Annotated in this window: 75 protein-coding genes and 2 pseudogenes; 39 read left to right on the forward strand and 38 right to left on the reverse strand. The window is 69.1% G+C overall.

Annotated elements, in window-relative coordinates; translation table 11 throughout:
• From ACLJQ7_RS36315 to ACLJQ7_RS36335, 5 genes and pseudogenes are all read right to left on the reverse strand, one after another.
• A partial coding sequence (locus ACLJQ7_RS36315; protein WP_410652855.1) for a hypothetical protein occupies window positions 1-378 on the reverse strand: 378 nt, incomplete at its 3' end.
• A 55-nt stretch (window positions 379-433) separates the two neighbouring features.
• Window positions 434-586, reverse strand: a pseudogene (locus tag ACLJQ7_RS36320) (HNH endonuclease); the annotation flags it as partial.
• 178 nt (window positions 587-764) lie between these two features.
• Complete coding sequence (locus tag ACLJQ7_RS36325) at window positions 765-1,568, reverse strand: 2-keto-4-pentenoate hydratase (protein ID WP_410652693.1); 804 nt, start codon at window positions 1,566-1,568, stop codon at window positions 765-767.
• Complete coding sequence (dmpG, locus tag ACLJQ7_RS36330) at window positions 1,569-2,576, reverse strand: 4-hydroxy-2-oxovalerate aldolase (RefSeq protein ID WP_410652694.1); 1,008 nt, start codon at window positions 2,574-2,576, stop codon at window positions 1,569-1,571.
• Window positions 2,573-3,472, reverse strand: coding sequence for an acetaldehyde dehydrogenase (acetylating) (locus tag ACLJQ7_RS36335; protein ID WP_410652695.1), 900 nt, complete (start codon window positions 3,470-3,472; stop codon window positions 2,573-2,575). The genes dmpG and ACLJQ7_RS36335 overlap by 4 nt, the downstream gene beginning before the upstream one ends.
• A 373-nt stretch (window positions 3,473-3,845) precedes the next feature.
• Here ACLJQ7_RS36335 and ACLJQ7_RS36340 point away from each other — a divergent pair, with 373 nt between their 5' ends.
• Genes ACLJQ7_RS36340 through ACLJQ7_RS36405 form a run of 14 tightly spaced genes read left to right on the forward strand, consistent with a single transcriptional unit; the run spans window position 3,846 to window position 23,178 of the window.
• Window positions 3,846-6,872: an AMP-binding protein gene (locus ACLJQ7_RS36340; RefSeq protein ID WP_410652696.1), complete on the forward strand. Its 3,027-nt coding sequence runs from the start codon at window positions 3,846-3,848 to the stop codon at window positions 6,870-6,872.
• On the forward strand, window positions 6,869-8,368 hold the full coding sequence (locus ACLJQ7_RS36345; RefSeq protein ID WP_410652697.1) for a condensation domain-containing protein: 1,500 nt from the start codon (window positions 6,869-6,871) through the stop codon (window positions 8,366-8,368). Before ACLJQ7_RS36340 ends, ACLJQ7_RS36345 begins: the two co-directional genes overlap by 4 nt.
• Window positions 8,365-8,544 carry an MbtH family protein gene (locus ACLJQ7_RS36350; protein WP_410652698.1) on the forward strand — a complete coding sequence of 60 codons (180 nt, stop codon included), beginning with the start codon at window positions 8,365-8,367 and terminating at the stop codon, window positions 8,542-8,544. Before ACLJQ7_RS36345 ends, ACLJQ7_RS36350 begins: the two co-directional genes overlap by 4 nt.
• Window positions 8,541-9,296 carry a thioesterase II family protein gene (locus ACLJQ7_RS36355; protein WP_410652699.1) on the forward strand — a complete coding sequence of 252 codons (756 nt, stop codon included), beginning with the start codon at window positions 8,541-8,543 and terminating at the stop codon, window positions 9,294-9,296. Before ACLJQ7_RS36350 ends, ACLJQ7_RS36355 begins: the two co-directional genes overlap by 4 nt.
• A 6-nt stretch (window positions 9,297-9,302) precedes the next feature.
• Complete coding sequence (locus ACLJQ7_RS36360; RefSeq protein WP_410652700.1) at window positions 9,303-10,289, forward strand: TauD/TfdA family dioxygenase; 987 nt, start codon at window positions 9,303-9,305, stop codon at window positions 10,287-10,289.
• The gene (locus ACLJQ7_RS36365; protein WP_410652701.1) at window positions 10,286-11,956 is read left to right on the forward strand and encodes a PhpK family radical SAM P-methyltransferase; all 1,671 of its coding nucleotides are present in this window, start codon (window positions 10,286-10,288) and stop codon (window positions 11,954-11,956) included. The genes ACLJQ7_RS36360 and ACLJQ7_RS36365 overlap by 4 nt, the downstream gene beginning before the upstream one ends.
• Complete coding sequence (locus tag ACLJQ7_RS36370; RefSeq protein WP_410652702.1) at window positions 11,953-14,964, forward strand: non-ribosomal peptide synthetase; 3,012 nt, start codon at window positions 11,953-11,955, stop codon at window positions 14,962-14,964. Before ACLJQ7_RS36365 ends, ACLJQ7_RS36370 begins: the two co-directional genes overlap by 4 nt.
• The gene (locus tag ACLJQ7_RS36375; RefSeq protein ID WP_410652703.1) at window positions 14,961-15,707 is read left to right on the forward strand and encodes a thioesterase II family protein; all 747 of its coding nucleotides are present in this window, start codon (window positions 14,961-14,963) and stop codon (window positions 15,705-15,707) included. The genes ACLJQ7_RS36370 and ACLJQ7_RS36375 overlap by 4 nt, the downstream gene beginning before the upstream one ends.
• On the forward strand, window positions 15,704-18,484 hold the full coding sequence (locus ACLJQ7_RS36380; RefSeq protein WP_410652704.1) for an AMP-binding protein: 2,781 nt from the start codon (window positions 15,704-15,706) through the stop codon (window positions 18,482-18,484). Before ACLJQ7_RS36375 ends, ACLJQ7_RS36380 begins: the two co-directional genes overlap by 4 nt.
• The gene (locus tag ACLJQ7_RS36385) at window positions 18,481-19,263 is read left to right on the forward strand and encodes an FkbM family methyltransferase (RefSeq protein WP_410652705.1); all 783 of its coding nucleotides are present in this window, start codon (window positions 18,481-18,483) and stop codon (window positions 19,261-19,263) included. Before ACLJQ7_RS36380 ends, ACLJQ7_RS36385 begins: the two co-directional genes overlap by 4 nt.
• The gene (locus ACLJQ7_RS36390) at window positions 19,260-20,483 is read left to right on the forward strand and encodes a cytochrome P450 (protein WP_410652706.1); all 1,224 of its coding nucleotides are present in this window, start codon (window positions 19,260-19,262) and stop codon (window positions 20,481-20,483) included. Before ACLJQ7_RS36385 ends, ACLJQ7_RS36390 begins: the two co-directional genes overlap by 4 nt.
• Before the next feature lie 5 nt (window positions 20,484-20,488).
• Complete coding sequence (locus tag ACLJQ7_RS36395; protein WP_410652707.1) at window positions 20,489-21,337, forward strand: alpha/beta fold hydrolase; 849 nt, start codon at window positions 20,489-20,491, stop codon at window positions 21,335-21,337.
• Between the two features lie 31 nt (window positions 21,338-21,368).
• Window positions 21,369-22,583, forward strand: a complete 1,215-nt coding sequence (locus ACLJQ7_RS36400; protein ID WP_410652708.1) for an MFS transporter — start codon at window positions 21,369-21,371, stop codon at window positions 22,581-22,583.
• A 1-nt stretch (window position 22,584) separates the two neighbouring features.
• Window positions 22,585-23,178, forward strand: coding sequence for a cysteine hydrolase family protein (locus tag ACLJQ7_RS36405; protein ID WP_410652709.1), 594 nt, complete (start codon window positions 22,585-22,587; stop codon window positions 23,176-23,178).
• 94 nt (window positions 23,179-23,272) lie between these two features.
• Here ACLJQ7_RS36405 and ACLJQ7_RS36410 read toward each other — a convergent pair whose 3' ends face one another.
• Window positions 23,273-24,100 (reverse strand): helix-turn-helix domain-containing protein, encoded by an 828-nt coding sequence (locus ACLJQ7_RS36410; RefSeq protein WP_410652710.1) that lies wholly within the window; start codon window positions 24,098-24,100, stop codon window positions 23,273-23,275.
• A 130-nt stretch (window positions 24,101-24,230) separates the two neighbouring features.
• On the opposite strand from ACLJQ7_RS36410, the gene ACLJQ7_RS36415 reads away from it, so the two are divergent.
• Both ACLJQ7_RS36415 and ACLJQ7_RS36420 read left to right on the forward strand, forming a co-directional pair.
• A complete protein-coding gene (locus tag ACLJQ7_RS36415; protein WP_410652711.1) occupies window positions 24,231-25,151 on the forward strand; it encodes an NmrA family NAD(P)-binding protein in 921 nt (306 codons plus the stop codon).
• Between the two features lie 141 nt (window positions 25,152-25,292).
• Entirely contained in the window at window positions 25,293-25,805 is a 513-nt protein-coding gene (locus tag ACLJQ7_RS36420) for a CHAT domain-containing protein (protein WP_410652712.1), read from the forward strand.
• A 429-nt stretch (window positions 25,806-26,234) separates the two neighbouring features.
• Here the strand turns inward: ACLJQ7_RS36420 and ACLJQ7_RS36425 are convergent, their stop codons facing one another.
• From ACLJQ7_RS36425 to ACLJQ7_RS36435, 3 genes are all read right to left on the reverse strand, one after another.
• Window positions 26,235-26,378: a hypothetical protein gene (locus tag ACLJQ7_RS36425; RefSeq protein ID WP_410652713.1), complete on the reverse strand. Its 144-nt coding sequence runs from the start codon at window positions 26,376-26,378 to the stop codon at window positions 26,235-26,237.
• Window positions 26,375-26,950, reverse strand: coding sequence for a DivIVA domain-containing protein (locus tag ACLJQ7_RS36430; RefSeq protein WP_410652714.1), 576 nt, complete (start codon window positions 26,948-26,950; stop codon window positions 26,375-26,377). Before ACLJQ7_RS36430 ends, ACLJQ7_RS36425 begins: the two co-directional genes overlap by 4 nt.
• Before the next feature lie 406 nt (window positions 26,951-27,356).
• Entirely contained in the window at window positions 27,357-27,545 is a 189-nt protein-coding gene (locus ACLJQ7_RS36435; RefSeq protein WP_410652715.1) for a hypothetical protein, read from the reverse strand.
• A gap of 136 nt (window positions 27,546-27,681) precedes the next feature.
• Here ACLJQ7_RS36435 and ACLJQ7_RS36440 point away from each other — a divergent pair, with 136 nt between their 5' ends.
• From ACLJQ7_RS36440 to ACLJQ7_RS36455, 4 genes are all read left to right on the forward strand, one after another.
• The gene (locus ACLJQ7_RS36440; RefSeq protein ID WP_410652716.1) at window positions 27,682-29,028 is read left to right on the forward strand and encodes an ABC transporter substrate-binding protein; all 1,347 of its coding nucleotides are present in this window, start codon (window positions 27,682-27,684) and stop codon (window positions 29,026-29,028) included.
• Window positions 29,029-29,126: 98 nt separating this feature from the next.
• A complete protein-coding gene (locus tag ACLJQ7_RS36445) occupies window positions 29,127-29,972 on the forward strand; it encodes a carbohydrate ABC transporter permease (protein WP_410652717.1) in 846 nt (281 codons plus the stop codon).
• 99 nt (window positions 29,973-30,071) lie between these two features.
• Complete coding sequence (locus ACLJQ7_RS36450) at window positions 30,072-30,869, forward strand: carbohydrate ABC transporter permease (protein WP_410652718.1); 798 nt, start codon at window positions 30,072-30,074, stop codon at window positions 30,867-30,869.
• 1,240 nt (window positions 30,870-32,109) lie between these two features.
• Window positions 32,110-32,781: a tyrosine-type recombinase/integrase gene (locus ACLJQ7_RS36455; protein ID WP_410652719.1), complete on the forward strand. Its 672-nt coding sequence runs from the start codon at window positions 32,110-32,112 to the stop codon at window positions 32,779-32,781.
• A gap of 407 nt (window positions 32,782-33,188) precedes the next feature.
• Here ACLJQ7_RS36455 and ACLJQ7_RS36460 read toward each other — a convergent pair whose 3' ends face one another.
• The 10 genes from ACLJQ7_RS36460 to ACLJQ7_RS36505 form a co-directional block, all read right to left on the reverse strand.
• Window positions 33,189-34,037, reverse strand: coding sequence for an oxidoreductase (locus ACLJQ7_RS36460; protein ID WP_410652720.1), 849 nt, complete (start codon window positions 34,035-34,037; stop codon window positions 33,189-33,191).
• Between the two features lie 2 nt (window positions 34,038-34,039).
• A complete protein-coding gene (locus ACLJQ7_RS36465) occupies window positions 34,040-34,633 on the reverse strand; it encodes a TetR/AcrR family transcriptional regulator (protein ID WP_410652721.1) in 594 nt (197 codons plus the stop codon).
• Between the two features lie 308 nt (window positions 34,634-34,941).
• The gene (locus ACLJQ7_RS36470; RefSeq protein ID WP_410652722.1) at window positions 34,942-35,181 is read right to left on the reverse strand and encodes a hypothetical protein; all 240 of its coding nucleotides are present in this window, start codon (window positions 35,179-35,181) and stop codon (window positions 34,942-34,944) included.
• A gap of 4 nt (window positions 35,182-35,185) precedes the next feature.
• Window positions 35,186-36,535 carry a TRAP transporter large permease subunit gene (locus ACLJQ7_RS36475; RefSeq protein ID WP_410652723.1) on the reverse strand — a complete coding sequence of 450 codons (1,350 nt, stop codon included), beginning with the start codon at window positions 36,533-36,535 and terminating at the stop codon, window positions 35,186-35,188.
• A gap of 67 nt (window positions 36,536-36,602) precedes the next feature.
• Window positions 36,603-37,280: a molybdate ABC transporter substrate-binding protein gene (locus ACLJQ7_RS36480; protein ID WP_410652724.1), complete on the reverse strand. Its 678-nt coding sequence runs from the start codon at window positions 37,278-37,280 to the stop codon at window positions 36,603-36,605.
• The gene (gene otnC, locus ACLJQ7_RS36485) at window positions 37,277-37,924 is read right to left on the reverse strand and encodes a 3-oxo-tetronate 4-phosphate decarboxylase (protein WP_410652725.1); all 648 of its coding nucleotides are present in this window, start codon (window positions 37,922-37,924) and stop codon (window positions 37,277-37,279) included. Before otnC ends, ACLJQ7_RS36480 begins: the two co-directional genes overlap by 4 nt.
• The gene (gene otnK, locus ACLJQ7_RS36490) at window positions 37,921-39,159 is read right to left on the reverse strand and encodes a 3-oxo-tetronate kinase (protein ID WP_410652726.1); all 1,239 of its coding nucleotides are present in this window, start codon (window positions 39,157-39,159) and stop codon (window positions 37,921-37,923) included. Before otnK ends, otnC begins: the two co-directional genes overlap by 4 nt.
• Entirely contained in the window at window positions 39,156-39,764 is a 609-nt protein-coding gene (locus tag ACLJQ7_RS36495) for a hypothetical protein (protein WP_410652727.1), read from the reverse strand. Before ACLJQ7_RS36495 ends, otnK begins: the two co-directional genes overlap by 4 nt.
• Window positions 39,761-40,558: a hydroxypyruvate isomerase family protein gene (locus ACLJQ7_RS36500; protein WP_410652728.1), complete on the reverse strand. Its 798-nt coding sequence runs from the start codon at window positions 40,556-40,558 to the stop codon at window positions 39,761-39,763. The genes ACLJQ7_RS36495 and ACLJQ7_RS36500 overlap by 4 nt, the downstream gene beginning before the upstream one ends.
• A complete protein-coding gene (locus ACLJQ7_RS36505) occupies window positions 40,555-41,526 on the reverse strand; it encodes a phosphoglycerate dehydrogenase (protein WP_410652729.1) in 972 nt (323 codons plus the stop codon). Before ACLJQ7_RS36505 ends, ACLJQ7_RS36500 begins: the two co-directional genes overlap by 4 nt.
• A 127-nt stretch (window positions 41,527-41,653) precedes the next feature.
• On the opposite strand from ACLJQ7_RS36505, the gene ACLJQ7_RS36510 reads away from it, so the two are divergent.
• Window positions 41,654-42,364, forward strand: coding sequence for a GntR family transcriptional regulator (locus ACLJQ7_RS36510; protein WP_410652730.1), 711 nt, complete (start codon window positions 41,654-41,656; stop codon window positions 42,362-42,364).
• Window positions 42,365-42,645: 281 nt separating this feature from the next.
• On the opposite strand, the gene ACLJQ7_RS36515 is transcribed toward ACLJQ7_RS36510, so the two are convergent.
• Complete coding sequence (locus ACLJQ7_RS36515; protein ID WP_410652731.1) at window positions 42,646-43,125, reverse strand: MarR family winged helix-turn-helix transcriptional regulator; 480 nt, start codon at window positions 43,123-43,125, stop codon at window positions 42,646-42,648.
• A 60-nt stretch (window positions 43,126-43,185) separates the two neighbouring features.
• On the opposite strand from ACLJQ7_RS36515, the gene ACLJQ7_RS36520 reads away from it, so the two are divergent.
• From ACLJQ7_RS36520 to ACLJQ7_RS36545, 6 genes are all read left to right on the forward strand, one after another.
• On the forward strand, window positions 43,186-44,409 hold the full coding sequence (locus tag ACLJQ7_RS36520) for a multidrug effflux MFS transporter (protein ID WP_410652732.1): 1,224 nt from the start codon (window positions 43,186-43,188) through the stop codon (window positions 44,407-44,409).
• Window positions 44,410-45,870: 1,461 nt separating this feature from the next.
• Window positions 45,871-47,169 (forward strand): serine hydrolase domain-containing protein, encoded by a 1,299-nt coding sequence (locus tag ACLJQ7_RS36525; protein WP_410652733.1) that lies wholly within the window; start codon window positions 45,871-45,873, stop codon window positions 47,167-47,169.
• 73 nt (window positions 47,170-47,242) lie between these two features.
• Window positions 47,243-64,807, forward strand: coding sequence for a non-ribosomal peptide synthase/polyketide synthase (locus ACLJQ7_RS36530; RefSeq protein ID WP_410652734.1), 17,565 nt, complete (start codon window positions 47,243-47,245; stop codon window positions 64,805-64,807).
• A gap of 10 nt (window positions 64,808-64,817) precedes the next feature.
• A complete protein-coding gene (locus ACLJQ7_RS36535) occupies window positions 64,818-79,652 on the forward strand; it encodes a non-ribosomal peptide synthase/polyketide synthase (protein WP_410652735.1) in 14,835 nt (4,944 codons plus the stop codon).
• Complete coding sequence (locus tag ACLJQ7_RS36540; protein ID WP_410652736.1) at window positions 79,649-80,884, forward strand: MFS transporter; 1,236 nt, start codon at window positions 79,649-79,651, stop codon at window positions 80,882-80,884. Before ACLJQ7_RS36535 ends, ACLJQ7_RS36540 begins: the two co-directional genes overlap by 4 nt.
• A 13-nt stretch (window positions 80,885-80,897) precedes the next feature.
• Window positions 80,898-81,095, forward strand: coding sequence for an MbtH family protein (locus ACLJQ7_RS36545; RefSeq protein WP_034307901.1), 198 nt, complete (start codon window positions 80,898-80,900; stop codon window positions 81,093-81,095).
• A gap of 406 nt (window positions 81,096-81,501) precedes the next feature.
• Here the strand turns inward: ACLJQ7_RS36545 and ACLJQ7_RS36550 are convergent, their stop codons facing one another.
• The 6 genes from ACLJQ7_RS36550 to ACLJQ7_RS36575 form a co-directional block, all read right to left on the reverse strand.
• Window positions 81,502-81,894: a hypothetical protein gene (locus ACLJQ7_RS36550; protein WP_410652737.1), complete on the reverse strand. Its 393-nt coding sequence runs from the start codon at window positions 81,892-81,894 to the stop codon at window positions 81,502-81,504.
• Window positions 81,891-85,802: a nucleic acid/nucleotide deaminase domain-containing protein gene (locus ACLJQ7_RS36555; RefSeq protein ID WP_410652738.1), complete on the reverse strand. Its 3,912-nt coding sequence runs from the start codon at window positions 85,800-85,802 to the stop codon at window positions 81,891-81,893. The genes ACLJQ7_RS36550 and ACLJQ7_RS36555 overlap by 4 nt, the downstream gene beginning before the upstream one ends.
• Before the next feature lie 86 nt (window positions 85,803-85,888).
• On the reverse strand, window positions 85,889-88,045 hold the full coding sequence (locus tag ACLJQ7_RS36560; protein WP_410652739.1) for an AbfB domain-containing protein: 2,157 nt from the start codon (window positions 88,043-88,045) through the stop codon (window positions 85,889-85,891).
• Window positions 88,046-88,131: 86 nt separating this feature from the next.
• Complete coding sequence (locus ACLJQ7_RS36565; protein ID WP_410652740.1) at window positions 88,132-90,198, reverse strand: AbfB domain-containing protein; 2,067 nt, start codon at window positions 90,196-90,198, stop codon at window positions 88,132-88,134.
• A 72-nt stretch (window positions 90,199-90,270) separates the two neighbouring features.
• Window positions 90,271-91,356, reverse strand: a complete 1,086-nt coding sequence (locus ACLJQ7_RS36570; protein WP_410652741.1) for a hypothetical protein — start codon at window positions 91,354-91,356, stop codon at window positions 90,271-90,273.
• Window positions 91,357-91,861: 505 nt separating this feature from the next.
• Complete coding sequence (locus ACLJQ7_RS36575; RefSeq protein ID WP_410652742.1) at window positions 91,862-92,155, reverse strand: hypothetical protein; 294 nt, start codon at window positions 92,153-92,155, stop codon at window positions 91,862-91,864.
• 44 nt (window positions 92,156-92,199) lie between these two features.
• Here ACLJQ7_RS36575 and ACLJQ7_RS36580 point away from each other — a divergent pair, with 44 nt between their 5' ends.
• Window positions 92,200-92,682, forward strand: coding sequence for a GNAT family N-acetyltransferase (locus ACLJQ7_RS36580; RefSeq protein WP_410652743.1), 483 nt, complete (start codon window positions 92,200-92,202; stop codon window positions 92,680-92,682).
• 17 nt (window positions 92,683-92,699) lie between these two features.
• Here the strand turns inward: ACLJQ7_RS36580 and ACLJQ7_RS36585 are convergent, their stop codons facing one another.
• Window positions 92,700-93,110 carry a hypothetical protein gene (locus ACLJQ7_RS36585; protein WP_410652744.1) on the reverse strand — a complete coding sequence of 137 codons (411 nt, stop codon included), beginning with the start codon at window positions 93,108-93,110 and terminating at the stop codon, window positions 92,700-92,702.
• A gap of 302 nt (window positions 93,111-93,412) precedes the next feature.
• On the opposite strand from ACLJQ7_RS36585, the gene ACLJQ7_RS36590 reads away from it, so the two are divergent.
• Together ACLJQ7_RS36590 and ACLJQ7_RS36595 are read left to right on the forward strand one after the other, a co-directional pair.
• Window positions 93,413-93,817, forward strand: coding sequence for a hypothetical protein (locus ACLJQ7_RS36590; protein ID WP_410652745.1), 405 nt, complete (start codon window positions 93,413-93,415; stop codon window positions 93,815-93,817).
• The gene (locus ACLJQ7_RS36595) at window positions 93,811-94,119 is read left to right on the forward strand and encodes an amidohydrolase family protein (protein ID WP_410652746.1); all 309 of its coding nucleotides are present in this window, start codon (window positions 93,811-93,813) and stop codon (window positions 94,117-94,119) included. The genes ACLJQ7_RS36590 and ACLJQ7_RS36595 overlap by 7 nt, the downstream gene beginning before the upstream one ends.
• Window positions 94,120-94,175: 56 nt before the next feature.
• On the opposite strand, the gene ACLJQ7_RS36600 is transcribed toward ACLJQ7_RS36595, so the two are convergent.
• Window positions 94,176-94,634 (reverse strand): MarR family winged helix-turn-helix transcriptional regulator, encoded by a 459-nt coding sequence (locus ACLJQ7_RS36600; protein WP_410652747.1) that lies wholly within the window; start codon window positions 94,632-94,634, stop codon window positions 94,176-94,178.
• 164 nt (window positions 94,635-94,798) lie between these two features.
• Here ACLJQ7_RS36600 and ACLJQ7_RS36605 point away from each other — a divergent pair, with 164 nt between their 5' ends.
• From ACLJQ7_RS36605 to ACLJQ7_RS36615, 3 genes are read left to right on the forward strand one after another with little or no spacing between them, the layout of a single operon-like run.
• Window positions 94,799-95,296 (forward strand): cupin domain-containing protein, encoded by a 498-nt coding sequence (locus tag ACLJQ7_RS36605; RefSeq protein ID WP_410652748.1) that lies wholly within the window; start codon window positions 94,799-94,801, stop codon window positions 95,294-95,296.
• A 60-nt stretch (window positions 95,297-95,356) separates the two neighbouring features.
• Window positions 95,357-95,515, forward strand: coding sequence for a hypothetical protein (locus ACLJQ7_RS36610; protein ID WP_410652749.1), 159 nt, complete (start codon window positions 95,357-95,359; stop codon window positions 95,513-95,515).
• A complete protein-coding gene (locus tag ACLJQ7_RS36615; RefSeq protein ID WP_410652750.1) occupies window positions 95,512-96,564 on the forward strand; it encodes a LuxR C-terminal-related transcriptional regulator in 1,053 nt (350 codons plus the stop codon). Before ACLJQ7_RS36610 ends, ACLJQ7_RS36615 begins: the two co-directional genes overlap by 4 nt.
• 16 nt (window positions 96,565-96,580) lie before the next feature.
• On the opposite strand, the gene ACLJQ7_RS36620 is transcribed toward ACLJQ7_RS36615, so the two are convergent.
• Entirely contained in the window at window positions 96,581-97,519 is a 939-nt protein-coding gene (locus ACLJQ7_RS36620) for an SDR family oxidoreductase (RefSeq protein WP_410652751.1), read from the reverse strand.
• Window positions 97,520-97,555: 36 nt separating this feature from the next.
• Here ACLJQ7_RS36620 and ACLJQ7_RS36625 point away from each other — a divergent pair, with 36 nt between their 5' ends.
• Entirely contained in the window at window positions 97,556-98,800 is a 1,245-nt protein-coding gene (locus ACLJQ7_RS36625; protein WP_410652752.1) for an FAD-binding oxidoreductase, read from the forward strand.
• A 391-nt stretch (window positions 98,801-99,191) separates the two neighbouring features.
• The gene (locus ACLJQ7_RS36630; protein WP_410652753.1) at window positions 99,192-99,665 is read left to right on the forward strand and encodes a VOC family protein; all 474 of its coding nucleotides are present in this window, start codon (window positions 99,192-99,194) and stop codon (window positions 99,663-99,665) included.
• 401 nt (window positions 99,666-100,066) lie between these two features.
• Here ACLJQ7_RS36630 and ACLJQ7_RS36635 read toward each other — a convergent pair whose 3' ends face one another.
• From ACLJQ7_RS36635 to ACLJQ7_RS36650, 4 genes are read right to left on the reverse strand one after another with little or no spacing between them, the layout of a single operon-like run.
• Window positions 100,067-100,750, reverse strand: a complete 684-nt coding sequence (locus ACLJQ7_RS36635; protein WP_410652754.1) for a glycosyltransferase — start codon at window positions 100,748-100,750, stop codon at window positions 100,067-100,069.
• An 8-nt stretch (window positions 100,751-100,758) separates the two neighbouring features.
• Complete coding sequence (locus ACLJQ7_RS36640; protein ID WP_410652755.1) at window positions 100,759-102,039, reverse strand: PIG-L family deacetylase; 1,281 nt, start codon at window positions 102,037-102,039, stop codon at window positions 100,759-100,761.
• Entirely contained in the window at window positions 102,036-103,031 is a 996-nt protein-coding gene (locus ACLJQ7_RS36645; protein ID WP_410652756.1) for an acyl-CoA dehydrogenase family protein, read from the reverse strand. Before ACLJQ7_RS36645 ends, ACLJQ7_RS36640 begins: the two co-directional genes overlap by 4 nt.
• Window positions 103,032-103,045: 14 nt before the next feature.
• The gene (locus tag ACLJQ7_RS36650; RefSeq protein WP_410652757.1) at window positions 103,046-105,121 is read right to left on the reverse strand and encodes a catalase; all 2,076 of its coding nucleotides are present in this window, start codon (window positions 105,119-105,121) and stop codon (window positions 103,046-103,048) included.
• A 332-nt stretch (window positions 105,122-105,453) separates the two neighbouring features.
• On the opposite strand from ACLJQ7_RS36650, the gene ACLJQ7_RS36655 reads away from it, so the two are divergent.
• Window positions 105,454-106,293: an SAM-dependent methyltransferase gene (locus ACLJQ7_RS36655; RefSeq protein WP_410652758.1), complete on the forward strand. Its 840-nt coding sequence runs from the start codon at window positions 105,454-105,456 to the stop codon at window positions 106,291-106,293.
• 182 nt (window positions 106,294-106,475) lie between these two features.
• Complete coding sequence (locus tag ACLJQ7_RS36660; protein ID WP_410652759.1) at window positions 106,476-106,679, forward strand: hypothetical protein; 204 nt, start codon at window positions 106,476-106,478, stop codon at window positions 106,677-106,679.
• 170 nt (window positions 106,680-106,849) lie between these two features.
• Here ACLJQ7_RS36660 and ACLJQ7_RS36665 read toward each other — a convergent pair whose 3' ends face one another.
• Window positions 106,850-107,587, reverse strand: coding sequence for a phosphotransferase family protein (locus tag ACLJQ7_RS36665; RefSeq protein ID WP_410652760.1), 738 nt, complete (start codon window positions 107,585-107,587; stop codon window positions 106,850-106,852).
• 415 nt (window positions 107,588-108,002) lie between these two features.
• On the opposite strand from ACLJQ7_RS36665, the gene ACLJQ7_RS36670 reads away from it, so the two are divergent.
• A complete protein-coding gene (locus ACLJQ7_RS36670; RefSeq protein ID WP_410652761.1) occupies window positions 108,003-109,256 on the forward strand; it encodes a hypothetical protein in 1,254 nt (417 codons plus the stop codon).
• On the opposite strand, the pseudogene ACLJQ7_RS36675 reads toward ACLJQ7_RS36670, so the two are convergent.
• Window positions 109,240-109,716, reverse strand: a pseudogene (locus ACLJQ7_RS36675) (transposase); the annotation flags it as partial. The gene ACLJQ7_RS36670 and the pseudogene ACLJQ7_RS36675 sit on opposite strands and share 17 nt — an antisense overlap.
• Window positions 109,717-110,233: 517 nt before the next feature.
• Between ACLJQ7_RS36675 and ACLJQ7_RS36680 the strand changes: the two are divergent.
• The gene (locus ACLJQ7_RS36680; RefSeq protein ID WP_410652762.1) at window positions 110,234-110,755 is read left to right on the forward strand and encodes an RICIN domain-containing protein; all 522 of its coding nucleotides are present in this window, start codon (window positions 110,234-110,236) and stop codon (window positions 110,753-110,755) included.
• Between the two features lie 430 nt (window positions 110,756-111,185).
• Here ACLJQ7_RS36680 and ACLJQ7_RS36685 read toward each other — a convergent pair whose 3' ends face one another.
• From ACLJQ7_RS36685 to ACLJQ7_RS36695, 3 genes are all read right to left on the reverse strand, one after another.
• Complete coding sequence (locus ACLJQ7_RS36685) at window positions 111,186-112,190, reverse strand: Glu/Leu/Phe/Val dehydrogenase dimerization domain-containing protein (RefSeq protein WP_410652763.1); 1,005 nt, start codon at window positions 112,188-112,190, stop codon at window positions 111,186-111,188.
• Window positions 112,191-112,192: 2 nt separating this feature from the next.
• Window positions 112,193-113,092 carry a DMT family transporter gene (locus ACLJQ7_RS36690; RefSeq protein ID WP_410652764.1) on the reverse strand — a complete coding sequence of 300 codons (900 nt, stop codon included), beginning with the start codon at window positions 113,090-113,092 and terminating at the stop codon, window positions 112,193-112,195.
• Window positions 113,093-113,187: 95 nt separating this feature from the next.
• On the reverse strand, window positions 113,188-115,176 hold the full coding sequence (locus ACLJQ7_RS36695; RefSeq protein WP_410652765.1) for a hypothetical protein: 1,989 nt from the start codon (window positions 115,174-115,176) through the stop codon (window positions 113,188-113,190).
• Window positions 115,177-115,343 lie beyond the last annotated feature (167 nt).

The raw sequence follows: 115,343 nt of genomic DNA on the forward strand, positions 1-115,343 counted from the left end.
TTTGACGGTGAGATCTAGCCGCTTGTCGCCGGGTTTCGGCGACGTGGCTTTGACGGTGAGATCTAGCCGCTTGTCGCCGGGTTTCGGCGACGTGGCTTTGACGGTGAGATCTAGCCGCTTGTCGCCGGGTTTCGGCGACGTGGCTTTGACGGTGAGATCTAGCCGCTTGTCGCCGCGTTTCGGCGACGCGGCTTTGACGGTGAGGCCTAGCCGCCTGTCGCCACTTCCTGGCAGCGCGTCTCTGGCGGCGAGGCCTGACCGCCTGTCGCCACTTCCTGGCAGCGCGACTTTGACGGCGAGGCCTAGCCGCCTGTCGCCACTTCCCGGCAACGCGTCTCTGGCGGCGAGGCCTAGCCGCCTGTCGCCACTTCCCGGCAACGCGTCTCTGACGGCGAGGCCTAGCCGCCTGTCGCCACTTCCCGGCAACGCAGCAGAACGGTGGCGGTTCGTCGGCGAGCGGTGTCCTTGGGCGGGGTAGGTGGAGTGGCGGTGGTGTGCTGTCGTAGCTCTGCCCGGTGGGGGTGGTGATCGTGAGGGTGCCGTCCGAGGCGAGCCGGTAGGTCCAGGCGGGTTCGTCCCGCGGCCGCCGCTTCGGCGACGATGCCGCACACCTGGTCTGCGGCCACCTAGCCGGATAGAGGATCCCTGTCACGAGTCCGGCGATGCCTGGCCAGGAACGGTCGGCACTGTCACCACGGGCGGGGCTGGATGGTTCGCTGCCATCACAGGTGTCGGGCGAACGGGCCTCTCAGGTGTGAACGACCTCAGTTCGGCTTACCGGCGTCAAGTCCCTGTCCTTGGGCCGGAACGGTCAGCCCGACGCTGCCGAGCGTTCTGAAGGAGGCCGTGGCGACGCTGCCCGGCGTGATTCTGACGGCTTCTGTCCATGACCCGGCGAGTACGATGTGGCCTGCTTCGATGCCCTCGCCGTACGTCGCGAGAACACGCACTAACCACGCCACTGCTTCGGCCGGGTGTCCGAGCACGGCCGATCCCTGTGCGGCGTGCGTTTGCCCGTCCACGGTAAGCACCATCTCCTCGTCCGCCAGATCCACGCCTTTCGGTGAGACGGGCGTGCCCAGCACGACTGCCGCGGACGAAGCGTTGTCGGCGACCGTGTCCACCAGCTTGATCGCCCAGTCGGTGATCCGGCTGTCCAGGATCTCCAGCACCGGGATCACCGTGCCGGTGGCGGCGAGCACATCGGCGGCCGTGGTGTCCGGCCCGCGTAGTGGTGCGTCGAGGCGGAAGGCGATCTCGCCTTCCACGAGCGGAGCGATCAGGTCAGCGGGGACACACGCCCCGTCAGGCAGCACCATGCGGTCGGTGAGATACCCGAAATCCGGATGGTCCACTCCGAACATACGGCGGATCGCGTCACTCGTCGCGCCGATCTTGTAGCCGACGATGGTCGCGCCTTCGGCGAGGTCTTTCCGGCGTAGTTCGCGTTGGATGGCGTAGGCGTCGTCCAGTGTCAGCGATGGGTGGCGGGTCGTGATCGGTACGACGGGAGTCCGTTGCAGGGCAGCGGTTCGCAGCTCGTGCGCCAGTCGACTGTGGATGGACATTCACGCAACCCGTCGCGCCAGTTCCAGCGCCACCTCGACGATCGTGTCCTCCTGGCCGGCGATGACCTTGCGCTGTCCCAGTTCCACCAGGATCTCCCGTGGATCCACGCCGAACTGCTCGCCGGCGCGCCGCACGGGCCCGGCGAAGCCGGAGAACACTCCGGCGATTCCGCTGGTGATCGTGATCCCGTCGTTGGTGGGAACGCGCCGCACGAACGCCGTATGTGCCAGGTCCGCCGCGTCCAGCGCTTCGAAGAGCCGCAGCCGTGTCGGCACTCCGGTCTTGTGCAGGTTCGCCGCGACCAGTTCCAGGGGTGCGTTGCCCGCGCCCGCGCCGAAGCCGCGGGAAGTGACGTCCACGATCGTCGCGCCCGCCGCGACGGCCGTGACCGTGTTGGCGACGGCGAGCCCGAGGTTGTTGTGCGCGTGGAAACCGACGGCGATGTCGAGGTGCTCGACGAGTGTGCCGACCTTCTCCTCGACGTCCGACTGGGTGTAGGCACCCGCGGAGTCCATGAGGATCACGCCTCGCGCGCCGTAGTCCTGCATGCGCCTTGCCTGCTCGAGCAGTTCGGCGGCGCCGATCATGTGGCTCATCAGCAGGATGCCCTTGGCGACCACGCCCAGGTCGTTCAGCATCGTGATCTGCTGCCGTGTCACGTCGGCCTCGGTGCAGTGCGCCCCGACCCGCACCTCATCCACGCCGCAGTCCAGTGCGGGCTTCAGATCCCTTTCCACGCAACAGAAACCGGGCATCGACAGCACGCCGAGGCGGGTGTCGCGCAGTTCCGCCTTCGCGGTCCGCAGCATGGTCAGATCGTCCACGGCGGCCAGTCCGACTTGGATGGACGAAGCGCCGAGTCCGTTGCCGTGCCCTACTTCCACGACATCCACGCCCGCCAGGGCGGCGGCGCGCGCATAGGTGCGGATGTCGTCCACCCCGAGTCGGTGGGCCACCGCGTGGTTGCCGTCGCGCAGGGTCGAGTCGCACACCGTCACGTCGGTCATGCCCGCTCCCATGCCCGTGCCTCGGCCAGCGCGATCGCCGCGCAGGAGATGATGTCCAGGTTGCCCGCGTACGGCGGCAGCCAGTCGCCCCGGCCTTCCACTTCGACGGTCAGCATCACCCGGTCCTTCGTCGCCACGGGCGGCACGACGACACGGTAGCCGGGGACGTAGGCGTTGATCTGCTTCTCCACGTCGGCGACGGCCGCGGTCAACGCGGTCAGGTCCACCTTTTCCTCCGCCGACACGGCGATCGAGTTGCGCATCACCACCCCGGGCTCGGCGGGGTTGACCACCAGCATCGTCTTGGTGGCGCGGGTGTCGCAGAACTCGTGTGTCGCGGTCTCGGTGGTGACCACGTACTCGTCGATGTTGGCTCTGGTGGCGGGGCCGACGCTGGCGGCGGCGCTGGCGGAGACGATTTCCACGTAGCCAAGGCCGTCGGTGGCCTCGCCGAAGCACCGGGCCATCGGTACGGCGGCCTGCCCACCACAGGTCACCATGCTCACGTATTGCTCGTCGAGGCAGTCGGCGAGATTCAGCACGGGAACGCAGAATTTCCCGAGGTTCGCGGGCGTGAGGTCCACGAACGGCGTGCCCGACGGCTGCAGGACCGCCCAATGGCGCGTCGCGTCGGCGGCCGACGTCGCGTCGAACACCAGATCCACGTCGTCCAGCGCATCCACCACCGCCTCGATCGCGCCGGCGGTCGTGCGCACGCCTCGCGCGGCGGCCATGCGTATACCGGGCGACTCGGCCCGCCGCCCCGCGAACAACGCGCACTCCAGGACCGGTGAACCCAGAACCTTCAGCAGGAGGTCGGTTCCGAGGTGGCCGGTGCCGAGGATCGCCACGCGGAGCGGGTTCGGTGCGTGTTCACGCGATCGCGCTTTGCCCACAGGTATTCCCCCCGAAGTCAAACCCCGTTGGCGGTCGCCAAAATGCGCCGGCGAGAAACGCCCCCCAATTTCGTCGGCCGGGTGAGTATCCCCACCGGCTGGATCCACTTCAGGGAAGCAGATCGATCCGTTGTCGTCAATTGTCCAATGTGGACTGTCAGAGATCCTTTGGTATGGTCGGGTAGATCAAGGTCCTCAAACCTTGACAGTCATCCGGTCGGCGGGTAGGTCTCGAAAGGTATTCGCCGATCGTGTTCGGCGCCGGGTCAGGGTGACCGCGGTGGACCGCGTCGGCCTATTTCATCGGACGGTGCACCGCACGGGGGATCTGCATGCTGAGCTTTTCTGATGAATTGCGCACGGCGGTGCGTTCGTGACCGCTGGGCCCGCCGCCGCGCCGGTCCCGCTGTCCCCGCCGCAACGCCGGCTCTGGCTCGATCTGGCCAGGCGGGGCATGGCGGATCAGGACGCCACGCTGCTCGCCGCGCTCGCCTTCCGCCTTACCGGTCCGGTGCGGCCGGAGCTGTTGCGCCTGGCTTGCGCGGACGTCGTCACGCGGCACCCGGCGCTGCGCACCCGCCTGTCCGACAACGGAACCGGCCTTCCCGAGCAGACCTGCTTGGCCGACGCCGACGGCGCCTTCACCTGGTCGCGACGCCCGCTCGTGCCGGGGACGGTCGAGGAGTTCGCCGAACGCGTGCTGGCGGAACCGTTGACGCTGGTGGACGCCCCGCTGTCGGCCGCCACGCTCGCACCCCTGCGCGAACCGGATGAGTGGGTGTTCGTGTGGACGTTCCATCACCTTGTCGTGGACGGCTGGTCGCTCGACCTCGTAGCCCGCGACCTCGGCGCGGCCTACGCGGCGCGGTCCGCTGGCCGGGTCCCGCCCGGCCCCGGCGCGGTGGCCGACCGGGACTACCTCGACCTGCTCGCGGCCGCCACCGCCGCCGAGACCACCGAACAGCACCGGGCCGACCTGGAGTACTGGCGTCGGGTGCTGTCCGCCGTCGAGCCGGTCGCGACCACCGGTCGCGACCGCGGCGCGGGTGTGCGCCGCACGTCCTTCGACCTGGGCGAGCCGGAACGGGTGGCGCTCGCCGCCGTGGCCGATCGTGCCGCGACGAGCCCGTTGGTCGGTGTCCTCGCTCTCTACGAGCTGGTGCTGTCCCGCTGGTTCGGCCACGTATCACCGTTGATCGCGATGCCCGTGCTGGGCCGCTCGGAATCGGCCGAGGACACCGTGGGCTGCTTCGCCAACGTGCTGCCGATCGGCTGCGAGGTCGACGAGCACGGATTCGCCGACCTCGTCGACCGACTCTCCGACCGGTTCTTCGATGCCATGGACCACCCCGTGCAGTTCGACCTGATCACCGGCCAGGCCGGGGCGGAGGTCCGGTTCGCGGTGGCGCCCGCCCACATCGGTGCACCGTCCGCACTCTGGCACGACGTGACCGCTCACCGCGTGCACGACGTCGTCGGCACCCGCGCTCATTTCGAACTCGTGCTCCAGATCGAGTCCGACGCCGCCGGGCCCGCCGCCTGCACGCTGCTCGGCGACGCGACGCGCTGGACCGCCCGCTCGCTGGCCGCGTTCCGCGACGATCTTCAGGACGCGGCGGCCCGATGTCTCCGGCAGCCCGATGAGCCGCTGCTGAGCTTCACCGTCGCGTCGGGCGCCGTCGTGCCGCGGTTCATGCCACCCGCCGCGCCTCGCGCCATCGCGGAATTCCCGGAGCTGTTCGCCGAACGCGGTGACGCGCCCGCGTTGTCCTGCGACGGCGTGGTGTGGACCTACCGGCAGCTCGCCGACGCGTGCACCTGGCTGGCGGACCAGCTGGCCGCCCGCGCCGTGCGGCCCCGCGACCGAGTGGCCGTGGTACTGGGGCGCGGGCCGTGGCAGATCGCGGCGGCGGTGGGGATCATGGCGTGCGGCGCGGTGTACATGCCGTGCGACCCGACGAGCGTGGGCCGCACGAGAGCCGCGCTCGCGAACACTCCGCACGCGTTGGTCATCACGGAGCCCGCCTACCGCGCCCTTGCCGACGCGCCGGTGTTGGAACTGGGCCAGGCCCCGCCGGTCGACGTCGGCCCGCCACGTAGGCACGAGCCGGCCGGCGCGGCGTATGTCATCCACACCTCCGGCTCCACGGGCAGGCCCAAGGCGGTCGAGGTACACCACGCGACACTGGCCGGGACCATCGCCGACGGCGTGGCCGCGGGTGGGCTGACCGAGCGAGACGTGGTGTCCGGGCACTGCTCGGCGAGCTTCGACGCGTCGCTGTGGGAATGGTTGCCGGTGCTCGCCGTCGGCGGGCGGCTCGCCCTGATGCCGGACGAAGTGAAGACGGATCCGGTGCGGGTGTGGGCGTGGGCGGCGGAGGAAGGCGTCACGGTCACACTGCTCACGACATCGTTGCTGATGCGAGCCGTCACCGCGGCCCCGGCGACGCACCCGACGTACCGGCTGCTGCAGACCGGGGCGGAGGCGATGACCGGGCGCCCGCCGGCCGCGCCGTGTCCGATCATGAACGTCTACGGCCCCACCGAGGGCGGGGTCACGGCCACCGCGGGCCTGCTCCTCGACGACCGGCCGCATATCGGCACCGTCCTGCCGAACGCCACGCTGTACCTGCTGGACGAGTGGCTGCGCCCAGTACGCCCCGGCGGGATCGGACAGCTCTACATCGGCGGTGGGCGCGAAGCCAACGGCTACGCCGGAGCCCCCGGTGCGACCGCCCGCGCGTTCGTGCCCGACCCGTTCGGCAAGCCCGGCGGGCGGATGTACGCGACGGGCGACTACGCCTGGCTCGAGCCCGACGGTGTGGTCATGTACCGGGGCAGGCGGGACAACCAGGTGAAGATCCGCGGCGTCCGGATCGAGCTCGGCGAGGTCGAGTCGGCCGTCGAGACCCACGTGGCCGTCGGGACCGCGGTCTGCGTCATGACGGCCGAACGCGCCTTGCACGTCTTCTACACCGGCACCCCCACACCCTCCGGCGACCTGCGCGAGCACCTCCGCACCCGGCTGCCGTCGGCGGCGCTGCCCGCGACGCTGACCCACGTGGACCGCTTGCCCGTCTCGATCAACGGCAAGGCCGATCGCCGCGCGCTGACGGCTCTCGCCGAGGCCACACCCGCCGTGTCCACCACGCCCGCCGGGGCCGGTCCGCCGGACGTGATCGCCCGCTTCTGGTGCGAGGCACTGGGCCTGCCGAACGTCCCCGACGAGGCCGACTTCTTCGAGCTGGGCGGGGATTCGCTGGTGGCGGCCCGGATGTGCGCTCGGATCGGTGACCACTTCGGTGTTCACGTACCGCTCGTGACGATGTTCCGGGTCCCGGTGCTGGCGGACTTCCGCACCGAGGTCGAAGGCCGCGTCAGCGAAGGGACGACACCGTGAACGGCTTCCGCGCCATGCGCGACTACGCCAGCCGCACCCGTGCCCCCGAACCCGCGGTGCGGGAGGCCCCGGCGACGGCGGCGCAGCGCGGCCTGTGGCTGGCGGATTCCCTGTCGCCGCACCGCAACGGCTACACCGTGACGCACGCCTACCACCTCGCCGGCCCGGTGGACCGGGACGCGCTGGTGGCCGCGGTCGAAACGGTGGTGGCGCGGCACTCGGTGCTCCGTACCCGGTTCGAGCTGCGCGGGGACGAGCTCTGGCAGGTGGTCGGGGACGCGCCGCTGGACCTGACCGTGACGGACATGAGCCGCAGCACCGCGCACCGGCCCTGGGCCGAGGTCGTGGCCGACCGGCCGCCGGAGCGCCTGGACCTGGCCCGCGGGCCGGTGATACGGGCGGAACTGGTCCTTCGGTCGGCCGAGGAGCACGTGCTCGTCCTGCAGATCCACCACGCGGTGAACGACGCCGCGTCCATGGCCGTCATCGAGGCCGACCTGTCCGGCGCGTACGCCGCGTTGTCCGCCGGTCTGCCTTACGCCTCGCCGCTGCCGCCCCAGTTCGTCGATCTTCCCGTCGTCGCACCGCCCGGCGACCGGGAGCGGGCCGCCGCGTTCTGGCGGGACGAGCTGGCCGGCGCACCGCCCGGCGTCGAAGGGTCCGAAGTGGACAAGACCTACCCGGCGGGGTGGTCGGACGTCGACTGCACCGCCGAGTACGAGGCGCTCCTGGAGTCCGGGCCGCGCCGGTCGCCGTTCGCGTTCCTCCTCACGGCCGTGCACCAGGCGGTCGCCGCCGAGTTCGGCACGTCCGACACCGTGGTGGGTACGACCGTGTCCATCCGGCCAGAGGGCTACGACGAGGTGGTGGGCCCCTTCGTCAACACGTTGCCCGTGCGGGTGGCGAGTGATCCGGAGTGGTCGCGCGACGAGGCGGTCACGGCGGTCGGTAAAGCACTGAGCCGCGTACTGGAGCACCACGCCGTGCCGTTCGAGGAGGCCTCGCCCGCGGGCTTCGGTGATGTCGCCGTCACGTTCACGTCGAACACCGCCATGGGCGAAGGCCCGGTGCTGGCTGGCCTGACGTGCCGGCGGTTGGACGTGAAAAGCCGTTACTGCCAACGGGATCTCGCGGTCTATCTCGTGCGCGCGGCCGGTGGCTACCGGCTCCGGGCGTGCCGCAACGCGGCCGTGGTGCCGTCGGAGGTAGCGGACGGCCTGCTGCGGCGGGTGAAGACGTTCCTTGGCCACGAGCAACCGCGCGACGAGCCGGCTGAAGGCGGCGCGGAGGCGTTGGCGACGGTCAGGCGCGCGTGGTCGGAGGTCCTGGGTGTCGCCGAGGGCGATCTCGGCAAGGACTTCTTCGAGTCCGGCGGTGGGTCGCTGGGTGCGATCCGGCTCGCCGCGCGGCTGGGGTTGAGCGTGCGGCAGGTGTTCAAGCTGCGGACGCAGGACGCGATCGCCGCGGCGATCGCGACGAGGGGAGCGGTGGGATGAGGACGTACCGGGTGCTGGTCAACCACGAGGAGCAGCACGGCCTGTTCCCGGCGGAACTGCCGCTGCCGGGCGGCTGGCGCGAGGCGGGGTTCAGCGGTTCGGAGGAGGAGTGCGTGGCGTTCGTCGACCGCACCTGGACCGACATGACGCCGCTGAGCCTGCGCGAGGCCCGATGACGGGCGCGACCGACCGCTCCACGCGATGGCTGCGCCGCGTGGTGAGGGATCGGGCCGCGGGCCTCGGCTCGGTCGTGTACTTCCCGTACGCCGGTGGAAGCGCCACGGCCGCCGCCGCGCTGGACGGGGCCGTCCCGGACGGCTGGGACTTCTGGGCGGTGCAGTACCCGGCGCGCGGCCCGCGGTTCCGGGAAGCGCCAGGCGAGGCATTGGAGGACTACGCGGATGCCGCGGCCGCGGCGATCGCCGCGCTCGGCGGCCCGACTGTCCTCTTCGGACACAGCTTCGGCGCCTACGTGGCGCTGGAAACCGCTCGCCGCCTGCACGACATGGGCCGCGCGCCGGTCAAGCTCGTGGTGTCCGCCGCCCGCGCGCCGGGCTCAGGACCGCTCGCGGACGCCGAGCACCTGCTGGACGACGCGGCGTTCACGGCACTGCTCGCCCGTCGTGACGGCATGCCGCCGGAGGTGCTGGCCAATCCCGAACTGCTGGAGCTGGCGCTTCCCGCGATCCGTGGCGACTTCGCGCTCGCCCATCGCTACGAGCACGGTGACGTCGCGCCGGTCGACGTACCACTGACCGCGGTCGGCGGCCGGGACGACGAGGTCGTCCCGGCGGACGGCCTGCCCGCGTGGCGACAGCTCACCCTCCGCTGGCGTGGCTCGACGACCGCGCCCGGTGGCCACTTCTACTACCTGGACTATCCGCACGCTGTCGCGCCGCTGCTCCGGCCGGCGGACCAAGGGGGCTGACCGATCATGGTCGAACGATTACGGGTGCGCACCGACGGTACGGCGCCACCGACCGTGGACCTCGACGGCGCGGACGCGCCGGACTGGTTCCGGGAACATCACGACGCCGTGGACGCGGCGCTCGCCGAGCACGGCGCGCTGTACTTCGCGGGCGCCGGGCTCCGCGACCGGGCGGAGTTCGCCGCGGTCCGTGACGCGGCTTTCCTGCGCCGCGCCGAGTACCGGGAGAAGGCCACGCCGCGCACGGATTTCGGGTCCGGCGTCTACTCCTCCACGGATCTGCCGCCGAGCCAGCCGATCCGCCAGCACAACGAGAACAGCTACACGCTCACCTTTCCGGGACGCCTGCTGTTCGGCTGTCTGACCGCCGCCGACACGGGCGGCGCGACGACCGTCGCCGACGTTCGCCGCGTCCTGGAAACCTTGCCGGACAAGACAGTGGCGCGGATGTGCGAGCTGGGCTGGCGGCTGCACCGCACTTACCACGACACGGTCGGCCTGTCCTGGCAGGTCGCGTTCTCCACGACCGATCCGGCCGACGTCGAGGCGTACTGCGCGGACAACGCCATCGGCTGTCGCTGGGTCGACGACGAGCTGCGCACCGAGCAGGTGCGGCCGGGCGTCGTCGAGCACCCCGTGACCGGAGAGCGCGTCTGGTTCAACCACGCCGCGTTCTGGAGCCAATGGTCGCTGGAGGACGACATCCGGGAGATCCTGGTAGGCGAGTTCGGAGTGGACCGGCTGCCGTTCAACACCGCTTACGGCGACGGGACGGCGTTACCCGAGGACGACGTGGCCGCGATGAACCGCGCCTACGACGAGGCGACCCGGCGGCTCCCGTGGCGGCGCGGCGATCTGCTGCTGGTGGACAACCTGCTGTCGTCCCACGGTCGTGACGCGTTCACCGGCAGGCGGGACGTCGTCGTGGCGATGGGCGACCCGCTGGCGTTGGCGGATCTGCGGACCGACGGCCCCGGGGCGGAGGTCGGATGAGCACCCTGGACTGTCTCGTCGTCGGCTACAACGAGGGCGACTTCGGCGAATACGCCTCGGTGTGTGAACGCGCTGGGCCCGGCTCTCCCGAACGGCAGATCTACTCACGGGAACGGCTGCGAGTCGACGGCCACGACCAGCCGTGGCTACAGGCTTTCAGTGCGCTGCGGGCGCGGTCCAGCGGCCGCGCGGACCGCTACCACCCGTCGGAGGTGCTGAACCTCGCCTGTCTGTACCTGACGAGCTACCTCCGGCGGCGCGGGCTGGCCGCGTCGGCGGTGTTTTCCGTGACGGGCCAGCACGACGAGCTGCGCGCGGCACTGGCCGAACGGCCGAAGGTCGTCGCCATCACCACCACGTTCTACGTCAGCGTCTCGCCCGTCCTGCCGATCGTGGAGCTGGTGCGCGCGCTGAGCCCGACGAGCCGGATCGTCGTCGGCGGCCCGTTGGTGGACAACCTGGCGCAGGAGCACGTGCAGCTCAACCTCGTGGACGACGACATGAGCGACCTGCTGGACCTCATGGACGCCGACGCGTACGTGTGGGAGTCGCAGGGCGAGCACACGCTGGCCGAGATCTGCCACGCCACCCGCGCCGGAGAGGACCTCGACGGCGTGCCGAACCTGCTGGTCCGGCGCGGTGCGCGGGGCGACTGGCGAGCCACTTCACTGCGCCCGGAGAGCAACGACCTGGACGCCTGCTCCATCGACTGGTCGCTGTTCCGCGACGTCGGCCTCGGCGCCACGGCACAGCTCCGCACCGCCCGCAGTTGCGCGTTCAAGTGCACGTTCTGCGACTACCCGTCACGAGCAGGCGCCCTCACCCTGGCCGGTGTCGACACCGTGCGGCGCGAGCTGCGGCAGCTTGCCGAGCAAGGCGTCCGCAACGTGGTGTTCGTGGACGACACGTTCAACGTGCCACCGAAGCGGTTCCTCGCGCTGTGCGAAATGATGATCGAGGAGGACCTCGGCCTGTCCTGGTACTCCTATCTGCGCTGCTCGTCCGCGCGCGACCCGAGGACATTCGACCTGGCCGCGGCGAGTGGATGCGCCGGGGTGTTCCTCGGCATCGAGTCGGCGGACCCGACGGTGCTGCAGAACATGAAGAAGCTCGCTCAGGACGACCAGTACCGGGCGGGGTTGCGGGAGCTGAACGCTCGCGACATCACCACGTTCGCGTCGGTACTCGTCGGATTCCCCGGCGAGACCGCGGAAAGCGTGCAGCGCACCAAGGACTTCCTGGAGGAGACACGGCCCACGTTCTGGCGCGCCCAGACCTGGTGGGCCAACCCGCGGTCGCCGATCTACCGGCAGGCCGACGAGTTCGGCATAGCGGGCAGTGCCTACCGCTGGCGGCACGACACCATGACCTCCGAAGAGGCCGCCGCCCACTGCGACAGCCTGTTCGCGTCCGTCGAGGCGTCCACGTGGCTGCCGCTTTACGACTTCGATTTCTGGTCGATTCCCTACCTGCTCGGCAAGGGGATGTCCGTGGACTCGCTCACCGAGTCGCTGCGTCTGTCCCAGGAGATCATGCGCACCGAGGGACGGGGCGAGATGAACTCGGCCGCCACGGCGGCGTTCGAGGACTACGTGCAGACCATGCCCGACCTCGACCCCGCGCGGTTCGCGCTGGCGGAGACCACGACGACGAAAGCGCCCCGATGACCGCACCGTTCACCGGCGACGCGCCCGCCTCCCCGGCGCAGCAACGACTCTGGCTCGTGCACCAGCAGGGACCGCGGGGTGTCGAATTCTCCTTCCCCTACCGGTTCGACGTCCATGGCCCCTGCCGGACGGATCGGCTCACGGACGCGTTCGCCGCCGTCGTGGCCCGGCATACCCCGCTGCGGACCACGTTCGCGCTGGACGGCGATGTGCTGGTGCAACGGGTCCACGCGCCAGGGTCCGCATTCTGCGTACGCCGCACCGTCCGGGACGCGGCCGAGGCCGGCGAATGGATCGCCGACGAGGTGGGCACACCGTTCGACCTGGCTTCGGACTGGCCGATCCGGGTGCGGGTCTACGAAATCGGCCCGGCCGAGTGCGTGGTGCTGCTCAACGTGCACCACATCGCCACCGACGGCGTATCGATGCGCATCCTGATGGACGAGGTCGCCGCGTTCTACCGCGGCGACGAACCGGCCCCGATCGGTTTGCCCTACGCGCGCCGCCGTTTCGACGACAGGACACCTGAGCCGGCCGCGGTCGAGTACTGGCGGGAAGTGGTCGCCGACGCGCCGGAGGCCGTGCGGCTGCCCACCGCTCGACCGGTGGAGCGGCGCTCGTTCTCCGGGCGATGGGCGGACCGGGACGTGCCGGCGGACCGCGTCGCAGGGTTGGAACGGCTCGCCGCGTCGGCGGGTGCCAGCCTGTACTCGGCGCTGTTCGGCCTGCTCGCCATCGCACTGACCCGACGGACCGGCACGGCGGACGTGGTGCTCGGCGTGCCCTTCGCCGGGCGTGCGGCGGGGGAGGAGAACCTGATCGGGTTCTTCGTGAACCTTCTGCCCGTGCGGTTCCGGGTGAACGAGGCCGGGACCTTCGAGGACCTGTGCGCGTCGGCAGGCGAGGTCGTGACGGGTGCGTTGGAGCACTCCCACCTACCACTGGACAGGGTGCTCACCGAGTCGGGCGTGCGGCCGGGCGGGCTGAACCCGTTGCTGGACGTGACCTTGACCGAAGAGGACACACCGCGGCTGGAGCTGGCCGGGCTCCGCGTCGAGACACGGGAGCTGCGCCTGGACGTGGCGCGCTATCACCTGGCGTTCGACTACCGCCGCACGGCCGGCGGCCTGCGGTTCGAAGTGTCCTACGCCAAGGACCAGCTCGACCGGGCAGACGTGACGGCCGTGCTCGACGACCTGGTGGCCTTGATCGAGGCCGCGACCGACGACCCTGGCGCCCGGCCCGCCGCACTCCCGGCGACGGGGCCGGTGAGTGTGCTGCACGACCCGGATCCCGTCGCCGTACCCGACTCGCTCGAAACGTGCTGGCGTGCCGTCTTGGCGAACCACTTCGACGCGGTGGCGGTGATGGACCGGGCCGGTTCGGTGACGTTCGGGGAGCTGGACGCGCTGAGCCGTGTACTGGCGGCACGGCTCGGAAGCGTCGCGGGGCAACAGGTCGCCGTCCTGTGCACGCGGTCGCGCGACTTTCCCGTCGCGGTGCTCGGCGTGCTGCGCGCGGGCGCGACGCCGATGTTGCTGGACGCCGCCCAGCCGGAGGCACGGCTGGCGGCCCTGACCGGGAACCTCGCGACGGTATGTTCCGCGGGACTCGCCCGTGACGGCGCGGTGGTCGTGCCCGCCGACGGGAACGCGCCGGACGTGTGGGCGGGCCGTCCCGCCGACGGACTCGCGTACGCCATCTACACGTCCGGGAGCATCGGCACGCCGAAGTGCGTCGGTGTCACCGATCGCGGCCTCTCGATGTTGCTGGCGAATCTGTCGGCGCTCGGGCTGTGCGGCCCTGGGCAACGCCTCGCGCTCAACGCGAGCTTCGGGTTCGACGCCTCCGTGCAACAGTGGGTGCGTCTGTTCGGCGGATCCACGATCGTCGTGCTCGACGAGGACACCCGGCTCGACCCGGTGGATCTCGTCGAACGCCTCGTCTCCGACCGCGTCACCGAACTCGACATCAGCCCACGGCACCTCGAAGCCGTGCTCGACGTGCTGCTGTCCCGATTCGCCGGTAGCCGCGCGCGCCTGCGGCTGCTGATCGGTGGCGAGGCGATCCCGCCCGGCTTGTGGGCGCGGCTGCGCGCAGCGGACACCGTCGTCGCGTGGAACATGTACGGGCCGACCGAAACGGCCGTGGACGCCACGGTCTACCCGTTGGCGCTGTCGCCGGACCCGACGATCGGGCTGCCGTTGCCGGGAGTGCGGGCGTACGTGCTCGACGCGTGGCTGCGGCCCGTGCCGCCGGGAACCCCCGGCACGCTGTACCTCGCCGGGCCGGGGCTCGCCCGCGGTTACCTGGGCGCGCCCGGCCGGACGGCGACGGCGTTCGTGCCGGATCCCCTCGCCTGCGACGGCTCCCGCATGTACGACACGGGAGATCGGGTCCGGCTGCGCGCCGACGGCTGCCTCGAATACCTGGGGCGGCTGGACGGCCAGGTCAAGGTCAGCGGGTTCCGGGTCGAGCGCGCCGAGGTCGAGCACGCCGTGCTGGCCCAGCCGGGCGTGACCGCGTGCGCCGTGCTGCTCGACGACGAGGGCAGCGACCCCGCGCTGCATCTGTACGTGGTGTGCGCGCCGGACATCCCGGCGGTGTTGCCCGGACGTCTTCGGGCGGTGCTGCCGTCGCAGATGGTGCCGAGCCGGATCACGCGGGTGGAGCGCATCCCGCTGACGGCGCGCGGCAAACTCGACCGCGCCCGCCTGACGGCCGCGCCGGAACCCGTCGCCGATCCGATCGCGGAGCCGGCGGCACCGCAGGAGAGCGGGGCCACGGAGGTCATCGCGGCCGTGTGGCGCACCGTACTGGGGCGCACCGACATCCGGCCGGAGGACGACTTCTTCAGCCTCGGTGGACACTCGCTGCTCGCCATCCGCGTGATCGCCCGCCTGCACAAGGACATGGACCTGAAGCTGCCCATCTCCACCGTCTTCGACTATCCGGTGCTGCAGGATCTCGCCGACCACGTCGAGCAGCAGGTTCGGGCGCGCGCATGACGGGGCGCTGGCTCGCCGGACCTCCGTGGGACGCGCGGCCGTTGGCGGTCGTCGTGCCGCCCGGCAGCGCCGGCCCCGAGTTGCTGTCCGGCTGGCCCGCGGCCTTGCCGGGCGCGGACGTGGCGCTCGTGCAGGTGCCCGGCAGGGGAGCGCGGTTGTTCGAAACCCCCGTGCCGTCCATTGTGGACCTCGCGGACGCGCTGGCCTGTCACCTGACGGACCTCGTCCCGGAACGCTGGGTGCTCGCCGGGCACTGCTCCGGCAGTCATCTCGCGCTGGAAGTCGCGCACCGGATGGTCGCCGCGGGCCGTCCGCCGCTGCGGCTCGTGGTGTCCGGCAGCCGCCCGCCGCACGGGCTGGCCGACCCGGAGTCCGCGGAGTCCAAGGCGGCGGCGGAGTTGTTGTCGCTGAACGACCGGGAGCTGTCCGGCAGGCTCGGCCTCGATCAGTCCACTGTGGACGATGACGTGGCCGCGGCCATGCTGGCGGCCTACCGGGCGGCGGTGGAGGCGGCGGCCGCGCACCGCCACCGGCACGGCCCGCTCGGCGTGGCCGTCGAGGTGTGGCGGGGTGAGGACGACGACGTGTTCGGCGAACAGGACGCGCACGGCTGGTCAGGCTACGCCACGACCGAGCCCGTGCACGCTGTTTTCACCGGCCGCCGGGAGTACTTCGAACAACCCCGCTCCGCCACGGTGGACCGGGTGGCACGGGCCTTGGACGTCGCGAGGGGGACGAGATGATCACTCGGTATCCGGCCAGTGCCGAGCAGCGGCGCGCCTTGGCCCAGATGCGAATCCGGGACAGCCGCGCCGAGGAGATCACCCTGGCGTTCTGGCTCGACGGCGAGGTGCCGACGGCCACGCTGGTCGCGGCCGTCACCGCGGTCGCCGATCGGCGGGACATGTTGCGGGCCCGGCTGGTGGTGGTGGAGGAGACGGCCGTACAGGAGATCCGCGACGACTGCGCGGGCGTCGAGGTCGTCCCGCTGCCCGGCGGGCGCGCGGACTTCGCCGCGGCCGTGGCGGCGGAGACGGCGGATCCGTTGACCGACCGCGATACCTGGTTCCAAGCGGCGGTGTTCCCCTCCGGCGGCGGTCACGGTCTGCTGCTGCGCCTGCACCACAGCCTCGTCGACGGCTACTCCGTCGGCCTCGTGGAGGAGGATCTGTGGGCCACGCTCGGCGGTACCCCCGTCACCGCCGAACCACCCGCGTTCGGCAGCCGCGTCCACGGCCGGGAGGGCGGCGGGCCCGGCGAGGCGTGGTGGCACGACATGCTGCGCGGCGCCGTCCCCGCGACGGTCGAACCCGACCTGACGCGCCGCGGCGACGAACTGAGCGCGGGCACTGTCCCGCTGGAAATTCCGGCGGATACCGCGGCACGGGTCCGTGCGCTGGCCGCCGAACTCCGCACTACACCGGTGACCGTGCTGCTCACCGCCCACTTGATGACCGTGGCGGCCTTCAGCGGCCAGGACGACGTCGTCGCCGCGACCCCGTATCTGAACCGCGACGCGCCAGGGACCCGCGACCTCGTCGGCCCGCTGGTCAACCTGCTCCCGGTCCGCGCCACGATCACCGGCCCCGCGCTGCGCGACAACGTGCCGGTCGTCGCGGCACGGCTGCGCGCGGCCTTGGCGTACGCGGATGTCCCGTACGACCGGATCATGGCGGGGTCCGCGCCCGACGGCGGCTACGGCCTGGCCCGCACCGCGCTCGTGCTGAACCCGGAGACCCGCCCGGCGACGTTCGATTGCGGCGCGCTGCGCGTCACCACCGTCGAGCTTCCGTCGCTCGGCCTGCGCTGGGATCTGGTGATCGCCCTGCGCGGCGATCGGGGCGCTCTGCTCTACCGCGCCGACCGCTACACGGCCGCGACCGCCGAGTCCGTCCGTGATCATTTCCTCGCCGTCCTCGCGGGTACGGACATCCCGGCCCGGCCCGTGCCCACCCGTGCGGGCCCCGCGGTCGGCGGACGCCTCGACCGGCTCCTCGCACTCGATCGCTTCGCCGACGACGACGCCGCCGTCGCCGACGATGTGGAACGGGAGGCCTTCGCCGGGCTCGTCGGCGCCTATCAGCGAGAGGTCGGGACGTTGGGGGAACGCCCGACCGTGGCGCTCTGTCTGGGATCCACGCCTGACCAGGCCGCCGCTCTGCTCGCTGTGTGGCGGTGTGCCGGTACGGCCGTCCTGCTCGACCCCGCGCACCCCGCGCCACGTCGTGACTCCATCGTGCGCGACGCGGGTGCGGTCGTGCTGACCGAGCAGACCGGGTCCGCCGCGTGGACCGATGTGGTGCCCCACCGGGACGACGACCTCGCCTACGTCGTCTACACGTCCGGCACGGACGGCGTGCCCAAGGGGGTGGAAGCCACCTACGGCAACGTGGAGCACCTGCTCACCATCCTCGAAAGCCTCGCGATGCCCGGCGCGGGCCGCAATCCGATGAGCCCGGCGTTCGACGGGTGGCTGTGGGGCACGCTGCTGCCGTGGACGTCCGGCCACCCGGTGGTGTTCGGAGGGCAGGCCGACAGCGTCACCCTCACCCCGACGATGCTCGCCGAGCACGACCCCGAGGCGTTGCCGCCCAACGTCGTTTCGGCGGGCGAGCCGCTCGCCCGGTCACTCTCCGAGTCCCACGGCGCCGGCCGCCGCCTCGTCAACGCCTACGGCCCGACAGAACTCACAGTGTGCGCGACGTGGTCCGACAGCGTGGCGGGTGAGGACGTCGCGGGCATCGGCCGTCCCGTCCCGAACACCCGGCTCCACCTGCTCGACGCGGCGCTGAGGCCGGTGCCGCGCGGCGGGGTGGGCGAGGTCGTGGTGGCCGGGCCGGGCGTGACGCGGGGCTACCGTGGCAAACCCGGTGCGACGGCGCGCGCGTACGTGCCCGACCCGTTCGCCGCCGACGGCAGCCGGATGTATCGCACGGGTGACCTGGCGCGACTCGACGCGGACGGCCTGCTGCACCATGTGGGCCGCCGTGACGCACAGACCAAGATCGCCGGCGTGCGCGTCGAACTGGATGAGATCGCCGCCGTCGTCGCGTCGTGTGCCGGCGTGCGGGAGGCCGCGGCCGTCGTGGACGGCGCCGAGGTCCGGGTGGCGGCCGTACCGGAAGGCCGGGAGCTGCCCGCTGAGCGCATCGCCGAGGTGTGCGCGGCGCGGCTGTTGCCCGAGATGCGGCCGGTCAGCATCACCCCGGTGCCCGCGCTCCCGTTGACGCACAACGGGAAGCTCGATCGGCCGGCGCTGCACGCCGCGCTCGCCGACGATGAGCGGGAGCCCGGCGGCTTCGAGACCAGGGCGCTGGTGGCGATGATCTGGAAGAGCGTCCTGGACGTCGAGGTGGACGATCACACGAAGACATTCCAGGAGCTGGGCGGGCATTCCTTGCGTGCCACCATGGTCCTGTCCCGGCTCCGCCGGGAATACGACTTCCCGATTCCCGCACGCGCCCTGTTCGACCACCCGACGGTCGAGCAGTTGTCGCGCTGGCTGGAGGCGCAACGGTGACCGCCCGCCTCTGCACCTTGCCCAATGGCCGATCGTTGTACTGCCTCAGCGAAGCCGAGGGTGCCACCCTCTATCGGGAGATCTTCTCCGCTCGTTGCTGGCTCGACCGCGGCTTGCGCCTGCGCGACGGCGACGTGGTGGTCGACGTCGGCGCGAACGTCGGTATGGCCGCCCTGTTCTTCCACCTGGAACGCCGGGACGTGCGCCTGCTGTGTTTCGAACCCGCCCCCGGCCCGTTCGACGCCTTGGCACGCAACGTGGAGCTGCACGGCATGGACGCCACGTGCCGCCGCGTCGCCCTTGGCGCCGAGGGCGGTGACCGCGAGCTGACCTACTACCCGGACGTCACGACCATGTCCGGACTGCGCGCCGACCCGGCGGCCGACGCCGACGTGACCCGCGCCTACCTGCGCAACAGCGGCTTCGACGAGGACGACGTCTGGTCGTTCGTCCCCGGCCCGCATACCGCGACGACCGTGCCGTGCCGCGTGGAGACGCTGTCCGCGGAGATCCGCGCGGCCGGGCTGCCGCGGGTCGACCTGCTGAAGGTCGACGTGGAGAAGAGTGAAGCCGACGTACTCGCCGGGATCGACACGGCGACCTGGTCGCTGATCGGACAGGTCGCGGTGGAGGTGCACGACGAGCGCGGCGCGCTGGCGGCGGTGCTGGGGCAGCTGGACGCCGCCGGGTTCGACACCCAAGTCAGGCAGGACCCGCTCCTGGCCGGGACAGCCATCTACGACGTCGCCGCGACGCGGCCGGAACGGGAGCCCGCGTGATCATCGCGGATGACGACCTCGACGAAGTGCTGAGGGTGGACCTCGCCGACCCGGCCCTCTACGCGGGGGAACGACCGGAGCGGATCTGGCGGACACTGCGGCGTGGTGGTGCACCCGTGCGGTCACGCGGTGAGTTCCCCTACTGGGTACTCACCCGGTACGCGCACATCGAGTCCGTGTACCGCGCGCCCGGTTCGTTCTCCTCGGAGAAGGGCATGCAGCTGGGAGTGGAGAGAAGCAGCGCCCAGCTCGCGGCCGAGGCGGCCGCGGGCAAGATGCTGATCGTCTCCGACGACCCGGCGCACACCGAAATCCGCAAAGCGATCGGAGCCGCGTTCCAGCCGCGCATGATTCGCCTGCTCACCGACGCCACGCTGGCCGTCGCCCGTGAGCTGGTGTCCGCCGCGGCCCGGGGCGAACCTGTCGACTTCGTGGACGAGGTGTCGGCAAGGCTCCCCGCCACGGTCATCTGCGACCTGCTGGGTGTGCCGTCCGCCGACCGGGCCTACGTCTCACGCGTCACGCAGGCCGCGTTCGGAGATCCCGGAACCGATCACGCCGCCACCCAGGTCGCCGCCCACACCGAGCTGCTCGAGTACTGCGACCAGCTGATCACGAGCAAGCGTCGCGACCCCGGTGAGGACGTGGCGACCGCCTTGGCCACGGCCACGCTCGGCGGGCGGCCGATGAGCCAGGAGGTGGCCGTCCTCAATTGCCACGGCTTGATCTCCGGCGGGAACGAGACCACCCGGCACGCGGGCAGCGTCGCCGCGCTGAGCATGGTGACCTGGCCGCGGCAGTGGGAGCTGTTGCGGGCCGGCGCGGTGCCCGTGGACGACGCGGCCGAGGAGCTGCTGAGGTTCGCTTCGCCTGCCAACCACGTGATGCGGGTGGCGACCGCGGACCACGAGGTCGGTGGCGAGACGATCAGCGCGGGGGAGTTCGTGACGTTGTGGCTGGGCTCGGCCAACCGCGACGAGGACGTGTTCGGCCACCCCGACGACCTGGACTTCACCCGCCGCCCCAACAGGCACCTCACGTTCGGGCTCGGCGGGCACTTCTGCCTTGGCGCGTTCCTGGCACGACTGGAGCTGCGGTCGTTGGTCCAGGCGCTCCTGGAGCACGTCGACGCGGTCGCACCGGCGGGCGAGCCGCGCCGCCTGGTCTCGAATTTCCTGCGCGGCTACACGCATTTGCCCCTGATCCTCGACCCCCGGTGACTCGCATGCGAACGTTCGACGCCCCTGACGGCACCTGCCTCGCCTACCGGATTCGCGGTTCCGGCCCGCCACTGATCGCCGTGCCCGGCGGCCCCGGCCGCGGCGGCGACTATCTGTCCGGCATCGCCGACGCGCTGCCGAACACCGTCGTACTGCTGGACAATCGGGGGACCGGCGCGTCCGCGGCCCCGCGTGACCCGGACGGCTACCACGTCGACCGCTTGGTGGAGGACGTGGACGCGTTGCGCCGCCACCTGGATCTGGCGACAGTCGACCTGCTCGTCCACTCGTCCGCCGGCAACGTCGGGATACGCTACGCCTGCCGATGGCCGGAGCACCTGCGCACGTTGACGCTGGTCTCGCCCAGTGCGCGGGCCGCGGGTATCGCCGTGCCGGACATGCGTGAAGCGCTGGAACGGCGTGCGGCCGAACCGTGGTACACCGACGCCAAGCGGGCTCTCGACGCGTGGGCCGCCGCCGGCACCATCGGTGAGTCGCTGCCATACCGGCTGGGCGCGGCCCCGTTCTTCTACGGTCGCTGGGACGACACCGCTCGCGCCCACGCCGCGGCCGAGGACACGGTCGTCGACGCCGCGGAGGGCTTCTACCGGGATTTTCCCGACGACGCCGACGACGTACGCGCCCGCCTGGCGGAATCGCCTGTCCCGGCCCTCGTCCTCATCGGCGAACTCGACCCGTTCCCCACGCCCGCCACCGGCCGCCTCCTGGCAGACGCTTTCGCCAGGGGCACGCTCGTCGTACAGCCCGACGCCGGCCACTATCCGTGGCTGGACGACCCGTCGGGATTCAGCGCGATCGTCGGTGGCTTCACGACCGCGGACCTCCGATCGTGACGGCCCGTGCGCGCCCAGTAAGGTGTGGCCGATGACCACCCCGGTGGACACCCCGCGGAAGTCGTTGCCGCGCAGCTATCTGCTGTGGCTCGGTGGTGCGTTGACCTCGCAGCTCGGCGACGCGGTGCTGTACTTCGCGCTGGGCTGGGCGGCGTCGGTGCACGGCGGTGTCGCGGCAGGACTCGTCCTCACCTCGATCGCGCTGCCTCGCACGTTGTTGCTGCTGCTGGGCGGAGCCGTGGGCGACCGCGTCGGCGCACGCCGAGTGATGATCATCGGCGACGCCGTCATGATCGGCGTCGCGCTACTGCTGGCCATCACCACGACATGGATCGGCGCGCCCGTTCTCCTGTTGGTCGTCGCCGGCCTGATCGTCGGCACCAACGACGCCTTCTACCTGCCGTCGTCGGGATCGATGCCGCGCCAGCTCGTCGAGGACGAACTGGTGGGGCGGGCACTGGCGTTGCGGCAGAGCGGCAGCCAGCTCATCAGCGTGATCGGCGCGCCCCTTGGCGGCGTCCTCGTGGCCTTCGCCGGGGTGCCCGCCGCCGCGTGGCTGGACGCCGTGACGTTCGGGATCGTGCTGGTCGTACTGGTGCGGGTGCGGCCGCGGTTCGCCCCGCCGCCACCGGCGCAGCGCAAACACATCGCGCGCGAAGCTCTCGACGGCGTGCGGATCGCGTTCACCACAGCGGGTCTGGGCCCGGCGTTGCTGCTGGTCGCCGGGGCCGCCGGGTTCATCCTGCCGTTCAGCTCGATCCTCATCCCGTTGCTGGCGCGGGAACATGCCTGGGGTGCGACCGGCGCGGGCGTGCTGGTCGGCGTCCAGGCCGCCGGCACGATCGTCACCACGCTGATCGTCAGCAAGCGCGGCGTCGGTACGCGCGCCGGGCTCATCGCCGTCGGCGGGCTGGCGGCCGTGGGCTTGGGGCAGTTCGTGGTCGGCCTCACCGGGACCATGCCAGGCGCGGTCGCCGGCGTTCTGCTCATGGGCCTCGCGAGCGGAGTGTTCATCACCCACCTGAACCCGGTGCTGCTCAAGGCCGCACCCCCGGAGTACCTGGCCCGCGTGCAGGCACTGCTGGCGCTCGTGCAGAGCGTGACCCTGCTGATCACGAACAACGCGATCGGCACGGTCGCCCATGCCTTCCGGCCCGAGACGGCTGTCTACGGCTGCGCTGCCGTCCTGCTCGGGTGCGCGGGTGCCGGCCTCGCCAGCGGAGCGATCCGCCGGATCACCGATTGACATGAACGGAACCACCGCACTCCTCATCATCGATGTCCAGCGCGGCTACTTCGACGGCAAGCCGGGCTTGCACGAGCCCGACCGCTTCCTCGACGTCCTCACTCGTCTCCTGGACCGTGCGCGCGCCGCGGAAATCCCCGTGGTCTACACGCGGTACGCGGGAGAGCCTGGCAACGTCGTCGAGTACGGCACCGAAGCGTTCGACGTGCACGACCGCGTCGCCCCTGCCCCCGCGGACTACGTGCTGGACAAACGCTCCACCGACTCGTTCCACGAGACCGGCCTGAACGAGCTGCTGACCCGGCTGGGCGTGGATCACCTCTGCGTCACCGGTTGTGTCAGCGAGCTGTGCGTCGACACGACGTGCCGCAGCGCCCTGGTCCAGGGTTACCGGACGACACTCGTCGCCGACGGCCACGCCACCGTGGACGCGCCGCTCGAGGGCGTACCACCGCGTCAACGAGCCGACCTGCTGAACCTGGTACTCAGCCGCGTGGGCACCGCGGATCGGATGATCAGTGTCCGCCGAGCCGAGGAAGTCACCTTCACCACCGTCGGTTCGGCGGGAAGCCTGCGCGAGTCTCGATCGCACTGACCCCAGGTGATCGTGAGAATGTCGGCGGTTCACCGATGCAGTGGGGGCGAACCCGCACAAACCCTCCAGCGCTGGAAGAGCTGATTGCTTTCGGCTAAGGCGTTGCGATCGCCGGCTCGGCAAGCCTTCGTAGTGCGCGTTCGGAGTCGGAGCCTGGCTCAGCCTGGTAGATCCACAGCTGCAGATCGGGGTGATCGGGGAGGGTCATCACGTGCTGGTAAAGCGTGAGCCGGCCCGCTATCGGATGGTGAAAGTGTTTGACCGCGCTGCCTTTGCGGTGAATGTCATGGCGAGCCCACAGCTCGCGGAATCGGTCGCTGCGCAGTGACAGTTCCCCGATCAGTTCGATCATCTGCGGCGTGTGCGGTGGGGGCCCGGCGGCGGCGCGCAGCGTCGCGACAGTGCATTGGGCAAGTTGGTCGGGGTCCTCGACGAAGCGGGCCACCGTATCGTCGAGGAAGGCCATCCGTGCCAGGTTGTCACGCAGAGGTAGTCCGTCGTAGAGGGCATCGGCGGGTCTGTTGCGGGCGGTGACCTCCAGCCAGGAGGTGACGAGCATCGCCGGAGTGGTGATCTGCTGGAGCAGGACGGCCAAGGCACGATGGGTGTTTCCGAGATCCTGGTCCGCTTTCCCCGCGGGTCTGCCGGGTTCGGCGAGAGCGCGTAGGTAGGCGTGGGTGTCGTGGTCGAGCCGCAGTACCCGGGCCAGCGAATCGAGGACCTGAGTCGAGGGGCGATTCTCGCGGCCCTGCTCCAGGTGCACGTAGTAGTCGGTGCTGACCCCGGCCAGCATCGCGACTTCTTCACGGCGCAGGCCCGGGACCTGCCGTGCCGCGCCGGGGACGAGCCCGACCTGCTCCGGGCGCACGAGCGCGCGGCGCGCTCGCAGGAATTCGGCAAGAGCACCCGGTTTCGTCACCACGATGTCCAGATTACTTCTCGCCCGTTGGTTCGGGGTGGGTGTGTCAGCACTACCCCGCGGCCACGGACCGCTCCTACCGTCGGCGACATCGAGGAGACGGCACCGACCGTCGCGAAAGGAGACCGACCTGATGTTCGTGGTGACAGGAGCGACCGGACGCACCGGGCGTGTGGTGGTCGACGAGCTACTTCGAGCGGGCCGCGCCGTGCGCGCGATCGGCCGCAGCCGGCAAGGCCTGGCACCGCTTGAGGCTGGTGGTGCGGAGTCGTTTGTGGCCGATCCGACCGATCACGCCGCACTCACCGACGCCTTTACCGGCGCCGAGGGTGTCTACGTGATGGTCCAGCCCAACTACATCTCGGACAGCCCGGACTTCCCGGCGCACCAGCGCGCCATAGTCGACGCCATGACCGCGGCGCTCTCGAGCGCCGGAGTCGGGCGGGTGGTGACCTTGAGCAGCTGGGGTGCGGACAAATCAGGCGGCACCGGCCCGGTGGCCGGACTGCACCACCTCGAGCAACAGACCAACGCACTCCACGCCGTCGTGACTCACCTGCGCGCCGGCTACTTCATGGAGAACCTGCTCAGCCAGGTCGAGACCATCCGCCGCGCCGGGGTGATCACCGCCCCGTTCGATCCCGATGTCACGATGCCGTTCGTCGCCACCGCCGACATCGGCCGGGCCGCGGCCCACAGCCTGCTCACCCCGGCCCCCACGTCGGAGGTTCTCGAGCTGCAGGGGGAACGTGATCTGAGCATGGCCGAAGTCACCGAGGTCATCGGCAAGATCGCCGATCTGCCGCAGCTGCGCTACGTGCGACAGTCGATCGAGGAATTCGCCGCAGCTCAGCGCCGCGCCGGAGTGTCACAGAACGTCACCGGCCTCATGATCGAGGTCGTGCACGCGATCAATTCGCGGCACACCGCGACACTGCAGCCACGCTCGCCACGCACCACCACTCCGACCAGCATCGAAGCGTTCGTCGCCGAAACGGTCGTGCCACAGCTTCGGGCGGCGCTCGCCACCGGCGAGGGCCAGCGGGGCGAGTAGCGATGGGCGAATCACTCGATCAGTTGCTCGACGAGCAGGAGGTCACGCGACTGCTAGCCGGCGCTGTTCGCGGTGTCGGCTTCGGCCGGTGCGAGACCGAGTGCACCCAGCGTCGTCCCGCCGACGCCTGCCAGCCCCGCGTTGCGCAGCACCCTGCCCGACCACGGTAAACCGGCCGTGCACGACACCGTCGTGACCGCATTGCGGGAGACCCGGATCGCGCACTTCACCTGCCATGGGCTCGCTGATCTCCACAACCCGACCGCCAGCCGGCTTCTCCTCGAGGATCATGAACAAAAGCCCCTTACTGTCGCCAGAATCGCAGGCACCGTGTTGCCCCATGCCGAACTGGCCTATCTCTCGGCATGCAGCACCACCGACACGACAGCGGATTACACCGATGAGGCCGTCACACTCGCCACCGCGTTCCAATTGGCCGGGTACCGCGCCGTGGTCGGGGCACCGTGGCCGGTCAACGACCATGCTGCCAGCACAATCGCACAGGACTTCTGCACCTACCTCACCGCGAACGGCAGTACAGAACCTGACACCGCAGCGGCGGCCGCGGCACTGCACCACGCCCTCCGGAAGCACCGTGCGCGGCGACTCCACCTGCCGACCCAATGGACCGCTTACGTGCACACCGGCGCCTGATAATTCTGCGATCCCGGCGGCATCCGAAGCCTCAATCCTCGTCGACCCGCCTGGCTGCCGCCACAGTGTGGTGAGCCCGTGACCAACCATCATCACGTCGTTCGTTGAGCACCGGTCTTCTCGGATCTCCATTCTGCCCCTCGCGCGTGGTGTGAGGTATGAGCCAGGTCCGTTATCGCTCAACGAAGCTGCAGCGGCGGCTGCACCAAATCTCGACAAACGGCGGTTGCTTCCCCCGTCGGGCGACAGTCGGCTCGTGTTATATGCGCCGTCTATCTTAAGGCAGGTCAAGATGACGGAGGTGCAAAAGCCGTCGCGTCGTAACGGACCTCCGGGTGCCGCCGGATCGATGGATTCCTGATCGCCGAGGACGACCCGGTGACCCAGCAGCGGAGTGAACGGGCGGACGCAGAGGACATCCAGATCCAGCTAGATCCCGCCTTTCGCGCTCAGGATGTCGCGTCTCGCCACGTCCGCGCTGTGCGCGACGTGCTCGATGGGCGTCCCGGCGACGAGGTTCACGGACAGTGTATTGACCTGAGACGTCGTGGGACGCGGCTGGCGGAACGTCATCCGTCATTCCTCGGGCCACCGGCCGTGGACTTCTCCTCGGCAGGACCTTCGGCCTTGACCTCGCCGCCGAAGCGAGCACGTAATTCATCGACGGCGTGCGCGATCTCCCCGAGTTCGGACAGGACCGCCCGATGCGCCTTCTGGATGGCCGCCGCTTCCTCCCCGGCACGAGAAAGGATGAGCTGGGCCTCGCGATGCGCGGCGCGTTCCGTCTCATCGCGGGCGTTCTCCGCCTCGGCGGCGGTTTTCTGGGCGGTCGCCAGCAGGTCCTCGCTTTGCTTGCGGGCCTGTTCCTTGATGTCCCCGGCTTCGGCTTTGGCGACCGCGATAATCTTTTCGATCCGCCTTCCCAGCCCACTGGCCTGGTCCGGTTCCGGAGTCCGAGGCGTCGGAACCTGGGCTTTGGCGAGCCTGCGTTCCGCTGTCCTCCGGGCTTTCTCGTGTCGATCCACACGCTTCTCCATCGCCCGCACGTATTCGTCGACCTGTCGGCGGTCGTATCCCCGCAGGACGATCGGGAATTGGACGGCGGACTCCGTTGTGGCCTCGTCTTCGGACACCATACTTTCCATGCGTCAAGTGTCGGATACGGCAAGAAGACCGGCAAACCGAAACCTGATATCGGCGCCACCAGAAGCACTTTCGGGAAGCCATCCGAGAGGAGTGCCCGCCGAGTACATCACCGATCGACATCCTCTCATTGTGAAACAATGCCCCTCGCAGGGTTAACCCTATCGCGGGGCTTGCTCACCCATTGTTGCCGGCTTACCGGCCGCGACACGCGCGCGATCACTCTAATTTGATGTTTGTTTTCGCATCACCGTCGCTGCTCTGGCCCCTTGATCACTCCATGAAAGCGAAGATCGGGGTGGCGGTCGGGCACACACCACACCCACGACACCGTCCTGCGAGGCCCAACGGCTTCGGTAACGCGCCTCCCACCTTCCCGGACCGCGGACCTCGACACGGGCGATCCTGTCATCGAGCCGAACCACCAGGTGTTCTCCGGTGATCGCGGAGCAGGCCGGCCTCACTGAATGCGATGCGGACATCGCGCGTGAAGCCGGCGGTGTCGTCGAGCCCGAACGCTGTGTATTGCAGGACAAAACCGTGCAGCAGCGCCATCACCACCCGCGCTCCGCGATCGGGATCCAGTTCGGACGGCACGCTGCCCGCCCGCTGGCCGTGGCGGAGCGCGTCCGCGATACGTCCGCGTACGTGCTCGAAGCCTGTTCGGCTGGTTTGCGCGGTGGCTTCGGCGGGTATTCGAGACTGGCCAATCGCGATGGGGCGGAGGTGGCGTATGCCGGGCGGGTACACACGACTGCGGGCGGGACTGCTGGTCATCGCGCTGGCGGTGAGCGGCTGCGGCGGAGTCAGCTCGACGGTCGAAAGCGGCGGAACCACACTCGTCACCATGGGATTCGGAGCAGGGGATGAGATCGCCAAGACCCGGATCGAGCTGGCGGACAAGGTGATCGCCCCAGCTACCGTCAAGGTCGGCGGCAGCGCCTTCGACGCACAGCAGTTCCTGGCCGCGGTGGCTTCGGGGAGCCCCCCGGACATCGTCTACCTCGACCGCCAACTGCTCGGCACCTATGCGGCGCGGGGCACTTTGGCGCCCCTGGGCGAATGCGTCCGGGACAGCCAGGTGAGGATGGGGGAGTTCCGGGAGGCCGCGGTGGCCGAGGTGACCCTGCGCGGTCAGCTGTACGGGCTGCCGGAGTCCTACAACAATCGCCTGATCATGGTCAATGATGCGGTGGTGCGCCAGGCCGGTGCCGATCCGTCGGAGGTCGGCACCACGGACCGGGCGAAGCTGGCCACACTCACCCGAACCCTCACCGGTCGCGACGGTGGTGGAGCGCTCACCCGGATCGGTTTCGACCCGAAACTCCCGGAGTTTCTTCCTTTGTGGGCCAAGGCCAACGGGGTCACGATGCTCAGCGAAGACGGACTCAAGGCCAACCTCGACGACCCGCGGCTGATCGAGATACTGGACTACACGGCCGGTCTGATCGAAGCACAGGGTGGCTGGGGCAGGATGAAAGCGTTCCGCGACACTTTCGACTTCTTTGGCGCGAAGAACCCGTTCGCCACCGGTCAGCTCGCCGCCGGGCCAATGGACGACTGGTACCTCAACGTGCTGGCCAACCACTCGCCGCAAATCAACCTGTCCGTCCGGCCGTTCACGGATCAGCACGGCGCGTCGATCGACTGGGTCACCGGCTCCGCATGGGCCATTCCGGCGGCAAGCAAGCACAAGAAGGAAGCGTGCGCCTGGATCGCGACGATGACCAAGTCGGATTCTTGGATCGCCGCCGCACGGGCAAGGGCCGACGCGCGCAAGGCCGCCGGAAAACCGTTCACCGGTGTCTACACCGGAAACCGGGTGGCCGACGAGAAGATCTTCGGTGAGCTGGTCAAGCTCGATGACAAACCGGTTTTCGGGAACGCCGTCAAGACGGTTCTCAACGCGCAGAGAACGGCCTTCTCGATGCCGTCCTCACCCGCAGGTGCGGAATTCAAGGCAGCGTGGCAGGACGCGGTGAATCGCGTGCTCTCCGGTGTCCAGAGCGCTGCGGTTGCGTTACATCAGGCACAGGCGGAGGCTCAGCGGGCACTCGACCTCGCAGCGCAGCACCGGTGAGCGTGGCCGTGCCCACTCGCGGGGCGAGGATACGGAACTGGGCGCGGGGTTTTCGGCGGCGGGAAACCTTGGCCGCGTACGCGTTCTTGTCACCGTGGATGATCGGCTTCCTGATCTTCATGCTGATCCCGATGGTGGCCAGTTTCGTGCTCTCACTGACCGACTACGACGCCCTGCGGGCGCCGACCGCGGTCGGTTTCGCCAACTATCGTCAGTTGATGGAGGACCCTGACGTCCGCAAAAGCCTGACCAACACCCTGGTCTACGCGCTCATGTCGGTGCCGTCGACGATGGCCGTTTCACTCGGGCTCGCCGCGTTGCTGACCAGGACGGGGCGTCGGTCGGCCGGGATCTTCCGTACCTTGTTCTACCTGCCGGAGATCACCCCGAAGGTGGCCGTCGGCGTCCTGTTCCTATTCCTGTTCAATGGGCAGGCTGGCCTGGTCAACGAGGTGCTCGGGCTGTTCGGCGTGCAGGGACCGCAATGGAGCACCGACGGCGTGTGGATCAAACCGGGGCTGGTGCTGATGCACCTGTGGTCGGTCGGCAGCACGGTGGTGATCTACGTCGCCGCGTTGCAGGGTGTGCCCCCGGAGTTGTATGAAGCCGCGGAACTCGACGGTGCGTCACCGTGGCGCCGTTTCCGGCACATCACTGTTCCGATGATCAGTGGTGCGCTGTTCTTCACACTCATCGTGCAAACCATCGCGGCGCTGCAGACGTTCGACGAGGCATACACGGCGTTCTACGGCAACGCCTCCTCCGCCGGGTACAGCAGCGATGCCGCTCTCTTCTACCTGATCTACCTATTCCAGCAGGGTTTCCAGTTTCTGCACATGGGTTACGCCTCGGCCATGGCGTGGCTGCTGTTCGCGATCATCATGGTGATCACCCTGGTCCAGGTACGGCTGAGCAAGCGTTTCGTCTACTACGAGGGCAGGTGACGCATGGTTGTCCCGAGCAACTTGACTCCGGTCACCGAGCCGCTTCCGGGATCGGCGCGGGATGTGCGCCGGCGCGGGCGTCGGCGCCCACTGGTGTGGGTGGCGCTGGTGGCCGCGTCGGTGTTGTTCCTGTACCCGTTCGCCTGGTTGTTGAGCGCGTCGGTGAAACCGGGCGAACAGGTCTTCGACAACGCGCTGTTCCCTCAGCAGGTGGTGCTCGGCAATTACGCCGAGATCTGGCGCGCGGCACCGGTAGCGGCCTGGCTGTTCAACAGCGTGGCGGTGAGCCTCGCCGCCGCGCTCGCCGCGACGGTGGCCAGCTCACTGGTCGCCTTCGGCTTCGCCTACTTCCGTTTTCCTGGGCGCAACACGCTTTTCGGGCTGGTGCTCGCCACCATGATGCTGCCGGGGGCGGTCACCATGATCCCGGTGTATCTGATCTGGAACGAAGCCGGGCTGGCCAGCACCCAGGTGCCGTTGTGGGCAGGCAACCTGTTCGGCAGCGCGTTCTACATCTTCCTGCTGCGCCAGTTTTTCCTCGGGTTGCCGAGGGAGCTCTTCGAGGCCGCCCGCATCGACGGCGCGAGCTACTGGACGCTGTTTTGGCGGATCGCGGTACCGCTGTGCAAACCGGCGATGGTGGTGACTTTCGTCTTCGAACTCAAGGCCAGCTGGTCGGATCTGCTGAAGCCGTTGATCTACCTGCGGGACCCGGCGTTGTACACGCTACCGCGCGGCCTCAAGGCCCTTTCGGACCAGTTCGGCCAGGCAGGTGAACAGCGCTGGGAGATCGTACTGGCCGGTAGCGTGCTGACCACGTTACCGATGATCATCGTGTTCTTTCTCGCCCAGCGGCATTTCGTGGACGGCATCTCGACCCACCGTCGGACCGAGTAGTTCGATCACCACAACGGCGCCGTTCGGCCCGGCTGCCAGACGGCATCCAGTGGGTTCAGGCTCGACGGCAGCACGCCGATCGTTGCGCGCCGATTCGCATGCCTTGGGCGGGGGTGCGGGGTCGCTAGGCCACTCCGCACCGGACGTTTCCCTCACCTCGACCGGCGGGACGCGTTCGCTCCGGCCGGGTCGTCGAACAGGTACAGCCGACATTCCTTGCCCGGCTTAAGCTGAAACAGAATTGCGGTGACCGGGTCTGCGTGTCCATACATCTCTCCACCGAATGCGAACCGCAGGCGCGGTCTCGCCAGTGGTCCGGCCGGTCGTCAGCGCGGTCGAGCCGGTCGCGTCGTCGAACCGGTGATCGCGCCGATCGCCAGTCCCGTGCTGCACGCGCTGAAGCCCGTGAACGACCGGTCACACGTGCGGTAGGCGCGGATCCGCTGATCGAGGCCGTTTCTGAGCGTCAGGTGGGAGTACCGCCGGACGCTGCTCGGATTGACCTCGCAGCGGAGTCGAACCGATCAGGCAGCGCCGAACCGGTAACGGCGACGACGGGTTATGCCGTTGTCGTCACCCGAGATGCCGGTCCGCCGACCGACGAGGAGTGGACTGAGTTCCAGCAGCACCCTGTTGACTGCACCACGTCAAGATCAATGACCGGGCTGGATGCCTGGTCTGGTGGAAGGACGTGGTGTGGTCGAGGACATGCGGCGGGAGCTGGCCGAAGAGCGGCGATCTGTCCCGGCGGTCGGCGCGGTGGTCAAGGGCGAGACGTCCGACCTGCCGTTCGTGGTCGTGGACGACGACGGCGGGCGATTGGAGCCGGTCGTCGCGTACTTGCGGGATCTCATACTCGGCGACGCGAGCCCGTTGACGTGCCGCAGCTACGGGTTTGACCTGTTGCGGTGGCACCGGCTGTTGTGGTTCCTGGGGATCGAGTGGGACCGGGCGACTGAAGCCGACGTCGCGACCCTGGTGGCATGGTTGCGAGCGGTGCGCAATCCGCAGCGGCAGCGCAGTCGGCCGGGCTCGCCACCGGCGGGCTCGGTGAACCTCAAGACGGGCAAGCCGTCCCTTCGGGCTGGGTATGCACCGAGGACGATCAATCACGCTTTGATTGTGGTGCATGGCTTTTACGCGTTCCATAGTCGGTTCGGCGCGGGGCCGGTGGTCAATCCGGTGCCGGTCTCAGCGCAGCGTCGGCAGATGTTGGCCCACCGCAGCCCGTTGGAGTCCCATGCCATTCCTGTTCCAACGCAACACCGGCGCGGTCCCGCGCGTGATCTCGCCCGCGACAGTGCTGGTCATGCTCCGCCGCCGCTGCGCAGAGCTGGCCGAACAACACCCCGGCTTCCGCGCCACCAGCTTCACGCCGCACGACTTCCGCAGGCTTCTGGCCACAGACCTGGTGAACAACGGCCTGCCCATCCATATCGGCGCGGCATTACTCGGGCACTTGAACCTGCAGACCACCCGCGGATATGTCGCAGTGTTCAACGAGGATGTCGTGCGCCACTATCAGGAATTCCTCGACCGTCGCCGGCAGGCCCGGTCAGCGGATGAGTATAAGCCTGTCACCGACAGCGAGTGGTCTGAATTTGAGGAACATTTCGACCGGCGAAAGGTTGAGCTTGGCGGTTGCACGCGGCCATACGGTTCACCTTGCCAGCACGAACACTCTTGTTTGCGCTACCCAATGCTCGCCATAAACCCGAAAATGCTGCCCAGGCTCGACGAGATCGAGGAAGACCTGCTGGCCCGCCGCGAACGCGCTGAGCGCGAAAACTGGCTCGGTGAGGTCGAGGGCATCGACCTCACCCTCACCTACCTGCGGCAGAAACGGGAGGAGACCAAACGCCTCGCCCTCGTCGCGCCGGTCGAACTCGGCATGCCCCTCCTGGCCCGATGACCAACCACAGGTGTTCTGCCCATGACGCCACGGGCAGGGCACCTGGGGTCGGCGTACTGAGTTGTTTGCCCATTCATGTACGTGTGAACGTGCCCAGTTTCCTGCTACCCCTTGGCGACGTTACCGACGTCTGTCCTGGCTTTGCTCGAACCTCGTCTCGCGGGCAGCGCCAGGCGAGAATGTTGCCGCGACAACATCCGCTATTGCCGATGTCAGGTTGTTCGCCAACGGGTGATCAGGCGGGGCAGCGGTGGCGGTCATGGGCCTCATCGGTTGGGACGCAGCCGCGTCGGCCGACAGGCGGATCTGCCCCGGATCGACTTCGCGGTGACGTTGTCGCCGTTGGCTGCGGACGTCCACTCATGAGCCCTGCGCGGGACCTGGTGGGCTCGCCGGTCGCGTCGTGGTCAGTTCGAGGTGATCTGGTGACCATCGGGGAAGTCGGTGGAGCGAGACAGTTCCGCCCACTCGTGCAGATCCTTGTCGACCGCCGCGCGGCCGGCCGTAGCCAGTCGCAGCGCGTCCGAGCCCAGGACCAAATGCACTGGCGGCTTCTCGGCCTCCAGGACCTTCAGGACGGCCTCTGCCGCTTTGGCCGGGTTACCCAGTTGGTTGCCGCTGGCCGCTTGCCGGGCCGTGCGGATGGGTTCGAACAATGTGTCGTAGTCCTGAATGGACCGTTGCGTGCGGACCATCGACCGGCCCGCCCAGTCGGTGCGGAACGAGCCGGGTTCGATGATCGTCACGTGCACGCCGAAATCCGCGACCTCCTTGGCGACGGTCTCCAGTATGCCCTCCGCGGCGTACTTGCTGCCGCAGTAATAGGCCAGCCCGGGCACGGTCATCAGCCCGCCCATGGAGCTGACCGCGAACACGTGCCCCGCACGACGCTTGCGCATGAACGGCAGTACCGCCTGGACCGTGGCGGCCACACCGAACACGTTGACGGCGAACTGCGCCCGCAGCTCGGAGAGTGGTGATTCCTCGAACACTCCCTCGTGTCCATAGCCGGCGTTCGCGATGAGCACGTCGATCGGTCCGACCTGCGCCTCGATCTCACCCACGAGGGAGAACACGGCGTCGTCGTCGGTGACATCCAGCTGACGCGCGTGCGCACGTCCCGGCGCGAGCGCTTCGAATGCCGCGACGTCCTCCGCCCGGCGGGTCGTGCCGACTACGGTGTGCCCGGCGTCGAGCGCCCCTTGGGCGAACGCCCGGCCGAGACCGCTGCTGACACCGGTGATCAGGAAAAGCATGGCTACCCTCCAGGTAGGACGCGGCACCAGATCTCGACCATCGTCTCGGTCGTGCGATCCAGGCCGCCGGGTTGTGTTGACGCGTGGTAGAAGTTGCGTTCGGTCATCCAGCACAGGGCCTGGGCAAGCGCCGCCGCGCCGGTCGGGCCGCCCTCGTCGGGCAGGCCGGCCGCGACGAGGACACGAGTCATGGCCTCGGTGTTGTTGGCGATGGTGTCGCGCCACAGCCGGGCGATCTCGGGCACTTCGGGGCCGAACTCGACCGCCGCCCGCATCACGAGTCCGTGCTCACGCCAGGTGCTGGCCGTGTTCTCCACAGCCCTTCGCACGGTGTCGTGCGTGGGCAAGCCGGGGTCGGCGGACTGATCGTCCATGTGCAACCGGGCGACGGTGCGTGCGACCAGCGCGGCGAGAACCTCCTGTTTCGACCCAAAGTAGAAGTACAGCGAGCCGCGGGAGATTCCCGCACCCTTGGCGATCGACTCGACGGTCATCGGCTCGATGTGTTCCCGTTCGAGCAGCACCTCGGCGGCGTCCAGGATTGCCTGTTCCCGCAGATCGCCCTTGCTCGGGGTGTCACGCCGTTTCGCTGCCACGACACCAGTATGACACAGTGCCGAGAAAAATCTGCACTGTGTCGAAAAGGTTCTGCGTGACGTAGATCGTACTGTCGCGTCCTCAGACCACGATGGTGGCCGCAGCATCGAAGAGGATGTTCAGTGCTGTGAGGGCGTCCTGGTGGCCGAGTCCCTCCGGCCGCCAGGTGGCATAGACGACGCAGGCCAATGGACGGCTCGGGGACGCCGTGCCGCGCAACACCACCTGATCACCGAGATCAGTTAATGCGAGCAGCGGCCCACACCCCGACCAGGCGTATGCGATGTATACGCCTGGCCAGAGTTCGTCATTCGTCGGCGTCTGGCGCGTTCTCCCGTCCTTCGCGCGTATAGAGCAGGAGGAACGCGAGGATGCCGGCGATCCCGGCGACGACGCAGGCAGTGTCGGCGGCGTCGGTGCCGAAGACGGTCACGATCGGCCCGGAACCGACGATGATGCCGAGGGTTTGCCCGGCGACGACCACGAAGCCGCCGAGGAGGAACGCGAACAGGCAGACGCGGGTCGCGGCCAGCAGTATCCGGTACACGGGATCACGCTCCAGGGAGCCACAGCAGGCCGACGGCCATGAGGACGCCGAACAGCAGGGTGGGCAGCAGGTAGTAGAGGACGACCGGCACGAAGATCCGCACCGGGTTGATCTCGGCGATTCCGGCCGCGACGTAGAGCGGCGCCGCGCCGGGTGGGGAACATCCCTCCGAGGACGCCCACACGAGGATGGCGGCGAAGGCGACATGTGGAGGGATGCCGGCGGCGGTCAGCGCGGCGAACGCGACCGGGCCCACGGCGGCGACCGTGGACGTCGTGTTGAGCGGACCCGCGACGAGCACGATGACGACGCCGACCACGATGGCCGCCACCAGCGGGGAGACTCCGGTGAGCCCTTCCAGGTAGGGCTTGAGCTGGTCGTCGAGGCCGAGTGTCTTCAGCACGTTCGACGCGGCGAAGGCGGAGATCATCGTGACCCCGACCAGGCCGAGCTTCGGCCCGACCGCGCCGAACAGGTCCCACCACTGCGCCCGCCCCTTCGGCAGCAGCTTCCGCTCGACGAGCAGTCCGACCAGCAGCATGACGATCGGCAGCCAGATGAGCAGCGGGATCGCGTCGGGAGCGTCGATGCCGATCCGGGCCGAGACGAAGTCCGCGGTCGGCGGGGCGGTGAGCAGGATCGGGACGGCGATCGAGCCGAGGACGACCAGCGAGGGCCAGCCGACCTTGAACGACGCGCGCAGCGGATGGATGTCCTGCGGTTCCATGGCTTGCACACCACGGCGTTTCACGATGACGTACGCCATGATCAGCCGCATCCCCACCATCCAGGCGCCGGTGACGAAGATCGTCGCGACGATGTCACCCGCGCTGAGCACCGGCAATACGGTCGGCGCGGCCAGGAGGATGAAGAACGCGCCGCTGAAGGGGAAGGTGGCGCCGACGCCGGCGTTCCCGGACAGCACGAGGGCCGCGGTCTCGCCGCTGGCTTTGGACCGCTTCATCCAGGGGATGGTGATCGAGCCGACGGTGGCGACGATCGCGGCGCCGTTGTGGGCGACCGCGCCGAACAGTCCGGAGGCGACGGTCGCCGCGTAGGCCGAACCACCTCGGCGGCGGCCGAGGAACGAGCTGAGGATGTCGACCATCCGCTGTACGAGTCCGGTCCTGGTGAGCAGTTCGCTGACGAAGACGAACGCCAGCGCGGCGAAGGTGATCTCGGACTTGAGCCCGTCGACCAGACTTTCCCAGGCGACGATGAAGAAGTCCGTGCCCGCGAACGCGGCGGTGACGAGAAACCCGACCACCATCGCCTCGCCGATGTTGCGTCTGAAGACCGCGTTCCACACGACGATGGCGGCGATGAACGCGACCAGCGCCAGGATCGCGTTCATCCGCGAGTCCGGGGTGAGAAGTGCATGACGGGGAACCTCCGGTGACGTCGTTGGCAGAGAGGGAGAATCAGTCGGTGACGAGGCCGGCGTCGCGGTAGGCGGCCTTTGCCTCCTGGCCGGAGAGGAAGCGCAGCAGGTCCGCGGCCTCGGGCGGGGCCGTGCAGCCGAGCGCGGCGGACATTTCGCTGTAGTGCTGGGCCCCGTCGGGGAGCGGGCCGATGATCTTGGCCTGCGGGACGAACTTCAGTTCGCTGATCTGCTGGACGGCGAGGTCGGCGCGGCCGTCGGTGACGGCGAGTGCGGTGAAGCCCTTCTCGACGATGGTCGCCCGCGCGTTCACCTCGTCGGCGATGCCGAATTTTCGGATCAGGTCGGCGAAGTAGATGCCGCTCGCGCCGCTGCGTGAGTAAGCGACCGATCGCGCGGACGTGAGGGCCGTGCGCAGGGCGTCCACGGTGCCGATGTCCGGGCTGTCGAGTTCCGGCGCGGTGGCGATACCGATGCCGCTTCTCGCCAGCACCACGCGGGATTCGGGGGTGACCGCGCCGGCGGCCGCGAGTTCGGTGAAGGCGCTGGAAACGGCGATCACGACGTCGGGCTTGGCGCCTTCGCTGATCTTCTCGACCAGGATGGTCGTGGGGTCGTATGTGACGTCGACATCGACGCCGTGCTTCTTCGTGAACGCGTGCAGCAGCACGTCGTCGAGTGCTTTCTTCACCGAGAGGGCGCTGAAGAGGGTGATCATGGGGTGTCCCTTCGAACGGGTGGGGAGTGGAGGGCGTCGCGCTGACGACCGGTCAGCGGACGACTGGAATGGCCTCGCAGGAGCAGGAAGATCGCCGCGGTGTGCTCGAGTTCTTCGAGTGCGTCCAAGGCGGTGTCGAGGTTCGTCCCGGCGACCACCGGGCCGTGGTTGGCGAGCAGCAGCGCCGGGTGGTCGACGGCGGTGCGAGCGATCGGCTCGGCGACGGCGGGGTCACCCGGCGGGTGGTAGGGGAGCAGGGGGAGTCGGCCGACCCTCATCGCGAAGTACGCGGTCAGCGGCGGGATCGCGTCGTCCGGATCGAGACCGTCCAAACAGGACACGGCCGCGGAATGGGTCGAGTGGGTGTGCACGACCGCGTTGTCGGACGGACGCTCCCGCAGCACGATCGCGTGGAAGAAAGCCTCCTTCGACGGCGGTGGCCCGGCGACGTGGTTCCCGTCGGCGTCGATGACCGAGAGATCTCCGGGCCGCAAGGTGCCGAGGCAGGCTCCGGTGGGTGTGACGAGGATCTGTTCGCCGTAGCGCACCGAGATGTTGCCCGTGCGGCCGTGGGTGAGTCCCCGGTCGTAGAGGGAGCGAGCCGCGGCGATCACGCGTTCACGGTGAAGCCGGTCGGTGCTCATGAGCCGGACGCCGTCGCCAGGAGGCCCGGATCGCCGAAGTTGCCCGACTTGAGCAACAGGGCGGGATGATGGTCACCCACGGGGTGGATCCACGGCACCCCTGGTGCGGCTTCCGCTCCGATGACGCCGCCCCGGATGTCCAGTGCGCTGACGATCGCGCCCGACGTCTCGCCGCCGGCGACCACGAGTCGGCGTACTCCGCGTTCGGCGAGGCCGATGGCGATGAGCCCGGTCGCCTTCTCCAGTATCTCGGCCGAGCGCGCGACGCCCAGTTCTCGTTGCGTGCGTTCGAGGTCTGCAGGACTCGACGACGAGTAGACCAAGGGCCCGTCGACGCCGGTCAAGGAGTCGTACCAGGCAAGTGCTCCCGCCGCGAGGGCGTCGGGGTCGGGCGTTGTCACCGGGTCGAGCCGGTGCGCGGGACGGCCGAGCCGGGTCATGACGGCGACTTGCTCCAGTGTTCGCGCCGAGCAGCTTCCCGACAGCACCGCGGCCGGTCCGATCGGTGTGCGCGCTTCAGTCACCGTGGGAGCGGCGGAGGCGCGCGCGGCGGCGAGGCCGGCCGCGAGACCGGCCGCGCCGGCGACGAGCGGCGAGTTCACCGCGACCCGGCCCAGCAGGCGGAGGTCGTCTTCGGTGAGGGCGTCGACGAGGACGTAGCCGCTCTTGCCGGCGGCTGCCTCGCGCACCGCGGTTTCGCCGCGTCGGACGATGTCGTGAGTAATGAGCCTGACCGGTGTGGCGGTTTGCGCCCGCAGCAGCCGAGGCAGGCGTGAGTCGGTCATCGGGGTCGCGGGATGGTCGCGCAGGGGCGATTCGGCCAGCAGGGTGTCGCCGACGAAGAGGTGGCCCTGGTACTGCGTGCGCCCGTGCTCCGGTGAACTCGGCGTCATCACGACGTGGTCAGGCGACAAAGCCTGTGACAAGGCGTCGAGGACCGGGCCGATGTTGCCGCGCGGTGTCGAGTCGAAAGTGGAGCAGTACTTGAAGTAGATCTGTTCCGCGTTCCGGTTTTGCAGCCACCGCAACGCTTCCAAGGACGCTGAGATGGCGTCCGCGGCCGGGATCGCGCGGCTCTTGAGGGCGATCACGATCGCGTCGTGCGGTGAAAGAATCTCGGTTTCGGGCGGAACGCCGAAGAACAACAGGGTGCGCAGTCCGCCCCGGCGGAAGGCGACGGCGACGTCGGTCGCCCCGGTGAAGTCGTCGGCGATCGCGCCGAGCACGCCGGTCATCCGCTGATCACCGCCTTCAACTTCGCCGCGGCGCTGCGAGGCCCGGACACGACCGGCAGCCTGAGTGCCGCGGACAGCTCCTGCGCGGCCGGGGCCAGCGAGTACTGAGCCAGCAGAAGCAGATCCCAGGAACCCGCCTCCGCCCGGCAGGTTTCGACGAGCTTGTCCGGGGCGAACACGCCGCCGACCTCGACGGTGATTCCTCTTTCGCGTGCAGCCTGCTCGAAACGCGCCGTCGAGTCGCTCAGTGCGGAGGCCAGCGAGGCGACCACGAGGATCCTCGTGTGACCGCTGTAAAGCGCGTCATCGAAGGCCGCTTCGTCCGGCGCCAGGAGCGGTACAGGCGCGTCGACCTGCTTCGTGACCTCGCCATAGAGCGAGCACGTGAGCAGCACACCGTCGGCGCCGCCGCTCACCGCGTAGTCGATGAGGCGGCGCATCCGGTCGTCGAGTGCGGGCGTGCGGCCGTCTTCGCCGACGTCGGCCAGCAGCCTGTCATCGAGGATGTTCCACGGCTGAGCCTGCGGGAATCCTGTCGCCAGCGCGCTGACGGCCGGGGGGATCGCGGTCGGCGTGGCGCTGATCAACGCGATACGTGGGCTCATCGGATCTGCTCCTTGATCCATTCCAGTCCCGCTTCGGTGGTGATGGCGGGTCGGTACTCGCAACCGATCCAGCCGTCGTAGCCCTCGGACTTCAGGGTGTCGAAGACGTCGGCCCAGGGGATATCGCCGGTACCGGGCTCGGCCCGGCCGGGTGAGTCGGCGATCTGCACATGCGCGGTCCGGGGCAGGAACTCCCGCAGCGTCGCGACGACGTCCTTTTCGTCAATGGAGGCGTGGTAAACGTCGAAAAGCAGGCCCACGTGCGCCTGGTCGATCGAGTCGGCCACCGCGGCCGCGTGTGCCTGATCGTCGAGGAAGAAGCCTGGCGCGTCCTGTTTGTTCTGCGCCTCCAGCAGTAACCGGACACCGCTACCGCGCGCCTGGTCCGCGGCCCACGCGATGTTCGCGACGTACTGCGCGAAGGCACGGTCACGGGAGACGTTGATGGGCCGGATCCCGGCGGGCAGGTGCAGGAACGAACTGCCCAGGGCTACGGCGTACTCGAGGCCGAGTTCCACTCCCGCGCGGAACTCGGCCGCGCGCCCCGGAAGGCATGCGGAGCCGAGCCGTTCGGTGGAGCCGGGCTCGCCGGTGGGGGAGTTGATGAGGAGCTGGGTCAGGCCCGCGTCGGCGAGGCGCCGGACGAGCGTGGCCGCGGGGTAGGGGTATGGCGAGGCGTATTCGACGGCGGTGAAACCAGCCGCTGCGGCCGCGTCGAAGCGCTGTTCGAAGGGGAGGTCCGTGAACAGCCACTTGAGATTGGCGTCGAGCCGCAGTCCGTTGTGGAGGATCATCGGCGATATCCGGGATTGACCAGGTTGTCAGGTGTGTGCCCCCGCAGGACGTCGATCACCTGCTGGGCGGCCATCAAGCTGGACCGGGACCGGGCCTGTTCCGTCGCGGCCCCGATATGCGCGGTGACCACGACGTTGTCGAGCCGCCGCAGTCTGCTGTCGAGTGGCATGGGCTCCTCCGCGAGTACGTCCAGGGCCGCGCCTGCCAGCGCGCCGCTCTCCACCGCGTCGGCGAGGGCGTCCTCGTCCACCACCTCTCCGCGTGCCGTGTTGATCAGGAAAGCCCCGGGCTTGACCTTTCGCAGCGCGGACGCGTCGATCAGGTGCCGGGTGGAGTCGTCGAGGAAGATGTGCAGGCTGAGGAAATCTGCCTCCGCCAAGACCTCCTCGAAGGTGTGGGCTTCGACGCCGGTCTCCGCCAGGAAATCGTGGTCAGGGTACGGATCGTGGGCGATGACCCGCATCCCGAGCGACAACGCCAGACGGGCGACGGTCTTGCCGATCGAACCCAGCCCGATCAGGCCCAGCACCGCACCGTCGAGTTCCCGCCCGCTGCGCTGCTCCCAGCGGCCCGCTTGGACGCTCGCGATGTTCTGCGGGATCAGGCGAGCGCAGTTGAGCATGAGCGCCAGGACGTGCTCGGCGACCGACCTGCGGTTGGCCCCGGGGGTGTAGGTGATGGCCACGCCGCCGCGGGTCGCCGCGTCGAGATCGATGTTGTCGTAACCGACGCCGCAGCGGCCGAACACCTTGAGCTTGGGCGCGGCCCCGATGACGTCGGCGGTGAAGGTGTCGGTGCCCGCAACGATCCCGTCGGCGTCACGGACGAGGTCGGCCAGGGAAGTGCCGGTGGCCTCGCGCTGCGCGGGGGTGGTGAAGACGGTGTCGAAACCCGCGTCCGAGAGCAGCCTGTCGACCTCGCCGCCGGGCTTCAGATACGAGGTCGTCACGAGTACGCGCATGGTCATCCGGTTCGTTTCTCCTGTTCGAAGCAGTCTGATGCGGATACTATAGGATCTGTGTCAATACTATAGCGAGGTAAGGTCAGGGCAGTGGGGCGCGCGGGATATCGTGAGGCGACTCAAGGAGGGAAATATGGCTTCCCCGCGGAAGTCCGGACGGCAGCCGCTTGCCGACCGGATGTACGACGTGCTGCTCGGCCAGTTCACCGACGGCCGCTGGGCCGCGGGCGAACCGGTCAACATCGGCGCGCTGTCACGGGAACTCGACGTCAGTCAGACCCCGCTCCGGGAGGCGCTGGCGCGGCTGGAACACACCGGGCTCGTCCGACGCGAAGCGCTCAAGGGCTACCGTGTCGCTCCGCTGCTCACCGAATTCGAGCTGGTCAAACTGATGGACGCCCGCCTCGTCCTCGAGCCCGCACTCGCCTACGAAGCCGCCCGCCGCACGACACCGGAGTTCCTTGGGGAGGTCTTGGAGAGCGTCGACGACCTCGCGCGCGCTGCCACCTCGCCGGACACCGAGGTCTTCAGCGCGTACTGGACGATCGACGAACGGTTTCATCTGTTGATCGCCGCTCAGGCGGACAACCCGTTCCTGGAGAAGGCCTACCGGTCACTCGGTGGCCAGGTGCAGAGGTTCCGGTTCTTCGCGAAGCTCGGCTCGGCCAGGGGAGCGCCCGGGCTGGCGGCGGAGGAGCACCACGCCGTCTACGACGCTCTCGCGGCAGGAGAGGCGGACGAGGCAGCCGCACGCATGCGCCGGCATATCGAGAACGCGAAACAGCGCGTCCTGGACGACCGGAAGTCGGTCGAAGCGGCCGAACAACTTCCCGCCGTTCGTTGAACCTGGTGAGTGTATGAGGGCCTTCGCGCTGAAGCTGCGTATCCCTGGACAACTGTCGGCTCAGTGTCTAGGACTACAAGACCACGTCTCTGTTCATTCCTTGCGCCCGTTCACAACTGAATAGGCGGACTGCGGCGTTTTTCACCCTGGCGACTCCAGGAATCGGGTCTTGAGGTTTCAGGCCGCTGCACGGCGATCGCGATGGGCAGGGGCTGACCTGGATGACTCCTTCGGTGAACGTGTCACCGGTGGAGGAGGGTGCCTCCGTTGTCGCTCGATGCTCAACGCGGCGCTTCGGGCGTCAGCGGGTTTTTGAGCGCTTTCCCGAGCGAGGCCAGTGCCGGCCCCGCGGCGGCCAGCTTGTCTCGTTCGTCCGGAGAAAGGTTCTCCAGCGCGACGGCGAGTAGCTCGGCCCAGGAGCTTTCGATCCGTGCCATGCCGTGCTGTGCGTTCATCGTCGGAAGTAGTCGTACCGACCTTCGGTCGTCCGGGTCGGGCTCGCGTTCCACAAGCTCGCGGGCGACCAGGTTCCGCACCACGACGCTGGCGTTGCTGGTCTGCAATCCAAGCTCACGCGCCATCGTGCTCAAAGGAGTGCCTGGGGTGTCCATCACGTAGCGCAGCACTTCCAGCTCCGATGGCGGGAGCTGGTATAGCCCTGCCTCGGTGACTCCTCGCAGCCGTAGCGCACGGGACAACCCGTACAGGCCGGGTACCAGGCCTCTCGCCTGCTTGAGTCGTGCGGCGTTGTCGTCGGTCACGGCACCAGTGTACCGTTAGCTATGGTTATATAACTATAACTAACTACCGGGAGACCCTGGATGTCCTCTGTCAAACCCGCCGGCGCGCTCATCGCGGTGCTGGCCTTGTTGTCCTTCGTGCTGCCGATGGCCACCGACCTGTACCTGTCGGCGTTCCCGCGGATGGCCGAGGAACTCGGCACCGATGCCTCCGGCGTGCAGCTCACACTCACCGCGTTCTTGATCGGACTGGCGGCCGGGCAACTCGTCCTCGGCCCGTTGTCCGACCGGTACGGACGCCGGGGCCTCTTGCTCGCCGGAACCGCCCTGTGCGCGGTGAGCACGGCCCTTTGCGCTCTCGCTCCGACGCTGGAGTGGTTGGTGGCACTGCGTTTCGTCACCGGTTTCGCCGGCGCGGCTGGCGTGGTGCTCGGTCGCGCCGTTATCTCCGACATCGCCACCGGCGCCGCCGCGGCCCGCCTGTTCGGCATCCTGATGGCCCTCGGCGGCATCGCGCCGATCGTCGCGCCACTGGCAGGCGGAGCGGTTTTCGAGGAGTTCGGCTGGCGCGCCGTCTTCTGGCTGCTGGCCGCGGTGGTGCTGTCGATGTTCGCCGCGGCATTCTTCCTGATACCGGAAACCCTGCCGCGGGAACGACGCCACGCCAAAGGACTCGCGACTACGGTGCGCGCGGCGGCCGGAGTGCTGAGCAACCGGGTCTACCTCGGTCACACCCTTGTCTTCGTCTTCGCGTCCGGGGCGCTGTTCTCCTATATCTCCGCCTCGCCCTTCCTGTATCAGAAGATGCTCGGCATGAGTGTCCAGGAGTACTCCGTCATCTTCGCCGCGGGAGCGCTGATCGCCACCCTGTCCAGCGGTGCAAGCGCCAAACTGGTCGGCCGCGTCCGTCCGTCGGTGCTACTGCGGATCGGATTGGTGGCCATGTCGGGCTCCACGACGGTGTCCTTGCTGATCGCGACGATCGGGAAATTGACCCCGGTCAGCGCGTTGTCGCTGCTGGCGATCACCGGGGCCGGCCTCGGCCTGGTATTCGTCAATGCGACCGCACTGGCGATCGAAGCGGTCCCCGAATCCGCCGGGACCGCCTCGGCAATGCTAGGAACACTCCAAAGTGGACTCGGCGCACTCGCCGCGCCTCTGGTCGGACTCGGCGGTCAGCACACCGCGATTCCCCTCTACCTGGCCATGACGGTGTGCTCGGTCGCGGCCCTGCTGTGCGGGTCGTTCCTGGTGGGAAAGCAGGTGAAGCGACCACAACCCGCGCTTTTCAAGTCCGTCTCTTGACGTGGCACTCGCTCGGACACCGCAGAGCGGCGGCTGGGACCCGATAACCGAAGTTCCGGGGTGCTGCTCGTGGGCGACGGGCTCGTCGGTAGGCCCGTTGCTCGTGCCGACGAGCGCAAAAGCGGTAGTACCACCGAGGGTCAGTGGCATCATGCCTTGAACGCCGTTCGCGGCACCCTCTCCGGCACCGTATCTTGCGGCGATGTTGCGCCGGAGGGCAGCACTCGGGCCACGGCACTGCTCCGAGTCCGGCTGGCTTGGCGCTGGAGTCGGTGCCCGAAGAGTGGCACTGGTACCAAGGCTGTTCTGCGGCTCGCCGCGGCGGCGCAGTTTCTTCAGCACGGGAGCAGCCAAGTACATCGTCAGCGAGGCTCTGTGGATATTTCCGCAGATGACACCAAGTTTCTGGATGGCGAAACGAGGCCCGGGAATCGAGGGCGGTGCATCCGGCGGCGATCCGATTCGGGCCTGGCCGTCGACCCGGCCCGCTCGTTCCAGGTGTGACATCCGCCCGATCCGGTGCCACGTCGCCCTGAATCCGTGAAACCTCGGTATGTGCCGATGGAGCCCTTCTCCTGACCCCCATTGGGAGAAGGGCGCAGGTGTTCGCAGCGCCAGGGATTCGTTCGCTGCGGCGTCCGCATGCTGTGGGACTTCCTCGCCGCTCGCACGGACCACCTTCCCGCTGTGGTCTGGACCACAGCGGGAAGTGGGATCCCCGTTATCAAGCGTCGGGTGGGGTGGGCAACCGACGATGGTCGCGTGAATGGCGATGCCGATTCCGTTACAGGCAACCGGGTGAATTCGCGTTCTTCCGATTCACTCCAATGTCTCCGATGATCGAAAAAGGCTGTCGCAAGGCCGTTCGGCCGGTTGCACGAGACGGTGCACGTGCGCATGGCCGTGCTGCTCGCATGGTGAGAATCAGATTCGGCAAGATCACTTTCTTGTTTCCGCAGTTGGTGGCGTCGTCGGCGGGGAAGAGGTGATCTTCATTGGCTCTTTTCCGCTTTTCCGTGTTTGGCTCGGTGGCGTGAGGGGAACCAGCAGGCGCTGCCCGGGTATGTGCTTGCGTGCCAAGGCGGCCTGAGCTGGAAGAATTGGACGAGGGAGGAAGCTTGCGACTGTTCCGCCGTCGATGAGACCGGCAGGCGGAAATTCGGTCTCCATTTATTTGTCACGCATCCGTCGATCGGTGGATGTGTTGGCTTGGTTATGCCTCATGGGTGCCCGTTATCCGATGTCATTCCAGTATGTGCGCCGGATTGACGCTGGTTCAATAAAATGAATGACAGTTATTGCCACCCTGTGTAGCGTCGAGCGCTTTTCGGCCGAAGCGGCTTTCCCACCATTGGCGGTACAGACGATCTCCTGGCCCGGGCAGCGTGTTGTTCCGGCCCGATGTGGACAGACGTGGCCATCAACTCGTGGTTTTCTTACTGACAAGGGGAGGAACTGGTCATGCGGCCTGCGCCAGAACAGTACGGCCACACTGGACGGAACCAGGTGCCGACGCGGCGGCTTCAAGAAGTACTGACCGGCCTGGCGGGCAGGCACGGTGTTCCGGGAGCACAGCTCGCGGTGCTCGAAGACGGTCTGACCACAATGGTCCAGACCGGTGTCGAACATCAGGACAGACGGAGACCGATGGGCCCGTCGTCCGCCGTATCGATCGGATCGGTCACGAAACTGGCCACCGCCACGGTCGTGATGGCGCTGATCGCGGACGACGATCTCGAACTGGATCAGCCGGTCGGCGAGTTACTGGGCGACCCCGGATTCGCCGGGGAAGTGACGCCACGTCATCTGTTGAGCCACACCAGCGGCCTGCCCTCCGATCCGGCCGACGTCACCGGGACGTGCCTGCGCGAGATCCGTGCGGCGATCCCCGTATGCCCGCCCGGGACCGCCTTCTCGTATTCGAACCTCGGCTATGCCCTGGTGGGATCGCTGATCGAGGCGGTCACCGGGATGACCTGGCGTGAAGCCGTCGAGGCGATACTCCTGCGCCCACTGAAGATCGAGCCCGCCTACGCCGAAAGCCCGAGAACGGTTCCCGGTCACGGACGCGCCACCGGACCGGCCGGTCCGCGGCCGGTCGAGCAGGCCTTGCCGCCGATGCTCGAACCCGCCGGCGCGCTGGCCTTGAGCGCCGCGGACCTGGTCGAACTGGGCCGGGTCCATCTGGGAAAGCCGGGTTTGCTCGATGTCGTGACCGCCGCGGACATGCATCGCCGGGTGCCCGACGCCGAGCCGTTCGGTCTCGCCGACGGCTGGGGGCTGGGAATCGCGCACTACGAGGACGAAGACGAAGTCTGGCTCGGCCACGACGGCACCGCCGACGGAACATCCTGCCAGTTGCGGATCGATCAGGCGGGCGCCTGCGTCGTCGCGTTCACGGCGAACGGTGCCGGGGGCACGGACATGTGGCACGACCTCGTCGCCGAGCTCCGCGCGCTCGGCCTCTCGCTCCCGGAGCGGCGGCTGCCCGCACCGGCGCGCCCGGTCCCGATCCCGGCCGGTGACTTCGGCACCTACCGCAACGGCGCTCTCGACTACACGATCCGCCCCGGCGAACCCGGCGGAGCCGAACTCGTCGTCGACGGCGAGATCTTCCCCGAACTCACCCTCCACGACGACGCCTCGTTCACGGTGCGCGACCCCCTCACCGGTCGACCGGCGCCGTGCGGCCGGCTGCGCGGAACGCCCGGCGAGGCGACCGCGATCGAAATCGGTGGCCGCCTCGCTCGGCGTCACTGAGCCGCCTTCTCCCTCCCCGTCCCCTTGCCCGCCTCGGTGGGTTTGCTCGTTGTGCCTGGAAGGTACCGAAAAGATGACCGTGCTCGACACGATGGACGCCCCCGAAGCCGAAAGAGCCGTCGCCCTGCCGGAACTGTTCGCCGCGCGGGTGCGCTCCACCCCGGACGCGGTCGCCGTGGACGGCCACAACGGACAGCTGACCTACGCCGAACTCGCCGACCGGGCCGCACGCCTCGCCGCCCGGCTGACCCGGCTCGGAGTGCGTGCCGAGGACCGCGTCGGGCTGCTGCTCGAAAGGTCCGCCGAACTCGTCGTCGCCGAACTGGCGATCGTGCTGGCGGGCGGGGTCTACGTGCCGCTCGACCGGCGTGCCCCCGACGACCGCGCGCGGCTGGTGCTGACCACCGCGGGGGTCTCGGTGCTGATCACCGACGAGCCGGAACGGGCGGCGCGGATCCACAGTGGACGAATCGTGGTCGCGGGACGATCCCTTCCGGCGCCGGATGTGGCGCCTCCGCGCGCCGACGCGGATCAGCTGGCGTATCTCATGCACACGTCAGGTTCGACCGGGACACCGAAGGGAGTCGCGGTGCGGCATCGGGATGTCGCGGCGCTGGCGGCCGACAGCCGGTTCGCGGGTGGTCCGCACCGCCGGGTCCTGCTGCATTCCCCGGCCGCCTTCGACGCGTCGACCTACGAGCTGTGGGTACCGCTGCTCAACGGCGGGACGGTGGTGATCGCGCCTCCGGGCGACCTGGACGTGGAGGCGTTGCGCGAGGTCGCCCGCCGGTATGCGGTCACCTCGCTTTGGCTGACCGCCGGGCTGTTCCGGGTCGTGGCGCAGGAGGCGCCGGACTGTTTCCTCGGTGTGGAAGAAGTATGGACGGGCGGGGACGTGGTCCCGGCGGCCGCGGTCCGCCGCGTGCTGGACGCCTGCCCCGGCCTCACCGTGACCGATGGCTACGGCCCCACCGAAACCACCACTTTCGCCACCGCGCGTGCGATGTCCACAAGGGACGGTGTGCCGGACTCCGTGCCGATCGGACGTCCACTCGACGGAGTCCGCGCCCACGTACTCGACGACGCGTTGAACGCCGTCCCGGCCGGACAGGCGGGGGAGTTGCATCTGGCCGGGGCCGGCCTGGCCCGTGGTTACTGGGGCGAACCGGGTGTGACCGCGGACCGCTTCGTCGCCGATCCCGGCGTACCCGGCGGCCGGATGTACCGGACCGGCGATCTGGTGCGGTACAACGAAGACGGCGAATTAGAGTTCCTCGGCCGGGCCGACGACCAGGTCAAGGTCCGCGGTTTCCGGGTCGAGCCCGGCGAGATCGAATCGGTGCTCGCCGCCGTGCCGGGTGTGGGCGAGGTCGTGGTCGTGGCCCGCGAGCAACGGCCGGGCGTCAAGCGGTTGGTCGCCTACGTCGTGGCCCGGCAGGGTGAGGCGCTCGGCGACCTGGCGGAGTCCGCGGCGGCCGTGTTGCCGGACTACATGGTGCCGTCGGCGTTCGTCGCCCTCGACGTGCTTCCGCTCAACGCCAACGGAAAGGTCGATCGCCGCGCACTGCCCGCGCCGCCGGAAGAGAGCCGGACGGACACCGAACCGAGTTCGGGAACCGAACGTGCCGTCGGCGAGGTTCTCGCCGGCGTACTCGGCATGGACGGTGTCTCGAGCGAAGACGACTTCTTCGCCCTGGGTGGCGACTCGATCCTCGCGGTGCAGGCGTTGTCCCGGCTGCGCCGGACCTTCGGCGTGACCTTGTCGGCTCGCGCGGTGTTCGACGCGCCCACCGTGACCGGGCTGGCCCGGCTGATCGACGAGGCGCAGCCTGCCGGGAACGACACGATCCCGGCCGCACCGTCGTCCCAGGTGGTTCCGCTTTCGCCCGCCCAGCGGCGCCTGTGGTTCCTCGACGAGCTGACCGGGGACAGCGCCGAATACAACACCGCGGTCGGTATCCGGCTCTCCGGGCCACTGGATCTCGACGCCCTGCGCGGCGCCCTGGCCGCGCTCTGCGCCCGCCATGAATCCCTGCGCACCACCTTCGACGAGGGTGTCCAGCGCATCGCCGACACGGCTGAGATACCGCTGCGCGTCGAGGAAACCGTCGCGGACGACGCGACGCTGGCGGCGGAACTGAGCGTGCCGTTCGACCTCCGCACCGGCCCGCTGACGAGGGCCACGCTCCATCGTCAGGCGCCGGAGGAGCACCTGCTCGTCCTGTGTCAGCACCACATCGTCACCGACGGCCGGTCGATCGGCATCCTGACCGGCGAGCTTCTGGACTTCTATGCCGGTGCGACCCCGCCGCCGCTGGAGTCGGGCTACCGCGATTACACGCACTGGCGCCGTCAGTCCGACGACGACGCCCAGCTCGGCTACTGGCGTGAAGCGCTCGAGGGACTCGAACCGCTCGCTTTCCCGACCGATCGCCCAAGGCCGGCTCAGCGCAGTACGGCGGGTGCGGTACACCGTCACGATCTGCCCGCGGACCTGGTCCGCGACGTCACCGCTGTGGGACGTCCGCACGGGGCGACGTTGTTCATGACCCTCACCGCGGCCGTGCAACTCCTCCTGTCGGCTTACGGAGGTCAGCGCGACATCGCCGTGGGCACCGCGGTCGCCGGGCGGGACCGGCCCGAGTGGGAGCCGCTGACGGGGTTCTTCGTGAACACCCTCGTGCTGCGCTCCCAGGTCGATCCCACACGGCCGTTCCCGGAGTTCCTGGCCGGGTTCCGGGAGACGGCACTGGAGGCGTTCGCGCACGCCGACGTCCCCTTCGACCGAGTCGTCGAAGCGGTACAGCCGGAGCGCGATCCGTCACGGACGCCGCTGGTGCAGGCGGTCGTCGTCCTGCAGAGCCCGCTGGTCCGCCCGCGTGAGGTCGCCGGCCTGCGGGTTTCGGAGTACGACCTGCCCCGGCCGTCGGCCCGGTTCGACCTGGTCGTCGAGTTCTGGCCGAAGGAAGACGGCCTGCGGGTCACCGTCGAGTACGCCACCGCGCTCTTCGACGGCGCGACGATCGAGCGGCTGACCGAGAGCCTGGAAGCCCTCCTCGCCGGGATCGCCGCCGAACCCGGCCGCCCGGTGGGCGAGCTTCCGCTGCTCACCGAGGCCGACCGCCGACTCCTGCCGTCGCCGGATCCCGCGCCGTCGATGACCATCACGCGCCTGTTCGACCATCACGCCGAGCAGCATCCGCATGCGCCCGCGGTGCTCTTCGGAGAGGACCGCCTCGACTACGGTGACCTGCGCGCCGAAGCCGACCGGCTGGCGGGACGGCTGCTCGAGCTCGGCGTGCGCCCGGAAGACCGGGTCGGCGTGCTGATGGACCGCTCGGCCGATCTGGTGGTGGCGCTGCTGGCGATCCTCAAGGCCGGCGCCGCCTACCTGCCGCTCGATCTGCGTGCTCCGGCCGATCGCCTGCGCCTGCTGCTCGACGGCACATCGCTGCTGCTCACCGACGAGACGTGGCACAAAACCGCCACTACCGTCCACAAAGGACGGGTACTGACGCTGCCTGCCACCGGGGACGCGGCCACGGTCACGGTCGAACCCGCGAATCTGGCCTATGTCGAATACACCTCGGGCTCTACCGGGGTACCGAAGGGCGTGGCGGTCCGGCACACCGACGTGGTCGCGCTGGCCACCGACCCCCGCTTCACCGGCGGCGCGCACGAGCGCGTGCTGCTGCACTCACCGCTGGCGTTCGACGCGTCCACCTACGAGCTGTGGGTCCCGCTCCTGAACGGTGGCACCGTGGTCGTCGCGCCGCCGGGGGACGTCGACGCGGAGGTCGTCCGTGAGCTGACCGCGCGGCACGGTGTCACCGCCCTCTGGCTCACCGCCGGTCTCTTCCGGCTCTTCGCCGGTGACACACCCGAGTGCTTCCGCGGCCTGAAGGAGGTCTGGACCGGTGGCGACGTCGTGCCACCCGAAGCCGTGCGCCGCGTACTGGAGAGCTGTCCCGGCGTCACGGTCGTCGACGGCTACGGACCGACCGAGACCACCACGTTCGCGACCTCGTTCCGCATGAGGTCGGCGGAGACGGTTCCCGAGACCATCCCGATCGGGACCCCGCTGACCGGGATGCGCGTCTACGTGCTCGACGACGGGCTGCGGCCGGTCCCGCGCGGCGCGCTCGGCGAGATCTGCGTCGCGGGCCCGGGGCTCGCCCGCGGGTACGCCGACCGGCCGGGTGCGACGGCCGATCGGTTCGTCGCCTGCCCGTACGGCGCCCTTGGCGAACGCATGTACCGCACCGGCGACCGCGGCCGGTGGCGTGCCGACGGGACCCTCGAGTTCGCCGGCCGGGCCGACGACCAGCTCAAGATCCGCGGCTTCCGGGTCGAACCCGGCGAGGTGGAACGTGCCCTCACCGCCCGGCCCGAGGTCGCGGAGGCGGTGGTGACGGCGCGTACCGGGTCCGGTCGCAAGCACCTGGTCGCCTACGTGGTGGCCACGGACGGCTCCACAGTGGACACTGAAGTGCTGCGCGAAGTCCTCGGCCGGAACCTGCCGGACTATCTGGTGCCGTCGGCGTTCGTCGTCCTCGACGCGCTTCCCCTCAGCGCCAATGGGAAGGTCGACCGGCGCGCGCTGCCGGAGCCGAACTTCGAGCCCGCCACGAGCGGGGGAACGGCGCCGCGGACCGAGCGGGAAGCGGTGCTCGCCGGGATCTGGGCCGACGTGCTCGGCCTCGACCGGGTCGGTGTCGAGGACAACTTCTTCGCCCTCGGCGGCGACTCGATCCTCGGCATCCAGGTCAGCGCGCGGGCCAGGAAGGTGGGGCTGGCGATCACGACGGCGGACCTGTTCCGGCATCAGACCATCGCCGCGCTCGCCCCGGCCTCGACCGAGGTCTCCACGGTCGCGGACCGGGGTCCCGTCTCCGGGGACGTCATACCGACCCCGATTCAGCGCTGGTTCTTCGACACGATCCCCGACCCTGCCCGGTTCGATCAGGCCATCGCGGTCGAACTGGCGCGCGGCACCGACGAGGCCGCGCTCGCCGCCGCCATCGGCGCGGTGATCGAGCACCACGACGCGTTGCGGACGACCTTCACCCGCGACGGAGACCAGTGGCGGCTGCGCGTCGCCGGAGTCGAGGATGAGCATTCGCTGCTGCGCTGGCGGTTGTCCGGCCCTCCGGAGCGGCGCGTACTGCACCTGTCCGCGCACCATCTCGCCGTCGACGGCGTGTCCTGGCGGATCCTGCTCGACGACCTCGAGCAGGCCTATCGGAAGGCCGGTTTCGGGCCGAGGACCACCTCGTTCCAGGACTGGGCGGCACGCCTCGCGGACCATGCCGAAGCGGGAGGATTCGACGACGAACTGGAGTACTGGCGCTCGATCCCCGAGGTCACGCCGATCCCGGTCGACGGGATCGGTGCCAACACGGTGGGCCGGGCCCGCGCGGTGACGGTCCGGCTGACCGCCGAGGAGACGCGATCGCTGCTGCGGCGGATTCCCGAGGTCTATCGAACGCAGGTCAACGACGTCCTGCTCACCGCGCTCGGCCGGACATTGCGGGACTGGACCGGCCGGGTCCCGGTGATCGACCTGGAGGGCCACGGCCGGGAAGACCTGTTCGACGGCGTGGATCTGTCGCGCACGGTGGGCTGGTTCACCAGCCTGTTCCCGGTGGCGCTGGACGTCCCGGACGAATGGGGCACGGCGATCAAAGCCGTGAAGGAGCGGCTGCGCTCGGTCCCGCGACGCGGCATCGGCTACGGCGCGCTGCGCTATCTCTCCGGCACGGCGCCGGGCATCGATCCCCAGATCAGCTTCAACTACCTCGGACAGTTCGAACTCACCGGGGAGCTCTACACCGGCTCGCCCGGTGAACTGTCCCTGGTCGCCGACCCCGGCGGCGTCCGTCCTCATCTGCTCGACGTGGTCGGCCAGGTCACCGGCGACACGCTGGAGTTCACCTGGCACTACGCGGAAGGCGTGCACGAAGAGGCGACCGTGACCCGGTTGGCCGACGGCATGCTGGAGAACCTGCGTGGACTACTCGGGCACTGCGCCGAACCCGGTGCGGGTGGGCGGACGCCGTCGGACTTCCCGCTGGCGGGCCTCGACCAGTCCACTGTGGACGAGCTGGTCGGCGACGGCCGGGACGTGGAGGACGTGTACCCGCTGACGCCGATGCAGGCCGGCATGGTGTTCCACAGCCTGGCCCAGCCCGGCGATCGCAACTACTTCGAACAGATCACCTTCACCGTCGACGACGTTCCCGACCCACGGGCCCTCGCCGCGGCCTGGCGACGGGTGGTGGCACGGACCCCGGTCCTGCGCAGCCGGATCGTCTGGGAAGGGGTACCACGTCCGCTGCAGGTCGTGCGGCGTTCGGTGGAGATCCCGGTGAGCTGTCCGGACTGGTCCACAGTGGACGCCGAGGAAGCCCTGCGGCTCCGGTTGGCCGAAGACCTCGCCGAAGGGCTCGACCTGACCCGTGCCCCGCTGACGCGGCTGGTCGTCGCCAAGGAGTCGGCGACCTCGGTGCGGGTGCTCTGGACCTTCCATCACGTACTACTGGACGGCTGGAGCGTCTTCGGTGTCCTGTCCGACGTCCTCGCCGTGCTGCGCGGTGAAGAACCGCCGGTGCGGCGTCCGTTCCGCGATTACGCCGGATGGCTCGCCGCTCAGGACGACGAGGCCGCCGAAGCCCACTGGCGGGCCGAACTCGGCGGAGTGACGCCGACACCGCTTCCCGGCGTTCACAGCGCCCGGGCACACACCGCCAGCTCGTCCGCTCGAGTGCCGGTGGACTTCGACGACGGCACGACCGCCCGGATCAACGCGTTCGCGCGGCGGCACCACCTGACGCTCAACACGATCGTCCAGGGTGCCTGGGCGGCGTTGCTGTCCCGCTACAGCGGCGAAGCCGAGGTGTGTTTCGGCGCGACGGTGTCGGGCAGGCCGGTCGAGTTGCCGGGAGCGGACGACATCCCGGGCCTGTTCATCGACACCCTGCCGGTGCGGGTCAGGCTCGACTCCGGGCGCGGCCTCGTCGACTGGCTTCGGGAACTACAGGCGGCGCAGGCGGAATCCCGCCGGTTCGGCCATGTCGGCCTGCCGCGGTTGCAGTCCTGGAGCGACACCGGCGGCAGCCTGTTCGACAGCATCATCGTCTTCGAGAACTATCCGGTGGCGGACGTCGCGGGAGTGCGGGACGTCCGCGCGGCCGAACGCACCAACTACCCGCTCGGCGTCGTCGCGTATCCGGGCCGCCGGATGTCGCTGATGCTGACCCACGACCCCGAGCTGATCGGACCGGAGCTCGCCCGGCAGCTCGCCGGGCACCTCGAAACGCTGATCCGTGGCTTCGTGGACACACCGTACGAGCCCGTGACCCGGGTCCCGATGCTGTCGGATCCGGAGATCCGGCACCTGCTTCGCGACCGCGACACCACCGCCCGGCCGATACCGGAAGGGACGGTGTCCGAGCTGTTCGAGGCCCGCGCACGCCGGAATCCCGGCGCGGTCGCGCTGGTGACCGATGCGGAGACCGTCACCTACGGCGAACTCGACGTCCGGGCGAACCGACTGGCGAACCGGCTGCGCGAGCTCGGCGTCCGCGCCGAAGACCGGGTCGCGCTCCTGATGGACCGTTCGCCCGCCCTCGTCGTGGCCGAGCTCGCGATCCTGAAGGCAGGCGGGGCCTACCTGCCGTTGGATCTGCGCGCGCCCGCCGAGCGGTTGCGGCTGCTGCTGAGCGAAGCCGAAGCGGACGTCCTCGTCACCGATCAGGCCTGGCTTTCCACCGCCGAAGAGATCCACGCAGGCGTGATCGTCACGGACACGGGTGACGCCCCGGAGACACCACCCGGGGTGACGACCGACCCCGAACAACTCGCCTACGTCATCTACACCTCCGGCTCGACCGGCAAGCCGAAGGGCGTCGCCGCCCGGCATCGCGACGTCCTCGCTCTGGCGGCCGACCGGCGCTTCGCGGCCCACGACCGGGTGCTGCTGCACTCACCGCAGGCCTTCGACGCGTCCACGTACGAGTTATGGGTGCCGTTGCTGAACGGCGGCACGGTCGTCCTGGCACCGCCGGGGGAGCTCGACGTCCACACGCTCGGCCGCGTGATCACCAGGCACGCCGTGACGGGAGTCTTCATGACGACCGGCCTGTTCCGGCTCGTCGCGCAGGAAGCCCCGGAGATGTTCGCCGGCGTGCGGGAAGTCTGGACGGGCGGCGACGCCGTTCCCGCCGTCGCGCTGCGCAGGGTCCGGGCCGCGTGTCCGCGGACACTGGTCGCCGACGTCTACGGTCCCACCGAGACCACGACCTTCGCCACCGTGCACCCGCTGCCGGACGAGGTGCCCGACGTCGTGCCGATCGGGGCACCGCTGGCCAATACCCGCGGCTATGTCCTCGACGACGGCCTGAACCTGGCACCACCAGGTGCGCCCGGCGAGCTGCATATCGCCGGGGCCGGGCTCGCGCGTGGCTACCTCGGACGGCCGGGGCTGACCGCGGACCGGTTCGTCGCGGATCCGTTCGGCCCGCCGGGGGAGCGGATGTACCGCACCGGCGACGTCGTGCGCTGGAACGACGAGGAGGCACTGGAGTTCGTCGGCCGGGTGGACGAGCAGGTCAAGATCCGCGGCTTCCGCGTCGAACCGAGCGAGATCGAGGCCGCGCTGGGCGAACACCCCGGCGTCGAGCAGGCGGCCGTCCTGGCCCGCGCGGATGGCGGGGTGAAACGCCTGGTCGCCTACATCGTCGGCGAGACCGAGGGACTCGGGGAATTCCTGGGGCGGACCCTGCCGGACTACATGGTCCCGGCCGCGTTCGTCCGGTTGGAGAAGTTCCCGGTCAACGTCAACGGGAAGCTCGACCGCACCGCGCTGCCCGCGCCCGATTTCGGGGCCCGTGACCACGTCGTGCCGCGCACCGATCGCGAGCTCGTGCTCGCCGGGATCTGGGCCGAGGTGCTGGGTGTCGAACGGGTCGGTGCGAACGACGACTTCTTCGAACTGGGCGGTGACTCGATCCTCAGCATCCAGGTGGTGTCCAAGGCCCGGCGTGCCGGGCTGGACCTGCTGCCCGGCGACCTGTTCGCCCATCGGACCCCGGCGGCGCTCGCCGCCGCGGCGCGCACCGCCACCGAGGCCGTCCACCGCGGCCCGGTCAGCGGCGAGGTGCCACTCACCCCGATCCAGCGGTGGTTCTTCGCGACCCAGACCGCCGACCCGGAGCACTTCCACCAGTTCGTCCGTTTAGGACCTGAGCGGATCGATCGCGTCGCGGCGCGCGAGGCCGTGGACGCGCTGCTCGAGCACCACGACGCGCTGCGAATGCGCTTCACCCACGACGACGGATGGAAGCAGCAGAATGGTCTTGTCGGCGCCGAGACACCGCTGATCCGCCTCGACATCTCCGAGCGCGGCGTCACCCTCGCCGTGCACCACCTCGTCGTCGACGGTGTCTCGTGGCGGGTGCTCGCCGAGGACTTCGACCGCGGTTACGCCCAGGCGCTGCGGGGCGAGGCGATCGACCTCGGGCCGCGCACCACCTCCTTCCGGGAGTGGGCGATCAGGCTCGCCGAACACGCCGCCGACGGCGGATTCGACGACGAACTCGACCACTGGCACGGCCTGCCGGGGGACACCTCGATCCCGGTCGACGGCGAAGGCGAGGCCACGGTCGCCTCGATGCGTGAGGTCACCGTGCGGCTTCCCGAGGCGGAGACCGAGGCGCTGCTGAGGGAAGTGCCCGCCGTCTATCGCACGCAGGTCAACGACGTGCTGCTGACCGCGCTGGGCCGGGTGCTGCGGGACTGGACGGGCAAGGTGCCGGTCATCGACCTGGAGGGACACGGCCGTGAGGACCTGTTCGACGACGTGGACCTGTCCCGAACGGTGGGCTGGTTCACCAGCGTCTTCCCGGTCGCGCTGGACGTCCCCGAAGACTGGGGTACGGCTCTGAAATCGGTGAAAGAGCAGCTCCGGGCCGTGCCCCGGCGCGGCATCGGATACGGCGCCCTGCGTCACCTGGCCGGGACCGCGCCGTCGATCGACCCGGCGGTGAGTTTCAACTACCTCGGCCGCTTCACCTCGGGCAGGCTGGAATCCGACGAGAGCGAGCGTTCGGCGCGAGCGCATCTGCTCGACGTGGTCGGCCGTGTCGAGTCCGGCGAACTCGAACTGACCTGGTACTACACCGAGGGTGTCCATCGCGAGTCCACAGTGGACAGGCTCGCCGGTGCGATGCTGGCGGCCCTGCGGGAGATCATCGCGCACTGCGCGACGCCGGAGGCCGGTGGGCGGACCCCGTCCGACTTCCCGCTGCTCACGCTCGATCAGGCCACAGTGGACACCCTCGCCGGCGACGGCAGGGCGGTCGAGGACCTCTACCCGCTCACGCCGATGCAGGCGGGGATGGTGTTCCACTCGCTGTCGCAGCCGGAAGAACGGCTCTACTTCCAGCAAGTCGGGTTCGTCGTCGAAGGTGTCGAGGACGTCGACGCGCTCGCCGAGGCCTGGCAGCACGTCGTCGACCGCACCCCCGTGCTGCGGACGAAGATCGCCTGGGAAGGCGTGCCGGAACCGGTGCAGGTGGTGCGCCGGCACGTGACCGTCCCGGTCACCCGGCTCGACTGGCGTGCCCACACACCCGCGGGACAGGAGCGGTTCTGGCAGGAAGTCCTGTCCGCGGACCGTGCCGAGGGGCTGGATCTGGACGGCGAAGCCCTGCTGCGGCTGACCCTGGCGCGGCTTTCCGACACGGAAGTCCGGGTGCTGTGGACGTTCCACCATGTCCTGCTCGACGGCTGGAGTGTCTTCGGAGTGCTGTCCGACGTCTTCACCGCTTGTGCCGGGGGCGAACCGCCCGAGCGGCCGCCGTTCCGGGACTACGTCGCGTGGCTGGATCGCCAGGACGACACCGATGCGGAACGCCACTGGCGCCGCGAGCTCGGTGACTTCACCGCGTCCGCCCGGCTCACGGCGCAGGACCACACGAGCCGGTCGGCCGAGTGGCTGCGGGTCCCGGTCGAGAGCTCCGCGCGGCTCGGGGAAGCGGCGCGCAAGGCGGGCCTCACGATGAACACCGTCCTGCAGGGCGCGTGGGCGCTGGTGCTGTCCCGGCTGACCGGGGAACGCGACGTCTGCTTCGGCACCACCGTGTCCGGTCGCCCGGTCGACCTGACCGGCGCCGACGACATCACCGGGATCTTCATCAACACGCTCCCGGTACGCGTCACCACCGACCGGTCGCCGGTCGCGAAATGGCTGGCGGCGCTGCAGGACCGGCAAGTGGAGTCCCGCAGGTACGGGCATCTGCCGCTGACGAAGCTGCAGGCGTGGAGCGGGTCCGGCGGCAGCCTCTTCGACAGCATCGTCGTCTTCGAGAACTATCCGATCGACTCGGCGACGCGTGACGGACTGCGGTTGCGTGACGTCGACGCCGCCGAAACGACGAACTACCCGATCAGTGTCGTCGCGTCGCCGGGAGAACGGCTGAGCCTCGACGTCGGCTACGACCCCGATCTGTTCGACGCCGCGACGGCCGAGCGGATCACGGACCAGCTCGTCGGCGTGCTCGACGCCTTCGCCGAGGACCTGGACCGTCCGCTCGACGGCATCGACCTGCTCACCGACGCCGAACGGCTCCAGATCCTCGGTGACTGGAACGACACCGCGTATCCGCTGCCGGAAGGAAGTCTCGCCGAGCTCTTCGGACGGCAGGTCGCGCACGCTCCCGGCGCGGTCGCCCTCGCCGGCGACGGCGTCCGCCTGACGTACGCGGAACTGGACGAGCGCGCGGACCGGCTCGCCCGGCGTCTGGTGTCACTCGGCGCCGGTCCCGAAACTGTGGTCGGCGTGCTCATGGACCGTTCCCCGGACCTGGTCGTCGCCGAACTCGCCGTGATCAAGGCAGGGGCGGCGTATCTCCCGCTGGACACGAGGGCGCCCGCACCACGGTTGACGACCCTGCTGGACGGGGTGCCGATCCTCGTCACCGACCGGGCCCGCGCCGAGTCGCTTGTCCACAGTGGACAGATTGTCGTTCCCGACGGCCGGACGGCGGACGTGACGCTGCCCGAGGCGGCGCCGGACAACCTCGCGTACGTGATGTACACGTCCGGTTCGACGGGCAGGCCGAAGGGCGTGGCCGTACGCCAACGTGACGTCGTCGCCCTCGCCGCCGACCGTCGCTTCGCCGCGCACGAGCGGGTGCTGCTGCACGCTTCGCCCGCCTTCGACGCCTCCACTTACGAGCTGTGGGTCCCGTTGCTCAACGGCGGTACCGTCGTCGTGGCGCCCCCGGGCGACCTCGACGTGGACACCCTCCGGCGGATCATCGCCGAGTACGAGGTCCACGGGGCGTTCTTCACCGCCGGGCTGTTCCGGCTACTCGCACAGGAGGCTCCGGAGACCTTCCGCGGGATGCGCGAGGTGTGGGCGGGCGGCGACGTCGTCCCGGCCGCCGCGGTCCGGCGGGTGCGGGAGGCGTGCCCGGGCACGGTCGTCGTCGACGGCTACGGTCCGACCGAGACGACGACCTTCGCCACCTCGCATCCGATCCCGGCCGAAGTCCCCGGTGCCGTCCCGATCGGGAAACCGCTCGACAACATGCGGACCTACGTCCTCGACGCCGAGCTGCGGCTCCTGCCACAGGGTGTGCCCGGCGAGCTGTACATCGCCGGGGCCGGACTCGCTCGCGGGTACTTCGGTGATCCGGCGCTGACCGCCGACCGGTTCGTGCCCGACCCGTTCGGCCCGCCGGGGGAGCGGATGTACCGCACCGGGGACCTCGTCCGCTGGAATCCGCTCGGGGAGCTGGAGTACACCGGGCGCGCCGACGAGCAGGTCAAGGTCCGCGGTTTCCGGATCGAACCGGCGGAGATCGAGGCCGCGCTGACCGCGCATCCGGGCGTCGGCCAGGCCGCGGTGCTGACCAGGGAGGATCACGGCGTCAAACGGCTCGTCGCCTATCACACCGGCGACGCGGACGGCCTCGCCGAATTCCTCGGCCGCACCCTGCCCGACTACATGGTGCCCGCCGCGTTCGTCCGGCTCGACCGCTTCCCGTTGAACGCCAACGGGAAGATCGACCGTCGCGCCCTGCCCGCACCGGACTTCGGCGGCGAGACGGCCCGGACCGCGCCCACGACCGAGGCCGAACGCGCGCTCGCCGCGATCTGGTCCGACGTGCTGGGCGTCGCGGACGTCGGCGCCGAGGCCAACTTCTTCGAACTGGGCGGCGACTCGATCCTCAGCATCCAGGTCGTGTCGCGCGCCCGCCGCGCCGGGCTGAGCCTGCTGCCCCACGACGTCTTCCGGCATCCGACGCTCGCCGCGCTGGCCGCGCACGCCGGTGGCGACGCCGGGCCGCGCGCCGAACAGGGGCCGGTGACCGGGGCGGCGCCGCTCACCCCGATCCAGCACTGGTACTTCGACGGTCTGCCGGACCGGTTCGACCAGCGAGTGGTGCTGGATTTCACCGAGGACGTCGACGAAGCCGCGCTGCGCCGCGCGCTCGAAACCGTGTGGGCGCACCACGACGGGCTGCGGCTGCGGTTCGGGCGCGACGGCGTCCAGCACGGCGAACCGGTGTGGCCGGCGGACCTCCTCACCGACGAGATCGTCTTCGACCTCGGCCGCGGTCCCTTGCTGGCGGCGGTGCTCGACGGGCGGCGGCTGACCCTGGCCGCGCACCACTTGGTCGTCGACGGTGTCTCCTGGCGAATCCTGCTGGAGGATCTGGAAACCGCCTACCGCGGCGGCGAACTCGGGCCGAAGACCACGTCGTACCTGGAGTGGGCCAGGCGGCTGGCCGAGCACGCCGAGTCCGGCGGATTCGACGACGAACTGGCGTACTGGCGCGGGATCCCGGCGCCGTTGCCGGACGCCGGGCCGGCCACGGTCGCCGACACGGGGGAGGTGACGGTCCGTCTCACCGCCGAGGAGACCAGGGCACTTCTCCAGGACGTTCCCGAGGTCTACCGCACGCAGGTCAACGACGTGCTGCTCGCCGCGCTGGGCCGGGTCCTCCGGGACTGGACCGGGCGGATCCCGGTGATCGACCTGGAGGGCCACGGGCGCGAGGACCTGTTCGATGACGTCGACCTCTCTCGTACGGTCGGCTGGTTCACCAGCGTGCTCCCCGTGGCACTCGACGTCCCGGACGACTGGGGTGCCGCGCTCAAAGCGGTGAAGGAACAGCTCCGGGCGGTGCCGCGGCGGGGGATCGGCTACGGCGCCCTGCGGTACCTCACCGGCACCGCGCCGGTCATCGATCCCGAGGTCGGCTTCAACTACCTCGGCCGGTTCGACGACGCCGAGGCGGGCGCGTTCCGGACCGGCGCCCTCGGCGCCGACGTCGACCCGGCCGCTCCCGCCGGCCACACGCTCGACATCGTCGGCCACGTCTTGGCCGGGACTCTGGAGCTGAGCTGGGCGTATGTCACGACCCGGCACGATCGCGGCGCCGTCGAAGAGCTGGCGGAGCGGATGCTGGCCGCACTGCGCGAGATCATCGCGCACTGCGCGTCACCGGAGGCCGGTGGCCGCACGCCGTCGGACTTCCCGCTCGCCGCGCTCGATCAGTCCACAGTGGACACTTTGGCCGGTGACGGCCGGACGGTCGAGGACGTCTACCCGGTGACGCCCATGCAGGGCGGGATGCTGTTCCACGGCCTTTCCCAGACCGCGCAAGGCATGTACGTCGAGCAGGCGACGTTCGTCCTCGAAGGGGTCACCGACCTCGACCGGCTCGCCGCGGCATGGCAGCGGGTCGTGGACCGGACACCGGTCCTGCGGACGGCGTTCGTCTGGGCCGGGGTCGAGGAGCCACTGCAGGTGGTACACCGCGACGTGCGGCTGCCGATCCGAGTGCTCGACGGGACCGGTCACGATCTCCAGCAGCTCCTCGCTGAGGATCGCGATCAAGGGCTCGACCTCGCGGAGGCGCCGCTGATGCGCGTGGCCCTCGTGCGGTCGTCGGCGACCGAAGTCCGGGTGCTGTGGACGTTCCACCACGCGCTGCTCGACGGCTGGAGCGTCTTCCACGTCCTTTCCGACGTCTGTGGCGCCTACGCCGGGCAGACCCTGCCCACCCGGCCACCGTTCCGGGACTACCTCGCCTGGCTGGGCGGTCTCGACCGGACCGACGCCGAACGCTTCTGGCGTCGTACCCTCTCCGGGATCGACGGGCCGACGCTCGTTCCCGGCGACCGGGCGCCCGCGGCCGGGCACATCGCCTGTTCGTCCGAGTGGCTGCCCGTCCGTCTGGACGAGGCGGCGACGAGCGGGCTCGACGAGTTCGTCAAACGCCACGGCCTCACGCACAACGCGGTCCTGCAAGGGGCTTGGGCCTTGTTGCTGTCGGCTCACAGCGGCCACGACGACGTCGTGTTCGGGTCCACCGTCTCCGGCCGCCCACCCGAGGTGACCGGCGTGGACGCGATCACCGGCATCTTCATCAACACGCTGCCGGTCAGGATCGGGATCGACCGTGGTGCCCGCGTCGCCGACTGGCTCGCGGGTCTTCAGGCGAGCCAGGCCGAGGCACGCCGCCACGGACATCTGCCGCTCGCGCTGGTCCAGGGCTGGGCGGAACTGCCCGGGGGAGTGAACCTCTGCGAGAGCCTGGTGGTGTTCGAGAACTACCCGATCACCGGCGCCGAAGCCGGGCACGGCCTGACCGTGCGAGACCTGTCGGCACGCGAGACGACGAACTTCCCGCTGACGGTCGTCGCGTCGCCCGGTCGTGAGCTGAACGTCGACCTGGGCTATGACCCGGCCTTGTTCGACGCGGAAACGGTGAGCCGGCTGGCCGGTCACCTGCTCACGCTGCTCCGGGAACTGACGGTGGACGGCGCACGGGCGATCACCGACGTGTCGATGCTGACCCCGCGGGACGAACTACTCCTGGCGGAATGGACGGAAACCGGTACGGCGGCCCCCGCCCGGTCGCTGCCGGAGCTCTTCGCCGAGCAGGTCCGCGCCCGGCCCGATGCGGTCGCGGCCGTCCTCGACGGCGAGCCGGTCACCTACGCCGAGCTGAACCGGCGGGCGAACCGGCTGGCCAACCGCCTGATCGGGCTCGGCCTGCGCCCCGAGGAACCGGTCGGCCTCGCCACGAGCAGGGCGGGCACCGTCGTGGCGGAACTGGCCGTGGTCAAGGCGGGCGGCGCGTATCTGCCGGTCGACACGCGCGCCCCGGCCGAACGGCGGCAGGCGCTGCTCGACGGTGTGCGGTTCGTCGTGTCCGACATGGGGTATCCGAACGCCATCCGACTGTCCTCAGTGGACGACGAGCCGGACGGCGATCCCGTCGTGGTCGTCGATCCCGACCAACTGGCGTACGTCATGTACACCTCCGGGTCCACCGGCACGCCGAAGGGCGTCGCTGTGCGGCACCGCGACGTCGCCGCCTTGGCCGCGGACAGCCGGTTCCGCGGCGGGGCACACGAACGGGTCCTGCTGCATTCCCCGGCGGCCTTCGACGCGACCACCTACGAACTCTGGGTACCGCTGCTCACCGGCGGCCGCGTCGTCACGGCCCCGGACGGCGATCTCGACCCGCACCGCCTGCGGACCTTGATCCGCGAGCACGGCCTGACCGGGATGTGGGTCACGGCGGGTCTGTTCCGGGTGCTGGCGCAGGAAAACCCGGACTGCTTCACCGGACTGCGGGAGGTGTGGACCGGCGGCGACGTCGTGCCCGCCGAGGCGGTGCGGCGAGTGCTGGGTGCCTGCCAGGGGCTGCGCGTCGTGGACGGCTACGGCCCGACCGAGACGACCACCTTCGCCACCGCCCATCCGATGGAGGAGACGGTTCCGGACCGGGTCCCCATCGGCACGCCGCTGGACGGGATGGTCGCGCGCGTCCTGGATCGGGACCTGCGCCCGGTGCCGCCGGGAGTGCCGGGTGAGCTGTACCTCGCCGGTGCAGGTCTCGCCCGCGGCTATCGCGACCGGCCCGGTCTGACCGCCGACCGGTTCCTCGCGGCCCCGGGCGGGCAACGGATGTATCGCACCGGCGACGTAGTCCGCTGGACCGGAGTGGGCACCCTCGAATTCCTCGGGCGGGCGGACGACCAGGTGAAGCTGCGCGGCTTCCGGGTCGAGCCCGGTGAGGCCGAAGCCGTGCTGGCCCGGCATCCCGCCGTGGCGCAGGCCGCGGTCGTCGTCCGCGAAGACCAGCCCGGCCTGAAGCAACTCGTCGCCTACGTCGTGTCGGAAGCCGGGCAGGACACCCTGCGGGACTTCCTGGCCGAACGGCTGCCGGAGTACCTGGTGCCGTCGGCGTTCGTCACGCTGGACCGGATCCCGGTCAGTGCCAACGGAAAACTCGACCGCAAGGCACTGCCCGCACCCGCCGTGCCGGAGACCGGGTACGTCGAGCCGGAAACCGAAACCGAACTGGCGCTGGCCGGGATCTGGGCCGAAGTACTCGGCGTGGAGCGGATCGGCGTCGAGGACAACTTCTTCGCCCTCGGCGGGGATTCGCTGCGGAGCCTGCACATCGCGGCCAAGGCGGGCGCCTTGTTCGCGGTCCGGCTCACCCCGGCCGACGTCCTGACCGCGCGCACCGTCGCGGGGCTGGCCGGAACGGTCGAAGAACTCATCTTGGGCGAGCTCGAAAACCTCGCCTCCGAAACGGAAGCGTGAGGACGCCACCATGACCTCGTCCCGACAGGACCGCATCGCGGCACTGCCCGCCCACCTGCGGGAGGCGCTGCGCGCGCGGATGGCGGGAACGGCCGGACCCGCGCCGGAGATCCCGGCCGCCGCCGACCGTTCCCGCCCGATCCCACTCTCGTCCGCCCAGCGGCGGCTCTGGTTCCTCAGCAGGCTGCGGCCGGACGACCCCGAGTACAACAGCGCGTTCGCCCTGCGCCTGACCGGACCGCTCGACCGTGCCGCGCTGGCCACCGCGCTGCGGTTGCTGGTCGCTCGCCACGAGCCCTTGCGCACCACCTTCGAGGAGATCGACGGCGAGGGCTTCCAGAACGTCCGGCCGCCCCACGAGGTCGCGTTGCCCGTCGTGGAAGTCAGGCCCGACGAGCTCGACGACGTCCTGCGCGCCGAGTACACCCGGCCGTTCGACCTGAACCGCGGGCCACTGCTGCGCGCCGTGCTGCTGCGGCTCACCGACACCGAGCACGTGCTGCTGGTGTGCGTGCACCACATCGCCACCGACGGCGCGTCGATGGGCGTGCTGACCGAGGAACTCGGCCTGCTCTACCGCGACGGCGAACGCGCCCGCTTGCCGGCGCAGCCGGTGCAGTACGCGGACTTCGCCGTATGGCAACGAAACCGGCCGCTCCGGGGAGCGGGGCTCGACTACTGGAAGTCGCACCTCGACGGCGTCGTCCCGCTGGAGCTGCCCACCGACCGGCCCCGGCCGCCCGTCCGGAGCACCGACGGCACGACACGGGAGTTCACCGTGCCCGCGGAGGTCGCCTGCCGCCTCGCGGAGCTGGCGCGCTCGTCGGAGACGACGCTGTTCACGGTGCTCGTCGCCGCGTGCCAAGCGCTGTTCGCCCGCTACACCGGACAGGAGGACGTCGCGCTCGGCACGGTCGTGCGGGGCCGTGAGCGGCCGGAACTCGAACGGGTCGTCGGCTTCTTCGTCAACACCGTCGTCCTGCGCTCGGCCGTCGACCGGTCGGTGTCCTTCACCGAGCACCTGACTCACGCCCGCCAGACCGTTCTGGACGCCTTCGCCCACGACGACGTGCCGTTCGACGCGGTCGTGGACGCCGTGCGGGCGGGCCGCGACCCCGGCCGGAACCCGTTGTTCGACGTCATGGTGCTGCTGCACTCCGCGTCCGGCGACGGTCCCGAATTCCCCGGCCTGGCCGTGGAACCGGCGGACGTCGCCCGGGACGCGGCGAACTTCGACCTCTCGATCGAGTTCGAGGAATCCGGTGGCAGGCTGGCCGGGCTCGTCGAATACAGCACCGAACTGTTCGACGTCACCACGATCGACGGCCTGATCGGGCACCTGCTGCGGCTGCTGGCCGGAATCGCCGCCGACCCCGGGCGCCCGATCGCCGACCTGCCGCTGATCGACGACGCCGAAGAACGCCGCCTGCTGTCTTGGGGTGGCAACGGGCTGGAGGTCCCGGCGACGACCATCGTCGGCCTCCTGGACCACCAGGCGAAGACCCGGCCGGACGAGACGGCGCTCGTCTGCGGCGACACCCGGCTGACCTTCGCCGAACTCGTCGCCCGCGCCGACGGCTTCGCCGCGGAACTGGCCGCGCGCGGCGCCGGCCCGGACCGGGTGGTCGCGGTGGTGCTGCCGCGTTCGGCCGACGCGATCGTCGCGTTGTTCGCCGTGCTCAAAGCGGGTGCTGTGCACCAGTCGGTCGACCCCGGCCTGCCCCCCGAGCGGATCCGGACGCTGCTGGCCGATACCCGGCCGGTAGTGGTCCTCGACGACACCTTCGCGGTCACCCCCGACCGGCCGCGACCGGCTCCGCCACAGCCGTCGGACGCGGCCTACGTCATCCACACCTCGGGTTCGACGGGCACGCCGAAGGGTGTCGTCGTCGGTCACGCGGCCCTGGTCAACCTGCTCGCCAACCATCGCGCCGTGTTCGGCCGCGACCGGATGCGTGTCGCGCTGACCGCGACCCTGTCGTTCGACACGTCGTGGGAAGGCCCCCTCCTGCTGGCGGACGGCCACGAACTGCACGTCGTCACCGAAGAGACCCGGCTCGATCCGGACGGGCTGACCCGCTACGTGCGGGACGAGCACGTCGACTTCCTCGACGTCACACCGTCGTACCTGCGGCAGCTGCTGCCCGCCGGGCTGCTCGACGGAGAGCGTCGGCCGAGGTTCCTCATGGTCGGTGGCGAGGCCCTCGACGGTGACCTCTGGTGTGAACTCGCCGCTTCCGGAACGGAGGCGCACAACTACTACGGGCCCACCGAGTCCACTGTGGACGCCACGTGCGCGCCGGTGACCGGTGACCGGCCGGTGATCGGCAGACCACTCGGCAACGTGACCGCCTACGTCCTGGACGAGGGGTCGCGGCTCGTACCCGCCGGGGTTCCCGGCGAACTGTGCCTCGCCGGCGCCCAGCTCGCCCGCGGCTATCTCGGCCGCCCGGGGCTGACCGCGGACCGCTTCACCGCCGACCCGTTCGGTCCGCCCGGCGCCCGGCTCTACCGCACCGGCGACCGCGCCCGCTGGACCGCCGACGGGCGGCTGGAACATCTCGGCCGCCTCGACGAGCAGATCAAGGTCCGCGGTTTCCGGATCGAGCCCGGCGAGGTCGAGGCGGCGCTGCGCGCCCAGCCGTCGATCACGGACGCCGCCGTGGACGCGCGGGACGGCAAGCTGGTCGCCTACGTCGTCGGCGACGCCGACCTTGCCCGGCTTCGGACCGCGTTGCACCGCGTCCTTCCCGGCCATCTCGTCCCGTCGGCGTTCGTCGGCCTGGACCGGTTGCCGCAGAGCAGGCACGGGAAACTGGACCGGCGGGCCCTGCCCGACCCCGGACACGCCACCTCGACGCCGTACGTCGCTCCCCGGAACGACCGTGAGCGGCTGGTGACCGCCATCTGGTCCGACGTCCTCGGGGTCGAACGCGTCGGTGTCGACGACGACTTCTTCGAACTCGGCGGCGATTCCCTCCTCGGCATCCGCGTACTCGCGCGGCTTCGGGACGCGCTCGGCGCCGAGGTGCCCGCCCGGCTCGTCTTCACCGCGCCCACTCCGGCGCGCCTCGCCCTGCGGTTGCCCGAGAGCACCGCACCGCAGGCGGCGATTCCGGTGCTGCCCAGGGACGGCGGCCGGTTCGAGGCGCCGCTTTCCTTCGCGCAGCAGCGGTTGTGGTTCCTCGACGAATTCGAACCGGGCAGCACCGAATACGTGTCGCCGACGGCCTTGAGGCTGCGCGGTGAGCTGGACACGGGCGCGCTGAACCGCGCACTGACCACGCTGGTAGCCCGGCACGAGTCCCTCCGGACGACCTTCGCGACCGTCGACGGCCGCGGCGTCCAGGTGATCCATCCGCCCTACGCCGTCGACGTGCCCGTCACCGATGGCGACTTGGACAGCGCCCTCGCCGCCGCGACCGGCCCCGTCGACCTGCACAGCGGGCCGTCACTGCGGGTCGCGCTGACCCGGCTCGCGCCCGGCGATCACGTGCTCACCGTCGTGCTGCACCACATCGTCACCGACGGCTGGTCCTCCGGCGTGCTGCTGGCCGAGCTGGCCACGTGCTACAGCGCGTTCCATCGTGACGAGGAGCTGGTCCTTCCGCCGTTGCCGGCGCAGTACGCGGACTACGCCGTCTGGCAACGGGAACGGCTGCGAGGCACGGACTTCGACGCCCAGCTCAGCTACTGGCGCAACCGCCTCGACGGCGTGCCCGCGCTCGATCTGCCCACCGACCGGCCCCGTCCGGCCGTGCGCACCAAGAACGGTGCCCTGCACGAATTCAGCGTGCCCGCCGGGACCACGGCGCGGCTCAAGGAGCTGTCCCGGCACCAGGGCGGCACCCTCTTCATGACGCTGCTCGCCGCGAGCAAACTGCTGTTCGCCCGCTGGTCCGGGCAGGACGACATCGCCGTCGGCACCGTCGTCTCCGGTCGTGAGCGGACCGACCTCGAAGGCATGATCGGGTTCTTCGTCAACACCCTCGTCCTACGGTCCACAGTGGACTTGAAGCTCGGGTTCGACGCCTTCCTCGACGACGTGCGGGACACCGCGCTGGACGCGTTCGCGCATCAGGACGTGCCTTTCGACCGGGTCGTCGACGACCTGCAGCCCGAGCGCGACACCAGCCGCACCCCGCTGTGTCAGGTGCTGGTGGTACTGCACAACACCCCGGACACCCGGCCGTCGATGGCGGGCTTGGACGTCGAAGAGCTGGCGCCGCCCGTGGTGACCGCCGGTTTCGACCTCACGATCCACTTCCAGGAGACCGGCGGCCGGCTCGACGCGCTCGTCAACTACAACACCGATCTGTTCGACTCCGCCACGATCGAACGGCTGACCGGCTGGCTTCGCCGCCTGCTCGACGGCATCGCGACGGCCCCGGAACTGCCGCTCGGACGGCAGCCCTGGATCAGCCCGGCCGAACGCGACCGGGTGCTGCTCGAGTGGAACGGTAAGGCGGACGCGGAGCCTTCGCTCGTACTGCACGAACTGTTCGCCGAGCGCGCGGCGCGTACTCCGGATGCCATCGCGGTGACGAGCGGAAGCACGGAGCTGACCTATGGCGAACTGGACCGGCGCGCCAACCGCCTCGCCCACCGGCTGATCGAAGAGGGCGCCGGGCAGGAGCGGCTGGTGGCACTGCGACTGCCGCGTTCGGCGGACCTCGTCGTCGCGGTGCTCGCCGTGCTGAAGACGGGGGCCGCGTACCTGCCGATCGACCCGGCGTATCCGGCGGCGCGGATCGAGGCGACACTGGCCGACGCGCGTCCGGTGTCCGTGGTCGACTCCGTCGAGGCGGACGGCCGCCCCGACACCGCTCCGCGGGTACGGGTCGAGCCGGACAACACCGCCTACGTCATCTACACCTCCGGCTCCACCGGTGTGCCCAAGGGCGTGCTGATCCCGCACGCCAACGTCACCCGCCTGTTCTCCTCGACCGCGGACTGGTTCGGCTTCGACGAGAACGACGTCTGGACGCTCTTCCACTCCTACGCCTTCGACTTCTCGGTCTGGGAACTGTGGGGCGCGCTGCTGCACGGCGGCAGGCTCGTGGTCGTCCCGCAGGACGCGGTCCGCGAACCGGAGGAGTTCGTGGCGCTGCTCGCCGAACAGCGGGTGACGGTCCTGAACCAGACCCCGTCGGCGTTCTACCGGCTGAGCACGCTGCCGGCTCCGGAGCTCGGCCTGCGATACGTGATCTTCGGTGGCGAAGCGCTGGATCCGGCACGACTGGCGGAGTGGTACCGGCGGAATCCGGACGGGCCGCGGCTGGTGAACATGTACGGCATCACCGAGACCACGGTGCACGTCACGTACCGGGCGCTGGAAGCGGACGGGACGGCCACCGTCGGGGTCCCGATCCCGGACCTGCGGACCTACGTGCTCGACGCCGATCTCGCTCCCGTCCCGCCCGGGGTGACCGGTGAGCTTTACGTCGCCGGGGCGGGCCTGGCTCGCGGCTATCTCGACCGTCCCGGCCTGACCGCGTCGAGGTTCGTCGCGGACCCCTTCGGCGGATCCGGCACGCGGATGTACCGGACGGGCGATCTGCTGCGGTGGACCGGCGACGGTGAGCTGGACTATCGCGGCCGGGCCGATCACCAGGTGAAGATCCGCGGTTTCCGCATCGAACCCGGTGAGATCGAAGCGGCGCTCGTCGCGCATCCCGACGTCGAGGCGGCCGCCGTCGTCGCTCACGGGACCGGCGACGCGCGGAGGCTCGTCGCCTACTTGACCGGTCCCGTGCCGGGGACGACTGCGCTGCGGGAATTCCTTGGCCGCTCCCTGCCCGCGCACCTGGTGCCCGCCGTGTTCGTCCCGCTGGAGCGGTTGCCGCTCAACGCCAACGGGAAGCTCGACACCCGGGCGCTGCCGGAGCCCGGCGCCCGGACCGAGAACCGTTACGTGGCCCCGCGCACCGACGTCGAGACCGTACTGGCCGGGGTGTGGTCAGAGGTGCTCGGCGTCGACCGGGTCGGTGTCGAGGACAACTTCTTCGGTCTCGGGGGAGATTCGATCCTAAGCATCCAGGTCGTCGCGGCGGCCCGGCAGGCGGGGTTGACGCTGTCGTCGAAGGATCTGTTCCGCAACCAGACCATCGCCGAACTCGCGCATGTCGCCCGCACTGAGGCACCGATGGAACAGGTCGAGGTGGACGACGCCGGGCCGGCGCCGCTCGGCCCGATCCAGTCCTGGCTGTTCGAGCGGCTGGACGAGCCGTGGCGGCTGACCATGTCCGTGCACGTCGTGCTGTCCTCTGTGGACATATCGAAACTGATCTCCGCGCTGAACCGGGTCGGCGAGCACCACGACGCGCTGCGCATGCGTTTCTCCCGCTCGGCCGGGAAGTGGGTGCAGGAACCCGCCCCGGTCGGTGCGGACGACCTGCTGAGACAGGTGGACCTGTCCGAAGTGGACGATGTCTCGGCCGCCATGCACACCGAGGCGGTGCGGGCGCAGACGTCGCTCGACGTGACCGCCGGGCCGCTGTGGCGTGCGGTGCTGTTCACCTTCCGGGACCGGGCTCCGCAGCTGTTCCTCACCGCCCACCATCTCGTCATGGACGGGGTGTCGTGGCGGATCCTGCTGTCCGACCTCGAACGCGCGTATCGGGGAGAAACCCTGGCGCCGGTGCGAACATCGTTCACGTATTGGGCTCGTTCGCTGCGCGAACACGTGAAAATGGGAAGACTCGACAAGGAAATCGGGTACTGGGAAACTGAGTTTCGCGGAGCTCGGACGGACATTCCGGTTGACCATCCGGGGCGCAACACCGTGAAGTCGGAGCGCGGTGTCTCGGTGTCACTTGGCCGGGCCGAGACCACCGCGCTCCTCCGCGACGTACCCGGCGCGTACCGCACCGAGGTCAATGACGTGCTGGTGAGCGCGCTCGGCCGGGCGCTGGTTCACTGGACGGGCCGGTCTCGGGTCGTGATCGCCATGGAGGGCCACGGTCGCGAAGAGATCGCCGGCTCGCTGGACCTTTCGCGCACGATCGGCTGGTTCACCGCGCAGTACCCGCTCTCGCTCGGCGTGCCCGAAGGAGATTGGGGCGACGTCCTCAAATCCGTGAAGGAGCAACTGCGCGCGGTTCCGGCGAAAGGCGCGGGATTCGGGGCTTTGCGCTACTCGAGCGGCGACGAAACACCGGGTTCCGCTTTGCGAGCGGCCCTCGAACCGCGGATTTCCTTCAATTACCACGGCCGCTGGGACATGGGGAGCCCTGCCGACGGCTGGCTCCGAGGAAGAGGGGAAACCCTCGGACACGACAGCGATCCGGAAAGCGTCCGTCCGTATCTGCTCGACGTCGTCGGCGTCGTCGAAGCCGGCGAATTGCATCTCACCTGGCAGTATTCCGACGAGGTGCACGACGAAGCCACCGTGCGCGCGGTCGCCGAGGCCATGCTCGGCGCGTTGCGCGGGATCATCGCGCATTGCGCCGAAAGTGGTGGGCGCACGCCGTCGGACTTCCCGCTGGCACGGCTCTCGCAGGCGGACGTCGACCGCTTCGCCGGCGACGGCCGCGATGTCGAGGACATCTACCCGCTCACGCCGTTGCAGACGGGCATGCTCTTCCACAGCCTGGTCGACACCGGATCGACCGCCTATTTCGACCAGTTCCGGCTTCGGTTGGCAGGCGTGAGCCGGCCGGACGCGCTGGCCGAGGCCTGGCAGCGCGTGGTCGACCGCACGCCGATCCTGCGCAGCAGTACCGCCTGGGACGGCATCGAGGAGCCGGTCCAGCGGGTCCATCGCGAGGTCGTGGTCCCGGTGCGGCACCACGACTGGCGCGCGCTCACCCCGGACGAGCAGGGCAGGGAACTGAAGAAGCTGCTCGCCGACGACGTGGCGGCGGGGATGGATCTGGCCGCGCCACCGTTGATGCGGCTGGCGATCGCCCGGCTCGCCGAGGACGAGGTGCAGCTGGTGTGGACCTCGCATCACGTCCTGCTCGACGGCTGGAGTGCGGCCCAGGTCTTCGGTGAAGTGTGCGAGCAGTACGCGGCCATCGTGGAAGGCCGCCCCGCGCGGCTGGTCCCGCGACGCCCGTTCCGCGACTATCTGGCCTGGCTCGCCGCGCAGGACCGGGCCGAGGCGGAGGCGCACTGGCGCGTCGTCCTGGACGGGTTCACCACCCCGACCCCGCTGCCTTTCGATCGGCGGCCGACGGAAGCGCACCGGGCGGAGTCCGCGGAGGCGGTCCTGGTCGAGCTTTCCCCGGAGGAGTCGGCGAAGCTGCACCAGACGGCGAAGTCCGCCGCGCTCACGGTCAACACGATCGTGCAGGGCGCGTGGGCGTTGCTGCTCGCGCGCTACAGCGGGGAAAACGACGTCCTGTTCGGCACGACCGTGTCCGGCCGCCCGGAGGGCATGCCGGGTGTCGAGTCGATGATCGGCATGTTCATCAACACGGTCCCGGCGCGCGTGGAGGTCCGTGGCGGGGAACTCGCGCTCGACTGGCTGCGGGAAACCCAGGCGGCGCAGGCCGATGCGCGCCGCTACGACTTCCTCGCCCTGTCCGAACTGCAGGCGTTCACGGCCGTCCCGGCCGGTACGGCGCTCTTCGACAGCGTGGTGGTGTTCGAGAACTACCCGATCGAGGACAGCGGCCAGGCCGACGTGCGCGTGCTCGACGTCGAATCGCTCGACACGACGAACTTCCCGCTGAATCTCACCGCCTACCTGCACGACAAGCTCGGGCTCGAACTCTCCTACGACCCGCGGCTGTTCGACGCGGACACGGTCAGCCGTCTCGCGGACCAGCTCGCCGGTTTCGTCCGTGCCATCGCCGCGGACCCGCGGTGCCGCCTCGACGCGCTTTCGCCGCTGTCGTCGTCCGAACGGCGCGAACTGCTGTCCTCGGGCAGCGGTCCGCTGATCGACGTGCCGTCCGGCACGGTGCTGGACGCCTTCGAGGCGACGGTCGCCCGGGTGCCGCACGAGACCGCGCTGGTCTTCCGTGACACCGTGCTGGACTTCGCCGAGGTCGACGCCCGCGCCGCGCGACTGGCGGGACACCTGGCCGCCCGGGGTGCGGGTCCGGAGACGGTGGTCGCCGTCGTACTTCCCCGTTCGGCCGAAGCCGTCATCGCGATCCTCGCGATCTTCAAGGCGGGCGCTACCTACTTGCCGATCGACGCCGGCCTTCCGGAGGACCGGAAACGGTTCCTGCTTCAGGACGCGCGACCGGTCGTCGTCCTGGACGGGACGGACCCGGGGCCCGCGACCTCGGCCGCGACCAGGGCGAGCGCGGACACCGCGGCGTACGTCATCTACACCTCCGGCTCGACGGGGACACCGAAGGGTGTCGTCATCGATCACCGCGGCTTGATGAACTTGCTCGCCGCGCACCGCCGCGTCTTCCTCACCGAGGAGCGCCGCAGGGTGGCGCTCACCGCGTCGTTGTCGTTCGACACGTCCTGGGAAGCGCTTCTCGCCATGGTCGACGGGCACGAGCTGCACGTACTCGACGACGACACCCGGCTCGATCCGCACGCCGCTGTCGGCTACGTCCGCGACCACCGGATCGACCTGATGGACCTGACCCCGACGTATCTCCAGCAGCTGCTGGAGGCCGGATTGCTGAGCGGGGAGCAACGGCCCGGCACGGTCCTCGTCGGCGGTGAGGCGACCGGCGAGCGGCTGTGGCGCGAGCTGGTGGCGTCCGGCGTCACCTCGTACAACTACTACGGCCCCACCGAAGTGACGGTCGACTCCGTCCACACCCCGGTCACGGGGGGCCGGGCGCTGATCGGCCGCCCGCTGCCCAACCTGAGGGCTTACGTCCTGGACGCCACCGGGACACCGGTCCCGGCCGGCATACCGGGGGAGTTGTTCCTCGCCGGTGTCCAGCTCGCCCGCGGATATCTCGGCCGCCCGGGGTTGACCGCGGACCGCTTCATCGCCGATCCGTTCGGCCCGCCGGGCACCCGTATGTACCGCACCGGCGACCGGGTGCGCTGGACCACCGACGGACGGCTCGACTTCCTCGGCCGCGTGGACGAACAGATCAAGATCCGCGGGTTCCGGGTCGAACCCGGCGAGGTGGAGGCCGTGCTGCGGCAGCACCCGGCGGTCACCGACACCACGGTCGCCGCCCGCGACGGACGCCTCGTCGCGTACGTCGTCGGCGACACCCGAGGACTGCGGGACTGGCTGCGGGACCGCCTGCCCGACCACCTCGTCCCGTCGGCGTTCGTCGCGCTCGACGCCCTTCCCCTGACGCGTAACGGCAAGGTCGACAAGCGAGCGCTCCCGGCGCCCGGTCGCGACGCCGCGGCCGAGTACGTGGCGCCGCGGACCGACACCGAACGCCGTGTCGCCGTCATCTGGGCGGAGGTCTTGAAACTCGACCGGATCGGTGTGACGGACAACTTCTTCGAACTCGGCGGGGACTCGATCCTCAGCATGCGAATCACGTCGCGGGTGCGAACGGAACTGGGCGTCGACGTCTCGCCGCGCGCGTTGTTCACCGCACCGACCCTCGGCCGGTTCGCCGCGGCGCTGCCGGACCGGCGGGCCGGAGCGCGGCCGATCCCGATCGTGGCCCGCGACGGTGCCTTGCCGTTGTCCTTCGCCCAGCAGCGGTTGTGGTTCCTCGACGAGTTCGAGCCGGGTGGCGCCGAATACCTGTCGCCCACGGCGTTGCTGCTCCGCGGGGAACTCGACGTCACGGTCCTCAAGCAGGCGCTGGACCTCCTGGTGGCGCGCCACGAGTCGCTGCGCACGACGTTCGACGCGATCGACGGCCGCGGCGTCCAGGTCGTGCACGAGCCCTACGGCGTCGACCTCCCGGTCGAGGAGTTCAACGAAGACGTGCTGGCACGGGAAGCGTCGCGCCCGTTCGACCTGCGCACCGGGCCGCTCCTGCGGGCACGGCTCTTCCGGCGGACGTCCGAAGAGCACGTCCTGCTGCTGGGGCTGCACCACATCGTCACCGACGGCTGGTCTTCGGGTGTGCTGGCCGCCGAACTCGACGAGGTCTACACCGCCCTCGTCCGCGGCGAGGCCCCGGAGCTGCCCGAGCTTCCCGTGCAGTACGCGGACTTCGCGTCCTGGCAACGCGAACTCCTCGACGGGCCCGAACTCACCGGCCAGCTGGACCACTGGCGGGAGCGTCTCGCCGGACTGGAACCCCTCGAGCTGCCCACCGACCGTCCCCGGCCGGCGGTGCGCACGACGGAGGGCGAATGGATGGGGTTCGAGCTTCCCGCCGATGTCGTCGCGAAGCTCCGGGAGCTGGCCACCGCCCACGACGGCACTCTGTTCATGACCTTGGTGGCAGCCTGCCAGGTCCTGCTGGCCGGGTGGGCGGGCCAGCGGGACGTCGCCGTCGGCACGGTGACCGCCGGGCGGGAACGCGCCGAACTGCAACGCCTCGTCGGGTTCTTCGTCAACACCCTGACCCTGCGGTCCACTGTGGACACCGCCCGTTCGTTCCGTGACCTCCTGGCCCAGGTGCGGTCTGTGGTGCTCGACGCCTTCGACCACCAAGACATCCCGTTCGAGCGCGTGGTGGACGCCGTGCAACCGGTCCGCGACCCGAGCCGGACCCCGCTGTTCCAGGCCATGGTGGTCCTGCAGAACACCGGTGACCGGCCCGGGTCCGGCACACTCGTCGCGGGGGAGGTCGCACTGCCCGCGGTGTCGGCCCCCTTCGACCTCCTCGTGCAGTTCGAGCAGGACGGCGACACGGTGCACGGGGCGATCAACTACAACACCGGACTGTTCGACGCGGAGACCATCGAACGGCTGATCGCGCGGCTGCGGGCGCTCCTGACCACGCTCGCCGCCGAGCCGGACCAGCCGATGGCGGCTTCGCCGTCGTTGCCGCGGAGCGAACTCGACCGGTTGCGAACCTGGAACGACACCGCGCGCGACATCCCGGCCGCCTCCCTGGCCGAACTCGTCGAAGCACAGACCCGCCGGACCCCCACCGCGTCCGCGCTGGTGTCCGACGCCGGTTCGCTGACCTTCGCCGAGCTGAACGCGCGGGCGAACCGGCTGGCTCGGTCACTCGCCGAGCGGGGCGCCGGGCCCGAGCGGATCGTGGCCGTCCGGCTGCCGCGATCGGTGGCGCTCGTGGTCACCGAACTGGCCGTCGCCAAGACCGGCGCCGCGTTCCTGCCCGTGGATCCCGGCTATCCGGCCGAACGGATCGAGTTCATGCTGCGGGACGCCGACCCCGTCCTGGTGGTGGACGGCGAACTCGACGCGGCCGGATACGACGACACCGACCTCGGTGTCCGGGTCGACCCGGCGCAGCCCGCGTACGTGATCTACACGTCCGGTTCGACCGGGCGGCCCAAGGGCGTCGTCGTCACCCATGCCGGGCTCGCGTCGTTCTCGGCCGCCGAGATCGAGCATTGCGAGGTGCGGCCGGGTGATCGTGTGCTCGCCTTCAGCTCGCCCAGCTTCGACGCCTCGATCCTGGAACTGTGCCTGTCCCTGCCCGCCGGCGCCGCGCTCGTCGTCCCGCCCGAGGGGCCGCTGCTCGGCACCCACCTCGCCGACGTCCTGCGCCGGCGGCGGGTCACCCACGCGCTGATCCCGCCGATCGCGCTGGCCACCGTCCCCGAGGTGGAGCTGCCCGGCTTCCGCACGGTGATCGTCGGCGGCGACAGCTGTCCGGCGGCACTGGTGGACCGGTGGGCGCCCGGAAGGCGGATGATCAACGCGTACGGGCCCACGGAGTCCACTGTGGTCACTTCGTGGAGCGAGCCGCTGACCCCGGGCGGGCCACCGCCGATCGGCACGCCGATCCCGAACACCGAGGTCCACGTCCTGGACACCGCGCTGCGGCCGGTGCCGATCGGAACCACCGGCGAGCTGTTCGTCTCCGGCACCGGACTGGCCCGCGGCTATCTGCACCGTCCTGGACTGACCGCGGACCGGTTCGCGGCGAATCCCTTCGGTGACCGGGGAAGCCGGATGTACCGGACCGGCGATCTGGTCCGCTGGACGGCTCGGGGCGCGCTGGAGTTCGTGGGCCGCGTGGACGAGCAGGTCAAGATCCGCGGCTTCCGGGTGGAACTCGGCGAGATCGAGACGGCGTTGCGGCGTCATCCCGACGTACGGGACGCGGTGGTGGTCGCTCGTGAGATCGGTGGCCACAAACGGCTTGTCGCCTACGTCGTCGGCGAGGTGGCGGAGCCGAGGGCCTTCCTCGGCGAGACGTTGCCCGACTACCTCGTGCCGTCGATCTTCGTACCCGTGGACGCGCTCCCGATCACACCCAACGGCAAGGTCGACCGCGCGGCGCTCCCTGCTCCGGACCCGTCCTGGGCGCAGAGCGCGGGCCACGTGGCGCCACGCACCGAGACGGAAGCGGTGCTCGCGGACCTGTGGGCCGAAGTCCTCGGCCTGGGCCGGGTCGGCGCCACGGACAACTTCTTCGATCTCGGCGGTGACTCGATCCTCAGCATCCAGGTCGTCCACCGTGCCCGGCAGGCCGGGCTGGCGATCCGGTCGAAGGACCTGTTCACCCACCAGACGGTCGGCGAGCTGGCGACGGTGGTGAAACCGGTGGACACCGCCGACGCGGACCGCGAGGCCGTCGTCGGTGACGTTCCGCTGACCCCGATCCAGCGGTGGTTCTTCGCCTCCGAACCGGCCAACCCGGCGCATTTCAACCAGTCGGTGCTCGTCGAACTCGCCGGACCGGTGGAGGAGGAGTCGCTGCGGCTCGCGCTCGACGCCGTCATCACCCAGCACGACGCGCTGCGTCTGCGCTTCGAGCGGACCGAGGCGGGGTGGACGCAGTACAACGAACCGCCGGAGCCGAGGCCGGTGCTGAAGAAGGTGCCCGCGGCCGACTTGGCGGAGGAAGCCGAAGACGCACAGGCCGGTTTCGACCTGGCACGGCCGCCGCATCTGCGCGCGGTGCTGACGGAACCGGACGGCGCGGAGAATCCCCGGCTGCTGCTCGCCGCGCACCACCTGGTCGTCGACGCGGTGTCGTGGAGCATCCTGCTCGAAGACCTCGAACGCGCGTACCGGCAGATCGAAGCCGGTGAGAAGACCGACCTCGGCACCAAGACGACGTCCTTCCGCGAGTGGGCGCACCGGCTGCGCGAGTTCGTCGAAGCCGGCGGACTGGACGGTGAACTCGGGCATTGGTCGCGTGAGCTTCCCGGTCGCACGATTCCGCGCGACCGCACCGGAGTTCCGCCCGCGCCACCGGAATCGGTGACCGTGGAGGTCGGCGAGCGGGACACCGACGCCCTGCTGCACCTGGCCCCCGGCGCCTACCGGACCCGGATCAACGACGTCCTGCTGACCGCGCTGGCCAGGGCGCTCACCCGCTGGACGGGCGAATCCGCCGTCGCGGTCGATCTGGAGGGCCACGGCCGCGAGGAGATCCTCGACGACGTCGACCTCTCCCGGACCGTCGGATGGTTCACCACGTTGTTCCCCGTCGGGCTCATGGTCGACGACTCGGCGGGCTGGCGGCAACTCGTCAAGGCGACCCGGAAGCAGCTGCGTGCCTTGCCCGGCAACGGTTTCGGTTACGGCGCCCTGCGGTATCTCCGCGTCACGGAACTCGGTGACACGGCTCCGGAGGTCGCGTTCAACTACCTGGGCCAAGGTGACCACGCGAGCGAGGGGAGCGGTTTCTACCGCCGGGCGCACGCACCACTCGGGCGCGAACAGGACCCCGAGAACCGCCCGCCGCACGTGCTCGAAGTGGTCGGCGGAGTGCGGGACGGTCGGCTGGAGTTCTCCTGGTACTACCAGCCACACCTGAACACGCGGGCCACGGTGGCGGCCGTCGCCGCGGACTTCGCCGACGCCTTGCGCGCCATCGCGTCCGACTGCCGTGGTGACGAGACGTGAGCGGGCTGCGGAACAATCGCGACTACCGTCTCCTGTGGACCGGACAGGTCGCCTCCGAGGCCGGGTTCAGCACCACCATGATCGCCTTTCCGCTGGTGGTGCTGGCGATCACCGGCTCCGGTGTCCAATCCGGACTCGTGGTCGGCGCGGTGGCGATCGCCCAGCTGGTCGCCGGGCTGCCCGCCGGCGCGCTCGCGGACCGCTGGTCCCGCAAGCGGATCATGCTCGGTTGCGAGGCCGCGCAGGCGATCGCGGCCGCCGCGCTCGTGCTCACGCTGTGGTGGGACACGGCCGGAGTCGGTCTCCTGGTCGCGGTCGCGGTGGTGATGGGGGTCTGCCGCGCCTTGTTCGAGCCGGCGGAGGAGGCGAGCCTGCCGCTGCTGGTCTCGGCCGACCAGGTCCCGTCGGCGGTCTCGCTGAACGCCGCGCGAACGAGCGCCGGGCAGCTGTCGGGTACCGCGCTCGGCGGGTTCCTGTTCTCCTTCGGCCGGTTCGTGCCGTTCGTCTTCGACGTCGTGACCCACCTCTTCGCCTTCGTTTCACTGCTTTTCGTCCGCCTCCCGGTCCGCCGGACCACCGCTTCCCGGCCGCCCGCGCATCTGGGCAAGGAAATCGCGGAAGGACTGAAGTGGGTGTGGCGGCAACCTCGGCTGCGCGTCACGACGTTCTGCGTGGTCGGTCTCAACCTGTTCTTCTCGGCCTACTACCTGGTGATCATCGTGCTCGCCAATGGCCGGGGCATGCCCTCCGGTGAGATCGGCGTCATGGCCGCGATGCTCGGCGGCGGCGGGGTGCTCGGTGCGCTGGCCGCGCCCGTCCTGTACCGCAGGTTCAGCCCGTATCTGTTGATCGCCGGCGTGTTCTGGGCTTTGACCGTCCTGACACCGCTCGCGATCTTCGTGCACAACGGATACCTCATGGGCCTGCTGTTCGCGGGAATCGCCTTCCTGCCGCCCGCCGCCAACACGGCCATCAGCACCTACCAGCTGCTCAACACACCCGACGAGTTGCGCGGCCGTCTCGGTGGCGTGCTGGGAGTGACCGGTGGCCTGGCCGCCGCGCTCGGCCCCGCGCTGGGCGGCTGGCTGGTCGAGTTCCTGCCCGGCTCCACCGCGGTCCTGGCGTGCGCGGGCGCCATCGCGGTCGTCACGCTGCTCACCACCTTCAACCGCACGCTGCGCGGGCTTTCCGTCACCTCCGAACCATCCGAAGTGGAAACCACCGTAAATTAGGGAGAGAGAACCGATGGACGACGACACCACGTTCCAGGTCCTGATCAACGACGAAGAGCAGTACTCGCTTTGGCCCGCGGACAAGGAGATTCCCGAGGGCTGGCGTCCCGATGGCAAGACGGGCACCCGCCAGGAGTGCATGGACCACGTGGACCAGGTCTGGACGGACATGCGCCCTCGAAGCCTGAGGGAGCGCATGGCGGCCGAATGACCGGTCGCGGTGCCCGGCGCGGTGACCGCACCGGGCACCGCACGGCTCTCCTCGGCTCCTTCGATCTCAGCAGGCGCCCCGGCGCACTGAACTGATGTTGCAGCTGTGGTCGCCGGTATTGCCCCGCCAGTTTCCGACGGCCCGATCGAGCGCGCGCTCGATCGGGCCGTCGGCCGGGACCCGGCGCGCTCGGCGGTACTTTCCGACTCACCGACCGCGTACGCGACCCGGACGCGCCGGACCCGTCCGCACGGTTGATCCAGGCGAACGATCGTCAAGACTGCTGTCCGCGAGCGCAAGGAGATCACCTCCGAGCGCTAACCCGGGAGACACGGGTGAAGGCCCCTTTCCCTCGGCAGAGTTGAAGGAAAGGGGCCTTCACCCGTAACAGGGAAGGGTGAAGGTGTCAGCCGGTGACCTTGAGCTCCAAGGGACGGAGGTCGTCGTCGCTGGGGACGACGGTCAGTCCCGCGGTGGTGAGGACGGCAGTGAGCGCCGTCCTCATCGCGGCGTGGACCGCGATCTGCTGCCGCACCCGGGGATTCTCCTTTTCACCGGCCACCAGGAGCCGAAAGGCCTCATCACGCCATGGTCTTGCCACCACCCAGTCGACCCAAACCCCGCAGGCGCCCTCGAAGAGGTCCACTTCGAGCACAGCGCCTCCGGCGTCCCGGTGATCGTCCGGGTCGGGCTCGACGATCACCGGGAACCCCGCCGCACGCAACACGGCTTCGGTCCGGCCACCCAGAGCGAGCAGCCGTTCCTGTTCGGCGGGGCGGACGCGGCGGGGCGAAGTCATCCGCCTGCTCCGCTGCCCACCAAGACGCGCGGTTCTGGTTCGGCGACTGTCGCCGAAGCGGAGAAGAGGCCGCGCCTCTTGTAGGACTTCTTGATCATGTCGATCAGGCTTCCCTTGTAGATCTTGTCGATTTCCGGGTCACCGGTCCACGGTACCGAGAAGGACGTTTTGAGGTCGGGCGCCATCTTGCTCACCCAGTCCCGTTTGCAGTCGGGGCAAGGTTCCCGTTCGCTGTAGAGGCCCTTGATGTCCTTGGGCTCGAAACCATGCTCGATGACCTGCTCGACGATGTGCTGCTCGGAGTGGCGGCCGGCGTCGTTGCTGTTGCCCGCCACGTAGCCGTCGGGGAGCTTCCCGTTCGGGTCCTTGTAACCGGGGAGGTAGGCGACGGCGACGTTCCTGCTCGTTCCGTAGCCGTTTCCGATCCGATAATCCAGCGCGATACTCGGCAATGTCCCTCCGCTGTCACCGTGATCCACCAGCCCGCAGGTGAAATCGGGGAGGTCCGAGGTTTTCGCGGTGGCCGGTATCTGGCTGATCCGGTTGCACCATTTGCGGATGGAGTTGAAGAGCGGCTTGACCTTGTCCCCGATCTTGCGGAAGATCGCGGACTTGTTCAAGAACTTGGAAATGTTCTGGATGATCTTCACGACCGCTGAAGCCACCTTGGGCAGCTTCAGGAAGACGACGACGATCGACGCGACGTTGACCACGGTCCAGATGCAGGCCTCGATGTTGCCTTCGCCGAAACACCGCTCCGCGTCGCGCCAGCCGATCACCTCGAGCAGGACTTCGGCCCCGATCTCCACCAGGAACGACGTCACACTGCCGCCGTTCTTGGACTGCTCGGCGGCCTGGCGGTACTCGTCCAGCAGCATCCGCCCGAATTCGGTGGTCGAGAGCATGGCGACTTCTTCTTGGGTCAGATCGGGCAGACCCGCCCCCGTTTCCGCTGCCGCGCGGCGTCTCGCTTCCTCTTCGTCCTTGCGTTGCTGGTCCTCCGCACGGTCGGCGGCTTGCTGAGCTTCGGTCGCGCTCTGCCGTGCCCGTTCCGCGGCAGCGGCCGCGTTGCGCGCGTGTTCTTCGGCTCGGTCGGCCGCGGCCCTGGCTTCGGCCGCCGAGGCTTCGGCGGCGGTCGCCGCGTCCCTGGCGAGTCGGGCGTCCTGTTCGGCCCGCGATGCCGCGTCCCGTGCCCCTTGCGCGTCACGTTCCGCCGCCGCGGCGTTCCGGCCGGCGATGGCGGCGTCGGCGTTGGCCTCGTTGGCCGCGGCACGCGCGGTCTGCGCGTCGGCGCGGGCGGCCGCGTCCGACGCGTTCGCCCGTTCGCCCGCGGCGCGGGCCAGCGCGCCTTCGGCCGCGGCGGCGGCTGCCGCTTCCTGCGCTTCGGCTGCCGAGTTCGCCGCCGCGGCGGCTGAAGCCGCTGCCCGCGACGCCGCTTCGAACGCGGGTTTCACTTCTTTCTGCGCCCGGGCCGCGGCCTCGGCGGCCCTCTCCGCGGCCAGTGCCGCCTCGGCGGCCCGGTCGCGGGCCGCTTGTGCCTGCTCGGCACCGACCGCCCTGGCCTGGTTGGCGACGAGGACGACGAAATCGGCGTCGAGGTCCGAACCCGCATACGGCGCGACGACGGTGATCGCCCGGTTGGCCGGATCGGTGATCGCGCTCGACGACGACCGCGCGGCGGTCGACGCCCGCAGTGCGATATCCGCTTGCGTGGCCGCGGAGACCGACTCGGTGAACGCGGCGTCGGCCTCGGCACGGGTACGTTCCGCCGCCATCAGCGAACGCATCGCCTCGCCTGCCGCTTGTTCCGCGAGCTGGACCGCGTTCCGTGCCGCCTCGGCCGCCTTGGTTTCCTCAGCGGTCGCCTCGGCCGCCTTCACGTTGGCCTGGGTGGCATGGTGATGGGTCTCCGCGGCCGAGGACTCGGCGAGGTTGGCCGCGTGGTTGGCCGCGGAGGCAGCGGCACGGGCTTCTTGAGCGGCGGCGCGGGCACGTGCCGCCGCCCTGGTCGCCTCGCCCGCCGCTTGCCTGGCGACCACGGCGGCGCCGGTCGCCCGATTGGCGGCGTCGCGGGCCGAGGTGGCCGCGGTGGTCGCGTTGCCGGCCTCGGTCCGCGCCGCGGCGGCGGCGTTCTTCGCGTCGGTCTCCGCGGCGGTCCCCCGTGCGGCGGCTTCGGCCGCGTTCAGCGCGTCCGCTTTCGCCTGCGCGCTCTGCTTCAGCCGTTCCGCGGTGAAGGCCGCGTCGCGAGCGACTTTCGCTTTCCCTTCCTCGTCCACCGCTCGCTGCTCGGCTTCACCGGCGAGCCGTTCCTGCTCCTGCGCGCGGAGGTTGGAGTCGTTGGCGATGCCGGCTTGACGCTGGGCTTCACCACGGTGACGACGTGCCTCCGCGGCCGCTTGGTCGGCACGCTGACGGGCGGCGGCCGCGTTGGTGCGCTCGGCCTCGGCGACCCTTCGGGCGTTCTTCGCCTTGTCCCGCTGCCGTTCCGCTTCCTCGCGATGCGCGCGAGTGCGTTCGGCCGAGGCCTTGGCGGCGTTGGCCGCGGCTTCGGCCTCTTCGCGAGCTTGTTTGGCGCGGACGGCCGCGTCCTTGGCCGCCACCGCCTGTACTCGCGCCGCTTCGGCCACCTGTGCGGCGGCGGTCGCGTGCTCCTGAGCGTGCAGACCCCAGCGGTGCGCCTGCTCGGCATGTTTCTCGGCGCGTTCCTGGGCGTTGCGCGCCTGGTCGGTGGCTTCGGTGGCGTCGATCGCGTGCTGTGCGGTCTCCGAGGCGTGGACCGCCGCCTGCCCGGCCGCGTTCATTCCTCTCGCCATGTCGGCCCACTGAGTGCCGTAGGGGAGTCCGACGGCGACCAGTTCGGCGGCCTGGACGCCCGCCTGCTCCGCCGCGCGTACGGCGTCGGCCGCGGCGTCGCGGGCGACGCCGACCTGACGGGCGGCCTCGGCCTTGACCAGGGCGAAGGAGTCGGGCGGATGGTTGCCCGCCGCGTCGTTCGCGTCCAGGATCTGCTTGGCCTTGCGGGCTTCGTTTCCCGCGAGCACCATCGCGTTCGCGATCCGCTGGAGCGCGCGCAGCGCGTCCCCGTGCGCCACCATCAGGTTCCGCCGCGCGGTCATCGCCCGCACGGCCCGCTTGGCGAGGTCGCTCAGCTGCTCGGCGGCCCGTGCCGCGGCTTCCTGATCACGGATCTGCTTTTCCCGCTCGTCGGCGTCCCGTTTCGCCGCGGCGAGGTAGCCGGTGTCGAGGAACGCCGAGATCGCCGCGTCACCCGCGTCGAGCGCGGCCTGTGCCGCTGTCTTCACGTGATGCCCAGCGACGGCGAGCAGCGCCGTGACCCTGGCACGCAGCTGTTCGGCGCGTGCCTGGCCGCCCGCCGCGATCTGTGTGTCGCGCTCCTTCGCGATCTCCTTGCCGTAGGCGAGGAACTGCTCGCGGTCGGTATCGCTTCCAGCGAGGACCCGGGTGACCTCGGCGTTGAAGATCGGCCCGCCGGTGCCGGCCATCGCCTGGATGGTGGCCCGGTTCTGGCGCGCGGTCTCGGCTTCCCTCGTCGCGGCCCTCGCCTTGGCGGCGTCGAGACCGGTTTCGAGGAATTCGTGCAGTGCCGCTTCGGTGTTCGCGGCGAGCGCCGCGCGTGCGGCCTCACGTACTTCGGGTTCCTCGGCCAGCTCGGCGTGATCGGCGATGATCTGCCGGACGACGGGACTGCCCACCAGGGCGGGTACGCCCGATCGGCCGTCCCAGCTGCGGTACGGGTCTTCCGGCAGGGGACGGGCCGGAGACGTCGGTGGTGGCGTGGTCGGTGGATCGTCGGCCGCCATCGCGGGCGCCGGTTGAATGAGCCCGGCGAGTACGGCGGTGGCCAAGAAGACAAGGAACGTTCTCAGCAGGTATCTCGTTCTCGACATCAGAACCCCCAGGTATCGGTGAAAAGAACTACTGCGGGGTGCATGAGGTGCCTTGCCGGTGTACCCGGCAAGGCACCTCGGAATTGTCAGTTGTAGTACTCTTTCGCGCCTTCGGCGGCGGTGTGTTCGATCCTTCCGTTCTGGAAGTAGCTCACGCGTTTACCGGGTACGCCGGGGAAATCCACTTCGTCGGAAGTGGGATAGCCGAGCCTGCTTCGTTCGTATTGCAGTGCCGCCCACCGATCGAGAATGGCCCCGTAGATCAGCTTCGGGCCGATGCTCGGGTGGTACCAGATGCCTCTGGGGCCGGCGAACAGGTTGCGCATGCCCTTCCCGTCGGGCAGGTATCCCGTGTCCCCGCTGGGGATGAATCCCGGAATGTTCCGGCCGCCGGATTCGAGGTACTTGTTGAGCAGCGGGTCCATTATCCGAACCACGCCGTGCTGGGCCGACCAGAAGGCGCCACCCTTCTGGAAGCGTTTGTACCGGATGCCGTTCAAGATGTTTTCCGGTTGGGTCTGCGGGCCGAGGCCGTTCCAGCCCCACCAGTCCTCGTTGAGCCAGCGCTCGTCGATCTTCGTGGTGATCGCAGGGTTGGGACCGACGGGAATCCAGCTGATGTCGGCGGCGAAGTTGCCGTCGGTGTCGAAGTTGTTCTCCTTGCTCTGACCGTTGGCCGCCCAGAGCTCGCCCCAGTACTGTCGCAGGAAGCGGCCCGGATGCGCCTTCGCCTCCAGCGTCACGTTGGTCGGATTGCCGTCCCTGCCCGCCTTGGCGCACCAGGTGGCGTTGAGTTTGTAGACGTCGGTGCCGTCGTTGCCCGCCAGCTGGACCCGCAGGTTGGGCGCGATGCGCAGGTAGCTGCCGACCCGGGTGGCCGATTCGAGCGAGAAGCAGTTCGGGTCGGCGAGCCCGGGGACGATCTTCCAGGTGGCGTCGCCCAGTGGTGCGGTGACGACATTCGACGGCTGGGTTCCCGGGGTGGCCCAGGCATCGCCGCCGGCACTGCGGACGTGCCAGCCTCGCCTCCCGGCGGTGACTCCGGCGAACGCCTGTTCCAGCACGGTGTACTGGCCCTTGGCGAGGAAGTCCTTGACCTGGTCCCAGGTCCCGTTCGCGGCGACGTCGCCCGCCGCCGCGGCGAGCCGGGGACGGAGCCTGCTCGCGTCGGCCTTGGCCTTGATGTCGCGGACCTTCTGCCGGTCGGCCTCCTCCCGCTCCCGCAGGATCCTGGCGTCGTCCCTGGCACGGGCCTCGGCGACCCCGGTCCTGATGTACCGGTCCCAGTCGGCCGCCACCCCGGCGAGTGCGACGATGGCCGCGTCCTTGATCTCGCGGTGGGCGGGGTCGGCGAGTTCCGGGGTCTTGAGCAGTTCGCGGATGAAGTCGTCGTCGGCGAGGTCGAGCCAGGCCGCGACGGCGATGACGGGCACCCTGTCACAGGCGTCCTTCTTCGCCATCCTGGCGGCTTCCCTGCGGGCGGCCTCCTGGTTCTCCTGGTTCAACCGGTCGAGGTAGTCGAGCTGGTCCTGGTGATTCAGCGCCCGGATCCTGTTCTCGATGAAGTCCTTCCACGCCGCCGCGTCACCGCCGAACGCGTCGAAGGCCCCTTGCTTGAGTTTCGGCTGTTCCGGTTTCGCTTTCTGATACACCTTGTAGATGAACATCTGGTCGTTGTCGTTGAGCATGACGTCGTCGAAGCCGACGATGTCGGCGTCGATCAGGATTTCCCGGCGTAGCTGGACGGTGCGGTCCCAGGCCTCCTGACGACGCTGCCGTTCGACGCGGTCGCGGGCGGCGAAATCAAAGACACCGGTGCGGATGAACGCCGTGGCGTCGGGGGCGGTGTTGTTGTCGAGCATGACTTTGTAGACGCGGTAGGCCTCGGCCTTGGTGACCGGGAAATTCGTCGCGTTGATCTTGTCGTAGACCTTGAAGACGAAATTCATGTCGGTGGCGTCGCGCCATTCCTTGGTGGCTTCACCGACTTCGATCTCGAAAACCGCCCGTACCTTTTCGGTTTCGGTCGCGCTCGGCAGTTCGGCCGCCGCGGCGTCCGGGCTTTCCCGGGGGACCGGTGCCTCGGCGACGGGCGGGGCGGGTGCCTCGATGGTCGGGCTCGACGGTGCCGGGGGAGCGGCGTACCCGGTGGCCGGGGTGAACAGGCCGCACAGCACGGTCACCGCGGTCAGGACGGCGACACTGCCGGCTGGTCGCCTGCCGGCTGTCAATGATCTTCGCATTTCGGATACCTTTGTTCAGGCGAAAAGGCCAGCCGGGGGCGTGGGAGCGTTTCCCAGGCCCCCGGCCGGAGCAGGGACGAATTCGGTCAGTTCGCGAAAGCGGGCATGAACACGAGTATTTCGTGAGTGCTGGAGTTCCAGGTGATGTAGCCGTGCTCGAAGTTGCTTTGACGGCCGATGGGGATGGTGAATTCGTCGCTGGTCGGGAAGCCGAGCCTGCTGTTTTCCGCGCCGAGCGAATTCCATCTGTCCCGGATGGAACCCATCACGAATCTGGCTCCGGTCGACGGCGTCCAGTAGATCGCCATGTTATGGCCGTGGAAATTGATCATCGACCGGTTGGTCCCGTTGACCTGGTTGGTACTCGGCAACAGCCACTTGTGCCCACCGAGACTCAGGTACCGGGTGAGGATCTCGCCGTTGATGAACTTCGCGCCGGTTTCCGGGCCCCAGTACAGGCGGCCGTTGGTGAACTCGCGGAACCGGACCCCCGCGTCGTGGACTTCCGCCGCCTTCGGAGTTCCGGCGAGCCCGCGCAGGCCGTCGTTGTTGAACCAGTCCAGCATCAGTGGCGTCGACACTTCGGGGTTCGGGGCGACCACGAGCCAGTGCGAGTCTTCGGTGAAGAGCCGGTCGGTGTCGAACCAGTTCCCGCCGCCCTGCTGGGCGATCCAGAGCTGGGCGTCGATATGCCGCAGAATCCGGCCGGGGTGCGCCTTCGATTCCAGCTGGACCTCGGCGCCGTTGCGCCGCGGGCACCAGGTGGCGTCCTTCTTGAACTGGTCGGTGCCGTCGTTGCCGTGCAGTTTGACCCGCAGATCCTGCTGCCGCAGGTAGTTCCCGGCGCGGTCGGTGGACTCCAGGGAATAACACAGCGGGTCGGCGAGGCCGCCCGCCACCTTCCAGGTCGCGTTCGGCAACGGCTTGGTTCCGTCGGTGCCGGGGTTCCCGGTGGTGATCCACGCGTCGCCTCCGGCACTGTAGACGTGCCAGCCCCGGACGCCGGGGGTGTAGGTCCCGAACGACTGGGTCAGTACCTCGTACTGGCCCGTGCGCAAGAACGTGATCACCGCGTCGCGGTTGCCCGCCAGCGCCGCGTTGGCCGCCGCGACCAGCCGCGGCCGCAGGCCGCTGTTCTCCGCGCGGACCTTGAGCTGCCGGACGGCGTCGCGGTTGGCCTGATCTTCCTGCGCTTCACGGCGTGCCTTGTCCCGTCCGGCCGCCGCCTTGAGCCCGGTGTCGATGAAGGCCTTCCACACTGCCGGGTCCGTGCTGCGGGAGGCGCGCTCCGCCGCGTCCTTGATCTCGATGTTCGCCGGGTTGGCCAGTTCGGGCAGCCGCAGCAGCTCACGGATGAAGACGTCGTTCTCGGCGTCCAGCCAGACATTCTGGAAGGTGGCCGGGATCTCGGCGACGGCGGTGCGCCGCTTGATGTCACGCTCCTCCCTGGCCGCCTTCTCGGCGTTCTCCTGCCGGAGGCGTTCCAGGTGTTCCACGATGTCCTGCTCGGCGAGGTCGAGGATGGTGACCTCGATGAAGGATTTCCAAGCGGCGGCGTCGCCCTTGTACGCGGTCATCGCGCCGCTCTGGACCTTGGAGCCGCTCTTGGCCCGGCTGGCGACCTGGAAGACGAAGTTGCGGTCGGTGAGGTCGAGCAGCACGGGGTCCAGCGGGATGATGCGGGCGTTCTCCAGTGCCTTCATCCGCGCGCCGATCCGGTCTCGCCGTTCGATGTCGCGGAGGATCTTCTCGTCGTGGTCGCGCTGGACGAATTCGTGGATACCGGTCCGGATGAACGCCGAGGCGTCGGCGACGGTGAGGCTGTAGATCCGGGACGCTTCCGCCTTGGTGCGAGGGAAGTTGTCGAGGCTGATCTTCTCGTAGACCTTGAAGACGAAGTTCTTGTCGGAGAGCCTCAGCCAATCGTCGGTCGCCTCGCCGACCTCGATGGCCTCGACGGCCAGCACCTTGTCCCGCTGTGACGCCGGGGGAACGGTGGTCGACTCGATATCGGGTTCCGCGGTGGGCACGGCGGGCGGCACACCCTGGCCGGGAGGTGTTTCGGCCGCACCCGCCGGTGCGCCCAGCAGCCCAGCGAACACGGCGGCGACGGCGGCCACCGCTACGCCACGGCTGAACCATGGCCTTGACATGGACGTTCTTCGCATACCCCAGTCACCTATTCTCGAGAGGAAGCCGCCGCGGGAAAGCCGGGCGGCGGATGATCAGCTCGGGTTCTTGATCCGCTGCTCGCCTTCGAGCGCCTTCCGCAGCAACGACTCCCAGTACGCGACGTTTTCGCCGGAGAGGGACCGGTTGTCCGTCCAATCGCCTTCCGCCGTCCTCGCGGGATCGATGATCGCTTTCCAGTTGGGGTTCTGCGCGGCCTGTTGCGCGGCGAGCAGGATGGCGTGCCAGGTCTCCGCCTGCTGCTGGGCGAAGTCCCTCGCCTCTTCCCATTTCGACCGCACCGGCGAAACTTCGGTGCCGACCTTGCGCCAGGCGGCCGCGGCCTGGTCACGGGCCTCCTTGCCGGCTTCGCCTTCGATTTCCCGCGCGGCCTTCTCGGCGGCTTCGGCGTCGACGATCAACTGGGCGATCGTCAGTTGCCATTGGCGGTTGTCGCGCAGCATCCCTTCACGGAAGGTCTCGATGTCCAGCCGCGCGCCTTGTGCCCAGCCCCAGGCGAAGAAGTCGGTCAGGTCGTCGTCGGTCGATCCCTCGCGGACCGCGTAGGCCGCGGCGAATCTCACCTGGGTACCCGGATCCCGGTCGGCGAGCATCCGCACGTATCGGCGGTCCTCCTCGACGAGGGCGCGCTTCTGTTCGCCGAGTTCGGCGCGAAACTTCTGGTCCCGCGCCTTGGCGGCTTCGTAACCGCCACCATGACAGAACTGTTCCCGCTTGGACGCGGTCGCCGTCAAATAGAGGTTCGCCGCGTCGTGGACCTCCGGCGAGTAGGCCCGGAGATGGGTCTCCAGCAGCCGCCGGAGGAATCGCTTGTTGCCTTCGTCGCGGTTGAGTGCCCGCTGTGTCGCGTATTCGAGCCCGCCGCCGGGATAGCGGAGGAACTCGATGGACGCCGCCTCCGGGTCTTCGCTGAGCAGAGCGGTCCACGCGTCGGTCTTCACCGTGCTGTGGACGCTGTACCTGGCGTAGCTCAGAACCTCCCAGCGGGCGATCTCGCCGGGCGTCATCGCCGCTGCCGTGGCGTGTACCCCGGTTTCGGCTGCGAGTCCCGACGGAACGGCGATCGTCCCGGAGAACAGCGCCGCGGCGCAAAGCGCGCAGGACAAAATACGCTTGTACACTCCAAGCCCCCAGTCAGCTTCGGTGCAGGTTGAATTAACGGGGACCCTTCTCGGACGGTGCCGGGAAAGGTTTCGGTGGCAACGGCATCCAGAATCGAGGCCGGATCCGGCGATGAATTCGACGCCTTGCGAATCTTCGTCGCGAGAACGCCACTGATTTCCCGGTGACCGTGTCAGTCACCGGGAAAGGGGTCGGGTTTCGTCAGTGGCCGCGTATCCGGCGGGTGTCGGTGGTGGATCGGCAGGCCGCTCCGGCAGACGGGCCATCGATGGCTCGCGTGGAGTGAAGGTGGTGGCAATCGCCGCGATCCCATGACAGATCGATCATCGGTACGTACCCCGGAATCCCCAGTACCGGAATTCCCCCAGTGAAATTCCGGTTCTGATCCTACCTAACCGCGACTGGCTGGTTCGCGCAAGATGCGCCCCGCAGGTGAAAAAGTCACCATTGGGGCGGGGTTCTTGTTGATCGTCAAGCGCCTCAGGGTGGCGGAGGCGCGCGTGGTCAAGGAAGTGGAGCCGTCGCGGTAGGTCTCGATGCACGCACGCACCTGCGCCTGGAGTTCCGGGGGCACGGTCTCATCGGTGAGATGCGACGCGGCGAGATGGCTCCGTTCGTGAGTACCGCGATGGGTTGTGAAGTCGAGCCGGCCGCGGACGGCCGGGGTGGTCGAGACTTCGTCCGGGTGACGAGGTCGGTGTCGATGACCACGGTGGCCGGCTCGTCGCGGGAGCAGCCGTTGCTTTGGGCGACGGCGATGGCGTCGTTGTCGACGTAGGCGACTGCGAGGTCCGGCACGTGTGTCTGGGCGATGTGCTGGACGTTGCCGGGATAATCGCGGCATGGACACCGTGGACCTGCGCCAGGCAACGCCGGCCGACAGCGAGTTCTGCTTCCAGCTCCACAAGACCGCCATGGGCGGCTACGTCACGACCGTGTGGGGCTGGGACGAAACAGCCCAACGAACCTACCATGAACGCGCCTTCCAGCCGGACCGTTGGCAGATCATCACCGTCGACGGGATCGACGCAGGAATTCTGGTCGTCGAATATCGCGCGACCGAAATCTACTTGGGGAGAATCGAACTCCATCCCCACTGCCAGGGACGCGGCATCGGCACCCAGCTCATTCAGTCTCTCGTAGACATCGCAACCCAACGAGATCAGGACCTGGTCCTCGAGGTCCTCGCCGTCAACACGCGTGCCTATGCTCTCTACCAACGGCACGGTTTTCGTGAGGTGAGCCGTCACGGAGACAACCACCACAAGATTCGCATGCGTTTGCCCCATCAGCAGACCAAGGCGTCAGGGCCGCTGCATACTTGATCCGCGAGGATCGACGGCTACTCGCTTCCGATCTCCTTACGGAGCGACGTGATGAAGGCGCGCAGTGCCGCGATGGTCTTGTCTTTGTGCTCCCGGTCACCTGTTTTCGCGCGCCAGCATGACTTGGCGAAGGAGTCCGCGTGATCACGGGTCTCCTGACCGCACAGCAGGTGGATGGCCGCGCGGCCTTTCTGCAATCGGGTCTGCCATTCACGCAGCTCGCTTGGTTCGAATGATTCGAGCCAGTCTTTGCTGCCGCTGCGAAGTTCGAAGATGTTCGTGCCCGCGCTGACCAACTCGGCGGCACCGGTCAGTTTCTGATCGCGCAACCACCTCTGCTGCTCACCCCTGCTCTTGATCCAAGCCCCGAGCAGGGCACCCGAGAAACCGAGCAGCGCACCGATGACTCCAGCCAAGACAGCGATCACACACGGAGACTAGTACATCGACGTGCCGCCAAAACCGGCACAGCCCGCAGGACCGCTCGTCTGCACGAACGCGCCCGTGCACACCGCGGCTTGGGCAGATGCCACCATTCCGAGGGAAACGAGAGCGAAGCACGACGGCATCTCGAAGCCGCAAGCCACCGCGCCTCAGTTCGCGCTGCAAAGTTCATTCAAGGTTTCCTCAAAGTCTTCGGTGCACTATGACGTCACCACGGGGGTTCGAAGGCAAGACCTGCCCACTGAGGGCTCCCGCCGTGGCAGGCGATTCCGATTGGGAGGACAACTTGAAATCCAGAAAAGTGCGCGCTGCGGCAGGCATCGTGATCAGCGCGATTCTCGTTCTCACGGCCAGCGCCGGAGCCGGGGTGGCATCCGCGGCCGAAGCACGGGCCGGATCCGAGGCAGGCGTTCAGCACTACGACTCGTGTACGGCGAACTACTTCTGCGGGTACGACTGGCTCACCGGCGGGAACATGGTTTTCCAGCAGAACGCCTGTGGTCTGTACAAATTGGCGGGTTCCCCCGCCATCGACAAGATCGCGTCGATCGACAACAAGTCGACGCACACCGTGCTTCTGCTGGACTGGGTGGGCTACTGGGACGTGATCTGGGAATCCCTCCCCGGTAACTGGGGCGACCTGCCGGCGGCAGCACACGACAAGGCGGACGGGATTCTCATCTTGTGCTGAGAGGGGATGGTGCGGCGGCGTTGGGTCTCGAGGCCGACACGGGAACCTTGACGCCCGGCAAGTGCGCCGATCTGGTCGTTCTACGGGCTGACGACCTTGACGTCACGCCGGTGCTCGACCCGGCCGGCGCTGTTGTGTTGCAGATGGACCGCCGCCACATCGACGCGGTCTACCGGGCCGGGCGTCCGGTCGTACGCGGTGGCGCGCTGGTGGACGACCCGCGAGACCTGGTCGAGGGCCTTCAGGCAGCTGCCGCCCGTCTCGGTCCACTACCTCGCTCCATCGTCCCACCGCGCTGGTGATCGTGAGCCCGGTGATCATTGCGATGTTGCCGTCGACACCCTCGACGCCGCGCGGGTCAGCAGTTCCCGGTGGCGGAATCGGGACCGAGCCGTCTCCAGATGTCCGCGAGTTGTCGCAGATCATCGGTCTTCAGCCGCTCGAAGAAGTGCGTGCGCAAATCGCTGTGGTGCTGCCGCCGGGCCTGCCGCAGCAGTGTGCGCCCTTCGTCGGTCAGCACGGCGTCCAGGCTTCGACCGTCCACCGCGGATCGGCGCCGCTCGATCAGAGAGCGCCGTTCCAATCGGTCCGCCAGCCGGGTGAAGCCACCTGTCGACATCAGCCGGCGCTCGGCGAGGTCGGACATACGTAGACCCCCGGGGCCGGCTGCGTCCAGCGCGAGCAGTACGTCGTACTCGGCGAGACTGACGTTCACCGCCGACAGGCCCGCTTCGAGCTGGCGCCATAAGCGCTCGTGGGTGCGCAGGAAGCCGCTCCATGCTTCCTCTTCGAGTGCGTTTAGTCGTCCTTCGGTCACGACATCACCCTAGGCCGAGTCCTCGGCTGCTGTCGTGCCGCACGGCGGAGCGAGAGCACCGAGGGAGGAAAAGTGATATAACTGTCTGCACAGGCAGCTAAATATCGAAAGCTTCGAGTTCCGGACCGACGTGCGGCCGGCGCAAGAGTGAAGGAAATCCAACGATGGGAACGAACGAAAGCCGAGCTCACGGTATCCCGACGTTCTCCACTCCGGAGAATGTCGAGAAGATCGAGTACTACAACACGACCTTCGAGCTTCCCCTTCGGTCCGAAACGACCGATGGGCAGTTCCTCATGATCCGGCAGCGCGAGATTCCGGCCGATGCCGCGCCACCCTTTCATGTGCACACCAACGAAGACGAGATCTGGATCGTCAACGGTGGCACCTTCCGGTTCTGGATCGGCGGGTCCTCCCTCGCCACCGCCGAAATCTTCGATCTCGGTCCTGGGGGAGTCGTATACGGGCCGCGCAACGTGCCCCACACCTTCCAGAGCATGGACGGACTCGGCGACGTGACTCTCCTGTTGAGCCCTGCGGACAGCCAGGACTACTTCCTGAACGTCGGCCAGGCCGACTCCCGTAAGGGGACCGAAGACCACCACCAGCTCAAGCGGATCGGTGTGCACGTGCTCGATCGAGCCCCGGTCGACGGTCAGTAGGTGCACTGAACCGGGTGCGGCGTCCAAGTGCCATGCAAACGTACGAAGGGGATTCCGGCGATGACGGACACCGGTGTGACACTGTTGCCTGCCACAACGATCCTGACCATGGACCCGACGACCGTCGACCGCGCTCGCGGCGACCTGCTTATCGGCACGCGCTGGATCGATGATCTTGAGCCGTGGCACGATATGCTGGGCACGGTGACCGGCCGATGACTGTGTCGATGAGACGGTCGGCCGACAGCGTGTACGCGGCGATCGAGCGGCTGGCGCAGCAACGGTCCACGTGTGAGGACTTCCAGTGGCCGGCGGTGTCCGACCTCCGCCGGATCGTGGGCTTCGACTCGATGTGCTGGAATCTGATCGACCCGTTGACTTGGGTTCCCTCGTGGACCGTGGCGGACAACCCGGTCATCGGACGGCAACAGCGCAGGGTGCACGAAGCGTGGGCGTCGTCGGGCGAGTTCACCGAGTTGACCGGCCGGGGATTCGCCTTTACCCGCGTGGACGCCGAGGGTGCGCCGCGCCGCGAGTCGTATTGGTGGGAGATCGCCGAACCCGGCGGGCTGCGTGACGGCCTGTCCATCGCGCTCGCCGCTGACGGCGTGTGCTGGGGGATGCTGCACCTTTATCGCGACGGAGGTCGCCCCTTCACCGCGGCCGACGTCGAAGCGCTGATGAAGATCGCGCCGACCCTGGGTCGCAGACTGCGGCGCAGCACGATCGAGCCGGCAGGCAGGCCGTCTAGCGACGACGAGGCGGGAACGGTGATCCTCGATCGCGCGCTCGACCTGGTCGCGTCGACGCCCGCGGCGGACCGCTGGTTGTCCCGGCTTCCACCGGCCGCACCCGACGGAGACGCGCTTCCCGGCTTCATTTACGCCGTCGCGGCTCGTGCCACTCCAGGCGGTTCGTCGCTCCCGTCGCCACGGCTGCGTATTCGCGCCGATGACGGGACCTGGCTGGTCCTCCGTGTCGCCTCGCTGTCGGAGTCCGCGCCACTGGGGGTGGGAGCCATGGCGGTGACGATCGAACCCGCCCGGCACACCGATCTGCGCCCGCTGTTGATGCGGGCCCACCAGCTTTCCGCTCGTGAGCGGGAAATCGCCGCGCTGGTCACCAACGGTCTGACGAACCTCGAACTGGCCGACGCCTTGTTCATCAGCCGTCACACCGTGTCGGACCACCTCAAGGCGATCTACCACAAGCTCGGGGTCAACAGCCGCAATGAACTCTCCGCCGTCCTGACCGGGAACCGGGGATGACCACGAAGCCTTCGAGTCACGACCAGGTGCCGGGCACGCTGCCAGGATAAAGCTGTTCCGGAGTCCGGGCGAGTGCCTTCTTCGCTTCTTCGGCTTCCGTGCCGAACAGCACTTCCAGCGACCCGGCCGCCACGCCGTCCAGCGCGGCGGCCACCACCTCTTCCGGCGCTACCTTGGGCATGTCGTATCCGGCCGTCATGTCCGTGTCGGTCGCGCCGACGTGCAGACCGACGACCTGTGTCCGTTGGGATGCCAGCTCGTTCCGGATCGTGGTGTTGAGGCCCCAAAGGGCGGTCTTGGCGGCGGTGTAGGAACCGAGGCCGTAGTAGTCGACCCAAGAGAGTGCGGAAAGCATCGTCAGAATCGCGCCGCCGCCGTTCGCCGCAAGGACGGGAGCGAAGGCGCGCACCATGTTCAGTGTGCCGAACACATGGGTCTCGAACTCTCGGCGGACGCGGTCGAGTTCGCCGGAGACCACCGGTTCGGTGAACGAGCTGCCGGCATTGTTGATCAACAACGACACGTCCGACGCGTTCGCCGCCGCCGTGGCGACACCATGGGCATCGGTGATGTCGAGCGAGACCGGGATGACGCGTTCGTCGCCGAGGTGAGCGGGAGCCAGGGTTCGCGGGTCGCGGCACACGGCGTAGACGCGGGCCGCGCCACGGCCGAGGAGTTCGCTCACATAAACCCTGCCCATGCCGCGGTTGGCCCCGCTCACCAGGGCTACCGAGTCGGTGATGTTCACGAGGGTCCCTTCGTGGAAATCCGGGCCGGCAACCCCGCCATCCGAGTGCTGCGGGCAACTGTGCCCCACGGTGGGGTGATCATGAATCCCGCGTTCACGGGATGCCGCCGGTACGGTCCGGATGCCAGCATCACGAACATGGTGCTCAACGAACCGGCTCGCTGGCGGGAAACCGTCCAGGGCGCCGTCATCGAGCCGGGTGACCAACGATTCGCGTCCGCCACCCGGCCATGGAGTCTGACGGTGGAACAACGACCGGTCGCGGTCGTGGTCGCCGCCGACGTCGAGGACATCGCCGCCACGATCGGCTTCGCGGCCAGGCAAGGCAGGCAGGTAGCGGTACAGGCCACCGGCCACGGCGCGATCGACTCCCTCGACGGAGCGATCCTCTTGCGCACGGGTGCGCTGCGCGGGGTGACGGTCGACCCCAGCCGGCGGAGGGCTCGTCTCGGGCCGGGCGTCTCGTGGCGGGATGTGCAGCGAGCCTGCGCCCCGCATGGACTCAGTGGCTTGACCGGTTCCGCCCCCGGTGTCGGGGCGACCGGCTACACGCTCACCGGCGGACTTGGTCTCCTCGCCCGACGCCACGGTCTCGCCGCGCACCGTCTGGTGGCCGCCAAGCTGGTGACCGGTGACGGGCGGCGGCTCAGCGTGGACCGGGATCAGTATCCGGACCTGTGGTGGGCGCTGCGTGGGGGAGGGACACCACCGGGGGTGGTGACGGAGATCGAGATCGAGCTCGTCCCGGCTCCCGTTCTCTGCGCGGGACAGCTCATCTGGTCCGCCGAATCCGCGCCCGAGCTGTTCGGCGCCTTCCGCTCGTGGACGTCGACCCTGCCGGACGAGATGACCACCACCCTTGGGGTACAACAGGTTCCGTCACTGCCGCCGGTGCCTGAGCCGCTGCGGGGGACACGCGTGGTCACGCTGACGGTCGCCCATCTCGGTGAAGAGGAGGAGGCGCGGCGGCTACTGCGTCCGCTGCTCGACCTCGCCCAGCCGCTGAGCGACACTCTCGCGCCACGTAAACCTGACGACCTCGACGTGGCCGGCGTCCCCGCCGACCCGGCGCCCACTCGTGCGCGCACCGAATTGCTGACCGACCTGCCGGACGCGGCGCTGGACGTGCTGACCGACCTCGGCCCGGACTCCGGCCCGTTGATGCTGACCGAGATCCGTCATCTCGGCGGAGCACTGGCCCGGCCGGCCGCGACCTCGACGCCGATGAACCGGGTCGAAGGTGAGTTCCTCCTCGAGACTGTCGGCCTGATCTTCCGCGGGGAAGACTTCAGCGCTCTGGCCATCGAGCAAGCGCGCGTCCATGACGCGGTGCGACAGGTGGCGACGGGGCGGACCCTTCGCTCGTTCGCCAACGCCGGCGACCGGGACGCGGAGCGCTTCTTCAGCCCTGAGGTGATGGCTCTCCTGAGTGAGGTCGCCCGTCGCTATGACCCTGGCACCGTCATCCACAATCCGGCATCCGGATGATCGAGCCGGGAATTCTTGCGAACCCAAGCGGGCGCCGTTGTCGTGCTCGAACCACATCAGACGAGCTAACCGAGGCCCAGCAGATGAGTCAGACCATGCAAGAACGCGTGGCCGAGAGTTTCGAGGCGATCGACGTTCCGATTCGGGAACGCCGAGACGATCCACGGCCGCGAGGCGGTGAAAGAGGCGTCTCACGCCTACAACCAGTCCATCGCCGGTGTGCGGCACGAAATCCTGGATTTGTGGGAGCCCGAGCCCGACGTGGCTGTCGTCGCGCTGGAGGTGGAATACCGACGCCACGACGGACATCGCGCCCGTCTTCGAGCAGCCGTGACCCCCGCGAGGTGGATTCGACGGCACTTCCCCCTTCCCCCGAACAAGGAGATACGCGATGACAGTGCTGAACGAGCCGCGATGGACGCATGTGGCCCTGCCGGTCAGCGAACTCGATCGGTCGGTCGAGTTCTACGAACGGTTGACATCGCTGGTCGTGGTCCGGCGGGTGGACGGCGAGAACATGCGCGTGGCGTGGCTGTCCAACAAAGGACAGGTCGAGACACCATTCGTCTTGGTGCTCGGCCAATTCCTGGGGGACGCGGGGCTGCGCTTCGGCGTTCCGTCCGGCGGTGCGAAGATGCCGATCCTCGCGCCGTGGGCACACCTCGGCATCGAAGTGCCTGACCGTTCCGACGTCGATCGGATCGCGGCGCGGGCGCACGAGATCGGCAGTCCTCCTCGCTGGGAGCCGATGGACATGGGCGAAGACATCGGTTACACCACCGCGGTGACCGACCCCGACGGCAATACCGTCGAGTTCGCCCACAATCAGGGAATCTTCTCCCATATCCAGGAACTCTGGGGCTGATCGGCGCGGCCGACTGGACACAGGCGGAGCGGGCGACGGCACGACGGTGCTGACCGGCCGTAACGGGAACGACCTCACCGCCGAGTTCGCCGAGCTGACCGGCGTGCCCGCCGCAGCGCTGCGAGCGTGCCGCGATGCTCGACCGTGAGGTCGTGGTTTGCAACGAGGCCGGCTAGCTCGACTTCGGCTTCTGGTAGCAGCGACGCGGCCGCTTCAGAAACACCGCACTGCCCGGCGTGAAGGGTGCCGGTCCGGTTTCTGGCGCTCGGCCTTCTGCAGTTCGACCACCAGCCTCGCTCGACGTCTCCACGACCGGGTGCACGGCCACCCCACGTCGGCAGCCCTACCCGGGGAGCAAGACCGCCGAGTGCTCCTGGTGTCGACGGGGGTGTCGCGGAGGTTCATGAGGCTCGGGTAAGGGCACGCAGCAGCGTCGAGAGGCCGTCCGGTGCTCGGCCGTTCAGCCGGGCGCTCGTCATTACTTTCGCTTCCTCGGCATAGGCCAACCGGAATCCGGCATGGGCGAGACGGCGCCACAGGTCGTGGTCTTCGGCGGTCCGGATCGGGAGGAAACCGCCGACCGCGTGGTAGGCGCTCGCCCTGATCGACAGGTTGGCTCCGTAGACGCTCCCGTGGCCCTCGGGAATTCGTGTGTTCGCGAGCAATGCCTTATAGCGTAATTGTGCGTTGGCCGCCAACGCGGTTTTCAGCTTCGCTGTGCCGGCCACGGCGTCCCAGCCCGCTTCCGCCCTGCGGACATGGCGGACCGCCCAGTCTTGGTCGACTACGGTGTCCGCGTCCGTGCTCAACAGCACGGTACGGGCCGACGCGTGGTGATCCAGCCCGCGAAGCAGGTGCTGTGCGCCCAGTGCCCGGATCGCTCCGATCGGGAGGTCGCGCGCGTTGAGGAAAACCTCCGCTCCCGCGTCCCTGGCCAGTTTGGCGGTGTCGTCACGGCAGCGGTCGGCCACCACACAGACACGCCGTTCCAGCTGCGGAGGCAGTTCGCGCAGTGCGACAGCCAGCGCGCGCAGGCAGGCCGGGAGATCGGTTTCTTCGTCACGCGCCGGGATCAGCACGCCCACGGACGTGATCAACGGCGTGCCAGAACATCGACCAGGAAGTCGGTCTCGCTGTGCGTCACCAGACTCCGCAGGCCTGGGTGTGTTCGCAGCCGTTCGTGGACCTGGGAGCCGTGGTGGGGTGCGTCCGGTGCTTGCGGGCGCCAGTGCACGGCGAGTACTTGACCACCCGGGCGTAGTGATGCCACGGTGCGGTCCAGCGTCGCCGTCAGGTCCGCTTCGCTCAGGTAGTAGAGGATTTCACTCAGTACCACCAGGTCCGCCGGGCCTCGCATATCGTCCGGCAGGGTGCCTGTGGCCAAGTCCACTGTGGATAGATGTGCCGTGCGCTCTCGGGCGACCGAGAGAGCGGCAGGCACCGGGTCGAAGGCGTAGACCTGGTCGCAGCGGTCGGCCAGGTCCAGTGTCAGGGCTCCAGTGCCACACGCGGGTTCCACCGCGAAGGCGTACCGCTCATGTGGCAGAGCGGCCAGGGCGACCGTCCTTTTGCGACGTTCGTACCAGCTGTCCATCGTCCACGGGTCGGGTTCGCGGTAGAGCGTCTCGAATCTGCTCACCGGCGTCGATGTAATCCTCGGCTCGTGGAACAGGATCTCCCTGTCACGCGCGAAGTGTTCCAGTATCTCCGGGGTCAGGATCGGATCTTCCCCGGTCGGGCCCGGCTCGAGTTGCGACTGGAAAGTTTGGATGGCTTTCGCCTTGATCGCCGCGCTCGCGTCGTCGAGCCGGACTTCCGTGGCCCGTGCCCAGGGGATGGCCGGATCGTCCGGGGCCACCATATGCCACAGCCAGATCGGGTAGGACCATCGGTGCGCGCCCAGGGGGGCGGCGCGGAACACGGCTCGGCCCGCCACCCGATGGTCCGGGTGAGGGTCTTCTGGCCAAGGAGCGAGGCAGAGTTCGCTGTCCGCGGCGACTTCACGGACTACGTCGGTCAGTTCGGACTCGTTGTCGGTCAGCGCCGAGTCGGGAAGACCTGCCCATACCGGTTCGACGTCCTCCATTCCTTGACACCGCAACGCTTCCAGTAGCTCCAGGCGACGGCGAGCACCGAGTGCCCGACGGTCGACGGCCGAGGAGCCGGGGAACGCGGCTTCCCCGTCGGTCGCGACGACCAGCCGGATCTCGGCTCCGCGGGTGTGCAGCCGCTGAATGAGTCCGGATACGCCCAGAGTCTCGTCATCCGGGTGTGCGGCGACGACGCAGACGCGGCGGACGTCCTCGGCGGGGAACAGCGGGAGCGACTCCAGCCCACGCCAGCCGGCTTCGGCGTGGAAGGGTCCCGTGGTCACCGTCGGCCGTCTTTCAGAAGTTCGACGGCCAAGGCCGCGAGGTCCCGAGCGCCGTGATGCTGCCGCACGTAGACCGTCAGGTCGGCCAGCTGGCGGGGCAGCCGTCGATCGCGGCAGAGTGCCGTCGGCCCGGTGATCTCCGGTGCGATGTCCAGGACCTGCCGGGCCGCGTGCTCGACGGCGGCCCGGCAGAATCCGGTCAGCAGGGGAAAGTCCTCGTCCTGTTCGGTGTCGACGACTTCCGCCGTCCGCACGAGCAGCGCGTCGGCCTGGTGGAGCGCGGTGTGGAGCGCGCCGAGGTGGGCGTACTGGTGGTCGTCCGCCGCGCCGCGGGCGCGCAGGTACGCCGTCACCGAGTCCACGACGGCCGCACAGCCGCCGAGCCATACCGCGGCGACGCCCGCGCCGCCAAGGCTGAACCCCGGCCGGGACACGTACCAGCCCGGCTCGCCGACGATATGGTCCGAGGTCATCGGGACCCCGTCGAACCGGACGTCACCGCTGTCGGAGGCGTCCATCCCGATCGCCTGCCACGTCTCCGGCAGTGCCTGGACGCCCGGCTCGTCCAGGCCGACTTCCAGCAGGATAGGTGGCCCGTCCTCGTAGTCCGCCACTACCAGGGCACGGTCGAGGACTTGAGCGCCGGAGCAGAACCGGACGGTACCGGTGAGCGCGCCGCCCACGACGGCCGCACCGGTACCACCCGAACGAGCGGCCCAGACGCCGTACAGCGCGCCCGGAACGGGTTCCCGGCCGGCTTCGGCCAGAATCGCGAGGGCGTCGGTATGGCCCTCCGCGAGCCGGCCGAGCACCAGGTCGCGACGCCCCAGTCCGGCGAGCGTCGTCCAGCGGCCCCACGTATCGCCTCCACCCGGGAGCGGCAGGTCGAGGACCCCGTTCTGCATCAGCAACCGCACCATGGCGGTGATGGTCTCGACGGTTCTCGGCTCCGGCAAAGGTTCCGGTACGGCCGGTTCGAGCAGGGTCTTCATCAAGGTCCGATTCCTCAGTCGTTCATCACCAGTTCGGCCCGCTCCCAGACGCGGTGCAGCCCCACGGAACTCACCAGCTCGGCGGAGAACGGTTTGGCGACCTCGTCGGCGAGCACGACTCCCGGTGCGTCGACGTCGATCCCGGCGTCGGTCAGCACCTGGCGCCCGTCACCCCAAGCACCGATGACCTTGCAGTGACGGAACATCTCCTGCAACAGGATGGTCAGCTTGATGTCGTGCAGTCCGGCCGTACCGCCGGCGACCACCACCGCGTCGAACTCGATGGATCGGGCGGTGAGGAACGTCCTCGCCACCGGCTGTTGTCCGCGTCCCCTTTTCAGCGTTCCGCCGACCGGCGCGAGAACCCGCAGGATCGCGCCCTGGGCCTCGACGGTCCGGCGGAGTTTGCCGATCCCGCCGAGATCGGCGCCGGACGTCGCCACCACCCCGATGATGCGGCCCGCGATCGGGCCGGGCGCCGCCGGGATCTGCGACAACGCGGCGGAAGGAGTGACGTCTTCGGCCGGGGTGCCCAGCGGAGCGGCGAGTCCGAGTCCTGCAGCGACCGCCGCGCAGAGTTCGGCATCGACCTGGGCGAGTGACTCGAGGACACGTTCCTGGATCGACTGGGCGAAGCACTTTCCCAGCTCGAACGTGAACGCTTCGATCAAGTGGATCTTCTCGATCCGGGACATGCTCTTCCAGAAGAGTGTGGCCTGCGAGAAGTGATCGTCGAACGACACCGGGTTGGCCCTGATCTTGGGACCCGCGACCTCGATGGGCCGGTGGACGTAAGCGCCTTCGGCTTCCGTGGTCGTCGTCGGCAGCGCGTCGTCGACGCTGTTGGGGAGATACGGGGCCTGTCCGTGGTGGATGAGGGTTTGATGCATCCCGTCGCGCAGGTTGTCGTTGACGGCGACGTGCGGGCAGTTGATCGGGAGTTGGGTGAAGTTGGGTCCGCCGAGCCGGGTGAGCTGGGTGTCCAGATAGGAGAACAGCCGCGCCTGCATCAGCGGGTCGTCGGTCACCTCGATGCCGGGCACCAGGTTGCCGGTGTGGAAGGCGACCTGTTCGGTCTCGGCGAAGTAGTTGGTCGGGTTCCGGTCCAGGGTGAGCTTGCCGACCAGCTGGACCTCGGCGAGCTCTTCCGGGACGATCTTGGTCGGATCGAGCAGGTCGATCCCCTCGAACATCTCATCGTCGGAATCCGGCAGGACCTGAAGGCCGAGCTCGTATTCCAGGGGTGCCCCCGCATCGATGCCGTCTGCCATGTCCCGGCGGTGGAAGTCGGGATCGGCGCCGGCGGCGATCTGCGCCTCTTCCCACACCAGTGAGTGCACACCGGCCACCGGTTTCCAGTGGAACTTCACCAGGCTGGTCCCGCCGTCGGCGTTGACCAGCCGGAAGGTGTGCACTCCGAAGCCCTCCATGGTCCGATAGGACCGGGGGATCCCGCGGTCGGACATGGCCCACATGACGTGGTGCGTCGCCTCGGTGTGGAGGGAAACGAAGTCCCAGAAGGTGTCGTGCGCGGTCTGTGCCTGCGGGATCTCCCGGTCCGGGTGGGGCTTGCCCGCGTGGATGACGTCGGGGAACTTGATGCCGTCCTGAATGAAGAAGACCGGCATGTTGTTGCCGACCAGATCGAAGTTCCCCTCGGCCGTGTAGAACTTCACCGCGAAACCGCGGACGTCCCGGACGGTGTCCGCAGATCCCCGCGAGCCCAGCACCGTCGAGAACCGCACGAAGACAGGGGTCTCGCGACCCTTCTCCAGAAAACCGGCCTTGGTCACCGACGCCGCGTTGCCATAAGCGCGAAAGGTGCCATGTGCCGCCGCACCGCGTGCGTGCACCACGCGCTCCGGGATGCGTTCATGGTCGAAGTGGGTGATCTTCTCGCGGAGATGGAAGTCCTCCATGAGCGACGGTCCTCGCGGGCCCGCCTTCAGCGAGTGGTCGGTGTCCGGAAGCCGGACCCCCTGAGCCGTCGTCAAGTAGTTCCCGCGCTGCCCCTCGCCCGACCGGCCGGTCCTCGCGTTCGATTCGCCTTCGGCCGGTGTTGACTGCTCGCGCTGACGTTTCGGGGGCATGATTCTCCTTGCTGAGAGTGGTGGTGCGCCGGGGATACCCCGCCTTGATCGTCTTTAAGCAGCCCCTACGGAAACCCGTCCGTGTACCTCATGCCAGGTGTGCGCGATGCCGTTCGGGGGTTACCGGGCCGTTATCCATCCGCCGACCCGCCGCCGGGTCAGCCGACAGGGAATCCGACATCGCGTCCGCGGTCATCGGCGAGCGAAGAGCTGACAGCACGCGCCGAGAACCTCGGTCCGCCGGACGGGCGGCGTTGCCGCTGGTGTTCGACTCGCTACAGTGGGAGAAGGCTCGCGTCCGTTCCCAAGGGGGTCTGAAGGTGTCGGAATCCGTGTACGCAGCGCCGAGTTCGGTTCCGGTCGGGGTCGATCCGACCCGGGCGAGTATCGCTCGCGTGTACGACGCGGCGCTCGGCGGCAAGGACAACTACGAGATCGACCGCGAGGTGCTGCGGCAGGTCGCCACGAAGGCGCCCGAGGTCCGCGATCTTGCCTGGTCGAACCGTAATTTCCTCACCCGTGCCGTCCGGTTCCTCGCCCAGCAGGGCCGGATCACCCAGTTCCTCGACTGCGGCTCCGGACTGCCGACGGCGGAGAACACCCACCAGATCGCGCAGCGCCTCATTCCCGACGCCCGGGTGGTCTACGTCGACAACGACCCGGTCGTGCTCGCCCACGGGCGGGCGATCCTGGAGGACAACCCCCACACCCATTTCGTCGCCGAAGACATCTTCCAGCCCGGCAAACTGCTGGCCAACGATGAAATCCGCGGGAATCTGGACTTCGACCGCCCGCTGGCGCTGCTGCAGGTGGGTACCCTGCACCACTACACCGCCGACAACGCCGACGACCTCATGCGCGAATACATCGAGGCACTGCCTGCCGGTTCGTTCGTCGTGATCGCCCACTTCTTCGACCCGGAAACCCCCCGGTCGAGTGAGTTGGCCAAGAAAATGGAAGAGCTGTTCATCCACAGCCCCATGGGATCCGGCCGGTTCCGTACCGCGGACGAGATCCTGTCCTTCGTCGACGGCCTCGACATCATGCCGCCCGGCCCCGACAAAGCCCCAGGCCTGGCCGTATGTGACCACTGGTGGCCCGACGGACCCAAACTCACTCCGCTCAACCAGGTCGAGCAGTGCATCGCCGCCGTCGTCGCCCGTAAGCCGTAGCCGGGCTTGTTCATGAAGGGATCGGACAATCAATGTCCCAATTCCTTCACGAACGGCACAGCGAACCCCTGTCGCTGAGTCTTTCCGTTTTCCGTCGCAGAAGAGTAGCGATCGCGGCGGGGTCGTAGGCATCACCCCACCCTCACCGTCCAGGCAGTCCGGGGTGGGCCACACTCATGGCCATGACCGGACCGAATATGGGCCAAGCCCAAGTGGATGTCACCGAATTGCTGGCCCTTCTCGCCACCGCGGAACGTGCCGTGCTGGAAAGCGCCGAAGGTTCGGCTGAATACCGGGCCGGCCAGGCCGACGCTTACACCGCCGCGCAAGACACCCTGCGCGAACTCGCCGGTTGGCCCGTGGAGGCAGCTTCCAGCCGTACCTGACCTTCCACCGCGCCTGCGCACTCCAGGCGCCATCAAGCCCGAACGTGCTGCTCGACCCCGATACCCTGGCAATGACCTGTACAGGACCGATGCGTACCCGTGGCGGACCTAGTACTACCGGCTCCTGGTCGAGTACTTCTGATCCAGGTGGCTATCGGCCTCGTGCGGTCTCACATTCGGGATCTGAGGACGTCGATCTCGCAGCCTGGCGAGGACGGGTCGAAACCGTGCTGGATCAGCCAGCGGACTCCCAGCAGGCTTCGCAATGACCACCAGCCGCGGATGACGTCGAGGTCGACCTCGGTGCCATAGCCGGCGACGACGTCGGCCAGGTGCTCTTCGTGTCCGAGGGTCAAGGTGGCGAGGTCGTACAGGGCATCGCCCCGGGCCGCCTCGGACCAGTCGATCACGCCGGTGATCTCGTCGCCCTCTACGAATACATGGGTGAGCTGCAGGTCACCGTGGATGAACGCCGGTGCCCAGGGCCGTAGCGCCGCCTCGGCGATCTGACGATTGCGCGCGATCAGGTCGGCGGGAAGGACGCCCTGCGTGGCCAGCCAGTCGCATTCGCGATCGAGTTCCGATGCGAACTCGTCGGGGCTGCGACCGGGCCATGGCGGCAGCGGCGCGTCGTGCAGCACGCGTACGGCGGCACCCGCCGAGGCCCAGGCCGCTGCCGACGCGGCCGATGGCTCGCCGAGGCGGCCGAGGGCCGTGCCGGGGAGGGCGGAGAGAGCAAGCACAGGCGACTTGCGCCACAGGATCTGCGGGGTCGGGATCGGCGCCATGCCCATCGCCGCCACCTCGACATCGGAGCGGGACTCATCGGTGTCGACCTTCAGGAACACGTCACCGACACGCAGGGTCGCGCGCTCGGAATGGGCTACGACGATCTCGACTTCGTCCACGTCGGCCAGTATCGAGGGGATGATCACCGACGTCACCGGATTTTACGGCAGACAGGTTGTATCCACGCGAGCCTTGGACGCCCGCTCGGCGGCGGCTTACGCCTGTCGCGTGCTCTGGCAACCGCGCGGCACGGACTGCGTCCAGTTCGTCCGGCCGTCCGGGCTCGCGCAATGGTGGTCCAAGAGGACTCGAACGCGGAGCGGCATGATTTTTCCGGCCGTTCTTCGGCAGCCAAGTGTTCCCTTGAAAGTGACCCGTCCGGGTGGCGTCTGCCCGACAGGGAAGCCGATGGTGCCCATTGTGACGCCCCGGCAGATCGGCGAGCCCCGAACAGCGTGACGGTATTGTGCTGTTCTGCGGGAACGTGCGTGAAGTTCGATCTCCGGCAATTCACGTTGGCGAGGTGTCGCATTCATGAATGAGCGCGAAGTCGACAGGCAACGACTCGGGTCGTCCGGTCCGGCCCGCGACCGGAGCGCTCGTCCCCGGGCCACGGAAGACAAGCTCCCGCCCGGTGTGCTGCCGGGCGTGGCGAACGTGGCGAACCTGCAACGCCTCGCCGGGAACAAAGCCGTCACCGCCTATCTCGGGGCGAAGAAGCCCGGGCTCACCGTCCAGCGCGACGTCAACAAGCGAGGTACCTTCCCCGGCTGGGGCGGGACGAACGACAGCAGCGTGATGGTCAACGCCAACGCGTCCGTCGACGTCGCCGACGGGAACCGCTCGGTCAGTCATCCGGCCTGGTTCCTCAGCAACGCCACGGAGACGGTCGAAGTCGATCCCGGAGCGACGGGAACCGTGCTGCTCCGGCTGCCCTGGTATTGGCACCACCACGGCATCGTCCAGGAACCCGGCCGGCTCTACGGCACGAACGAACGGCACATCCACGCCGGTGGTGGTCCCATCGACTATTGGGTTTCGGCGCCCTTCACGGTGACACCGGAAGGCCGAGTGGCCTTCACCAACACCACTCCCGGCGGCACGATCGGTGCCGCCGGGTACCTCGAAGGGGTTCCGACCATCACTCCACGAGACGGCGAGAATTCCGGCACTCTGACGGTCAGCGTCGTCTTCCGGGCGCTCCAGTCCACCACCACGACGGACACCGGAACGAGGACGACGACCACCACGCTCACCGGATCGGGGACCGGAGCCGCCAGCCCGGGCGGAGTGGGGGGATCGGTGACCACGGGCGGCAGCTACGCGGTGAGCGAGGCCAATTCGCACGCGGTCGGAGTGACGGTGAGCGGCACCACCTCGGTCACGTGCAGCTTCGCGGTCAACATCCGGGTGCGGATCCCGCCGAAGATCACGAAGATGAAGACCGTCTTCTATTCCGCCGAGGGCAGGTTCAGGTCCGGAAACGACGGCATTCTGGGGGTGAACGAGTGGTGGGCGTCCCTCCCGGCGCCGGTGCGTGAATTGATCGTTTCCGGGCGGAAACCGGTGCGGATCACCGGCCGGGCGAGCCAGACCGGCAGCCCGGAGCGGAACGAGCGGATAATCGCCGGCCGCATCGACGACGTCACCAGGCGCCTGCACAACGTCGCGGGCCGGATGGAAGTCGTGCCCGACAGCGAGTTCACCGTGCCCAACGAGCGGTCGGTCGTGATCAGGGTCGAGTACACGGCCGCCGAGGCACGGGCCGGGGGAGCGGGATCCCCGTGATCCTCGCCGTCGGCCGGTTGGGCACCTTTCCGTCGCGGATCTTCACGTGGATAGCCCGCGTCCAGCGGCCGGTTCTGCCACTCGACCATGCCCTCGACCACCTTGTCGGTGATGGTGGAAATGGTCTGCCGCGACACCTCGGCGCCATAGACCTCGGCCAGGTGCGCGGAGATCTCCCCAGTGGTCAATCCCTCGGCTGCCAAGGAGATCACCATCTCGTCCACACCGCCAAGGCGCCTCTGCCGCTTCGCGACGATCTTGGCTCAAAGCTCGCGCCCCGATCCCGCGGCGCGTCGATCTCGACCGGGTCGACATCAGTCGGCACGGTCTTCGAACGGACGCCATTGCGCGAGTCACCGGTCCCACGGCCAGCCGGGTCGTGCTTGACATAGCCCAGGTGATCAGTGATCTCACCCTCGAGCGCGGACTCCGACAACCGCTTGGTCAACTGCTGCAACACCCACCCTCAACGGTCAGCTTCAGCCCGCTGGCCATCCAGACCGGTCACGGGCTTCGAGTCCTCAGCGTTCTCCACGCCGGACACCATGTCGGTCATCAGGTGCACCTCCATGATCGGGGGAGTTACCCCACTCGTTTTACAGTCCCGTCGGCGACGCTGAGTTCGGCGAGGTGCTTACCGCTCTATGGGGTGGGTGAAACCGGCGACCTGGAACCGCGACCGCGCCGATTGAACTGGGCGGCGGGCCTGTCGACGCGTCGCGCCGGTGTGGCGTGTGTTTGGGCGCACCGCATGCCACTACGCATGCCGGAAGACGGCGGACAGGCCCAGGGTCTTGTAACCGATGTCATCGAAGAGAATCGTGATCCGGTCCGGTTCCGGGTCTGCCTTGGACTCGTGGTGCGGTGTCGCGCGGTGAGATACGCAACTTGGGCCCGGGGGTTACAGGGAGTGGTGGCTGCCGATGTTCGCCCGGAGGGTGGGTGCTTCGTCTTCTCGATGGTGTTCATCGTGTTCCGTGCGCGAGATCGGCCGGGCTGTACTGGGTGCGTCGGAATCAGAAGACGAGGAGATGACCATGTTGGTACGTACTGTGTTGACTGCCCTGTTCGCCGCCGCTGCCGGAGCGTTGATGGTGCCGGCCGCCGCCGCTGCCGAGGCCGACCCGGCCGATTACGTGATCGAGTCCGCGAATGGCACGGAACGGGTGTGGCAGCAAACGTGGTGGGACGGCGAGCCCACCATCACCGGTGATTTCCACGGCAGCGACAACCAGCACTGGATTTTCTGGGACAACCGCACCATCCAGAACACGGGAACCGACCTGTGCGCCACCGCCCACCATGGCCGGGTCATAGGTGCGGACTGCAACGGCGACGACCCGGGACAGCGGTGGATGATCCGCGGCGACCACAACCAGAAGCAGCTCAAGAACGAGGAAACCGGGCTGTGCGCGACCTACGAGGGCCGCGACGACCAATTGAGCCTCCACACCTGTGACTGGAACCGCGGCAACCAGCGTTGGTACCTCAACATCTGACCGGCGCGGGTCATCGACGCGTTATTCCGCCCTGACGCCGCGACGCGCGCCCGATGCTGCGCCGACTGCAGCGACTCTAGTGTCACGCCGCGCAGTGGCGCGCAGGGCTCTTCGCCGCCGATGGAAGGAGACAAAGGCAGGCGCGAAGTCTTTGTCTAATGCGCCACACCCTCGTCGACGGGTCGAGGCATTGATCGCCGTCTCGGCCCGTCGACGTTCACAGGTCGTAGTGAGTAACGGGCGGCGGCGTATCGCCGCCGTAAGACCAAGGAATACCGTCGCGGCTGGCCGGACGAACCCGTTGTCTCCGGTGCGCAGGGTCATTGTGCCCGAGCTGACGAAAAGGCGGTGGTCAGCGGTTGAGGCAGGCGGCGAGGCCGCCGAATTCTTGGTGCGGATGCTAACGACGGGCCGGGGTGAATGACGCCGCTCAGACCTCGTCGAGTCGCGCTTGCGCAAGGTCGTCTGCGGCCTGAGTGGTCGTGATACCGCGACTTTCCGCGCGCTCCAGCAGATCCGAGATGACCTGCCCGACCTTGAGGACTTGCTTGCGCGCCGCTTCTTCGGTGTGGCTCTGGATCTGCGCCTGCAGAAAGATCACGCCACCCGAGTTCACGCAGAAGTCCGGTGCGTAGACGATGCCCCGATCGCGCAGTCGACCTGCCAGATCCGAGGACGCGAGCACATTGTTGGCACCACCGGCGATGATCCTGCACCGCAGGTCATCCACTGTGTCCGGCGTGACCACCTCGCCCAGAGCACAGGGCGCGAAGACGTCCAACTCTCTGTAGGGCATCTCGCTGGGTTCTGCCACCGTCGCGCCTGTCTCCGCGGCGAGTGCGGTGGCGCGCTCCTCGACCACATCGCTCACCAGGACCTCCGCGCCGTCCTCGACAAGTAAACGGACCAGAGCGCTTCCCACATTGCCCGCGCCCTGCACGCCGATCCGCAGTCCTCTCAGGTCGGCATGTCCGGAGAAACGAGCGCATGCCTTGATTCCGGCCGACACACCCAGAGCGGTCCACGGCGAAGGATCACCCTGTGCACACACAGGTGAGGTCACTTCGCCGATCTTGCGCAGATCGGCTTGATCGGTGCCGATGTCGTTCACCGGGATGAACCGTCCCCCGAACGTGGCGATCGCCCGGCCGTGCGCCAGGAGCCGTTCCGGTGTCTTGTCCGAGACATCCACGGGGATGATGCTCCAGCCACCGCCCAAGTCCAGCCCTGCCGCGGCGGCTTTGACCGTCATGGCGCGGGCAAGGGCGAGGCATTCGGAAACGGCGTCGTCCTCGCTGGGATAGGGGCGCACGCGCACGCCGCCGAGCGCCGGGCCGAGACGCGTGTCGTGCACCGCGACGATCGAGCGTGCCGCGCCTGCCGGATCCCGGTCGACGACGACCCGTTCGAAGCCGGTGCGGGAGAGTTCTTCCACAGTCAAGATTCCTCCACGGTCTTTCGGGATCGGCGCCGGGAGACAGCCACACCGACCAGGCAAAGCGCGCCCCCGACGAACGACAGCGCGGCGGGGATCTCGTCGAGGGCCACCCAGCTGAAGAGAACCACCAGTACGGGTACCAGGTATGTCGTGGCGCCCAGTTTCCCGGCTGTCATCCGGGACAGCGCGTAGGCCCACGTGGAGAACGCCAGCGCCGTGGGGAACAAGCCGAGGTAAACGATCTCCAGGACGGCGCTCGCCGGTGCCGCCGACACCTCCCGCACCAGCGTTCCGGCGAACGGCAGGCACACCACCGCCCCGACCACGTTGCCGTACGCCGTTACCTGCAGGGCGGTGGCGTGCCGTAGCGCGGGTTTCTGGGCGACCACGCCGGTGGCGCTGCCCGCCGCTGCGAGACCGCACAGCAGCACGCCGAGCAGGCTCGCGGTCCCGCCGTCCGACGACGCGAATCCGACCAGGACGGCACCGGCGAATCCCAGCGCCAGACCGATCATCAGCTGCGGGGGGAATCCTTCCTTGAGTAGCCAGCCGCCCAGTGCCGCCATCAGGATCGGTGCCAGGTTGATCACCAGTGAGGCGGTACCCGCGTCGATCCGCTGTTCACCGGCGTTCAAGGCGACCATGTAGACGCCGAACCACGCCACTCCCGAGACGAGGATGCCCGGCCATGCCGGTTTCGGAGGGAGCCCTTGCCTGCGCAGCACGAGAAACGCGACCAGTACCAGCGCGCCGGTCACGAGCCTGCCCAGAGCGAGCGCGCCTGCGGAGATGTGCTCGCCCGCGTCCCGGATCACCACGAAGGCCGAAGCCCACAGCACGATCGTGAGGCCCGCGGCGGCGAGTGCGCGCAAGTCGTTTGTCGGGGGTGCGGTGGCCACGGCCGGTTTTGATCCCCTCGTCCCCGCTGGGGGCCGCCGCTTCACAGTGCGTTCTGACGGCCTGCGTCCGGCCGCGTTCACGGCCCGGTTTTCGATCATAGCGGCGTGGCGGGAGGTCGGCAGTCCAACGCGGCTAGCTCCGCGACCCCTTCGGCCCTCCGCTCGGGGAGCAGACAGAGGGTGCAGGCTCGTTCGAAGCGAGCGCCGATGGATTCCCATCCGGCGATCGCTTCTTTCACCGCGTCGTGGTCGCCGTGCGCCCTGCCGCGGGCGCGGGCCAGACATGCCGCCGCCCAAAGGTTTTCCTTCGCGGCGGGTTCGGCGGCGGCCAGCAGCGCCTCCGCCCCGGGAGCGCCCGCCACGACCGCGGTTTCCGCGGCGACGGCCCAGGCATAGGCGTCGTAGAACTGGTGCGCGCTGTCGTACCACTCACCTTCCGGCATCAGTGCCGCGGTCTCCGCGGTCCGGACGTCACCGTGGTGCAGTGCGACGCGGGGCAGGACGAATGCCGTGAAGCTCTCCCGGAGCCCGCTGTGCACGCCGGGCTCCGACAAGGTCAGCGCCCGGTCCGCCCAGGTGTCGTAGCCCGAGGTGTTCCCGCGAAAGCCGTGCACCATGCCCGCGGCCAGTGCCGCCGGAGCCATCCAGCGGGCTGCGGGGCGCCCCAGACGTTGCCAGGCTTCCCAGGTGGTTTCCGCGTACTCCAGCGCTTCGTCGAACCGGCCACGAAGGGCAAGCGGCACAACGAATTTGCTCGCCCGCATGTAGAGGCCTCGAAAAGGGTCCTCCCAGGACGTCTCGGCCGCGCGTACCGCGTCCGGAAGCCTTCCCGCGGCGAGCGCGACCAGCGGCACGACGTGCAGCGTGTCGATGACCTCGACTCCGATGCCGGGCTGGTGGCGGGGGAGCTTCTCGAACAGTGACAGCCGCTCGCTGGAGGAAAGGTGGGCGCGGGCGAAGCGGCCGACGGCGCCCTCCGCGCTGGCCACCGCGTCCAGCGCCGCGCTGATCAGCACCGGCTGGTCGGTGGCACGGGCGGCGTCCAGCGCGATCATGGTCAGGTCCGGATCGGGAGTGGTTTTCTCGCCGGTGGCGTTCCACGCCCTCGCGGCCGCGAGATAGGCCTCGGCGACCGGATCGCCGTCCGGTGCGGCACGCTCGGCTTCGGCCATCAAGGTGACCAACCGTTCGTGGGGGACCAGATCGGTGAACGTGGCCGGGAACCGGTTCCCGACGCAGACCGCGTAGGCGAGTGCGATCGCCGCTCCCGATCCGTCACCGCCCCGCATGGCGCGTTCCGCGGCCCGCTGAAGCAGCGTGAACGCCGGCTCGCCCCGATGTTCACTCATGGCGACGTCGGCCGCGGAGCGCAGGTCACGCGCCGCCGTGCGGTCGTCGGGTGCCAGCCCGGCCGCCAGTTCGAAGGTGCTTCGTGCTTCGGCCAGCAACTGTCGTGCGTACAGGAGTTCGGCCAAGGTGCGGGCGATCTCGTGGTGTCGAGCATCTGGTCCGGCCGCCGCTCGCACAGTGGCCCGCAGATCATCGGCGATCAGATCGAACCGGTCACGCCACTTTCCGCCGGTCTCGACAGCGGCTCGAAGCTCTGCGGATTCTTCCGCCGCCCAACCGACGCGCCGCTCCATCACGTCGTTTTCCGGCGCGGGCAGAACCTCGTGAAACTCCGGCGCCAGGCGCCAGCCGTCCTCATCCCGCTGGATCAGGCCGTCCGCCGTCAGCCGGGACAGCGTGGCCTCGGCCTCGGCCGGCGTGATTCCCGCCAGAGCCGCCGCCATTCCGGCGTCGAAAATGCGACAGTGCGCGGAGAAGGTGGCCAGTTGCGCGATTTTCTCTTCGTCAGGAGCGTTGCAACGGCCGGGCAAGGTAATGACGTGTTCCGCGCGGATGCGAAGCGGGTCGGACGATTCGGCCAAAACCGTCAAGTTCGGACAATGCTCCAGCAGATCGGCGAGCAGTTCGGTGACGTCCGCGCAGTCGTGTCCGCAACCTCGGACGACCAGCAGCGGACGACCGTGGCGCAAAGGTGCGCGCAGGGCCTCGAACAGGGGCTCGGCCGGTCGCTCCACGACTCCCAGTGCGGCGGCCGTGGCTTGCGCGAACGTATCCGGGAGACGGCCGGCCGTCAGGATTGTGACACTGGAATAATCATTTTTCGCGGCTCGTATGGCCTGGACGATCGCTTCGGTCCTGGCAGGTGGAGCGCCCCCCGTGATCGTCGTCAGCCGGTTCCCTG

Source organism: Amycolatopsis sp. cmx-4-54 (genome assembly GCF_046548895.1).
Taxonomy (GTDB): Bacteria; Actinomycetota; Actinomycetes; order Mycobacteriales; family Pseudonocardiaceae; genus Amycolatopsis.

What these genes read in the sequence shown, in the direction of transcription:
- ACLJQ7_RS36325 (WP_410652693.1), bottom strand. Translation starts at nt 1,568, where the DNA reads ATGTCCATCCACAGTCGACTGGCGCACGAGCTGCGAACCGCTGCCCTG.
- dmpG (WP_410652694.1), bottom strand. Translation starts at nt 2,576, where the DNA reads ATGACCGACGTGACGGTGTGCGACTCGACCCTGCGCGACGGCAACCAC.
- ACLJQ7_RS36350 (WP_410652698.1), top strand. Translation starts at nt 8,365, where the DNA reads ATGAGGACGTACCGGGTGCTGGTCAACCACGAGGAGCAGCACGGCCTG.
- ACLJQ7_RS36355 (WP_410652699.1), top strand. Translation starts at nt 8,541, where the DNA reads ATGACGGGCGCGACCGACCGCTCCACGCGATGGCTGCGCCGCGTGGTG.
- ACLJQ7_RS36360 (WP_410652700.1), top strand. Translation starts at nt 9,303, where the DNA reads ATGGTCGAACGATTACGGGTGCGCACCGACGGTACGGCGCCACCGACC.
- ACLJQ7_RS36365 (WP_410652701.1), top strand. Translation starts at nt 10,286, where the DNA reads ATGAGCACCCTGGACTGTCTCGTCGTCGGCTACAACGAGGGCGACTTC.
- ACLJQ7_RS36370 (WP_410652702.1), top strand. Translation starts at nt 11,953, where the DNA reads ATGACCGCACCGTTCACCGGCGACGCGCCCGCCTCCCCGGCGCAGCAA.
- ACLJQ7_RS36375 (WP_410652703.1), top strand. Translation starts at nt 14,961, where the DNA reads ATGACGGGGCGCTGGCTCGCCGGACCTCCGTGGGACGCGCGGCCGTTG.
- ACLJQ7_RS36380 (WP_410652704.1), top strand. Translation starts at nt 15,704, where the DNA reads ATGATCACTCGGTATCCGGCCAGTGCCGAGCAGCGGCGCGCCTTGGCC.
- ACLJQ7_RS36395 (WP_410652707.1), top strand. Translation starts at nt 20,489, where the DNA reads ATGCGAACGTTCGACGCCCCTGACGGCACCTGCCTCGCCTACCGGATT.
- ACLJQ7_RS36400 (WP_410652708.1), top strand. Translation starts at nt 21,369, where the DNA reads ATGACCACCCCGGTGGACACCCCGCGGAAGTCGTTGCCGCGCAGCTAT.
- ACLJQ7_RS36405 (WP_410652709.1), top strand. Translation starts at nt 22,585, where the DNA reads ATGAACGGAACCACCGCACTCCTCATCATCGATGTCCAGCGCGGCTAC.
- ACLJQ7_RS36415 (WP_410652711.1), top strand. Translation starts at nt 24,231, where the DNA reads ATGTTCGTGGTGACAGGAGCGACCGGACGCACCGGGCGTGTGGTGGTC.
- ACLJQ7_RS36425 (WP_410652713.1), bottom strand. Translation starts at nt 26,378, where the DNA reads ATGACGTTCCGCCAGCCGCGTCCCACGACGTCTCAGGTCAATACACTG.
- ACLJQ7_RS36430 (WP_410652714.1), bottom strand. Translation starts at nt 26,950, where the DNA reads ATGGAAAGTATGGTGTCCGAAGACGAGGCCACAACGGAGTCCGCCGTC.
- ACLJQ7_RS36440 (WP_410652716.1), top strand. Translation starts at nt 27,682, where the DNA reads ATGCCGGGCGGGTACACACGACTGCGGGCGGGACTGCTGGTCATCGCG.
- ACLJQ7_RS36445 (WP_410652717.1), top strand. Translation starts at nt 29,127, where the DNA reads ATGATCGGCTTCCTGATCTTCATGCTGATCCCGATGGTGGCCAGTTTC.
- ACLJQ7_RS36455 (WP_410652719.1), top strand. Translation starts at nt 32,110, where the DNA reads ATGCCATTCCTGTTCCAACGCAACACCGGCGCGGTCCCGCGCGTGATC.
- ACLJQ7_RS36460 (WP_410652720.1), bottom strand. Translation starts at nt 34,037, where the DNA reads ATGCTTTTCCTGATCACCGGTGTCAGCAGCGGTCTCGGCCGGGCGTTC.
- ACLJQ7_RS36475 (WP_410652723.1), bottom strand. Translation starts at nt 36,535, where the DNA reads ATGAACGCGATCCTGGCGCTGGTCGCGTTCATCGCCGCCATCGTCGTG.
- ACLJQ7_RS36480 (WP_410652724.1), bottom strand. Translation starts at nt 37,280, where the DNA reads ATGATCACCCTCTTCAGCGCCCTCTCGGTGAAGAAAGCACTCGACGAC.
- otnC (WP_410652725.1), bottom strand. Translation starts at nt 37,924, where the DNA reads ATGAGCACCGACCGGCTTCACCGTGAACGCGTGATCGCCGCGGCTCGC.
- otnK (WP_410652726.1), bottom strand. Translation starts at nt 39,159, where the DNA reads ATGACCGGCGTGCTCGGCGCGATCGCCGACGACTTCACCGGGGCGACC.
- ACLJQ7_RS36495 (WP_410652727.1), bottom strand. Translation starts at nt 39,764, where the DNA reads ATGAGCCCACGTATCGCGTTGATCAGCGCCACGCCGACCGCGATCCCC.
- ACLJQ7_RS36500 (WP_410652728.1), bottom strand. Translation starts at nt 40,558, where the DNA reads ATGATCCTCCACAACGGACTGCGGCTCGACGCCAATCTCAAGTGGCTG.
- ACLJQ7_RS36505 (WP_410652729.1), bottom strand. Translation starts at nt 41,526, where the DNA reads ATGACCATGCGCGTACTCGTGACGACCTCGTATCTGAAGCCCGGCGGC.
- ACLJQ7_RS36510 (WP_410652730.1), top strand. Translation starts at nt 41,654, where the DNA reads ATGGCTTCCCCGCGGAAGTCCGGACGGCAGCCGCTTGCCGACCGGATG.
- ACLJQ7_RS36520 (WP_410652732.1), top strand. Translation starts at nt 43,186, where the DNA reads ATGTCCTCTGTCAAACCCGCCGGCGCGCTCATCGCGGTGCTGGCCTTG.
- ACLJQ7_RS36525 (WP_410652733.1), top strand. Translation starts at nt 45,871, where the DNA reads ATGCGGCCTGCGCCAGAACAGTACGGCCACACTGGACGGAACCAGGTG.
- ACLJQ7_RS36530 (WP_410652734.1), top strand. Translation starts at nt 47,243, where the DNA reads ATGACCGTGCTCGACACGATGGACGCCCCCGAAGCCGAAAGAGCCGTC.
- ACLJQ7_RS36535 (WP_410652735.1), top strand. Translation starts at nt 64,818, where the DNA reads ATGACCTCGTCCCGACAGGACCGCATCGCGGCACTGCCCGCCCACCTG.
- ACLJQ7_RS36545 (WP_034307901.1), top strand. Translation starts at nt 80,898, where the DNA reads ATGGACGACGACACCACGTTCCAGGTCCTGATCAACGACGAAGAGCAG.
- ACLJQ7_RS36550 (WP_410652737.1), bottom strand. Translation starts at nt 81,894, where the DNA reads ATGACTTCGCCCCGCCGCGTCCGCCCCGCCGAACAGGAACGGCTGCTC.
- ACLJQ7_RS36555 (WP_410652738.1), bottom strand. Translation starts at nt 85,802, where the DNA reads ATGTCGAGAACGAGATACCTGCTGAGAACGTTCCTTGTCTTCTTGGCC.
- ACLJQ7_RS36560 (WP_410652739.1), bottom strand. Translation starts at nt 88,045, where the DNA reads ATGCGAAGATCATTGACAGCCGGCAGGCGACCAGCCGGCAGTGTCGCC.
- ACLJQ7_RS36565 (WP_410652740.1), bottom strand. Translation starts at nt 90,198, where the DNA reads ATGTCAAGGCCATGGTTCAGCCGTGGCGTAGCGGTGGCCGCCGTCGCC.
- ACLJQ7_RS36580 (WP_410652743.1), top strand. Translation starts at nt 92,200, where the DNA reads ATGGACACCGTGGACCTGCGCCAGGCAACGCCGGCCGACAGCGAGTTC.
- ACLJQ7_RS36605 (WP_410652748.1), top strand. Translation starts at nt 94,799, where the DNA reads ATGGGAACGAACGAAAGCCGAGCTCACGGTATCCCGACGTTCTCCACT.
- ACLJQ7_RS36610 (WP_410652749.1), top strand. Translation starts at nt 95,357, where the DNA reads ATGACGGACACCGGTGTGACACTGTTGCCTGCCACAACGATCCTGACC.
- ACLJQ7_RS36615 (WP_410652750.1), top strand. Translation starts at nt 95,512, where the DNA reads ATGACTGTGTCGATGAGACGGTCGGCCGACAGCGTGTACGCGGCGATC.
- ACLJQ7_RS36630 (WP_410652753.1), top strand. Translation starts at nt 99,192, where the DNA reads ATGACAGTGCTGAACGAGCCGCGATGGACGCATGTGGCCCTGCCGGTC.
- ACLJQ7_RS36645 (WP_410652756.1), bottom strand. Translation starts at nt 103,031, where the DNA reads ATGAAGACCCTGCTCGAACCGGCCGTACCGGAACCTTTGCCGGAGCCG.
- ACLJQ7_RS36650 (WP_410652757.1), bottom strand. Translation starts at nt 105,121, where the DNA reads ATGCCCCCGAAACGTCAGCGCGAGCAGTCAACACCGGCCGAAGGCGAA.
- ACLJQ7_RS36660 (WP_410652759.1), top strand. Translation starts at nt 106,476, where the DNA reads ATGACCGGACCGAATATGGGCCAAGCCCAAGTGGATGTCACCGAATTG.
- ACLJQ7_RS36670 (WP_410652761.1), top strand. Translation starts at nt 108,003, where the DNA reads ATGAATGAGCGCGAAGTCGACAGGCAACGACTCGGGTCGTCCGGTCCG.